Here is a 115,343-nt window from a genome sequence, read left to right on the forward strand (position 1 = left end):
TTTAGCTTGTTTATCTTGGAGTTTTTCAGCTTTAGTCTCAAACGCTGGTGTCTCAGCCAACAACTTAGCAGTCTTGTGTAATAATTCATCTAAACCTTGGTGTGTCAAAGAAGAGATGGCTAACACTTCTGGTTTAGTTGCTAAAGTATCATCTTGAGCAAGTTGTTCTTTAAATTTAGCTAAGTTTTCAGCCGAAGCAGGCATATCCATCTTAGAAGCGACTACGATCTGTGGTCGCTTCAACAAAGCTGGATCATATTTCTTTAGTTCAGCGTTGATCTTTTGATAATCTTCAAATGGATCGCGCCCTTCTGTCCCTGACATGTCGACCAAATGTAAGATCACTCTTGTCCGCTCAACGTGACGTAAAAATTGGATCCCTAAGCCGACGCCTTGTGAGGCACCTTCGATCAACCCTGGCAAGTCAGCCATTACGAAATCTTGCCCGTCATCTAAACGTACCATCCCTAAGTTTGGCACAAGTGTTGTAAAGTGGTAATCAGCGATCTTAGGTTTAGCACTTGTTACCACCGAAAGTAAGGTCGATTTTCCAACTGATGGGAACCCGACCAGTCCCACATCTGCTAAAACCTTAAGTTCAAGCTTTAGATTTCGCTCGATCCCTGGTTCACCATTTTCAGCGATCTCAGGGGCTGGATTCTTAGCTGAAGCAAAATGAATATTGCCACGACCACCACGACCACCTTTAGCTACGACTAATTCAGCATTATTTTCGACTAGATCGCCTAAAACCTCACCAGTATCAGCATCCGTTACGGTCGTACCCTGTGGAACTGCAATATATAAGTCTTTTGCTCCACGACCATACATCCCTTTGATCATTCCATTTTGGCCAGGTTTAGCCTTAAAAATACGGTGATAACGAAAATCCATCAAAGTCCGTAAACCTTCATCGACTTTCAAGATGACACTGCCACCTTTACCACCGTCTCCCCCAGCCGGTCCTCCATTAGGAACATATTTTTCGCGCCGAAAAGCTACGGCACCGTCGCCACCTTTACCAGCTTTGACTTGAATTTTAACTTGATCTACAAACATTTATTTCACCCTTCTAAATAATCCGACAACCTCTGCTGTCCAGGATGTTTCTACATAGTCTCTAACTATTATTCAATATTACCTAAAATTTTTTTAAAATATTGTAACACTAAGCACAAGTATAACAGTTTCACGCCTCATTCTTCAACCAAGAATAACACTTAATTATCTAAACTTAACTTGATCGTTTGTGCGACCTTTTTAGAGATCCCTAAAGCTTGAAGCTCTTCTAATGAAGCTTGCGCGATCTTCTTTAAAGATCCGTAATTACGCAAAAGTTTGATCCGCGTTTTTGGTCCCACCCCAGGGATCCGTTCAAGCTTAGATGAAAGCGAATTTTTTGATCTAACTTGACGGTGAAATGTCACTGCAAATCGGTGAACTTCATCTTGGATCCTTTGCAATAGATAAAAGCCCTCGCTCTTTGGATCTAGTCCGATCCGTTCGCCGGTTTGGCGTAAAAGATCAGCCGTCTTATGGTGCTCATTTTTTACCATCCCAGCTACTGGGATCGCCAAGCCTAACTGATTATGCAAAACATCGACCGCCGCTTGAACTTGGATCTCGGCTCCGTCCATCAAGATCAAATCAGGTAACGGCTTTTTTTCTTTCAATAACCGGCTATAACGGCGATAGATGACTTCTCGCGTACTTGCAGCTTCATCAGCATGATCAACTGTTTGTAATTTGTATTTCCGATAATCATTTTTCTCTGGTTGCCCATCAACAAAACAAACCATCGCTGAAACGAGATCTGAACCTTGCGTATGCGAATGATCAAAGGCTTCGATCCGGTGGCCCACCGGTAACCCTAAAGCATCAGTGATCTCTTTCATTGCTCCAGTCGTTTTGCGATCATCTAATTCTAGTAAACGAAACTTTTCTTCTAAAATTAACTGGGCATTTTTACTAGCAAGAGCGAGCAATTCCTTTTTGGTCCCACGTTTTGGTGTCCTAACTGGTGTTTGTAAAATATCAGCTAAGATCTCTTTATCGATCGTTTCTGGAACTAAGATCTCTTTAGGCAAGATCCGATTTTTTTGGTTGTAAAACTGTAAGATAAATGAAGCTAGTTCGGCCTCAGGCGTATCGATACATGGGAAAAGACGTTTTTCTCGTTTCATTAACCGAGCCTGACGAATGAAGAAAACTTGGATCGAGATCCACCCCTTATCCATATAAAAGCCAAACAGATCTCGCGGTGTATTATCATTAGAAATGATTTTTTGCCGTTCAACAGTCATCTCAACATAACGGATCTGATCTCTGATCTCACCGGCACGCTCATATTCAAGTTGTTCGGCAGCCTGTTGCATCTTTGTGGTCAATTCTCGCTTGATCCCACCAACATTACCACTTAAAAAAGATTTGATCTTTTTGATATTTTTTTCATACTCAGCTGGATCGACTTCTTTAAAACAGGTCCCTAAACATTGGCCCATATGATAGTACAAGCAAGGGCGCTTTTGATACCCATTGCAACGCCTTAACGGATATACTTTTTGCAATAACTGTAATGTTTCTTGAGCAGCGTAAACATTAGGATAAGGGCCAAAATAATAGCCCCCATCTTTTTTGACTTGACTAACGATCTTTAGGACGGGGTCTTTTTCGTTAGTGATCTTGATATACGGATAACCCGTTCCCCGTTTCAACTTGATATTATAATGAGGTGTATACTTTTGGATCAGCGTTATTTCTAGCAAGAACGCTTCTTTATCTGTCGAAGTAATGATCGTTTCAAAATCATAGATCTCAGAGACCAACTTAGCTGTCTTACCTTCATGACTACTTTTAAAATAAGACCTGACCCGGTTTTTCAAATTCTTAGCCTTCCCCACATAAATGATCTTGCTATTGATATCTTTCATCAGATAGCATCCGGGAAGATCAGGTAACAACTTTAATTTGTTTTCAATATGTTCTGATGCCATCTCACTTTTCCTTTCGCTACTTCCTCTATACTAATTATACAGCAAAAATTAGTTTTACAATACGTAAAAATACGCTTGTCCTCAAATGACAAGCGTATTTTTCTGAACATTTATTCTATAAAACTTTTGCTAAAAAATCTTTGGCACGAGCAGATTTTGGATGTTCAAAGATCTCTTCTGGACTACCGATCTCTTGAACATAGCCATCTGCCATGAACCAAACTTCATCAGCCACCTCGCGAGCAAAGCCCATTTCATGTGTGACCACGACCATTGTCATCCCACTATCAGCTAAATCTTGCATAACTTTCAAAACTTCGCCGACCATCTCAGGATCTAATGCACTAGTTGGTTCGTCAAATAAAATAACTTCCGGATCCATCGCTAACGCACGTGCGATCGCCACCCGCTGCTTTTGGCCCCCAGATAGACTATCTGGGAATTGGTCGGCTTTATCTAAAAGCCCAACTTTATCAAGCAATTCTTTTCCACGCTCGGTGGCTGTCTTTTCATCCACGTTTTTGACTTTCATCGGTGCTAACTTGATATTTTCTAAAACACTCATATTAGGGAAAAGATTAAAGCCTTGGAAGACCATCCCCATCTTTTCACGTAAAACATTTAATTGTTTTTCAGAAATATGTGCCAGATCTTGACCATCAAAAATGATCTTGCCACTTGTTGGTTTTTCTAAAACATTTAAGCAACGTAAAAATGTACTCTTACCTGAGCCAGAAGGTCCGATCACACAGATAACTTGACCTTTATTCACTGTTTCGGTGATATCTTTTAAAACTTCATTTTTACCGTAATTTTTCTTCAAGTTTTTGATCTCGATCATTTTATCCATGGTTTAACTTCCTTTCAAATAGGTTGAGCAATTTCGACAAACTAAATGTCATGATAAAGTAGATCACCATTGCGATAAATAGTGGCATGACACCTTTATATGTCGCAGATTGTACTAATTGTGTTTGATACATCAGATCGCCGACACCGATGATCGAGACGATCGAACTTTCCTTGATCAAGGTCACAAATTCATTACCTAAAGCTGGCCAAATATTTTTCAAGGCTTGTGGAATAACAACATAGCGATACGTATCTTTTTGTGTCATCCCTAACGAACGAGCTGCTTCTGTTTGACCTGCTGGGATAGATTCGATCCCTGATCTAATAACTTCAGCAATATAGGCTGCGGAATTTAAAGCAGTTGCAATGATCCCAGCTACTAAAGCTGGTAAGGATTGAATAACTGCCCCGACACCAAAGTAAACAAACATCACTTGGACCATCAACGGTGTCCCCCGGATAAACTCGATATAACAAACTGCAATACTATGCAATAATTTGTTCTCAGATAGACGCATCAAGGAGAGCAGTGTCCCTAAAATAAAGCCAAAGAAGACCGCCGTAACAGTAATGATCAAAGTATATTCGATCCCCTTAGCAAAATATGTCCAATAGCTCATCATGGTATTGTTCTTGGTAGTAGTTTCCATGTATTTAGCCGCTTCAGGCACATACTTTGTATCAAGTAAATTTTGTTTTTTGATCTGAGCCAATGTTTTATTGGCCGCGGCAACTAAAGTAGGCGAATTTTTTCTAAAGGCGATCGCTGAACCGGTTTGATCAGAATTAACGGAAAAGCCTGGATCAAAGGCTAATAATTGATTATTGTTAGCCACATATGCCTTAGCTGTTGGTTCTTCCATTGCGATCCCGTTGATTTTGCCCGATTGTAGTGCTAAGACTAAGTTATTTAACTTCGAAAGCCCTTTGACAGTCGTACCAGGCATTTGATCTTTGACTAAATTATATTGTAATGACCCATTTTGAGCACCAACTGTTTGTCCCTTGAAATCTGCTAAATTCTTATATTTGCTAGCATCTTTTTTATTGATGACGATGTATTGTTTACCCGAATAATAGATATCAGAAAAATCCACACTTGCTTTTCTTTCAGGTGTCGGGTTCATTGCCGAGATGATCGCATCAACTTTATTTGTTTCTAGAGCAACTAACAGTGAATCAAATGACATATTTTTGATCTCAAGTTTTACACCGAGATCTTTTGCCAATTTTTTAGCGATCTCAATATCGATCCCAACATACTCTGTTTTACCATCAACTTTAGCTGTAAATTCATACGGTGGGTAATCAGCACTTAAACCAACCACCAATTTCCCACTTTTTTTGATATCTTCCAAAGAGGTATCCGTCTGATCAGCTTTGATCGTTAAATTACTAAGTGGTAAAAAAACAGCAAACATCATGACCAGCATTAAAATAAATTGCTTGAGTTTATTCATTTCCAATAGCTCCTTTTTTTAAATTTGTGTGTCGCACCATCTGGCTTGACTCCCACTTCTTATTTTTTAATTTATAGGTATTATACCCCCATAAGATTATTTATGCAATAAATAATCACAAAAAGTTGTTTTTATACAAAAAAATACTGAATATATCTAATTTGAAATCTAGTCAAAGACCTGTTATCCTTGGGGTAAACAAGTTAAAGTAAGGTGATATACGTGGGTCTTAAGATCAATCAAACCAATAAACTCGAAGATCTCTTCAGTAAATTTGCGATCGAGCCTGAAAAAAAAGCCAAGCGCGAAGAAAAAGAAAGTACTGATCCTAAAAAAGAGGATAAGGATAAGAAAAAATAATGAGAATGCCAGTGAAGTTTTCGTTCCTGGCATTCTCATTATTTGTATCATTATGCATTCGGGGTGAATCCATTTGGATAACGTCGATTCAAGGTGTCGATATTCTTTTGCGCGACCTCATCAAAAGGAATATCTGCCCATTGAGCGATCTGAGATAGATACCACAAAACATCTCCCATCTCAGCCACTAATTTCTCGCGGTCAAGATCTTTACCCTTAAATGTATAATCTTTCACGAGATCGATCAATTGTCCACTTTCACCAGCTAAACCTAAAGCACAATTGGTCAAAACCTGTTCATTTCCATAGAGAGTTCGATTTGCTGCTACTTGGTATTCATTAAATTCCATTATTTTGCCCCCATTGTATGTGCATCGATCCATTCCCAGATCTGCTCTTTACCTGTTTTAGTAACTGCTGAAAATAAAATGACTTTATCTTCTTTACGTAGACGTAATTTTTTGCGAATGATGCTTTCACTCTTATTCCACTTACCACGAGCAATTTTATCGATCTTAGTTCCAACGACCAAGATCGGCAAGTTGTAATAATGTAAAAATTCGATCATTTGGCAATCAAGCTCGGTCGGTTCATGCCGCGCATCGACTAATGAGATCACACCCCGCAATTCTTGCCGTGTTTCAAAATATGTTTCGATCATTTTTCCCCATTTTTCTCGATCTTTTTTCGAAACTTTTGCATAACCATAACCTGGCACATCAACAAAATATAACTCATCTTCAATATTGTAAAAGTTCAAAGTTTGTGTCTTACCTGGTTGGCTAGATGTCCGGGCGTAATTTTTACGATTGATCAAGGTGTTGATCAGTGATGATTTCCCCACATTGGAGCGCCCTGACAAGGCGATCTCAGGGTACCCTTCTGCTGGATACTGTTCTGGTCGGACTGCACTGATCGTCAGCTCAACATTATGTACGTCCATATAAATCTGCTACCTCCGTTAAATTCATTTATGTCTAATTCTATCACAAAATCCACATCTACGTGTACTTAAAAAGAAACGCCCCATGATCCGCAGATCTGGGGCGTGAACTTTGAGAAAAAACGATAGGGCCATGGTCCCATATCATCATTTGACAAAATTATTTTGTTTTTACAACTTCTTTGTCACCGTAGAAACCGCAAGCTGGGCAAACGTGGTGTGACTTTCTCAATTCACCACAGTTAGGGCAAGCGCTCATGCCAGGTACTGACAATTTGTAGTGTGTACGACGTAATCTCTTACGTGTTTTAGATGTTTTACGTGCTGGTACAGCCATCGAGAAACACCTCCTTCAAAATTTTAAAAATATCCAACAAAAAGAATTTTACTTGTTATTCATCACTTTTGCAACTAATCTTTAGCATTTTCGAAAAAATCCTTGAGTTTAGCCAAACGTGGATCAACACCATCTTCATCTTTTTGCATTTTCTTTAACTCACCTTCACTGACAACGTTCCAATCGCCACCGTTAGGCATTGTCGCATCATCTTGTTGTTCGGCTTTTGTTAAAACCTGCATCGGAATTTGTAACAAAATATTGTCTTCGATCACACTATTGAGATCTAAAATGTCATTTTCTAAAACGATCACAACATCTGTATCCTCAAACCGTGAAAGATCACGCTCATGATGACTGACATAATGTTCCGTAAATTCAAACTCTAAGTCAACTTCAGCTGGTTCAAGTGAACGCGTTGAAGGTAATGTGACTGTCGTTTTAACTTTGGCATAGCCTAAGACACCTAATTCATCAACGGAAAAGACACCCTTGACCAATACCGGGGAAACATCCAGAATCTCTGGACGCCGTTTTGTTAAAGAAGCTTTAAGATCTAAAGTCTCTTCAAACATCAACGGCTCATCAGCAGTTTGGCGCAACTCATTTAATGACCATTTCATGCTATATTCCTCCTAATGCAACAAAATTGATTATACTTGCTTTAAAAAGCTTTGTCAATGCTTTTTCCTTGACACCTATTTAAAAAATGCGTATTGGCGCTCTTTTTAGATCCTGTTCTAGCTGATTTTGAAGCTGGTAAATTTTCCCAGCACGATAGTCAACGCGATAAATCGCATTTTTATCATCCTTAGAAACTTTAGCAATTATCTGATATGCACTCGTCTTCTTAGCTCGACGCAATACCTGTTGCCCCTTGGCATTAAAGCCTAAAAGACGCATATATGGAGCTTGGTCATACTCTTTGAGCTCAGCAGGGGTTAGATCTAATAGTAAGGCACAGGCTAAGCGTGACAAACGCGTATATGTGAAACGCTTGGTCTTGACTGCTTTTAGCCATTGATCAAAATCAGCTGTGCTCGGTAACCGTTCCATTTGCTCTTTTAAGCGATATTCGATTCCTTCAGCCATTCCGTAGATCTCACTTAATCGTGCTGGCGTAGTTGACAGCAATTTATACTTTAAATATGGAAAAAAATCATCCCACGTCAGTAAGTTTTGCGTTTTTAGTGTCTTTAACGTAGCCGCAGGGACATAAGCGCTCAGTTTCGCTAAATTTCCCGCTAGATAATGCTGTCTGATCGCAGTCGCACTAGCGATCGTTCCAGCTTTTAAACTTATTTCATGATAATTTGCATTTTTGCGCTGGATCGGATTCAAGCACAAAGGCTCGCCCAACTTTAAATTTGCTTTAGCATACGCCAGCCCTAAAAGATCATTTGGCTGATCGACGTTATGGCCGATCTTAGCAGCAACTGCTTTTTGAAATGTTGCCGCATAAGATTCATTATATGTTTTAAAATCACCGTGTGCACTTTGGACTAAGCGCGCATACGCGGTAAAATCATATTCTGCATGCTCAGCCCCAAAAAATAGATCTGTCACGCCTAATGAGGCTAGGATCGAGACCCCATTAAAAGCAAAACGATCCGCTGGTTGAACACAGGCCAAAACCGGCATCTCGACCACAAGATCAGCTCCATTAGCTAGAGCTTGTTGGGCCCGCGTCCACTTGTCAAAGCTAGCTGGTTCGCCCCGTTGCAAAAAATTTCCACTCATCGCTACCACTAAAGGTGCATCGGGGAACTTTTTTTTGACTTCCTTTATCTGGTAAAGATGTCCATTATGAAATGGATTATATTCAGCAATAATTCCCGCAACTGGCATGTTTATCCCCCTATTTACTTATGGCAACTAAAAAACCACCGCGTCGTTTCTAAAGTAAGCTCACTCTTACCAAAGTCAGCACTTACCGTGATATCCTTGAATCCCGCTTGGGTCAATAGCCGCTGGTAAACTTCTAATTCATAAGTTCGTTCATGATGGATCTCACTGACTCTTTCATAACTCGCCAGTGCCTCATTCCAAACAAAAAAGGTCAATTCATGGACCGCACTATGCTCAAATTCATCAGCAAAACTACTCCAGATAAAGGCTTGATCTTCAGTAGTATAGTTATACATGTAGCCTGGATAGACCTCATCAGTTTGATAAGGTGTGATCACATCAAAAATAAATTTTCCATTATTTTCTAGATGTTGATAAACTTCTTTAAAAGCTTGAAGTACTTGAGCTCCATCTTGTAAGTAACAAAATGAGTCCGCAAAACAAGTCACCGCACTATACTGGCCTAGTTCGCTCAAGTCTAACATATTTCCTTGCATAAATGGGATCGCTAAATTGGCTTCCCTAGCATGCATTTCAGCTAAAGCTAGCATTTCTTCTGATAGATCGACTCCTGAAACTTGATAACCATTTTGAGCCAACATGACCGCTAAACGTCCGGCACCACAGGCTAGATCTAATATCTGCCCCGTAGTCTTAGGAAGCTCTTGTTCAACAAAATCTAACCATTGATCATACATCGTCGGTTCCATTAGCTCGTCATAGAGCTTGGCAAAACTCGAATAGATCATCTTAGTCTTTGACCCATTCTTCGATATCAACTAATGGTGCATCAGACCATAACTTTTCTAAGTTATAGAATTGCCGTGTTTCTTCTTTAAAGACATGCACGATCACATCCCCTAGATCAAGTAAGATCCAGTTAGCGCCATCTTTGCCTTCAACACTTTTGATATCTTCATTTGCTTCATGAACTTTTTCAACGATCGCTTCAGTTACAGCTTTGACTTGTCTTTCAGAACCGGCTTGCATGATCACAAAATAATCAGCTAATAAACTGATATTTTGGACATCTAAAGCAACGATATCTTCTGCACGCTTGCTATCTGCAGCGCGAACAACTAATTCTAATAATTCTTGACTGTTCATATAGTCCTCCTAAATAGGCTACGATGCGACATATGCATTATATGTCAAGATCGCAGCGGGATAAATTGTTTTATTATTATTCATCAAATATAGCAATGTATGCTTAGTTTCAAACTCAACTGCTGCACGTAGACTTTCAGCAGCTAGCTGACGTGCTTGGTCGACCCCTGGAAAATCACGGCCTGGTTCGATATAATCAGCTACATACACGATCTGATCTAACGTTGTCATTTCTTTAGCGCCCACTGTATGGCGTCGGACTGCATTTAAGATCTCTTCATCGGTGATCTTTAATTCTTTTTTGATGATCTCAGCGCCTACAACTCCATGCCAGATAAAATTGTTCCAATTTAGTAAGTCTTGTTCTAATCCAGTTTGAACGATCAGCGCTTTAAACTCTGCTTCGCTACGTTCTTTAGCATAATCATGGACTAGCGCTGCCACACTAGCTTTTTCAAGCTCATAATCGTTAGCTCGGGCTAATTCTAACGCAGCTTGTTCGACCCCTAAAATGTGTTTAAACCGTTTTTCACTGACCTGTTCTTTGACTTTAGCGATCAGCTCTTTACGTGAACCAGCGTAATAATGTTTTTGGTATTCAACTGTTTGTGTCATGATAAAGACCTTCTTGTTTGATATAATTTTCCACTTCACTTGTTACCAAGTACTTGATCGAGCGTCCTTGTTGTACTTTTTCACGGATCATCGATGAACTGATATCGATCCGCGGAACATCGACCCAGATCAAAGGGTAGTCACTTTTTTTGGCGTAGCCTTTGCGTTCTACACTAACAAATTGGATCATTTTGACCAATTCATCGACCTTATACCATTTAGGCAAATACTCGACCATATCCCCTCCAATGATAAAATAAAAATCAGCATTGGGATATAGCTTCTTTAGCTCCTGGACAGTATCGTAAGTGTAGCTGACCCCACCACGTCTGATCTCAATATCTTCGAGTTGAAATTTAGGCTCAGAAGCAATACTCATTTCGACCATGTGCACACGATATTTGGCAGCGATCGCAGCTTTTTGATCAATGTGTGGGGGCAAATTATCTGGCATAAATAATACTTTATCTAGATCAAGTTGCTCTTGCACCTGCTTAGCCATGATCAAATGGCCTAAATGAGGTGGATTAAAGGTCCCACCCATGATCCCGATCCGTTCACGGCTATCAGCTTTTATAGGTTGAACTTGGACTTTAGAAGCCACCGTTGTTTCGGTCTTTAGCATCTTACCCACCTCTTAGAGTTTAGTAACTTCAAGTGAATATGAACGATTATCACGTCTATCTGCTTGTTTGAACAATACTAAAACATGACCGATCTTTTGAACGACTTGGATATCGGTATTGTCTTCGATAAACTCGATCACTTCTTCATCTTCGACTAACGCATTTTGTAAGATATTTACCTTAAATAATTCACGTTTTTCAATGGCATCTTCGATCTGAGCAAGCCAGTTAGCACTCAAACCTTCCTTACCCACTTGAAATAACGGACGCATTCCGTGTGCTTGAGCACGTAGATAGCGTTTTTGTTTACCCTTAAGTTTCATATTCTAATTCCTCTCTTAAACCATCGCTCTTCTTAAAATAACAGCTACTCCTTCAGGGGCCCAGCCTGCAACGACACTATTAGCTTTAACTGTGACCCAACCTAAGCCTGCAAAAACAAGATCACTTTTTTCGGTCGTTTTAAATTCAAAACGCACTAGCTTTGGAAAATCTTTCATTTCTTCAGCTGTCGGTGGGGTCAATAACGTACCTGCATGTTTAGCATAAAATTCAGTCGCCTTTTCAGTCTTAGTCCGATGGAGCATTAAATTATTATCGGTATAAACGATCACACCTTGCTTTCCCCCAGAGATATAATCAAAACGAGCTAAAGCGCCAAAAAAGAGAGTTTGGCCTTCGTTTAACTGATACACTTTAGGCTTGATCTCTTTTTGAGGTGCAGCTAATCGCAAAGCCTTAGGCGATAAATAATGTGCCATTTGATGCTTATGGATGATCCCTGGAGTATCGATCAAGAAATGACCGTCGCCAAATGGGATCTCGATCCGATCAAGGGTTGTTCCAGGAAAACGCGAAGTCGTGATCAAGTCTTTGACCCCTGTCGTTTGGTTGATGATCCGATTGATCAAAGTCGATTTTCCTACATTAGTGACCCCAACAACATATACATCACGACCTTCACGATATTTGTCGATCAATTCTAACAGATCTTCGAGGTCTTTTCCACGTTTGGCACTAGTCAAAGCCACATCGACCGGACGAAGCCCCTGTTTGTTAGCTTCTTGGCGCATCCAATCTTTGATCTTGGAACGCTTCAATGAATGTGGTAAAAGATCTTCTTTATTACCAACTAATAAAACGGGGTTATCCCCTACAAAGCGGTGTAATCCAGGAATAAGCGAACCGTTAAAATCGAAGATATCGACAACATTGACGATCAAAGCATCCGTTTGACCGATCTGATTTAACAAACGCAAAAAGTCATCATCAGTTAAAGAAACGTCAGCTACCTCATTGTAGTGGCGTAATCTAAAGCACCGTTGACAATAAAGCTCATTATTTTCTAAGCCTTTTTGGATCGCTGCTCGTGGAGTATAACCAGGTTCAGTTTTATCTTCAGATTGGATCTTAGCCCCACAACCGATACAGTATAATTCTTCATTTTCAGTCATCTAATGTATGCCCCCATTTTGTACTCAATCTATCTTTTTTGATCAAACGTTTTTTAACGATCTTTTCAAAGAAACGATTGATCTTAGTGTTCCACGCATCAGAATCCACTAGTGGCTTGACCAAAATGCTGCGGATCCCAGCATTATTGGCAGCCATTACATCAGTCATCAATTGATCACCAACTAAAACGACCTCATGTTTTTTTAGATCATAGCGCTTCAAAGCAATTTGGATCCCACGGGTAAGTGGCTTCAAAGCACGGGAAACAAAAGGTAGTTCTAAAGCTTTTAAAGCATGTTCGATCCGCTTATGCTTGTTATTTGACACTACGACCACCGGGATCTTAGCATCTTCCATCTTGTGTAACCACGCATGCAATTGGGGTGTGCCATCAGGATTATCCCAAGCGATCAAAGTATTATCAAGATCAGTCAACACGACCTTGATCCCTTTTTCTTTTAACTCAGTCGGTGAAAGATCATAGATCGACTCGACCATCCAGGTTGGTTCAAATTTATTGAGCAAAGTATATCTCCTTCAAAATATAGTCTCCAACTACTATTATATGCTAGCAAAACTACTTTTAGCAAAGTTTTAATGTGACAGCTAAAGAAAAAAGCCGAGACAACAGTAGTCTCAGCCTTTTAACTAAATGAGTGACAAATTATTTTGCCAAAGCTTTCTTAGCTTCATCAACAAGCGCTGTGAAAGCAGCTGCATCGCTGATTGCAAGATCAGCTAACATTTTACGGTTAACATCAATGTTAGCTAATTTTAAACCGTGCATCAACTTGCTGTAGCTGATATCGTTCATACGAGCTGCTGCGTTGATACGAGCAATCCATAATTTACGGAAGTTTGATTTTGTCTTACGACGATCGCGGAATGCGTATTGGTAAGACTTCATAACTTGTTGCTTAGCTACTTTAAATTGGATATGCTTTGAACCGCGGTATCCTTTAGCTAATTTAATCATTTTTTTACGGCGTTGACGCGTAACTGTTCCACCTTTAACACGTGGCATGGTTAATTCCTCCTTAAACTTAGCCCGACGTTATGCGGGATTCACAAAACTGATCTGTGCGCTGAAAAAACGATCCAACAATCGCTTCTGCAAAGCACAATAATGATGCAATCTTACATTGCAACCGAGTAATAGAATCTCAATAATTATTTCATTTGAGAAAGCATTTGCTTGATACGCTTCATATCTGAAGCAGATACCATTGCTGGCTTACGCAATTGACGGCGTTGTTTCTTTGTCTTGCCGTGGAAACGGTGAGATGTGAAAGCGTGAGCACGCTTCAAACCACCATTTCCTGTACGCTTAAAGCGTTTTGCTGATGCGCGGTGTGTTTTTTGTTTTGGCATAATACTGTACTCCTCCTAAATAAACTATCAGCCTATTTTTCGGCTTTAGGCGCAAGCATTAAGAACATGCTGCGTCCATCCATTTTTGCTTTAGATTCGACTGTTGCAACATCATCTGTTTCCGCAGCAAATCTATCAAGAACTTCGCGTCCGATCTCTTTATGTGTGATCGCACGACCCTTAAAGCGAATAGATACCTTAACTTTGTCACCTTTCGTCAAGAATTTACGTGCATTCTTGACTTTAGTATTAAAATCGTTAGTATCGATCGTTGGGCTTAAACGAACTTCTTTAACGTTGATCACTTTTTGCTTTTTACGAGCTTCACGCTGTTTCTTCTGCAACTCAAAACGATACTTCCCATAATCCATGATCTTGGCAACAGGTGGTTTTGCTTTAGGTGCTACCAAAACAAGGTCTAAGTTAGCTTGCTCTGCCAACTTCAAAGCTTCTTGCTTAGATTTGACCCCCAACTGGGAACCATCATCAGCAATCAAGCGTAACTCACGTGCGCGAATGCCTTCGTTTACCATCTTATCAACTGCTATGGCGTTTCACCTCCAAAAAAATTCAGAGAAAATGCAGAAAAAATGCGGGTATCTCGTAAAACTACAAGACACCCGCACAGATCCGTTTTTATCGGAATTACATTTCATAATTCTGCCCCGGGACTAATTGTCCCCTAGGCGAGAAGCGGGAGCCTCTGCTTTTTTTCTCAACTGTTATAGAATAACATAACTTCCATGTTGAAACAACTAATTTTTTCAAAAAAGTTGAGTTTTATCTTACACAAGATATTTACCCCCCTCACGAATACTGAGAGCAGACAAATCGTTACCGTATGTTGCAATGAATTCAGCCACCCACTTAGGATCTGTCTTGGAATAGTCACGCAAGGCCCAACCGATCGCTTTATTGATAAAAAATTCATCACTACCAAAATTATTTATGATGATCTTAGCTAAGAGTTTTGTATCAGTTTGCTTCTTTAATAATAATTGAAATTCGAGCGCGATCCTTTTGACCCATAAATTACTATCATTACTCCAAGTAAGCATTAGCTGCGTCATTTCAGTTGGGTAGCGTAAATACAAGTCCGTGAACACTTTAACTAAAGTATCGACTGTTTCCCACCATGACTTAGTTATGATCAATTTTTTCAACTTAGGCAGATCTTCTAATGTCGTAAATTTCTTCATTTGCACTAAATAGTCACAGGCAACATATTGATATTCTCTTTGGGGCTTTTGCCAACAGAGTTCAACAAACTCCCAATCTATCTTAGCTGATTTTTTGGCATCTTTAAAAACTTCACGGCAAAGTTGCCGGCGCTTAGGCGTTTTGATACCTAAAAATTCAAATTGATCACGCATATACGCTGACATACCGTCAGCTTGCTTGACATCACCTGCTAGACTCAGCGTATCTAGCAAAGTAAATAAATCATTTTTTGTTTTCATTTAAGTTTTTCGTCACTTCCGATCATTTCTTAAATTTTCCATTCTTCTCTAAACGATCTAAAAATCTCTGCGTTATAGCTAAATTACCAAAAATCCCCTTGACATCTATTCCAGCCTGGATCCTACGCGCACGTTTAGCTTTTATTACCTTAGAAACGTCGATCACATCTAAAATGTTCCCTTCCTCAACTACTTTTTCAAATTTTAACGGTAGATCAAATCCACTATTGATCCGATATTTACTAATAAAATCAGTAGCGATCAATAACTTACTTGATACAAAAAGATATTACCAAATCCAGTAAAGTAACTACTGTAGTTAGCTAGCTTTACGCATAGCTGATTTACAAGGAACAACATTATTTAGCGGTAAATTTTCATCTAACGTCTGATGTGGCATAAGATCACCTACTAAAAACTTATTAGCTTCATTCTAACAATTACATAGTTCCATTTCCATAAAAAAACTGACCATAACTTTTTGTCATGATCAGTCATAAAAATATATTTAAAAATCTTCTTCGCGGTAACCGACTTGTTCCATATTTTTGCGACCACGTTGTAAAATATAGATCGCTACGATAACCAACACGATCCCGACTACTTCGACCCAATTCATCCCAAGGCCTAAGAAGATCACACTCAAGACCGCTGTCGTAGCTGGTTGTAAAGCATCCATGATACTAATAACATCGGATGGCGCAAAACGTGAACTGTATAGCAATAAACCAAATGGAATGATCGTACCCAACAAGATGACCGTTGAGATCGAAAGAACTACTCCACCCGTGATCACTGGAGGATCGACCCACACAGGACGATATGCGTTAAATAACACCCCTGCGATAAAAGTCCCCCAGCCTAAGATCACGATCGGTGGATGATCTTTTGCGATCGGCTTTGGTAAAACAACATAAAATGCGGCCGTTATACCAGAACCGATCCCCCAAAGTAATGAATCCATTGGGATCGACATTTGCGTAAAATCACCCTTTGTAATTGCTAAAATGACCCCAACTAGGGCAACGACAAAGGCGAGCATATCTGTCGACAATGGGCGTTGCTTTTTGATGAAGATCCCACCTAAAACAATAAACAATGGACTTAGATATTGCAAGATCGTAGTTGCTGAAGCATTACCTTTTTGAATCGAAATATAAAATGTCAACAGGTTAGCCATCAAACCAAAGATCGCATAAGCTAATAAATGCCCAAATGTTCTCCATGACGAAAAGACACCAAATGTCTTCTTACCATACATAAGTAAACTAATGATCAACAAAATCACGCCTGCACCCATAGTTCTGATCGACAAATACCAATCAGCTGGGAGGTTTTGATTTTGTGAAATAAATTGAACCGTTGTACCAGAGATCCCCCAGACAGCCGAAGCAACAGCTGACCAAAAGATCCCCTTCATAACGTTACTAGACGTTGCTTTCATTTTATTCCCTCCAAATATTTTATTATATTCGGAAAGAACTGATTTGGCAATATACCATGTTAGAAAAAGTTACAAAGAAGCTCGTTTCGAACATATATCATCTGTCAATAGCTTCATCATTTTTTCATCCAGCAATTTTGTCCATTATTTCTATACCCACCTTTCATAGATCGTATCTGGGTTCGATCTGGCGTTTATATTCAATAGTTGCATCGTGTTCCTTGTCTGCTAAATATCTGGTGTAATTGGCCGCTGCCTGTTCAACTTTAGCAACACTTGCTTCGACTGTCCGATAAAACTGGGCTCTATCCCAAATATCATTTCGCGTTAAATACATTACTTGAGCTACCAGTTGCTCTGTTTCACGCCTAAAACACGATAATTGATCGGACAATTCCATTTTTTGTGCATTGAATTGTCGTTTTTTATACAAATATTCTTCTACCATTTCTTGTTTAGTTTGTTTCATCGCCTACCTGCTGAAGTGGTGTAACTAATTTAGGACACTTGATGGCACCTAGATAACTTTTAGCTGCCTGCACAGTCTTTTCTTGCAATGCACCTACTAGAGACTCAGGCAAAACTTGGATTGTTTGATGATCCACCGCACTTGCTAATTCAGCTAGCTCTGAAGTCGAATTTTGCTTTAATGATTTTACTTTGGTAACTTTAGTCGCGATCAAGGCTTGGATCGCTAAGCGTTCTAAAATTTTTTGTTGTTCTTTTAAGATCGCCTCGAATTGCTTAGCTTGCCTACTTTTCATTGGTTTTTCCCTCAGTTCAATATTTAAATAGTTCCTTACTTGCGTTGGTGTCATCGTCTTGGATATTTTTAGCTACTTTCAATAAATCCTTACTAAAATCTGTTGTCTTAGTCTGATATTGTTGGATCTGCTTGAGATTTTGGGTAGCTTGTTCGCTGTCCCAGAGCCGTTCTTTAGTATATGATGCGATCATTTCTTCGATCTAGGCATCTGATAAATGCTTTTTTCAAATTCAAGATCATTCTGATCACAAAATAATGTAACGCTACTTGATGGATCATTGGCGATCGCCTCTTTGACATCCAACACACGTGGACTAGCCAGTAAATATTATGCAAAATTTGCTCTAAAACGATGATTGCGACTAAACTTTCTGCTGCCCCTTCTGTCATGCCTGTAGTTTTCCTTTAGTAGCTTGTTTAGGTAATTCACCAAGTCGCTTCTCGCTCTGTTTATCTAATGTTCTCTAATTTTTTATCATTGTATCAAACAAAAAAATCCCCCCAAAGTATAACTTTGGGGAGATAACTAAACTATTTGATCTCTTCGTCAGTTTTTAAGACAGCCATGAATGCATCTTGTGGAACAACTACACGTCCAACAGCTTTCATCCGCTTCTTACCGCGTTTTTGCTTGTCCAATAATTTTGCACGCCGGTCAGGATCACCCGTATGGATCCGCGCCGTTACGTCTTTACGATAAGCTTTGATATTAGTCCGTGCAATGATCTTAGCCCCGATCGCTGCTTGGATCGGAATTTCAAAGTTTTGCCGTGGAATGATCGTCTTTAGCTTATCCGTAATGACCCGTGCCCGTTGTTGGGCAAATTGCCGGTGTGCAATAAAACTCAAGGCATCGACTTTATCGCCGTTCAACAAGATATCGATCTTGACCAGATCACTTGGACGTGTTCCATCAAGTTCATAATCAAGTGAAGCGTAACCACGAGTACTAGATTTTAATTTATCAAAGAAATCAAAGATGATCTCTGATAGTGGCATTTCATAGATAACATTCACCCGATAGTCATCAAGGTAATCCATTGTGACAAAATTCCCACGCTTAGCCTGGCATAATTCCATCACCGCTCCAACATAATCACTTGGGACCATGATCTCAGCTTTAACGTAAGGTTCGTTGATCTGTTTGATCGTTGGAACATCTGGCATTTCAGATGGATTAGAAACACTAACATGTGAGCCATCTGTCAACTCAACATCATATGTTACGGATGGTGCTGTAGTGATCAATTCCATTCCAAATTCACGTTCCAAACGCTCTTGGATAACATCCATATGCAATAATCCCAAGAAACCACATCTAAAGCCAAAACCTAAAGCTTGCGAGGTCTCAGGTTCAAATTCGAGCGCTGCATCATTTAACTTTAATTTTTCTAGTGCTTCACGCAGGTCGTTATATTTAGCATTATCGGTCGGATAAAGTCCAGAATACACCATTGGGCTCATTTCACGATAACCCGCTAATGGTTTTTCAGTTGGATCATCAGCATGCGTTAAGGTATCACCAACACGTGTATCTTGAATATCCTTGATACTTGCAGTTAAATATCCTACATCCCCAGCCATCAAGAAGTCGCGTTTGATCGGCTTAGGTGAGTTGACCCCAACTTCAATAACTTCGTATTCCGCGCCACTATTCATCAAACGGACCTTATCACCAGGTTTTACAGTTCCATCAAAGACCCGTAAGCTCAATACAACACCACGGTAATCATCATAGACCGAATCAAAGATCAACGCTTTTAACGGTGCTTTTAGATCGCCACTTGGTGCTGGAACTTTTTGAACGATCTCTTCTAGCATCTCTTCGATCCCGATCCCGTTTTTAGCTGAAGCCAAGACTGCCTCAGAAGCATCCAGACCGATCACGTCTTCGATCTCTTGGCGCACACGCTCTGGTTCAGCTGAAGGCAGATCGATCTTATTGATCACTGGTACGATCTCAAGGTCATCATCTAATGCTAAATAAACATTTGCCAAAGTTTGGGCTTCGATACCTTGCGCTGCATCGACCACTAAAACAGCACCTTCACAAGCCGCCAATGATCGTGAAACTTCATATGAAAAGTCCACGTGCCCAGGCGTATCGATCAAGTGGAAAATGTAAGTTTCTCCATCTTTTGCATGATAATGAAGTTCTACTGCATTTAATTTGATCGTGATCCCACGTTCGCGCTCCAGATCCATCGAATCGAGCAACTGATCTTGCATTTCACGTTTTGAGACCGTATCAGTCAATTCCAAAATGCGATCAGCTAAGGTCGATTTCCCATGGTCAATATGAGCAACGATCGAAAAATTCCGAATATGCTTTTGGCGCTCCGACATTTTTTCAAAATCCATTTCGCTCTTCCTACTTTCTAGTGGGCAAGAAAAATCCTTCACCCAACTCAATACTCTCTAACTAACAATTATAGCCTGTTTTACAGGTCAGCGTCAATTTTACCAAAAAATAACTAGAGCATAGTTTTTGGCTACACTCTAGTTATTTTAAAAATCTATTTTAGTCTTCTTTGCGCTTATTTTTAACACCTAAGCCTAAAATCCCTGCTAAGGCGATCAACATCGCACCAATACCTGTTGCTTGTGTTTTAGCATCATCACCCATTTGTGGTAATTCAGCAACTTTAGTTTCGTTTGTAACCGGTGTAGTTACCTTTGTTGCTGCTTGAGAGGTCAAGACAGTTACGCTCTCTTTTTTAGCTGGTTCTGGTTTTTCAGGTACTTTTGGTACTTCTGCTGCTTTTTCAGCCACATATTTAACGACCGTATCTGAAGTAGGATCAGTTGGATCAACAAACTCTACTTCTGCCTTATACCCTGGGATCGTTGGTACCTTTTGATGTGGTGCAACACCAGAAGGATCATCCTTATCGTTTTCATATGGCACTGGCGGAACTAAGGCATTACCATTTTCATCAACAGAAACGATATTACCGACTTTTGCGTAAATGAATGTGGTGGTTTCATCACCTTCACCAAATGTTCCAACACCATTTTCGATCTTTTGTAAAACGTAACCCGTGATCACTTTAGCATCAGCAGTATTGTCAAAACTCATGCCTGGTACAAAGAGATCTCTCTTAACGATGCTTGGAACTAATTCATTGCCCGCATTATCTACAAAGCGTTCTGTCAAGCTGTAGTTTGCTGTATAAACAACACGTTCGACTTGATCAGGACTCATATGATCAACTGTGGTAGCTGGAACGCTTGTCCGATCAGCCCAATAACCAGAGATCTGTGGGCTCATTACACTAGCAAATTCTTGAGCGCTACTCCATGCTCCCCAAGTGATCGCATCAGTCACAGCGTCTTTAGTTCCTGTTCTCGTAAACGTCTTTGTTTCGACAACTGGTTCAGATGCTTGGCTACCATCTGCATAAACATAGTTGATCGTGCGCGTTACTTCTTTTGTTTCGCTCACTTCAGCTGCTGCTTGTTTCGTGTACGTTACCGTTACTTCAGCATTTGCACTATCAGCGGTCACACTTTGGGCAGCTACTTCTGCTTTATCAGCTGTGTAGCCTTTTAGAACTGGGCTGGTCACTGCGCCAAACTCTTGGGCTTTACTCCAGGCATTCCATGTGATCTCATCGGTCACAGCGTCTTTAGCTCCTGTTCTTGTGAACGTCTTTGTTTCGATAACCGGTTCAGATGCTTGGCTGCCATCTGCATAAACATAGTTGATCGCGCGCGTTACTTCTTTTGTTTCGCTCACTTCAGCTGCTGCTTGTTTCGTGTAGGTCACCGTTACTTCGGTATTTGTACTATCAGCGGTCACACTTTGGGCAGCTACTTCTGCTTTATCAGCTGTGTAGCCTTTTAGAACTGGGCTGGTCACTGCGCCAAACTCTTGGGCTTTACTCCACGCATCCCATGTGATCTCATCAGTCACAGTATCCTTGATCCCAGTACGCGTAAATGTTTTAATTGCAATATTTGGTGCTACAGCTTGAGTGCCATCTGCGTAAATGTAATTGATCGTACGTGTTACCGTTTTATCTTCAGTTACATTTTCAGTTGGATTTTTAGTATACTTGACCGTCGTTACATAAGCCTTATTTTCATCTGTTGGTGTTACTGTGATCGCTGCTACTTCTTTTTGATCAGCTGTATAGCCTGTGAGCTCTGGTGAAATAACTGTCGCAAAGCTTGCTTCAGTTGCTTCCGTACCATCGGCCATCCACGGTGTATAAGTTACCTTATTTAAAGCCAAATTATTAACCTTATCACGTGTGAATGTAATAGTTTTTGTCACTGTTGGCGCAGCTGACTGGTTATTTTCAGCATAGACATAGTTGATCGTTTGTTCAAATTTAACACTTTGAGCTTCGATCTCTTTGTCAGCTTCATAGATATAGGTAACTACAATATCTTGACCTGCTGTAACACCTGCAGGCTGACCTTCAACTTTAACAAATTTATAGTGTGGACGTGTGATACCAGTTGTTACATATGGATCACCTGACATGATGCTTTGAGTGTCTGGCGCTTGGATCTCGTTACCATCTGTATCGATCCACCTTGTTGTAACATCTACATAACGTTGGATCTCTAATTTGTAAGTTGGGGCAACATTATAGATACCACTGATACCTGTTGAATTCCCATGTTCGCCAGTAAAGTGATCTTGAAGTGTAACACCGACTACACTAGAACCATCCTTAATACCAGTGATCTTAAAGCCTAATTCAGCCATCGCGGTTGCACTTGGATCTAATTTATCTGATTTAAGGACCACTGCTTTTACTTTAGACCAATCTGTTACTTGATCAGCTGTCACAAAGTCTACTAGAGCAGCTTCAGTTACTTGATCACCTACAAATGGTGTATAGGCAAATAGTAATTGCCCATTACCAGTTCCTGTAGTCGTTACTTTATCAACACCTTCACCAGTTAAAACGATCGTCGCATTATCCCCATTTGCTACGCTAGGTAAATTGATGACATTATAGGAGTATTCTGAAATACCCTTATCCGTCAAAACATTAGCTAAGCGGATCGTTCCTTTAGAGTTAGCCAACTCTTTTGAACTACTATATGCTAACTTGGTCGTTCCTGTTTCTTCGGTATATTTTCCATCGTCTGCTGCTTTGATCCCATTCATCGGACCGTAAGTTGATGGATAAGTGAAACTGTAACTCACTTCATTTGGAGTCTTATAGAAACCTAAGTTAGTTGATCGAACCTTATAAGTCTTGCCATCCCGCAACGTGACTTCACTAATATTAGCAAAACCATTAGTTGGTGCGGAAACTTGATCATTTTCGTTAAGCTCCATGAATAAACTCATCCCGTTTTCAGGATAAGCATAGGATAACGGCAATTGATTCTTATTTGCTACGATCTTCAACGGTGTTGTGTAAGAAGTCCCATTGATCAAAACAGGCGTACGATACCAAGGTGTTTCAGGTAAACTGATCTTAAACATCCGTTCCCCATTGATCCCGATATATCCTAGATCTTCAACAACAGCATCTTCGTAAAGTGCACCCCCACGTTTGTAAACGTGTAATTGACTAGTATCTTCTAGGTCAAATCCTTGAGGGATCGCAATAAAGTAAGAGCTTGGAATGTCATTATATTGAACGATATTTCGGATCTGGTATGTGATCGTTGCAATATTACCACCATTTTCACTCGTTGGTTGGTAAGAAGTACTATTGAAATTCAAGATATTGCCAGTAAACTGGTTCTTACTTGGATTAGGCGCTTTGATATTAAGTGACATTTTCCCAGTCAATTCTTGTCCTTTATCGGAAGTCACAGTATATCTGTACTCTGCTGTATCATTGACCTTCTTAGTCGTCCCTTTTTCTAAGATCGCATTGTTACTGAAATTGATCTTAACTTTAGTACCTGCTTCAATATTTTTATAACCGATATCAAGCGCTTTAATATTAGATCCATCTTTAGCAACACCTGCACTGATCGCTTTATCATCGATAGCAACAACAATAGAGTTTACATTAGAAGTTACAAAGTTACCCATTTGTAGATCTACTGTACGGCCATCTGTTAATGTTGCTCGTGTTAAACCGCTTGGCTGGTTTTCACTTGACGATGTGATCGCTAACGCATACTCACCTTCGCCACCATTCATGATCGTACCTGGCTCAATATCTAAGTGGATCAAAACATTTTCTTGCGCAACATTACCATTGTTATATACTTCGATCGAACGGATCAGACTACCATTGTCATTGTAATCTAACTTTGTATCATCAGATTGGTGTTCCCCATCAGCTTGACCATTATCTGTGTAGATCTCACCATCTTTTTTCTTGAATTGTACTTCCCAAGAATTATTAACTTTAGTAGCCACAGCTAAATTGAGCTGCTTTGTGCCCACAGCTTGCTGGATCATATCCTTAGCTCGTTCGCCTGCAGTGTTGATCGAGTAGTATGCAACTGTAGCATCAAAGTTGTTATCACTGGCAGCCAATTCAGTTGTGTATGTCCCAAATAATAATAATGACCCCTTCAATAGATCAGTTTTGGCATTATTAAAATCAATAACGACTGGTTCACCTGCAGCTGCTTGTTTGATCGTAACATTTTTTCCATTAGCTAATGTAGCAAAATCACCAGCTGTATCACCAACGACCGTCTTATCAGTCAAGCCATATGCATAGCCAATGCTTGTAGTATCAGCTAAAAAGCCCTTTGGAACGTTCAATGTTACTGTACCAGCAAAATTGTCACCGTCTTTTTGACCATTATTAGCTAAATTGACCCCTAAAACATATTTTTGATCCTTAACTAAACCATTTTCTGCAGTTTGATTTTGATCAAAATTGAGGTTGACAGCAGTGATCTCGGCCGGTTGCCCGATCGTATAAGTGATCTCACCAATATCATCCCCATTTTTCTTAACAACAACTTGGAATTTTGAACCTGGTGTTAAAAATGACCAATCAGAAACAGTTGGCATCAATCTTAAATTAAAAGTCAATGAAGCTGTTGTGTTGATATTGTACGTAAAAGTCGTATTTTGGCTGGTCTTATTAGTAACATATCCCGGATCAGCTACTGGAGAAGTTTCTGTATCGACATTGTACAACTCACCATTGATACTACGATCAGTCGAAGCTGTAAAGATATATGGAACAGTGACCGTAACTGTATCTCCCGCAACCGCTGGAACCATAACTGAAATACTACGCGTTTCATTATCGCCGTGATCCAATGTTACTGCTTGACTTTGAGTATTATTTTCGATCACTTGACCTGCATTGACTGTTGGCGCATCGGCTACTGCACTTCTAAAAGTTGCGTGCGTTTGTTCTTGTGGCGCTTCAGTTGTACTTTCAGCAGATGATACTTCATTATTTTCAACTGGTGGAACACCTTGGTCAGCACTCTTATCTGCCTCGGCTTGCTCAATTGTTTGCGCCGAAGTAACTGTGTTTTCCTCTGGTGTTTCAGTTGAAGCCACTTCTGTCTCATTTTCAGTACTTTCAGTAAGCTGAGTCGTTTTTTCATCATTAGTTACAGTATCGACCCCGTCTGCGTTGACAGCATCTGCGTTCGAAAAAGCAAGTAAAGCCCCGACCATCACAGATGCTACTCCCACATTCAATTTTTTGATTTTGTACTTTGCTTTGCGTTGTGCCATTTTTTCAGAGCGAAGTTTTAGATTGTTTTTCGAACCCATAGCGTCCTCCTGAAATTAATATTTATTTAATATTTTTATCAATAAAAAATTAGCATATTAATTTCAACAAAACAATACAGTGAACATGCTTTGTACAATTTTTACGTTATTTTTCAACAATCTTAAACAATGTACCAATTACATCTAATCCAAATTTAAAACATGGCTACTGTTGTTATCAACAATATAAGCCAAAGGACCACTACGATGCTTTGTAGCGTAGTAGTCCTTTGGCTTGTTTCATATTCTAATTTGCTTTAAAGTTAAACATCTAACTTTTTCTCATATATAGATCTATAAAACAGTTTTCGATCATCTCAGGTGAATACTTCAAATCTGTTAAACCAAACTTGATAAAAATATTCCAAGCCCGGACTAAATACTCATTCCGACGTTCTAAATGAGCTTTTAGGATCTGCTGTTGTAAGGTAAGATATACAGTCGCTTCAGAACGTGAGCGCCATTTAGAAGCTAACTTTTCTTCTTGTTCTGGAGTCAATAATAATAGATAGACCCATTTTTTTGCATTAGCAACGCCTAAAAATGCTGTTAATGCTTTGCAATATGCTTTCAAACAAATCGTTTCATCTGCTCGGCCTACTTTATTAAACAGTTCGGCCACTGCGATGCTTAGTTCACTGTAAACGAGCTCATCTTTTTCTCTAGTTAGATTTTGAAAAGAATCCTTTGTAGCGATCTGTCTTTGTATTTTAGCTAATTTCGTAATATCCATGCGTTAGTCCTTAAAAAAATCGCTCATCTGATTTGATAGCTAGACTCGTCAAATTATCTAAATACCAATCCTTGATAAACTCATACTTGTATAAAATATCGAACCAGGCTACTTTATGCCCTTCATCCTGGACCTTAATGACCCAACTTGCATTATTTAGATCATCATGCTCTGCTTGCCTCAAAATAGAAACAACAACATTATTCTTCAACTGCAAGACTGCACGACCACTTTCACCAGCTACTAACATATAGCCTGCATCTGCGCTGATGATGAAGAGTTTATCTAATGCTTCACGTGGCTCATCGGCTGAAGAGATCTGATAACTCGCATTATTAGAAGCATCAAGTAAATTAAAATCAACATCAAAACCGTAATCTTCTTTAAAATACTTGCCGATCGCAACTAAATACGTTTCAAAACGTTTTACGGTCTTATAATCAAACTTTTCACTATAATCAACAACTAATAGATCAGTTAAAGCCTGACTATTAAACCGGATCAACTGGCGCTTAAAGTTGATATAAAACAAACGCGCACCAGTACTTTTATCAACGTAATATGCTCCTTCACGCATGTTCTCATCGATCTTAAAAGTAAAGTAGCCTTCCATATTTATTCCTGGAAATTCATGGTAAAGCTCATTTTGATGATCACTGGATTGCAAAATAACTTGCTCGTTTTGATGAAGTTGCAATAAACGATTCAAAAAGATCAAGTAATAGTCAGCCCGACTGTATTGCTGTGGGAAGATCAAATATGCTGTATCCAAGCGATAATCAGTCAAAGTCATAACTGATTCTAGCAAAATGTTTTTGTCATCGGTATTGATCAGCTCATCTAAAACTTTGGTAAAGTAGATCCCACGCTTAAGGCTTTCTTTTAATTGATCGTTATATGACATCAACCGCCCTGTTGTACTCAAAGACCCCGCATATGCACGGGTCTCTTCAGCATTTTTCTTATTATTTGGTCGAAATGTTTCCGTTGGTTTTTCATATTCTTTCGTCATTTTTGTTCACCTACTTTTGCTTAGCGATCAAATCTGCAATATAGTTGCGGTATAATGCTGCGTTATGCGCTTCAAAGTTTTCAAAGCTACCAAATTTAGCTACGATGCTTTGTTTCTCATAGCTCATTAAAGTATCTTCTTTTGAAAGTGCTAAGATCTTTTCCTCATTTTCACGGATCTGACGGTAAGCATTCCCCGCTTTTTCATCCAGTTCAGACAGATAGGATAATTCATCGATCAATTTTTGCTTAGATTCCTTGAGTTTTGAAGCTTCCCAAGGCATCACCTTCTCTTGTGAAGTCCGTTTGATCTCTTGACGAAGTTCATCTTTTCGTTGATCACGCTCATTTTGACCATCGATCAATTCTTGTAACTCATCTGATTGTTGCGATAAGAGCGCGATCTGATCGCTATTCAAGCGTTTATTTTCACTTTCCAATGCAAAAGCACGTGCTAATTTTTGATATTCAGTTTCATCAAAATTGAATTTGACTTTCAATACATCTAACGTCCCAAATAATCGTCTCCCCCACCAATTTCCAAAGAAAAATTGATACTGTCCGATCGCAGTCTCTTCAAAATAGAAAAATGGGTACATCTCACATAAATAATCGATCAAGTTCTTACTCAAATAATCACTTATCTTAGCATAACTGTCACGCACAAGATGTTCATGGGTATCATCAACTTCAGCCCCATCTTGTTTTAAGATCTCAGTTGCATAACGTTTACCATCGATCAGCTGGTATACCAAACGATCATCTTGGTCTTGAACAGCTTTTTCAAAAGATTCTAAATAGGCCACTTTATCTAAAAGTGCCTTAGTCAAGCTTTTAGTTGCTTGTTTATGATCTGATAAACTAAGTTGATTTGGATTAGCCATAAGTATCTCCTCTATTTCATAATTGCCCAGGTGAGAGCAAGATGTTCATAGCTCTATTGTTACAAAAAAACTTAAATTTATCAATTATCAGGGCTGAGTTCTTGTTTCATCATCTCATTTAATCGCTTCTTTAACCGCAACTGTTCCTCTAAGTAGGCGCCTGTTACTTTATTATTGGCGGTAACCGCTAATTTTTTTGGATGTAAAGCCATGATCTGCTGGCAGATCTGTTCATGATAAGCACAGATCGGGTCTTTATATTGTTTGTAATAGCGATGTTGCTTTTTACTGAGCTGCCTAAAATAATTGAAACGCTGACCATTACTCAATTTCAATAACTTATTCCCGCCAAAAAAGAGATCTAATCTAGCTAAATTAGCTTTATCTGGTGGAGTTTGATCGATAAAGTAAATGAAATATCGGCCTTTGTGTAGATAAACAATAAATCGTTGCTCAGGATCGATCTTTTGACTTACCATTACCCCCTGAACGAGTAGAAACTTCATTTTGCCACTACAGATCCCCATAAAAAGCTCAGGAAAAAAAGGCTGTTTTTTCAAAAAGATCTCTTCAAGTAAAATAAAAGTAGCCTCTAACGTACACTCAAAAAATTCATTGGCCGTATTTTGCGCACGATTGCGATATTTTGCACTCAATAATTTCTTACATTGTAAAAATGACATATGATCACAATTAGCAATAAATTCTGCGATCACATTCATACTTAGCCCCAAGTAACGGTCGATCACTACTTGGGCTGACTTAGCTAACACGATCTCTTCACTATTTTCAAACTTCATAAAAATAACCACCTTTCACTATCTACACTTTATAGATACGCAAAAGGTAGCCATTATAATTTATTTTTTCAAATATTGGCGTTTAAAATCTTTGATCCCAGCTAACACAAATTGAGCAGGATCTTTTGAAATATCAAGTTTTCGATCATGATCATCTGTTAAGATCGCTGAAAAAATCTGTTCATACTCTGCAACACTAACTTCTGTCCGCATCTCTAACATTTCAGAAGTTTGATAAGTGAGAGCTTCTTTATAATTAGGCTGTAAGCGTCCCGAGAAAAACTCACCTTGGGCGCCAGAACCGTAACTAAACAAGCCTAGCCGATCTCCAGCCTTTAGTGTATCAGTATTTTCTAAAAGAGATAGCAAGCTCAAATATAACGAGCCAGTATATAAATTCCCAGTTGCCATATTATACTTGCGACTTGCTTCAAATTCATTGTAATAATGACTAGCTATAGTCGGATCAACACCCTCTAAGGCCTTACGCAGCCCCTTTAACCCCTGTTTAGTATATGGCAAATGGAACAATAACGCTGAAAAATCAGTTAACTTAATCCCTGTCTTTGCTAGATAGTCTTGATAGACTTTCTCAAAAAATTCTAGATAAATATTAGCCGAAAACTTACCGTCGACTTTAGCTTCAGTTTGAGAAAGTGGGCGCCAAAAATCCATAACATCTTTAGCATAATACGCACTTTCCGCCTCCAAAGTAACAAGTTTAGGATCTTTAGAAACTAACATTGCCACTGCACCACCACCTTGTGTCGGTTCACCTGGTGTCTTCAAGCCATAGCGAGCAATATCACTACCAATAACTAGCGCTTTTTTATCTGGAGCTAAAGCAATATGCCCCTTAGCTAACTGTAAGCCAGCTGTTGCCGCATAACAAGCTTGTTTCAATTCGATCGTTCTGATCTCATGAGATAGGCCCAACAATTCACTAACGTAAGCTGCAGTTGATTTAGAGTTGTCTACCCCTGATTCCGTGGCAACTATCACTAGATCGATCGCTTCTTTGTCTTCTACTGTCAAAATCTTAGCTGCGGCATTAGCTGCCAAGGTCACTGCATCTTGTGTCGGTGGGATGACCGCCATTTTATTTTGGCCGATCCCGATCAAATATTTATTTGGATCCTCATTTCGTGCTTGAGCTAGTTTAGCCATGTCTACGTACATATGTGGCGTAAAAAAGCCGATCTTATCGATCCCAATTTTCATTTTCATCGCACCTTTCACTGCTGATTGTTCACTCTACAAGTTTAGCGAAGTTATTATTTTTTAGCAAATTTCTTTCCTGTAGTATAATATAACTAGAAATATCTTATGAAGGGAATGGGATAAGTGGCAGCAATCAGTTTAGAAGTACATGGTATCGTTCAAGGAGTTGGCTTTCGTTATATGACTAAGATCTTGGCCGATCAGATCGGAGTCACTGGTAAAGTTTTAAATAAAAATGATGGCTCTGTTTATATTGAAGCACAAGGCGATCCCGAAAAGCTTTCTGCCTTTATCGAAGGGATCAAAGCTTCACCTACCCCAGCAGGGCGCGTCGACCGTGTCATCCTCAAGTCGATCCCTGAAAATAGCTATACGCGTTTTAGCGTGGTATATATGTAACTGCACGGTTCTTACGGATTATACATTGAAATATCGCTTTTTTTCCAGTATAGTTAATAACGATACCTTTATTCATAAGTGAAAGGAATTGACCTATGAAAAACAAAAAATTATTAACTATTGCTGCGATCATGGCTTCAGCAATGTTATTCCTGAGTGGCTGTGTTCAACACACTGCCTCAGGTAAGCCTTATGGTTTTGTCTATGATAACTTGGCAGTTCCGACCCAACATGTTTTAGTTTGGCTGTCACAGATCTTAGGCAATAGTTTAGGCTGGGCGATCATCGTGATCACTTTCATCGTCCGCTTAGTCTTGATGCCGATCATGATCAAGCAGTCTAAAAATGCTACGGTCCAACAAGAAAAGATCGCTCACATCAAACCGTTGATGGAAGACATCACCAAGCGTCAAAAAGAAGCCACTAGCGATGCGGAAAGAATGGCGATCAACCAAGAAATGATGCAGCTTTACCGCGATAATAATATTTCAATGACTGGCGGGATCGGTTGCTTACCACTTTTGATCCAAATGCCGATCTTTGCTGCACTTTATGCTGCGATCCAGTACTCACCTGAGCTGTCACGATCTTATTTCTATGGGATCAACCTTGGACAGCGAAGTTTCACTCTAGTTGCTCTCTCCTTTGTCGTTTACGCACTTCAAGGATGGTTATCAACTCTAGGTGTACCAGAAGCCCAACGAGCTCAAATGCGTCAAATGATGATCATTAGCCCACTGATGATCACATTCATGACCTACATCTCCCCTGCTGGTTTGGGACTTTACTTCTTTGTTGGGGGGATCTTTGCATGTATCCAAACTTTGATCATCAACTATATGCGTCCACGCATTAGAAAAGAAGTCTTGGCAGAGCTAAAGAAAAATCCAGTTAAGCAACCTAAGAAAGTAGTTACTGAAGCTAAGGAAACCACAATTGAGTCATCACCTACTTCAGCTACCTCTAAAAAGAAGCGCAACGCTGGTAAACAAAATCGTCATAAATAAAAAATAGGTTTTTCCAAAGCAGGAAAAACCTATTTTTTATTATCTTTATTTTTAACTAAGGGGAGGGAAACACGAAAGACTGATCCCTGTCCCACGGCACTTTCAACGACTAGTTTACCGTGATATCCCTCGATCAAACGCCGAGCGATCGAAAGCCCTAGTCCATTACCGCCTTTATCTCGACTTCGTGCTTTATCAACACGATAGAAACGATCAAAGATCCGATCGATATTTTCTTGCGAGATCCCCTCGCCAAAATCTTGGATCACGATATCAATATCATTGATGTTTTTGGATAATGTCATATGGACCTCTTTGCGTTCACGTGAATACTTGACCGCATTATCCATTAAAATGATCAAAACTTGTTCTAAGTGATTACGATAGATCTGAACATTAGTGATATCTTTAAGATCATCATCTAATACAAAGGTAAAGTCTGGATGGATCATCTGGAAGTTATTGAATACCTGTAGCCCGACTTCCTTGGCATCAGTGATCTCTTTACCAAACTGGATCTCAACTTGTTCAGCCCGAGAAAGATCTAACATTTCTTGAACTAAACTCTTCATTCGAGCGATCTCTTGCAAGGAAGCCTCGATCGATTCATCTAAGACTGCTGGGTCATCTTTACCCCAACGTTTCAAAAGAGATAGATGTCCTTGAATGATCGCAACTGGTGTCCGAAGTTCATGCGAAACATCTTCTACGAATTGCTGTTGCTGTTCGATATACCGTTGCATCCGATCAAGCATCTTATTAAATAAGCGCCCTAGTTCGGCCAATTCATCTTCATGTTTAAGTTCGGGCACACGCAAATTGGCTAAAGCATCACTTTCATCATCACCATTTATCTTACCGATCGTATCATTTATCAGATCGATCGGCTCTAATAGCCAAGATGATAAGCCGTAACTGAGTAAAGCGATCCCGATCGCTGCGATCAAAGAGAACACTAAAAAGATCAAGATCAATTTGCGCCTAGTCTGATCGTAATTGACCAGATCATTAGTAACTTGAACATATCCGAGCAAATGCTTATCTTTCTCAGAAAAAACTTTTTTTCCTAAAACTAAAACATTATATGCAGACGTATGTTTGATCTTGCTTTCCTCAGTTAATTCAGCTTGATCAAATTTTACAGGCACATCTCGTGAAGCAAAAACCATTTCATTTGAAAGATTGTAGACACTGATACTGATATTTTCGCGTGTCAGTGAGGTATAAAATGAACTTGAATAAAGTGTCTGTAATTCCTTTATGTTCCGTTCATTATGTACCCGCAAACTCAACGAATGCTCAGCCCGATCTTGCGTCAATTCTTTAGTATTGGTCGCTAAACTTTCAACCGCTGTATCCAACGCTTCTTGTGCATATTGTTTTTCTTGATTTAGCAATAGGCTCGAAAAACTTTGAAAAAGTAGGACTGAAAAAACAGCAAAAATCAGCAAAACTCCGATCCCAGTGCCAACCGACCATTTTAGCTTAAGTGAGAAGAATGGTTTTGCATGACTATCTTTTAGCTGCTTTTTATGCAAAATAGCCTTTCGAATACACATTAGGAACGCATTACATAGCCGGTTCCACGTACAGTTTGGATATAGCTATCTTCACCTGGACGATCGATCTTATTACGTAAGTAGCGAATATATACATCCACAACATTGGTTTCGATCTGTGATTCATAACCCCAAACTTCTTTTAATAACACATCACGAGCTAAAACTACATTGACATTTTCCATCAATGTCAATAACAATTCATATTCACGCTTTGTCAATTCAATGATCTCATCACCACGACGTACAACACGATTTTCTTTTTCGATCACAAGGTCACGATAACTTACGGTTGTTTGCTTAGATGAATTATATTCACTTTCAAGATCAACTCGACGTAACACTGCACGTAAGCGAGCTAATAATTCTTCGATCGCAAATGGTTTGATCACATAATCATCTGCCCCATGATCTAAACCAGATACACGGTCGATCACAGAATCACGCGCAGTCATCATGATAATTGGGGTGTTTTTAACTTGACGTACACGCCGACATACTTCAAGACCATTCAAATCAGGAAGCATCAAGTCAAGTAAGATGGCATCCCATTCTTCGCTCAAAGCTACTTCTAAACCAGTCCGACCACTCTCACAAGCGTAAGTTTCATATCCTTCATGCTTTAATTCAAGTTCAACGAAATGAGCCAAATTTTCTTCATCTTCGATGATAAGTATCTTACTCATTATTCCACACTCCTATATTTTGTTGTTAAATTTTTTATTATTTATTTAATGATAACATACTTAATTCTAACATTGATGTCATCAATAAGTATATCTTAATTTTACCTTAAGAAAGATTAATTATAGCATACTTCTTATTATCTTGCCACCCAACGTTAAATTTGGATGTTTAATTATAATTTTTTAGGTAATAATTATAATTGATTTTTGCCTAAAAAAAGGGATACGATCAATTCGTACCCCCTTTTTGCTAACTAGTTTATTCTTCGTGATACCATTCGTAGTGATAGTTACCTTCTTTGTCGACACGTTCATAAGTATGTGCCCCAAAGTAATCACGTTGTGCTTGGATCAAGTTTGCTGGTAAAACAGCTGACCGATATTGATCGTAGTAAGTAATTGCACTAGTAAAGCCTGGGCAAGGTACCCCTGCTTGAATAGCTAAGGCAGCTACTTCTCTGACTGCTACTTGATACTTAGCTGTGATCTCAGTAAAGTACGGATCAAGCATCAAGTTCTTCAATTCTGGTTGCTTATCAAATGCATCTGTGATCTTTTGCAAGAATTGTGCCCGAATAATGCAACCTTCACGCCAGATCTTAGCTAAAGAACCATAATCCAAATTCCAGTCATATTTTTCAGAGGCAAAGCGCATTTGTTCAAAACCTTGAGCATAGCTGACGATCTTGCTAAAGTAAAGCGCTTGGCGGATCTTTTCAACAATTTCTTTTTTATCAAGCTTTTTAGCATCAAATGCTTTGGGTTTAGCTAAAACCTCACTCGCTTCTACACGTTCATCTTTAAGAGCAGAGATATAACGTGCGTAAACAGATTCAGTGATCAATGATTGTGGGACTCCTAATTCAAGGGCGCTTTGTGAACTCCACTTACCAGTTCCCTTATTGCCCGCACGATCTAAGATCACATCAACGATAGGTCTATCAGTTCCTTCATCATCTTTACGGGTCAAAATATCAGCCGTAATATCGATCAAGTAGCTATCAAGCTCACCATCTTTCCATTCATGGAAGATATCAGCGATCTCATCAACTGAAAGGCCTAGCAAGTTACGCAATAAGTTATAACTTTCAGCGATAAGTTCCATATCACCGTATTCGATCCCATTGTGGACCATCTTAACGTAGTGTCCAGCTCCATTAGGGCCAATATAGGTCACACAAGCTTGACCATCATCTGCTTTAGCAGCGATCTGATCTAAAATAGGTGCTACAAGATCATATGCTTCTTTTTGTCCGCCTGGCATCAATGACGGACCTTCCAAGGCACCCTTTTCACCACCGGAAACACCCATACCGATAAAGTTGATCCCTGAATTATCTAATTCAGCATTACGACGCATAGTATCTTCAAAGAAAGTATTTCCACCATCGATCAAAACATCGCCTTTATCAAGATAAGGTAAGAGACTCTTGATCGTTGCATCTGTTGGAGCACCCGCTTTGACCATCAAAATGATCCGACGTGGTTTTTCCAATGAATTAACGAAGTCCTCGATCGTATAACTTGGAACCAAATTTTTATCTGAATGATCAGCAACAACTTGCTCAGTCTTTGAACCTGTACGATTAAAGATCGCAACTTTATAGCCACGACTTTCGATATTCAAAGCCAAGTTCTTACCCATAACAGCCATACCGACAACACCGATTTGTGCTTTACTCATATCCAACTTAACCTCCTAAAATTCCTACTGCACTTAATTTTATCAAAATTACCTAAGATTTTAAAGATGCTTACTAAAGATTAGGCTTTCATCACTAAAGTAGGTTCTGCCTCACCTAAAACTGTATCTTTTGAAATGATAACTTTTTCGATCTCTTTATTACTTGGGACCTCGAACATGATATCACGCATCGTAGCTTCAATGATCGAGCGCAAACCACGTGCCCCTGTATTGCGTTCGATCGCTAAATGAGCAACTTCACGTAAAGCTTCTTCTTCAAATTCGAGTTTTACCCCATCAAATTCAAGTAACTTGCTGTATTGCTTGACTAAAGCATTCTTAGGTTCAGTCAAGATCCGGACTAGATCATCTTCAGAAAGCTTTTCAAGTGCTGTCAAGATCGGCAAACGTCCGATAAATTCTGGGATCAACCCAAACTTCAACAGATCTTCAGGAATGATCTGTTGCATAATGCTCTTAGATTCATCATAGTTTTGCTTACTATCAGCGCCAAACCCGATCGTCTTATCGCCTAAACGATTTTTAACGATCGTTTCGATACCGTCAAAAGCCCCACCGACGATAAACAAGATATTTGTTGTATCGATCTGGATAAATTCTTGTTGTGGATGCTTTCTGCCCCCTTGTGGTGGAACATTAGCAACTGTTCCTTCCAAGATCTTCAAGAGTGATTGTTGAACGCCCTCACCCGAAACATCACGAGTGATCGAGACATTTTCACTCTTCTTAGCTATCTTATCGATCTCATCAATGTAAACGATCCCTCTTTGGGCCCGTTCAACATCATAATCTGCATTCTGCAAGAGCTTCAATAAGATATTTTCAACGTCTTCACCAACATAGCCCGCTTCTGTCAATGTTGTAGCATCAGCGATCGTAAATGGGACATTTAAGATCTTAGCTAAGCTTTGGGCTAAAAATGTCTTACCTGAACCAGTAGGCCCGACAAGACAGATATTGCTCTTTTGTAGTTCCGTATCATCGTCAGCAGTATCAAATAAAGCATTGATCCGCTTATAGTGGTTATACACAGCTACTGCCAAAGTTTTTTTAGCCTGTTCTTGTCCGATAACATATTGATTTAAAATATCAACGATCTCTTTTGGTGTCGGCACATCAGTAAATTCCTCTTTAACATTAGCTTTATTTTCTTCGCTGATGATCGTTTGAGCTAATTCGACGCATTCATTACATATATACACGCCAGGGCCCGAGATCATACTTTTAACTTGCCGTTCAGATTTGCCACAAAAAGAGCAAACTGCGGGTTCGTTTGGATCTGTATTTTCGTACATCTAAATCACCTTTATCTAATAATTACTTATATTTTATCAGACATTGCTACTAAAAACTAATACTTACTTTTTATTTATCAGGTGAATGGATAAATTTAGGGATCGCAACAGATAAATTCCGCTGCGATCCCTAAAATCACAAGATTAAATTGATATTGTCACTCAAGTATTAAACTTGTTTTGCAGAATCTGTCATTTCTTTAACGACTTTTCTGATAGCAATGTCATGATTCAACATGTCATCTGAAAGAGCTGAGCGAACTGCAGCTTCTTCCATGCCGTATTGTGCAGCTAATTCTTTGATCTCTGCATTGATCTCTTCTTCAGAAGCTTTGATATCTTCAGCAGCTACGATAGCTTCTAAGACAAGGTTTGTCTTAACACGCTTTTGTGCACCACTTTCAAATTGCTTGTGCAAGTCTTCTTCAGAAGAACCTGTAAGTTTGTAGTACATGTCAGCACTGATACCTTGTTGTTGCAAACCAGCTAAGTATTGATCCATTTGACGGTGTACATCTTCTTCGATCATTGCACCTGGGATCTCGCCGATCTCTGCATTTTCAACTGCTTTATCGATAACTTCTTCTTGGATAGCTTCTTTTGCAGCATTTTGTTTTTGTGCTTCAAGACGTTCACGTGTCTTAGCTTTCAATTCAACTAAAGTATCAACTTCTTCGTCAACGTCTTTAGCAAATTCGTCGTCAAGTTCAGGTAATTCCTTAGTCTTAACTTCGTGGATCGTTGTTTCAAAGACTGCATCTTTACCCTTAAGATCTTCAGCATGGTATTCTTCAGGGAACGTTACGTTAACTTCTACTGTTTCACCAGCTTTATGTCCAATTAATTGATCTTCAAAACCTGGAATAAATGTGTTTGAGCCAAGTTCAAGAGAGTAGTTTTCACCCTTGCCACCGTCAAAAGCAACACCATCAACTTTACCTTCAAAGTCGATAACAACTGTGTCGCCTTCAGCAGCTGGTTGATCTTCTTTCAACACTAATTCAGCTTGTTGTTCTTGTAATTTCTTGATTTCAGCATCAACTTCTTCGTCAGTAACTTCTGTTGATTGTGCTTTAACTTCAAGATCTTTGTATTGACCCAATTTAACTTCTGGTTCAACCGTAACTTTAGCAGTCAAGACCCATGTAGAATCTTTTTCCATTGATTCAACGTCGATCTCTGGTTGTGCTACTGGCTTGATGTTTGATTCTGCAACAGCATTAGCATAAGCTTCAGGTAATACAGCGTTCAAAGCATCTTGGTAAAGTGATTCTTCGCCAAACATTTTGTTAAAGATCTGACGAGGAACCTTACCTTTACGGAAGCCAGGTACGTTTAAAGTTTTCTTGACACGGTTAAATGCTGTGTCTAAACCTTCCTTGATTTTTGCAGGTTCGATTTCAAAGGTCAACTTACCGTTGTTTGTACCTTCTTCTTTTTCCCATTTTACAGACATTATTTTCCCTCCGAGTAAAATAGTTTGTACAATTTACTGAGTAATTGCATACTAACTAAGTTTAACTTAGAAAGCTTTAAATGTAAATGTTTATAGTACAAAAAGTCGATTTTTTAGACAAAAAAGACTTGGGATAGACCCAAGCCTTCTTCAATATTCAAAAGAATATTAGTCGTCGATTTCAGAAACGACACCAGCACCAACTGTACGGCCACCTTCACGAACTGTGAATTTAAGACCTTTTTCGATAGCAACTGGAGCGATCAATTCAACGGAGAATGTTACGTTATCGCCAGGCATAACCATTTCTACACCTTCAGGCAATTCGATAACACCTGTAACGTCTGTTGTGTGGAAATAGAATTGTGGACGGTAGTTTGAGAAGAATGGTGTATGACGGCCACCTTCTTCTTTTGTCAAGACGTAAACTTCACCCTTGAACTTCTTGTGTGTTTGGATTGAACCTGGTTTTGCAAGAACTTGACCACGTTCGATTTGTGTACGGTCAACACCACGAAGCAATGCACCGATGTTGTCACCAGCTTCACCTTCGTCAAGTGTCTTACGGAACATTTCAACACCTGTAACAGTTGTCTTAAGAACATCGTCTTTCAAACCAACGATTTCAACTTCGTCGCCGACTTTAACGATACCACGATCGATACGACCAGAAGCAACAGTACCACGACCTGTGATCGTAAATACGTCTTCAACTGGCATCAAGAATGGCTTGTCTGTTGGACGTTCTGGTGTTGGGATGTATTCGTCAACTGTATCCATTAATTCAAGGATCTTCTTCTTAGCATCTTCATCATCTTCCAATGCTTTAAGAGCAGAACCACGGATAACAGGAATATCATCACCAGGGAAGTCGTATTCGCTCAATAAGTCACGAACTTCCATTTCAACTAAGTCTAACAATTCTTCATCGTCAACTAAGTCGCACTTGTTCAAGAATACAACGATGTATTCAACACCAACTTGGCGAGCAAGCAAGATGTGTTCACGAGTTTGTGGCATAGGACCATCTGTTGCAGCAACAACTAAGATAGCACCGTCCATTTGAGCAGCACCAGTGATCATGTTCTTAACGTAGTCGGCGTGTCCTGGAGCATCGATATGTGCGTAGTGACGGCCTTCTGTTTCGTATTCAACGTGTGCTGTGTTGATTGTGATACCACGTTCACGTTCTTCTGGAGCAGCATCGATAGAAGCGTAATCTTCAGCTTGAGCTAAACCTTTTTCAGATAAAACCTTTGTGATAGCTGCTGTTAAAGTTGTTTTCCCATGGTCAACGTGTCCAATTGTACCGATGTTTACATGGGGTTTTGTTCTTTCGTAATGTTCTTTTGCCATTAATAGAACCTCCTGTAATTTTGCAAAGAAAATCTGCAATCCTGCCGATAATCCTTTAAATTTTATTATACTACTTTCAGCCAAGAATGCCAAGTAATTTATTCCTTGGGTTCCTTCTAAACTGAAAACCTTGAATTATTATATAGTCACTATTGATTTTTGTAAATACTAAAATTCAATTTTTTAAAAAAATATTTGAAATTAGTTAAACCATCCATTGGGCTAAACTGTTTTCCAAGGCCTGTGCAAATTCACGCTCTTGTGCTTCTAAGTCGGATTTCCCTAGTAATACCGCATAAAGTTTTTCCGGATCAGCAAATGGTGCTGTCAATTTTGGATAAAGCAGTTGCAATTTTAATTTTAATTCCGCTAAGATCTGTGTTTTTTGGTCTGCAGCATATTCAAGATCAGCTTCGAGTAAAGCTACCAAGCGCTGATACATCATGTAATCATCTAATTCCTTTAAATCACCTGGAACAAAATCTTGTTTTTCACCTGTAAATAACAGATAGGTGACTGTTTTTTCACTTCCAAGATAACGCAATTCATCTAAGATAGCCGCTCTGACCAACGGATGTACATCTTCATCCACTAGATCAGCACTAACACTTTCCACAAATTCAGCAATGGTCAAACTTCCCGAAGCTTCAAAAACTTGGCGTTGCTCCAAAATATCAAGCGCACCTAAATGTTTCAATTTTTTAGTCAAAGTATTTACATCAGTTTGTGTTCTTACAGTAGCCAAAGTTTGGTCAAACAAACGCATGAAGTTATCTTTTTCTTTAGCCGACATAAACCCACTCATCAAATTTAAGGTCATTTCGATCTTTCTGACCTTACCAGCGTAGATCATCTCCGTTACATATTCTGTCAACTTTTGATCGTCGCGTAAGTAATCCAACAGATAATCTTCAGCCAATAAACTCGCCATTTGGTGATCTCTTAGTCCTTTTAGTGCTGTAAAGAGTAAATAATTTACTTTAAATGTTTTTTTTGCTTGATACGCTTGTAATAGTAATTCCTTAGCTTGTGAGAAATCACTTTTTTCTAAAGCTGCGCAACCGGCCTCATATAATTTTTCTTGTTCCATCGTTCACTTTCCTTATTCAAAAAGGCTGTAACATATCTTTTGTTACAACCTTCATAATTTCAAATCACATTATTTGTGCTGATCATTATTCTTCTTGTTTTTACCATGCCCATGATATTGGTTTATCTCCATGATCACTGGCAAAATAACGGGATGACGCTTTGTTTGCTCATAAAGAAAATGATTGAGCTGTTCACGCACATCTTGTTTCAAGTGGCCCCAGTCAAATTCTTTATTGTCAAGATTTGATTGCACAGTTTTAGTAATGATGTCAGCACTTTCGGCGATCAGATCTCGACTTGTTTTAACGTAAACAAACCCTCTTGATGTGATCTTTGGGCGGTCAACGATCTTTTTCTTCTTGCGATCGATCGTGACTACCGCAATGAAGATCCCATCTTCAGACAAGATCTTACGGTCACGAAGCACGATATTTCCAATGTCACCCACTCCGATCCCATCGATCATCGTATTTCCAACTTCGACCGATGAGGCAACTAACATTTTTCCACGAGTATACTCAGCCACATCCCCTTTTGCTAGCAAGAAGATATTTTCTGCTGGAATACCAACTTCTGTCGCTGCATGTGCATTAGCCGCTAACAAACGATATTCACCTTGGACCGGCAGTACATAACGTGGCTTTAATAAGTTCATCATCAACTGCAAGTCATTTTTGCTAGCATGACCAGAAGAATTCAATTCATCTGAGATCGATTTGACATCAGCCCCAGACCGATAGATCATATCACGTGTTTTAGCCACGTTCGTTTCCATTGCATGCGATGGCGTTGTCGTGATAAAGACAAGATCACCTTCATGCAACGAAACAGAACGATGCCGTTTTAAAGCCATTTTTTGTAAAGACTTCAGTGGTTCGCCTGAACGCCCCGCCTCTAAGATAACGATCTGATCATCATCATAGCGTTTGATATCTTTGAGCGGGATCAAAATATCATCGCTTGGTAAGTGGAGTTTATTTAATTTCAAAGCCGTCCGAACGATCTTTTCAACATCATGTCCAGTCAAAGCGACTTTACGATCGTTAGCTTGGGCAGCATCCAAAACTTGTTGAACACGTGAGATATTGGAAGCAACACAGGCAACGATGATCCGCCCTTTGCGATACTCAAAGGTCTCACTGATAAAATCATAGATCTCACGTTCATTGACCGTTTCACTTGGATTTTCTGCATTTGCAGAGTCGCTTAGTAACGCTAAAACACCCTCGTTTCCGATCTCAGCCAAACGAGCTAGATCAGTTTGATACTGCGCTGAAGCTGTTTGATCAAACTTGAAATCACCAGTATATACGATCGTTCCTTCATCTGTCTTCAATGCGACCCCTAAGCTCTCTGGGATCGAATGAGTTGTCTTGAAAAACGAAACAGTTGCACTCGGAAAATCGATCTCTGTTTTTTCATTGATAACATGAAAATCATTAAATTTCTTTGCTATCTCTTCATTTTCACAAGCAATTTTAGCCAAGGCGATCGTCAATTCTGAACCAAAGACAGGTACATCAAACTCACTTACAAAATATGGTAAAGCTCCGATCGCATCGGCATGTCCATGTGTCAAAAACACCCCGACGATCCGACGCGCATTTTGACGTAAATATTCAAAATCAGGGATCACGATATCGATCCCTAATAATTCATTTTCAGGATATTTCAATCCACAATCTAGGATGTAAATATCATCATTCACTTCAATAGCATACATATTCTTAGCATTTTCACGTACACCACCAAGTGAAATGATCTTTATATCACTCATATTCTCACCTCTATTTTAGATTTTTGTATAAAATATTTTAATTATCATATTTAACACGGGTCGAAAAATCGACCTATCAATATATGATTATACCATAATTACGATACCAGTTAACAATTATATCCAGGTAGAAAAAAAGTGTTGCTAGAATCACTTCTAGCAACACTTCGAAATGAGATTAACGACGTAAGCCTAAGCTCTTGATCAATTCACGGTAACGTTGAACGTCTTTGTTACGCAAGTATGCCAACAAGTTACGACGATGACCGATCTTCTTCATCAAACCACGTTGAGAAGCAAAGTCCTTCTTGTGGCTACGTACGTGTTCGTTAAGTTCGTTGATATCTGCAGTCAAAACAGCGATTTGAACTTCTGCTGAACCTGTATCGCCTTCATGACGTGCGTATTTTTTCATGATTTCGTTTTTCTTTTCGTTTGAAATAGCCATTGTATTTCCACCTTTCAAAAATTCTGCCTAAAACCGAGTAAGTCGTCGGTGTCGTCGCCAAACTAAGTTATAGGTCTGGTACATCTGTACTTAATCTAATCTACTAGATTTTGTTTTAAAATGCAAGTCTTAAATTTATAAGTAAGTGTCAAGGAATATTTCTTGACATCAAATTCATTTTTCTGTTGCATTGTTTAAAACGCTCTTGTATAATGAGATATGTTGAAAATTTAGATGATACCGTTACGGATCATACAGGTGGAGGTGACATTCATGCCAATTATCAAATCCGCAATCGAACGTGTAAAAACAAACGAAAAAGCTAACGCTCGCAACTCTGCTGAATTAAGCAAGATGCGTACAGCAATCAAGAAATTTGAAAAAGCTAAGACTGCAGGTGCAGAAGATGTTGAAAAACTCTACCGCGAAGCAGTTTCAGCTGTTGACCGCGCACATTCTAAAGGCTTGATCAAAGCTAACAAGGCTGCGCGTGATAAGTCTCGTATGGCTGCACGTTTAGCTAAATAATAAATGATAACAAAAAGAGCTTGGAATTTAACTTTCCAAGCTCTTTTTGTTAGACCGCGACTGCCTTTTGAGCAAAATTAAGCATAAATAATTGAAAGAGTAATTCTGGCTCTTGCGTCGTAGTTTTTAAGCGTTCCTCGATATGGATCAGACCGAGATAGGCATTTTTTAAATCCTGGCGTTTAAAGACCCGTGTTTTTTGCAAGGCTAATTTGACTCGATACGGATGAACCTTTAACGTACTTGCAATATTACCTTGAGCGTAACCATGCTTTTGTAAGATCTCAACTTGAAGCAATAATCGAAACTGACCTTCTAAGATCGCATTGATCTTTAAAGGTTCTTCTTTTTGTTGCAATAGATCACGATATAACTCCAAAGCTTTAGCCGTATCTTTTTGCAAAACCAGTTCGACTAGATCAAACACATTTTGTTCTAAAGAGCGTGAGACCATCGCAGACACTTCATTGACAGTGATCTGCTTATCTTCAGCTACTAATAATAATTTAGGTAACTCATTAGCGATCGCAGTCAAATTAGCATCTGTTCGCTGCAATAAGATCTCTAAAGCTCTAGGATCGATCGTATAGCCTTTTTGAGCCAACTCTGCTAATAAATGCTTACGTACAGCCATCTCTGTTAGGGGACTATTGTCAACTACAACAGCTTTTTGCTTGATCTGCTTGACCACCTTTTTACGCTCATCTAGCTTAGCATAAGGTGCCATCAAAACTAATACAGTCGTTGGCTCAGGGTCATTTACATACGCGATCAATTCATCTAGGTCGTGTTCGAGTTTTACCTTTTTAGCTTCACCGGTCAAAAAGTACGGTCGATTTATAAACACGAGTCGCTTTTCCCCAAAAAACGGTACTGACATTGCGTCGGCTAGTGCAGTCGATAGCGTTACCTCCTCCATATCATAAATTCCAATATTGAATTCACGTTCTTCTTCTGGGAAATTGGCGATCAGTTTTTGTTTGATCTTTTCAGCATTGACCTGTTCTTCACCTAAGACCAAATAAACTGGTGCCATCTGATTTTTTTCAATGTCATTTAAGACTTTTTCTACTGTCACCATAGTTTTAACTAAAGCTCGCTTCCCTTCTTCTGCTATTATTCCGATTTAACAATCATACCATATTTATCCTATTAGCTCTAATTATCTTTAAGATCCCAAAATGAGAAATGACCTAACATTTCAGTAAGTTTTATCATCCCGACTTTAGCCGTCACATAGTATGAAACTTTTGCATTTTGTAAAGTCACTAAAGTTTCTTTATTGGGATGACCATATCGATTATGCCGTCCAGCAGAAATGATCGCAACTTTAGGGGCTAATTGTCGTACAAATTTTGGATCAGTCGCTGTCTTACTTCCATGATGTCCAGTCTTTAACACAGTTGCTGTCAAATCAGGATATTTCTTGATGATCGCAAGTTCTCCTTTACGATCAAGATCACCTGTAAAAATACATTTTAGGCCATAAAAATCGAGCCACAAAACGAGCGAATCAGCATTTGTTCCTTGACCACGAGTAAAAGGATGCAGTAACTTCAAATGTGGATCAGATAGGCTCACCTTATCAGTTACCCCTTTAACTGCTTTAGGCGCAACCCTTGACTTAGCTAACCGGCGCTTAAAACTAGGGAGGTCTTCCATCCCAGCCGGTACGATCATCTGGTTGATCTTGATCGATCGGCTCAAACTAGGAAAATTTCCAACATGGTCTGCATCTTGATGTGTCAAATATAGTTGGTCGATCTGGGTGATCCCTTTACTTAGCAAATAATTAGCCACGATCGTCTCACCACTTGTCTTAGTAGGACGCTTTTTCCAGTTAGGCATTGCGAAATGGACTTTGCCCCCAGTATCGATCAAGATCACCCGACGTGAAAAACGTTCTCTGATCAAAGTACAGTCACCTTGCCCTATGTCAAAATACACGACCTCACTACTCAAGGGATAGCGTAGCAATAAAAAGGTCAAAAAATAACTTATTCCTAGCAAAGCTGACCAGCGAAGTTTTTTAGAACTACCCTGTAACCACAATAATATGCCCAACCAAAGTAAGACCATTATCAGCGGTGGTCTTCCAAAAACAAAATTACTCGGTGCACGCGCTAATAAAGTTAAACCAGTTGAGATCAGCTGTAAGATCTGAGCTGCTAAATTCTGCAAAAATGGGATCACTGCACCGATAAATGTCACTGGTAAAATAATATACTCAAATATTAGGTTCATCCAACCCGTTATTAAAAAGGTCAAGAAATTCCACTGATACGTATAATACAATACGAGTGGCGCACTAAAAGCATTTAGTTTCAAATTAAACAGCCAATTCGAACTCGTTTTACTTGTAATGATCACCAGGGTCAAAAGATAGCTCAGTTGTGCCCCTAGCTGATAAAATAACGCCGGATAACGCCATAATTCGAGTAATAACACTACTGCCCAAATAGTGGCTGGTTTTAAGTGCACTCCTTTTATGCGGCTAGTTGCCAACTTTATCCAACACATCCAGACTGCACGTACTAAACTCGCAGAGGCTCCACCCAAGATCACATAAACGGGTAAAACTCCCAAAATCACTAAACTCTTTAGCCATCTAGGTAAGCGCAATAACCTTAATAAATGACGTAAAGTTTTAACTACATAGAAAACATGCAGACCAGATAAACTAAACAGATACAACAATCCTAATCGCGTGATATCAGCTAAAGTTTTATCAGCATCAGCCAACTTTATTCCTAATAACAATGTAGCACTATACCAATCTAATGGTCGCGGAAGCTTTTTTAACGTTTCACGCAACGCTTGGCGTAGATCGTGCAACCTCCCGCGCCACGCCATTTGTCCTGGTGGCACCTTTTGTAAAGTATAATGTTTCACAGCAAAAGCTAGAAATATATTTTTCCCTTGATAAAAGCGACGCCAATCAAATTGAGCCTCATTGGTCGGTGCTTGTAACGGTAAAACTTTTCCCGCTACATCCCAGACCTTAGTCTTATCCATTTGCAATAATGTCTTTTTTTCAGCTAAAGTTTTGATCCGATAATATCCATTCACCCACTGGCGTTTTTCCCACCACCAGGCTTTAAACGTTAACAGATCCCCGCTTATCTTAGTTTCATCGCTGTAGATCAGCAAATGTTGTTTCTGGGTCACATATGGTGTAACTTCCATGACCTGGCGTGTATTTTGCTGCCAAGTATAAAATCGGATACTAAAAAACACACAAACCACCAACACACTACTGATCATTTGAATATTTTTAGTAGCCAACAGTCTTAAGAACAAAACTAACACGACCACTCCTGCTATCCAAGTATGGTCAAGTATCCAAAAACTTAAACTGACAGCTATAAAGGCTGTCAATAAAAGTATAACTTGGATTACTTAGGTTCCCCTTTAGCGACCAATTGCTTGAACAAAGCAGTGTCAATATATTCCTTATCGAGTTTAACTTGCTCGAGTGCAACTTCTTTTAACTTCAATAGTTCGAGTGCATAAGGGTCATTGTTGTAATTTCTGAGATAGTGGATCTTTTTGACTCCTGCTTGCAATAACATCTTAGTGCATTGTAGGCATGGAAAATCCGTGACATAAAGTTCTGCCCCATCTGTGGGGATCCCAAACTTAGCACATTGTAAAACGGCATTCATTTCAGCATGGATCGTGCGTAAACAATGCCCATCGACCATGTAGCAACCGTCATCAATACAATGTTTATCACCTGAAACTGAGCCATTATAGCCACCGGCGATCATTCGCTGATCTCTGACCAAGATCGCCCCTACAGATAAACGTGTACAAGTACTCCGTAACGATAGCAAAACTGCTTGTAACATAAAATATTGATCCCAAGGAATTCGTTTTTCCATTTTTCCTACCTCGTCATCTCTAAATTTAGTAATAGTATATCAAAGATAACTATTATTGCCTATATCGTTAAAGACTTACTCAATTTCTGATACGTTTTATCACCAATACCCGAAATATCCTTTAATTCAGATAATTGTTTGAATGAACCATGCTGTTGCCGATATTCGATGATCTTTGTCGCTTTTTTATCACCGATCCCATCGACTTGCATCAGCTGTTCTTTGGTTGCTGTATTTAAATTCACTTTACTACCGTTTGCTCCCGATACATTCGCGCTCAAAGAAGTCTGTGGATCTGCTGGAGCAACCGCCGTCTGAGCATTAGTAGTCGCTCCTTGCTTAGGAACATATATCAATAGTTGGTCGGTCAGTTTTTTGGCGTAGTTTAACTGCGAAACTTCCGCTTGAGCTGTTAGACCACCAGCGCTAGCGATCGCATCGCCTCACATGGCCACTAGCTAAAAGCTTATATAACCCTGGATGGTTGACCTCACCTTTAACATCTACATATACGTAGTCCGTTGTTTTCTTTTGCTTAACTGTTTGGATCACTTGATGACTTGAAGAATTTGAGGTAAAAACTTCAGCTGTATTCGTAGCTGAATGTTCAAACACAAAGGCACCCACAATAGTCAAGATCACTGCTAAAATACCACCTGAAAGAAATCGCCACTTATATTCCATCAAAAAATCATACCAATCATTCATTTTCTCGCCCCCTATTACATAAATACGAAAAAAGAGCAGGAAATATTTCCTACTCTTAAAAATTATTTTTCACTTAATGCTGCTTGAACGATCGGCGGCACTAAATTACCTAGTTCACCCTTAAAGCGTGCAACTTCTTTGACCAAAGTCGATGATAAAAAGGCATACTTAGGATCGGTCAATAAGATCAAAGTCTCGATCTTTGGTGCCAGCTCTTTGTTCATAGCCGCAATATTTTGCTCAAATTCGAGGTCTTGAGTATTTCTGACTGAGCGAATAATGACCTGGGCTTTTAATGTTTGAGCAACATTCACTGTTAGATCAGCTTCCTTAGATAAAACCTTGACATTAGGTATTTTTTCAGTTGCTTTTTGAATAAAGCTTTGACGTTCATTTGCCGAAAACATCGGCTTTTTAGCGGTATTGGTCAAAACCACGACAAACACTTCATCAAATATCGCTGAACTGCGTTTAATGATATCTAAATGTCCATTTGTTACAGGATCAAAACTTCCAGGAAAGATCGCCTTCATTTTAGTTCACTTCCTTATAACGATAAAACGTTAATTCTGTGATCCCGTAATCAGCTTTTTTAATAAGTTCAAAATCAGCCAATTCTTCGGGAAGATCAGCGACTTGATCTGTTTCACAAATGATCAAAGCATCGGTATTTAACAGCCCTAATTTTTTTAATTGCTCCATCAATTCTAAGATCTGTTGTTTTTTATACGGTGGATCAAGGAAAACATAATCGAAGCCTTGCTCTTGTTTAGCCAACTTATTGAGCATTTTATAAGCGTCACCTTTTAGCACTGTGAATTTATCTTCTTCTTTGGTAACACTCAAATTTTCATGGATCGTTTTGATCGCTTGATATTGTCGGTCTACCAAAGTCGCATGGTCAGCGCCACGTGAAACAGCTTCGATACTAAGACCACCTGAACCAGCAAATAGATCTAAAACTTGGCCCCCATCTAAATACGGACCAATGATATTAAACATCGCTTCTTTAACTTTATCCGTCGTAGGACGGGTCTTCATTCCGGGAACTGCCTTTAAACGCCGCCCCCCATATTCTCCTGCTACAACTCTCATATAATTCAGCTCTCTTTTATTGTCAATTGTCACGCTAGCAATAACGCAACTCATGACATCGTTTTTTTACCAAGATCTATATAAATAGATATATCTTTAATTAAACTTTTCTTGATCTTCTTCAGTCAGTTTATATGCTTGATGATCTTGTTTGGAAAATTCTGTCGTGATATCAGGTCGATTTGAGATCTCGACTTCTTTAACAAAGCGTAACTGTTTCAATTTTTCGACCGTTTTTTTTACATCTACCTCATCCATATAGATCAAGGCATACTTCATCTTACGTGAAACATACTGAAGATTACCATAACGTCGTAATTGTTTACTTTGGCGCAAATGATAAAGATATACGATCACGCCACGACGTTTTTTTGCTTCAAAAGCCATCTTTTTATCACCTACATATCTTCTACTATTGTATCATCATTTTTCAAATATTTTATTCATTTTTATCATAAACTACGATCAAGCACGAATTTTCATAATCAAATCCAATTTTTGTATTTTTAGAAAACAAAATCTTATTCCAAAAGCTTTGATTTTTCCCCGTCGTTGCTACTAACTGCGCTGGATTCACAACTGGGCCACTGATATATATTTCAAAGCGAGCTGCCTCAACTTGTGCATCGGCTAATAATTGTGCTGATATATCATTAGGCTTTAATTGTAAAACTTTGACGTCATTTAAACGATCTGCTTTAAGTCGCTGGTACTGTTGTAATTGTTTTTTGGGCAAATATTTTTTAGGATCGTTTTCTAAAGTCTGACTTATTCTTTGGGCTACGGCTGTTGCAACTTCACTTTGGCTCAACTGGGCCACTTTTCTTTGTGCCCGTTCAAAAGTTAAAACTTCCCAGATCCCCTGTATCATCGTATCTTGATCATCAGAGGATAAAACATCCGTACTATAGCGCACTGGTAAAGGCGTCTGCGAGCTTACCTGATATAAGCCACTACGCAGTAATTCTTCTTTATCGAGATATTCCACTGCAACTACTTTTTTAGTCACTCTAGAAAAATAGCTCACTGCATAACTGCCATTTTTAAATGCAATCAAGGGTTTTGTTTCTATATCGGTCTGATTCAACTTTATCTGTGCCGTTTGTTCATTTGATCTAAGCTTAAGATCCATAGCTAGTGGGAATTTTTGTTGTAATTTTCTTTTTTTCAAACCATTTTTTAACTCACTTGCTAGGGGCGATTCTCCTAAAAGATAGATCGCACAGACCTTAGCGCTATATTTATTGATCCCGACCAACATATATGTTTTATCTTCCCAGCGGTACTGCTGCCATTCGATATTTTCTGCACTGGTGATCACTTGTGTTGGTCGACCAAAATCAGCGCTAAAAGCAAGATTTGACACGCCAATATAGCGTGCCAAACCTTGCGTCTTTATTTTAGTTACTTTAGGAACAACTTGTGAGTGTGGTTCATTTGAATGAGACAACTCTTTTTTATCAGTCTTGTCATCATTTGTAAAGAGCGCCAATAAATACAAAACTGGCAAAATGATCACAAAACACACACACGTTTTTTTCCAAAAGTTGCGCTCAAACATTATTTGACCGGCTCTAATTCAAGCAGCAGATCTTGACTTGCCAACACATCGCCATCTTTAACATAAATATGCGTCACTTTACCATCAAATGGCGCTTTGATCGTAGTTTCCATCTTCATCGCTTCAGTAACGACCAAAGGTTCACCCTTCTTAACAACTTGGTCTTTTTTGACTAAAACGTTTAGCACTGAACCACTCAATGTTGCACCAATATGATTTGGGTTAGTTGGCTCGGCTTTAGGAATAGCATTGACCTTAGCTTCTTTACTCTTGTCATGGATCACGATCTGCAAGTTTTGACCGTTAGCTGAGAAGAAGAGACTGCGATTACCATCTTCGTCAGCATCAGAGATCGAATCCAATCTAAAGATCGAAGAACGACCAGGTCTAAATTTGACCCGGATCGTTTCGCCTGGCCGCATCCCTTGATAGAACGTGGTCGTATCCAAGACGCCCATTGAACCAAAGCGTTTGGTATTTTCTTCATAGCCCATGAAGACATCTGGGTAAAGAATATAGCTCAATACTTCTTCAGCCGTCGGTTTACGCTTGATCTTTTCTAGTAATTCTTGTTCCATCTTGGCAAAATCAACTGGTTTTGCTAAACTTCCTGGACGAACAGTGATCGGTTTTTTGCCCTTTAAGACAATTTTTTGCAATTCTTCTGGGAAACCACCATATGGCTGGCCAAGATCCCCATAGAAGAAATCAACTACTGATTCAGGGAAGTCGAGCTGTTGCCCACGAGTCAAGATGTTATCTTTAGTTAAATTATTTTGGATCATAAAGATCGCAAAGTCACCAACAACTTTTGAACTTGGTGTGACCTTGATGATATCACCTAAAAGTTCGTTGACATCGCGATAAGTTTGCTTGACTAATTCAAAGTCATCGATCCCTAATGCCTTAGCTTGTTGTTGTAAGTTAGAATATTGTCCACCTGGCATTCCAGTTTGATAAATATCAGTTTGTGGCGAAGTCATCCCATTCATGAATGCTTGGTAGAACGGTTTTACTCCTTGCCAATATTGATTGATCTTTTCAACATTTTCCATTTCAAGTTTTGGTTGGCGTGCATCTTCTTCCAATGCGTAATAGAAGCTTCCCATACTTGGTTGACTTGTTGTACCAGAAAGTGAGCTCATAGCTGTATCGACAATGTCAACGCCAGCCTTAGTTGCAGCCACATAAGTTGAGACTCCATTTCCGGTTGTATCATGTGTGTGCAAATGGATCGGCACATCAACTTTTTGCTTCAAAGCTCCGACCAACTCAAAGGCCGCTTTTGGCTTGAGCAAGCCGGCCATATCCTTGATCCCGATGATCTGTGAACCTGCATCAACTAATTGTTTAGCTAAGTTTTCATAGTAAGCCAAAGTATATTTAGTTTCATGTTTATCTAAAATATCTCCGGTATAACACATCGTACCTTCAGCGATCTTGCCTGTATCGCGTACATATTGAATGCTCTTTTCCATTTGTTCGATCCAGTTTAGGCTATCAAAGATCCGGAAAACATCGACCCCATTAGCTGCACTTTTATCGATAAATGCTTTTAAAACGTTATCTGGGTAGTTTTGATAACCAACTGCATTAGATCCACGTAAAAGCATTTGTAAGAGTGTATGTGGCATTTTTTCACGCATGAATTTCAAACGTAACCATGGATCTTCATTCAAGAAACGGTAAGCTACATCAAAGGTCGCTCCCCCCCAAACTTCAGCAGAAAAGACGTTTGGCAAAGCTTTATCGTAAACTTCGATCACTGGAGCCATATCTTTAGTCCGCATCCGTGTGGCAAACAAACTTTGGTGCGCATCACGCATTGAAGTATCGGTCAAAAGAACTTCTTTTTGATCTTTGACCCACTTCATCGTTGCCTCAGCCCCTAAGTCATCAAAGACTTTTTTAGCATTGATCGTATCACTTGGTGCAAAAGTATCTTTTAACTTGATATCTGGCACAAAGATCTTCTTTTGTTGCTTAACGCCCGGGAACCCATTGACTGTTACATCTCCGATATATTTGAGCAACTGGTTGACAGTATTAGCTTTACGTTCAAACTCAAATAGGCTAGGTGTTTGATCGATGAAAGTCGTGTTCGCCGCACCTGCTTTAAAGATATCATTATTGATAACTTTACGCATGAAATCGATATTAGTTTTGACTCCCCGGATTTTGAATTCACGTAAGACCCGATCCATTTTAGCTACAGCTTCATTAAAAGTCCGTGCCTGCACACATGTCTTTACCAACAATGAATCGTAAAATGGGGTCACAACGGCACCGGCATAAGCATTCCCACCATCTAACCGCACGCCAAAACCACCTGGTGAACGATACGTTTCGATCTTACCTGTATCTGGCATAAAGTTATTTTCAGGATCTTCGGTCGTGATCCGACATTGAATCGCACAGCCATGATATTTAAGCTCTTTTTGTTGTGGTAGATGCAGATCTTTAAAGAGATCTTTACCTGCAGCGATCAAGATCTGCGATTGGACGATGTCGATCTCGGTGATCATTTCAGTGACCGTGTGCTCTACTTGGACACGAGGATTGACTTCGATGAAATAAAATTTATCATCTGTAACTAAGAATTCAACTGTTCCAGCATTTTGATAGTTGACACTTTTGGCTAAGCGAACAGCTGCCTCACAGATCTCTTGTCGCCGCTTATCATCTAAAGTGATACTTGGCGCAAATTCGATCACCTTTTGATGACGACGTTGCACAGAACAATCACGTTCAAACAAATGCAAAATATTGCCATATTTATCCCCCAAGATCTGGACTTCGATATGCTTAGGATTTTGTAGGTATTTTTCGACATAAAGCTCATCATCGCCAAAAGATTGCATGGCTTCACTACGCGCACGATTATAAGCTTCTTCTAATTCAGCTTCAGAGTAGACGATCCGCATCCCACGGCCCCCGCCACCTAAAGCAGCTTTGACCATGATCGGATAACCATGTTGATCGGCAAATTCACGGACTTGAGTGATCGATCTGACTGGATCTTCAGTCCCTGGGATCGTCTCTAAGCCAGCAGCATGCGCCACTTCTTTAGCTTCGATCTTATCACCAAACATTTGTAATTGCTTAACTGTTGGTCCAATAAATGTGATCCCAGCCTCTTCACATTTTTGGGCAAATTCTTCATTTTCAGAAAGAAAACCATAACCAGGGTGGATCCCATCAGCTCCTGTCATTTTAGCGATCCGGATGATATCATCCATATCTAGATAAGCTTCGATCGGCTTTTTGCCAGCACCAACCAGATAGGATTCATCGGCTCTAAAACGATGGACTCCATACTCATCTTCTTTAGCATAGATCGCAACTGTTTGTAAATTAAGTTCATGACACGCTCGAATGATCCGAATAGCGATCTCGCCACGGTTAGCAACTAAAATCTTTTTCATCAATAAACACCACTTTCCTAAATTCTTCTATTTCCTACAGACCTACTTACCAAAAACTTCTACTTCAAGGCCCCTTTTTTGCGTCGCCGAAATATTCATCACCATCCCCAAAGCGATCGTTAAAACGATCATACTTGAGCCCCCATAGGAGATAAATGGCAATGTAACACCAGTGATCGGTAGCAAGCCGATCGCCCCACCAACATTAAAGAAGGTCTCAACAGCAAAAAAGGTCCCTACGCCATAACAAAAATACATCGCATAGATGCTCTTTGAGCGAATGCCGATCATAAAGATCCTCAAAATGATCCAAGCCAATAAACATAGCACAACGATCACTCCCAACACACCTAATTCTTCAGCGATCACAGAGAGAATAAAATCGGTATACGGTTCGGGAAGGTAACCTCTTTTTTGGATACTTTCACCAAGCCCGCGTCCGAACAATCCACCATTGCTAACAGCATAAAATGAATTTACCAACTGTTTACCACTTGAGTTAGAATATTTAAATGGATCAAATACTGCCAAAAAACGTTGTATGATATAACCAAGTTTTGTGTTACTAAGAATAGTCGTAAACTGCAAAAGATAAGCAAGGAAACCTAAAAGCGCAGTCCCTAAAACAATGATCCACGTGCTTGTTTTGTAGTTTATATCAGCATATGCCAAGTACATCACGATAACGATCGCAAAACTGATCCCAAAGCCACCAAAGTCAGGTGCATATACGATCAGTCCCAACATTGATGCGACCATCAAAAAAAGAAATAGTTCTTTTGTGATAAGCTTTCTTCGTATTCTTTTACAAAAGACATTCTTACCTTTGGCTGTGTAATTAGCAAAAAGATTGGCTAAAAACATCACTAAGTATAGCTTACAAATTTCAGAAGGCTGAATACTGATCACTTTTAAATTGATCCAGCCATTTGCCCCATTGATAGCTGAAGTAAAGAACTTAGCATAAGCCAAGAGGCCCATCAAAAAGACCCAGCCGAAAAATAACATCCGTGGTCGGCGCCACCAACGCGGGTTAGTTTGCGCAAATAATATCGTCAAACTGATCCCCATGATCACATAGATCGATTGCCGGATAAAATACTGCATCGTCTTTCCGGTCAAATATGATAGATTGATCGAACTAGCCGAATAAACCATCACGACCCCGATCAAAGATAAAATGAGAAAAGGTATAAATAAGCCATAATCAAAATATTTTAGTTTATTTAGAAACTTTGTCTTCATTCCCATTCCACTCCAACGTCTGGTGTCACCCTTGCTTGGATATTACCTAGTTTTTCTTCAAGTTCTTTTATCAGCTGATGCCCCTCCGAAGTGGTCAATAGACCACTTCGCATCAAAAACTTGACTTCACAAGAAAAGCCGTAGATCCTTGTGTCTGCAACTTCTTCAAAAGCGGGACAATCCGTCCGACACAAAATATTACTTTGCTTGCCTAATAGGTCACAGATCTCAGCTGCATCTCGTTGCAAAACAGCTAAAGCCTGTTGTTTTGAAATAAAGTTTTCCATCAACTTAAACTCCTCTCATACTTCCGCAATTATATCATAAAACCGCTTGAATATGTCTGTCCAACTGTAACACCTTAAAAATATTTACAAAATCACTAAAAAACCACAAGTGTGATTTAGATCGCACTTGTGGTTTAGTTTAGCTATTATTGTGTTGCTTTAGCTGCCTTTTTAGCTGCTTTTTCACGCGCATTTGTTTCTAAGATCCGTTTGCGTAAACGAATATTTTCTGGCGTGATCTCCAACAATTCATCTTCATTCAAGAATTCAAGCGATTCTTCCAATGTCAAATGCGTTGGTTTCTTGATCGTTGCTGTTTGGTCCTTGTTAGAAGAACGAACGTTAGTCATGTTCTTACCCTTAGTGATATTAACTGAGATATCACGTTCACGTGAAGATTGACCCACGATCATCCCTTCGTAAACTTCTGTACCTGGATCAACGTAGATCGTACCACGACCTTCGACCCCCATGATCGCATAAGTCGTTGCTTTACTTTGGTTGATCGAAACCAAAGCACCGTTACGACGACCAGGTTCCCAGTTGCGGATAACTGGTTTGTATTCAGCAAATGTGTGGTTCAAGATACCATAACCACGTGTCATGGAAAGGAATTGTGAATCATAACCGATCAAACCACGTGTTGGAGTCGAGAATACCAAACGTGTTTGGCCGTTCAAACCAGTTTCCATGTTCAACATTTCACCTTTACGTTGAGCCATTGAGTCGATAACAGAACCAGAGTATTCATCAGGTGTATCGATGATCACACTTTCAAACGGTTCACATAATTGGCCATCGATCTCACGGTAAATAACTTTAGGACGCGATACCGCCAATTCAAAGCCTTCACGACGTAACATTTCGATCAAGATCGATAAGTGTAACTCACCACGACCAGAAACAGTCCAAGCATCTGGTGAATCAGTATCTTCGACCTTCAAAGAAACGTCCGTGTGCAATTGCATCTTCAAACGATCTTCTAATTTACGTGCAGTGACCTTGTCACCGTCACGCCCAACAAATGGAGAATCATTTGTCATAAAGGTCATTTGCAATGTAGGTGGGTCGATCCGCAATAATGGTAATGCTTCAGGATGATCGGCTGGGCAAACTGTTTCCCCAACGAAGATATCATCCATCCCTGAAACAGCGATCAAGTCACCGGCTTTAGCTTCTTGGATCTCAAGTCGCTTCAAGCCAAAGAAACCAAAGAGTTTAGTTACACGGAAGTTCTTTTGTGTACCATCAAGTTTCATAACTGTAACTTGATCACCCACTTTGATCTTGCCACGGAAGACGCGACCGATACCGATACGACCTACGAAGTCATCATAGTCAAGCATTGCAACTTGGAATTGCAATGGTTCCTCAGCATTATCTTTAGGAGCTGGGATAGCATCTAAGATCGTGTTAAAGATCGGATCCATTGTGTGTTCTTGCTTAGCAGGGTCAGAATCAAAAGAAGATGTCCCGTTCATCGCAGATGCGTAGATAACTGGGAATTCAAGCTGTTCTTCATCAGCCCCGAGTTCGATAAAGAGGTCTAATACTTCATCGACAACTTCTTCTGGACGAGCACCTGGGCGGTCGATCTTATTGATCACGACCACTGGTGTCAAGTGTTGTTCTAAAGCTTTTTTCAACACGAAACGTGTTTGTGGCATCGTTCCTTCAAACGCATCCACGATAAGCAAAACACCGTCGACCATCTTCATGATACGTTCCACTTCCCCACCGAAGTCGGCGTGTCCTGGTGTATCTAAGATGTTGATCTGTTTACCGTTATATTTTACCGCTGTGTTCTTAGAAAGGATCGTGATCCCACGTTCCTTTTCAATATCATTTGAGTCCATCGCACGATCGCCGATGTCGGTGTGTTCATCAAGCGTATCTGATTGTTTTAATAATTCGTTAACTAATGTTGTCTTACCATGGTCAACGTGGGCAATGATCGCAACATTACGAATATCATCACGTGTTTTCAAAGTTGTTTCTTCCTTTCAAAATCTACTGCTTGAGAAATGCCCCTTCAATTCAATAACCCTAACGGCCTATCGACTTTGAATGTTATGAAAAAAATTATCTCATTTTCAAGAACCCACATAAAAAAACTGTGACTTAGTGCCACAGTCTCAAACTAACGCTTGCGCATCAGCTTGATAATATCGTTCTTAGCATTTTTCGTCGCTACTAATACATCATTTGATGATAGCACATCTAATTCATTATCGTCAATGCTTTTTACGCTCAAACCATGTGCTTTAGCCAATATCTTTCCAGCCGCATGATCCCAAGGATGAAGATGGGAGCAATAGCCGACCGTTTTACCAGTCAAAACATGGATAAAACCGATCCCCGCACTACCATAAACTCGGACCCCCATACTCTTTTCGGCAACTTGCGCAACATTGCGGTAATTCCGAATCAGCATCCGGCCACTGACATCTAATAATCCTTGGTCAAGAAAAAGATCGGGCACTTTGGGCAACCGAGCAGTATTACAAAAAACGCCACTTTCTGGTCCGCCCCAATAGAGTTTGTCGTTGATCACATCGAGAATGTAGCCCAATTTTTCATGACCATTTTCATAAACAGCTAGCATACTTGCAAAATGGTCTTTTTGTTTCACAAAATTCAAAGTTCCATCCAACGGATCAATGATCCAAACTAACCCCTGATAGGTTGCCAGATCTTGGTCACGATCACCTTCTTCACCTAAAACGCGCGAACCAGGAAAAGTCTGCTTGATCTGCGTGACTAAATATTTTTCAACTTGCTTATCGATATTAGTCACTAGATCGGTGCGTCCACTTTTTTTTGCAACTTGTAGTTTTGTCTCACAACCAGCAAGCAACTGGCACCGGACTTCTTTGAACCAGGTTTGCACACTAGCATTTATCTGTTGCCAATCAGTCACCACCATCAACCCTTTTCATTAAATTTTACCCGTTTTCCAGTCGTTGCCTTAGCTAGTTTAACTGCTTGATAAATACTGAGCCCTGAAGCTTGCTCAAAATCTCGATCAAGTTGTTTTTGAGTCATGATCGCTGGCTCCATTTGCAAAAATTTTTTATGCTTAGCTAAAAACTCTTCGCGTTCGATCCCAGTAGTATAAACTTTCTCAACTGCTTCGTAAAATTCACTTGCAGTAATGATCTCTGCGGTCGTCCACTCAGGTAATAGTGGGTATTCAAAATTTTCACTGATCTTCATCTTAAACCTCACCTTTATCTATTGTTTACGTAAATTTTCTAATTCAGCTAAAACGTTTTGCTTTACTTCCATATATTGTGTCGTTTCCTCTTCTGAGAGCGTCAATTTTGTTAAAACAGCTACTCCTTGCTTTGATAAAACAACTGGCTCACTGATCGCGATCTTTTGCTTAGCAAATTCGATCTCATGGGTCAAGGGGACTAAGATCGGATGATTGAAAAACAATGCACGACAGATCCGCTGTAAGCACAAAACTGTCACGACTTTATTTGCTTGTAGCGCTTTAGCTTGATAGTCTTTAGTGATCTCATCTAAATTTGCTTGTCCAAATAAACTATTATCTTGCGCAACGATCCCTAACACCGAATTTCCTGCGATCTGTGCGCGACTCCAAGCGATAAAGGCTTCATCTTGCGTTCCGATAACATTAGCGTAGATCGGATCGCTCCCAATATCCAAACGCTCCCCTAATAAGCGGGCAACTGTTTCAGAAAACCCCATCGTGCCTAAACCAAAAACATTATTAGCGGGCAAACCGGAAAAACGCAAGGCCGAATAGACCCACAGATGATCATGGGGCAAGACCACACAGATCTTACCCCTAAAACCATTAGCCATTGCTTGATTGATCACCAGTTGGATCCAGCGACGTTGTGCATTTTCCCCCTCAGCTTCAACATAATCTTTGGGTGGGGTCCCCAGCAAGAGTAGCTGTAGTTCAGCCCAGTTTGGGTGTGCAGTTGCTTCCAAGACAAAATTATCAGCAAAAGCTGAACTTTCGACTAATGAAACAACTTGTGCAGTCGGTGTTTCATTGATCTGGAACCAAAAACATTTTAAATGTTCATCGTGTAAGATACATGTCTGTAAAAATAACTGCAGTTCAGGGTTTTCCCCACAAATCATTATATTATTATCCATTTGAATCCCCCACTTTTCATCTTACCGAAATGCGATCTCTTTTGGACCGCCACGATACAAAAGTAAAAGTATATCTCTTTTAACGTCAAAACGCAAACGTACTTTCGTAAACATTTAAAATTCTCTTTAATTATAGCACAATAATTTCTGGCCTTATTTAACAATAATGTAACAGCTACCATGGCTTTGTCATAAAAACGTTACGCTAAAAAGCTGAAAACTTTTTTCTAAGATGTGCTAAAATCAAGGTAGACAATAAATGAAGGGATGATTATTTTTGATCACTATGCATGATATTATCCGCGAAGGGCATCCAACTTTGCGGGCACGAGCAGAGAAATTTACATTTCCATTGACCGCTGAAGAAAAGCAAACTGCTCAAAAAATGATGGAATTTTTAGAAAACAGCCAAGACCCTGAGATCGCAGAAAAGTACGGTCTCCGCGCTGGTGTTGGATTAGCAGCACCTCAGATCGATATCTCTAAACGGATGACCGCAGTCCTAGTTCCTGGCGAAGAAGGGCAAGAACCACTTTTTAAGCACATCTTGATCAACCCAACGATCTTGAGCGAATCAGTTCAAATGGCTGCTCTAGCAGAAGGTGAAGGTTGCCTTTCTGTTGACCGTGAGATCCCCGGCTATGTTCCCCGCCATGCTCGGCTCAAATTACGCTGGTATGATCTAGATGGCAACGAGCACGTTGAACGCTTACGAGACTATGTTGCGATCGTAGTTCAACACGAGATCGACCACTTGAATGGTGTCTTGTTCTTTGATCATATCAATAAAGAAAATCCATTTGCTGCCTCTGAAGACTTGATCTTACTTTAAAAAGACTGCAAATGACAAGGAACCTCAACATGTTTTTACCTCATGTTGGGGTTCCTTGTCATTTATAGTCTTTTTAGTTATTTTGTTCTAACGTATTCATATCATTGACATATTCTACGGTCGCCTTATTGACTAGATAGGAAACGTCGATGTGCAAGATATCATCTTTTACCCAAATATCGGAGACCACAAAAGCCCTATTTTGTTGGTAACCTTTGATCCCTTGGGCTTTGGCTTGCACTGCCAGCTGCTGTTCAAGCCGGTTTTTTAGACCATTTAGATCAGCCTTAGTTAAATTTTTAACTTCAAGCTGATACTCAAAGGCCATGACCCCCTTGCCCCAAACATCTGAGATCAAGACTGAATCCGCTAAACTTTCATTTAACAGCTTTAAATTTATTAAACTTTCCTCCATTGCCGCATCCGTCAATTTTTGACTGTCGAGCTGGATCAATTTTAAAGCTTTCTTTCGGCGATATCGCTGAAAAATAAGGGCTAAGGTTCCGATAATGACCACTCCAATGATCAGATATAAAAATTCCATAACTTCACCTACTTGTTTACTCTTTGATTATATACTAAATTTAACCAAGCTAGCATCATTTGGGGCCTAAACTTAAAAGTATCTTAGCCTTTATCTTGACCGTAACTTTGTCTAGTCTTTTATCTGACACGTTTGATCAACTTTATATACTTAGTTTGTAAACTATGGTAAAATAGGTTTAATTATTGTGTAAACAATCCCTGTTCGGAAGTTTATTTTTGCTGATTTGAACTTTTATCTAAGTGCAAATAACTATAATTAATTTCATAAAAGGAGAATCATTAATGATCTTTAAAGTATATTATCAACCAACGAAAAAAATCAATCCTCGCCGTGAAAACACGGAATCTTTATATTTAGAAGCTGACTCAGAACCAGAAGCACGCGTTTTAGTAGAATCAAATACCGAATACAATGTTGAATTTATCGAAGAATTGAGCGACGCAGCTTTAGAATACGAAAAGGAAAGTCCAGCTTTTAAACTTACGGAGTTTTAAAAGATGAAAAAACTAAATGTTAAAAATAACGAGACTGCCGTTTTTGCACTCGGTGGTCTGGGAGAAATTGGAAAAAATACTTATGGTATCCAATTTCAAGACGAGATCATCGTCGTCGATGCCGGCATCAAATTCCCTGAAGATGACCTTTTAGGGATCGATTACGTCATCCCTGACTATCAATATCTCGTCGCAAATCAGCAAAAAATCAAAGCTTTAGTCATTACACACGGTCACGAGGACCATATCGGTGGCATCCCTTATCTTTTGAAACAGGTAAATGTTCCGATCTATGCTGGTCCATTAGCCCTTGCCTTGATCAAGAGCAAACTAGAAGAGCATGGCCTATTGAACTCAACTGAATTGCATGAGATCAATGAAGATACGGTCCTACGTTTCAGAAAGACGAGCGTGTCCTTCTTTAGAACTACACACTCGATCCCTGATACCCTAGGTGTTGCGATCAAGACCCCTTCTGGTACCATTGTCTGCACCGGTGACTATAAATTTGATCTAACTCCGATCACAAACCAAGCGCCTAATCTTCAAAAGATGGCGCGCTTGGGTGAAGAAGGGGTTTTGTGCTTACTATCCGATAGTACTAATGCAGAAGTCCCTAACTTCACTAAATCTGAACGTTGGGTCGGCAAATCGATCAAACGTATCTTCGAACAAGTCGAAGGTCGGATCATCTTTGCGACCTTTGCTTCAAACATCTCACGTATCCAACAAGCTGCTGCTGCTGCGATCGCTAAAGGACGTAAGATCGCGGTCTTTGGTCGTAGTATGGAAGCAGCTATCGTAAACGGACGGAAATTAGGTTATCTTGATATCCCTGATGATGCGATCGTTGATGCACGCGAGATCAATAGTTTACCTGCTAATAAAGTTATGATCTTATGTACCGGTTCGCAAGGTGAACCTATGGCTGCTTTAAGTCGGATCGCTAATGGGACTCACCGTCAAGTAGCGATCCAACCAGGCGATACAGTCGTCTTTTCAAGTTCGCCGATCCCAGGTAACACTTTGAGTGTCAACAAAGTCATCAACGAACTTGAAGAAGCTGGTGCAACGGTCATCCATGGTAAGGTCAATAATATCCATGCTTCTGGACACGGTGGTCAAGAAGAGCAAAAATTGATGCTTCGTTTGATGAAGCCTAAATTCTTCATGCCTGTCCACGGTGAGTATCGGATGTTGAAGATCCATACTGAATTGGCCGAAAAATGTGATGTCCCTACCGAAAACTCCTTTATCTTGGAAAACGGTGATGTCTTGGCCTTGACTAAAGATTCCGCCCGTTATGCTGGGCATTTCAACGCTGAAGATGTCTATGTCGATGGTTCCGGGATCGGTGATATCGGTAATATCGTCTTGCGCGATCGCCGGATCCTCTCAGAAGAAGGCCTTGTCGTTGTAGTCGCTACGATCGATATGCAAAAGCGTGAGATCTTAGCTGGTCCTGATCTACTATCACGTGGTTTCATCTATATGCGTGAATCTGGTGAATTGATCAAACAGGGACGTAAACGCGTTTATCGGACGATCAGACAAACTTTGAAAAATGAAAAAGTTACTGAAGCAATGTTGCGTGAAAATATTATTGCTGAGCTCCAAACGTTCCTTTTCGAACAAACTGAGCGTCATCCAATGATCTTACCAATGTTTGTTACAGTTTAAATGCTAAAAAAACAAGCCAAGAGTAGATTTTGGCTTGTTTTTTTGTGCTTGTCGCTTGCTAAAATATTAGCTATAATTGTTTAGTAGCTACTAATGCCTGAAGAAAGTTAATATGGATCAGGCTTTGCTTAGTTCGAAAATAAAGGAAAGGATATATATGATCTTTCTCGTTGTTTCCAATAACGTCCATATTTTATATCACCGCTCGTTTTGAAAACTTTCTTTATTATTGTTAATCCAAATGCTGATCATGGTCAAGCTGCTAATATTTGGGAGCAAGTTGAACAGATTTTGCTTACTCGTCAAGTTAAATATGAAGCTCATCAAACGACCCGTGTTGGCCATGCTAAACAGTTGATCCATTTAAATTTTGGCAAGCAAAAAGCAGAAAATATCAAAGATCAAGTCGTTTTAGTCGTAGGTGGAGACGGAACTTTAAATGAGACGCTCAATGCGCTCAAACATGAAGCTCCTTTGGAAGTCCCACTTGCGTTCATCCCTGTCGGCCATAATAATGGTTTTGCTAAAGGGATCGGGATCGCTTCAGATCCTTTGGTTGCGCTAGATCAGATCTTAGCCGCAACTGAACCGACCTATTATAATGTTGGGGAATATCAAGAAACGACACATAACGAACAAGGATACTTTTTAAATGATTTTGGGATCGGGCTTGATGCTTATACGATCAGCCTAAATGCTAACGTGCATAAACATATGCGTTTGCGTAAGTTCTTGCTGAAACTTCACTTGAACTTTTTGGCATATCTCATCAATGTCTTTACTGCTTTTCTAAATCAAGAAGCCTTTGCAGTAACTTTGAGGATCGGTGATAAATATGAGTTCTTCAAACATGCTCGCTTGGTCAATATCGCCAACCATCCTTATTTTGAAAATGGGATCATCTTGTCGCCAAAAGCCGATATCAATGATCATCAGCTTGACTTGATCATTGCTGATAATTTAGGCTTTTTTAAATTTTTAGCACTGAGTATCGCGATCTATTTCAAAAAGCAACTTAAACTCCCCTATATTCATCACTACAAAGATAAAAATATCCATTTGATCATCAATTCTTTAGAATACGGCCAGATCGATGGTGAAGAAGCCGGAAGTAAATACTATGATATCTTTTTTGGGACGATCAAATACCCTTTCTGGATCAATATCCAAGGCGTCCCTGTTACTAAACGTGTGTAAAAGCATCTGACTTTAAATATAACTAATAACGAGGGTCCTACTAGGATGCGGTTTGCATCGCGGTAGGACCCTCGTCTTACATATAACCGTATTAGTGTCAACGCATAAAATCTGCCGGTGTCAAATTATCCATTCCGATCATCGGGTCGATCTCACCCTTTTTGACCAAAGCTGGGGTTAAGATAAATTTTGGCGTGCTTTCTACTTTAGTAGCTTCTTTAACGCTTGAATCCTTAGGTTTACCCAAAACTTCCCACAAACGCATCGTAAGAGTAGTTTTACGGTTTAAAGCTAAGGTCTGGATACATTTGGCATAAGCTTCTGGTTCACCCAATAAGATGAGTTTCTCCTTAGCCCGTGTTAAAGCTGTATAGAGCAAATTTCGCGCAAACATCCGTGAATACTGTTGGACCATGGGCAAGATCACGATCGGAAATTCACTGCCTTGTGACTTATGGATCGACATACAATAAGCTAGTGTCAAGTTGACGAGATCTTTTCGGCCAAACTCGACTTCTTGACCATCAAATGCGATGATCACCTTGTCGTCTTTGGGGTGATCTTTTTTTAACTCGATCCCGACTATCTTCCCGATATCACCGTTAAAAATATTATTTTCTGGGTCGTTGACTAAATGTAACACACGATCACCGATCCGAAATACGTTATTTCCAAACTTGACTTCTTTTTGTTGTGGTTTTTTAGGATTCAAGAGTGCCTGTAGCGTTTGGTTCAAGCTCGTGATCCCGGCCGCTCCACGATACATAGGCGCTAAGATCTGAACATCATCGACCTTATTTTGCTTAGCTAAAGCCGCAGCAACAACTTGTTCGACCACTGAACTCACTTGATCAGCATGACAAGGAATAAACGAACGATCATTGGTCTTTTGCATTAGATCAGGAGGGACGAGCCCATCCTTGACTGCATGTGCCAATTGGATGATCGTTGAGCCATCACCTTGCCGATAGATCTTAGCGAGTTCTTTTTGTGGTAAAGTTTCACTAGCTAACAGATCAGAAAAGACCTGTCCTGGTCCCACTGAAGGTAACTGGTTGCGGTCACCGACAAAGATTACTTGCATTTGTTCGGGAATACTTTCTAATAATAACTGTAACAAGACAGTATCGACCATCGAAGTTTCATCAACGATCAATAATTTACCTTCTAGCGCTTTTGTCTCTTCCGGTAATTCATCTTCTCTGCCATTCAATCCCAGTAGTCGATGGATCGTTGAAGCTGGTAGTCCGGTAGCCTCACTCATCTTCTTAGCGGCTCTTCCGGTAGGTGCCGCTAAGAGGATCGGCGTTTGACTCGTATCGGATAGATCAAGCTCATGTAGCGCAGCAAACGTCCGCACGATCCCCATAATGATCGTTGTTTTCCCCGTACCAGGTCCCCCCGTCAGTAAGAAAACTGGTGCTTTAACAGCCGCTTTGATCGCTGCTTTTTGATCAGGACCATACGTTATCTGGAGATCTTTTTGGATCGCTTGGATAAAGTCATCGATCTGAGCATCATTTACCTCTTGATCACTTACTTTAGTCGCCAAACGCTTGAGTTCTTCGGCGATCGCATATTCAGCTTCATAGTAGCGTCGTAAATAGATTCGACCATCATCTGAGATCACTTGGCCTTTTTCACCCATTTTCAATAACTGATCAGCTAATAATTCAGGTTCGATCGGCTCAGGGCGACTCTCCAATAAACGTAAAGCTTCTTTTAATAATGTGGCGCCATCCGTATAGGTATTACCCAAAAATAGGCTCAATTGTGCCATACTTGCAAAGATCGCAGCCGCTAAGCGAACTTCAGCTGTTGCGGCCACGCCTAGTTTTAATGCCAATTGATCAGCACGATCAAACCCGAAACCTTCAATGTCATAAACTAGCTGATATGGATTTTCATGGATGACATCTAAAGTCTTTTCACGATATTTTTCAAATAGTTTACCGGCCATTTTCTCGGAAAAACCTAAGGTGCTCAAACCGATCAAAGTGTGTTCTGCTCCATTATCAGCCGTGATCCCAGCTAATAAATTCTCTTTTTGCTTAGCACTCAAACCCAGTTCATCAGCAACTTTAGGATCATTTAAAAGCTTATCTACGGCATTTTCTCCCAACTGAGAAACGATTTTTTCAGCTGTCTTCTTACCGATCCCTTCAAAATGATCACCAGCTAAATATGCGATCACACCATCTTTTGAGGACAAGATCTCTGGCTTATAACTGAGCACTTGAACTTGGCGCCCATATTTAGGATGTTCCGTGATCTTTCCCTTAAAATAGTAACTCGTTCCCTCGATGAGCTCGGGAAAATTTCCTGTGATCGTCACTTCACTGTCTAGATCAAGATCGGTCTCGGTGATGCCCACAAGTGCTACTTTATACAAACTTGCTGGTGCTTCAAAAAAGATATTTAGAACTTCAGCGACTAAATAACCTTCATTTTTATCCTCATCAAATAGTGTCAGTGTCTCTTGTTGCATCATCTACCGCCTTATTTTTTCTTTGTTGTTGCCTGCATCGTCTGTTCCACATCATTTAGACGTGTCTTTAGCGTTTGATAGAGCTTAGGGTCACTTTGCTTGGCACGCTCAAAATACGCTGTTGGATCGGCACCGTTAACGACTGCGATCACACCCAATTGAAAATTGATCCGCGCGTCATTTGGTTCTAATTGCAAGGCCTGTTGATAATAATCCTTGGCTGGGCCAAAATTTCCCAAGGCTAAAAAGCAATCGCCCATCAAACTTAAAGTTGTAACTGATCTTAGCTTCTCACTTGCCGTCAAAGCAAAAACTAAAGCTTTTTGATAGTTGGCCTTTGCATAATATGATTGGGCCAACATCGTATAGGCTTGAGCTTGTAATTTCCCATCTTGGACCAAATTGAACTGTGCGATCGCCTCATCATAAAGTTCACTTGCATAGTAGACATTACCTAGCCCATAATGCAATAATTCTGTTTTTTCTGCCCGATCACTCAAAGCATTGAGTGCTTTTTTAAAAAGTTCTTCCGCTTGGGTAAAGCTCTTTTCTTCAGTTAACGCTGTTCCTAAAGCGTAATAGCTCTCTTGATCGTATGGATCAGCATCGATCTTAGCGATCAATTTTTGGATGACTTGTTGCATCTTTTCATCTCGTTTAGCCCGTTTCATCATTACACCTTCTTATACAATATCAGTCGGATCAAGTTTCTTTTTTAGATAATCCGTCTTATTCCAAGCTAGACACTTAAAGTTTTTACCATCTTTAGTCTCTAAGATCGTGGTGCTTGTGTTAGCCAAGCCACCTTTAGCGCGAATTTGGGCTAAAGGAACACCGAGTAAATGTCTGATCTCAGCACACAAAGCTGCTCCATGACTGACAATGATCACATTGTCTTTAGGATAACGTTCACAGATCGCCTTGATCTTTGGTGTCATTCTTTCAAATAACTCTTCAAAGCTTTCACCCTCGATCTTACTTGGATCGTATTTGTCAGGGTGATGCCGAAAACCGTCGAGTTCAGCCGGATATTTTTCTGCGACCTCGGTAAATTTCATCCCCTCCATTTTTCCTAAGTTAAATTCTTGGAAAGCTACATCAGCCTCTAAATTGACCGGTCGTTCTAAATTAGCGACTAGCTTTTGTGCGGTCACTTTAGCCCGTCGGATCGGACTACAATAGACCTTAGCAAATTTAAAATTATTTAAATAGGTCGCTAATTCTTCGATCTCGCGATAACTCTCGGGTAATAGTGGTGAATCACCACGTGCCCCTTGATAACGCCCTTCTAAATTCCATTTGGTTTTTCCATGGCGTACAAAAAACAACTTTGTCAAAATCCATCCCTCTTCCATGTCTATTGTCTAAATTTTAGCATACCTAGCCTAAAGAAAAAAGGACCATAGCCTTAAGCTACAGTCCCTAAAATATCTAAACATATTGCAATTGTTTGCCGTTTTGATAAGCGTGATCGATCGTTCCACTACCTAGACATTCAGCGCCATCATAAAAGACGACTTCTTGACCTGGTGTGATCGCTCTAACGGGTTCATCAAAGATAACTTCTACCTCTGTTCGTTCATCGTTAAAACGAACTGTCACGCCCGAATCTTTTTGGCGATAACGAAACTTCGCAGTACAATGGAATTCATTGCCACGCTCCTCGATCGGCGCAACAAAGCTCAATTCACTCGCTTTTAAGCTTGTTGCATATAGGTATTCATTGTGATAACCTTGTCCAACTAACAATGTATTAGTGGCTAGATCTTTACCTACAACAAACCAAGGTTCATTACTCTTAGCATCGCCACCGATCCCTAGACCACGGCGTTGACCGATCGTGTAGTTCATCAAGCCAAAGTGTTCACCTTTTACTTCGCCATCTAAAGTCTTCATCAAACCTGGCTTAGCTGGTAAAAATTCACTTAAAAACTTGTTAAAATCACGTTCACCGATAAAACAAACACCGGTCGAATCTTTCTTCTTAGCAGTTGCTAGACCAGCTTCTTCTGCGATCTTACGCACTTCTGACTTATCCATGCCACCGATCGGAAACATCGCTTTTTGCAGATTTTTTTGGGTCAATTGACTCAAGAAATAAGTCTGATCCTTATTTTCATCAGCCCCACGCAATAAGTGTACCGTACCATCTTCATCACGTGACAACTGTGCATAGTGTCCCATAGCGATGTAATCGGCATCTAATTGCATTGCATAATCCAAGAAAGCCTTGAACTTGACCTCTTTGTTACACATCACATCAGGATTAGGTGTGCGTCCCTTCTTGTATTCATCTAAGAAGTATGTGAAAACACCATCCCAATATTCTTTTTCAAAGTTGACCGAATAATACGGGATCCCGATCTGGTCGGCTACTTTAGCTACATCTTGGTAGTCTTCGGTAGCGGTACAAACTCCGCTATCATTTTTATCATCCCAGTTTTTCATGAAAACTCCGATAACATCATAACCTTGTTGCTTGAGCAAATAAGCCACAACTGACGAGTCAACGCCACCACTCATGCCCACAACAACTCTTGTCTTACTATTATCTTGCATGTAAGAACTCACCATCATTTCATTAGATTCTGAATCCAGACGATTTGAAGGTCGTTTTATTCAGTAGCTACCATTATAACGATTATTCCCAACTTTGACAAGGTTTGCTTACTTTTTTATATTAAATTTTTATGCTTTTTCGATAACATTTCGCGCTACGAGATCAGCCAAGATATATTCCAACTGTTCTTGGTTAGTAGCTGTATCTTTTCCTTTGAAGATATTGACTTCTTTTAAACCATTAGCTGTTGTCGTCACCATTTTGAAACTCTTTAAGTCAGCAGAAACGACGATCTTTAGCTTAAAGCCCTTAAATGGTGACGCTGGATCTAGCGAACGTTCTAGTTGAAATTTACCACCTTTAGTCTCAATGAAGCCCGTATCACGTAAAGAATACTTCTTAACATTTGGTGATAGTTGATATGTGGTCGTATCACCTAAAATTTTAGCTGTTGTAGCATATGCCATAATTACACACCTCTAACTTATTTTTTGATACGTTGACTGATCTTAGTCAATTGAGCGACCAATTCATCGATCTCAGCAGCCGTATTATATCTGCCAAAGCTAAATCGCAGTGATTGACTGACCCGTGCCTGATCTTTACCATACATTGCTGCTAAAACATGCGAGGGTTCTAAAGAACCAGCAGTACAGGCGGAACCAGCGGCAGCTGCGATCCCTGCCAAATCTAAATTAGTCAACATCGCATCACTTGGACAGCCCTCAAACCACAGATTGATGATCTGTGGGAGTTCATCTGCTCCCATTTTACCATTTACCTTAACGACCACGCCATTTTCAACTAGCTTATCCACCAATTGACGCTTAAAGCCTTGATAACGTGCTGTCAATTCAGCGCGAGCGTTTTGTTCGAGTTCGATCGCTTTTGCAAAAGCGGCGATTGCTGGAATATTTTCAGTTCCAGCCCGTCTTTTCATTTCTTGATCGCCCCCCCTAAGATGTGGCGCTAGATCAAGGCCTTCACGTTCATATAAAAAGCCCATTTGTTTTGGCCCATTCAATTTATGAGCCGAAGTCGACATGAGATCGATCTGATCGCGTTTGACATCAATATCTAAGATCCCATAAGCTTGAACTGCGTCTGTATGAAACCACGCATTGCTTTTAGCCACAATAGCTCCGATCTCAGTTATCGGCATATGGCTACCAACTTCATTGTTGCCTGTCATGATCGAAACTAAGATCGTATCTGGCCGTAAAGCTTGTTTTAGCTCATCTAATGAGATCACACCATTTTCATCAACTGGTAAATAAGTCACCTCATAGCCATTTTCTTCCAAATAAGCCATTGGTTTTAAAACAGCTTCGTGCTCGATCATAGTCGTGATCAAATGCCGCCCCTCATCTCTTCGCTTCAAAGCAGTTTGAATGATCGCAGTATTATCGCTTTCTGTCCCCCCGCTCGTAAAAATGATCTCATTAGGATCTTTAGCATTGATCGAAGCCGCTATTTTTTGACGACTTTGTTCTAAAATGCTATGCGCTTTGCGACCAAAAGAATTAGTCGCCGAGGCATTACCAAAAACGTTTTGCATCATTTCCGTCATCGTTTCGATAACCGCTGGATCCATCGGGGTCGTTCCAGCATTATCCAAATAAATATTATTCACGTTTATTCCTCACTAATCTTGCATCAAATTTAAGATCATCTTAGCTGAACGCTTGCCAGCATCAATGATAAATTCGTCAAATGTTTGGCCCGCATCTTCATCCCCAACATCTGACATTGCACGTACGATAACAAATGGCACCTTAAATTGATAAGCTACTTGTGCGATCGCAGCCCCCTCCATTTCACAGCAAAGAGCCTTAGGATAGATCTCTTTGATCGCTTGGATCTTATCATTTGAAGCCACAAATTGATCACCCGTGACGATCAAACCAGTCTTAGTTGCCAGATCAGCTTTTTTAGCTGCTTTTTCTAAAGCATGCAATAACTCTTCATCAGCTGGGTAGATCTGCGGTTGCTGTGGTAACTGTCCTGGTAGGTAGCCAAATGCTGTTGCATCAGCATCATGATAAGCTGCTCCAGTTGAAAAGACCACATCACCAACATGAAGGCCTTCACCGATCCCACCAGCTGAACCTGAGTTGATCAAGTGATCGACTCCAAATTCAACGATCAATAAGGCTGTCGTCACACCAGCTTGGACTTTCCCGATCCCTGAACGAACTAAAACAACATCATGTCCGTTGAGCTGGCCTGCATAAAAAGCGATCCCACCTAATGTTTTTTCAGTACTGTGGGTCAACTGAGCCCGCAATTCCTTGATCTCTTCTTCCATCGCACAAATAATTCCATACTTCATCAATAAACGACCTTTCTAACTTAGAAATTGACAAAACGCATAAAAAGAAAAACTAAAATGATCGCAACGATCAGACCGATAATAGCATAATTTAGTTTTCTTGCTAACTGCTTTGTCTTTTCTGCTTGGCTTTCTAATTTTTGTTTTTGACGCGTCTTAGTCCGGCTAAAACCGGTGTCTTCTGCAGTTTCGACCGTTTTTTTACTACGACGCAATGGCTTTTCTTCTAGATTGTTTTCTGTCATTGGCAGTTACCTAATTCATCAATTGCCAAAACATTACGGCCATGATCGTTTTACTATCACAGATCAAACCTTCTTGCATGGCTTTTAAAGCTTCAGGTAAAGTCAATTCGACCTTTTCTAAAAATTCATCTTCATCTTGTGGCAATTCAGTCGTTACTGGACTTAAACCACTTGCATGATATAAATAGATCTTTTCATCGGCAAAACCAGGTGATGTATAAAAAGGCATCACTAATTCTAAATTTTTCGCCATGTAACGTGCTTCTTCATTTAACTCACGTGTCGCAGTTTCTAAAGGCGAATTTTGTTCATCGGGCTCGATCTTTCCTGCGGGGATCTCTAAGGTCACTTGCCCTAAAGGTGAGCGCCATTGCTTGATAAAGACCATTTTATCTTGTGGTGTGATCGCGATCACACCAACAGCCCCATGATGGCGTACGATCTCACGCAAAGCTTTCTTTCCATTTGGAAGCATCACTGTTTCACGATCAAGATCGATCACTTTACCGTCAAATAAATGTTCAACATTTGTAACTTTTTCTTCAAAATCCATTTCGTTCACCTCACTTGTCATTATAGCAAAAAATACGATCTAGCTAAACATCAACAAGCCATGCTCTTGCCATAGCAAAAACACAGCTTGTTAAGAAATATTATTTTTCTAAGCCTTCAGTAACAGCTTCGGGGAAATTATCAGCTACGATCTTAGCACAGCTAGCACATAATTCCTTGAAACGTTCATCAGTACCAACATCAGGCGTGATCCGACGGCAACGTGGGCAAGTTTCACCCGTAGCATGTTCAACTTTGATCTTAACTTCACCATAATCATCCGCATCAGCTGGAGCATCAGCTAGATCAGCGATATCTAATTGGGATACGATCAAGGCTTCACGAACGTCAGCACCTAAGTTAGCCAATTCTTGTTTTACACCTTCAGAAACATAAAGTGTTACATGAGCTTCAAAAGATTTACCGATCAATTTTTGATTGCGGGCTTCTTCTAAACTCTTCAAAACATGGGACCGAAGTTTCATGAAACGAGTCCAGTTTTCCATGATCTGTGCTTCACTATCGAAATGTTCAACTGCAGGCATTTCAGCTAATTGCACATATTCTTCAGGTTCTTTGACAAAGTTCCAAACTTCTTCAGTCGTATGTGGCATTACTGGTGTCATCAATTTAGCCAAACGAACAACCGTTTCATATAAAACAGTTTGCATTGAACGACGCTTCTTAGCATCCTTAGCTTCGATATAAACAACATCTTTAGCTACTGCCAAGTAGAAAGCAGATAATTCTGTCGTTACAAAATTGATGACTTTCTTGTAAATGTCCATGAAGTTGTAGTTAGCGTAGTCATCCAAGATCTCCTTGGTAAATTTATTGGCTAAGATCAACATGTATTGATCGATCGCTTCGAGTTCATCAAATGGTACAGTATCTTTAGCTGGATCGAAATCTGTTGTGTTAGCCAATAAGAAACGCATCGTATTTCTGAATTTACGGTAACTTTCAGAAATTTGAGCAAAACTTTCCATTGAGACACGAACGTCAGCTGAAGTATCAACACTTAAGACCCAAAGACGGATGATCTCAGCGCCCATCTGCTTGATAACTTCTTCAGGAACGATCGTGTTGCCTAATGACTTACTCATCTTGCGTCCTTCAGCATCAAGGGTGAAACCTTGCGACAAGATCTGCTTGTATGGAGCATGCCCCGAGACCGCCACACTTGTGATCAAACTCGAGTTGAACCAGCCACGATATTGGTCAGAGCCTTCCAAGTAAAGATCGGCTGGATAGGTCAAGTAATCACGTTGAGCACAAACACCTTGGTGGGAAGAGCCCGAGTCAAACCACACATCCATGATGTCAGTTTCTTTAGTGAACTTACCATTTGGTGAATGTTCGTTAGTATAGCCTTCTGGCAATAGATCTTTAGCATCTAATTTGAACCAGATATTTGATCCGTGTTTTTCGACTAATTTAGCCACATGCTCGATCGTTTCTTTTTCCATGATCGCTGTTCCGTCTTCAGCGTAGAAGATCGGAAGGGGAACGCCCCAAACACGTTGGCGTGAGATGACCCAGTCACCACGGTCGCGGATCATATTGTAGAGACGTTTTTGACCCCATTCAGGTAAGAACTTAACTTCATTGATCGCATTCAAAATGTTATCTCTGATCTTATCGACTGAAGCAAACCATTGTGGTGTCGCCCGGAAGATGATCGGCTTTTTAGTCCGCCAGTCAAATGGATAGCTATGTTCATAATCCATTTCCTTTAAGAGCAAGTTAGCTTCACGTAATTTGTTCAAAGCAACTTCATTAGCATCTTCATAGAAGACACCATCGAATTCAGGACCACATTCAGCTGTTAAATGACCAGTATCATTAATAGGAGCAAAGATCTCTAAACCATACTTCATCCCCATCTTGTAGTCATCATCACCATAGCCAGGAGCCGTGTGGACTAAACCTGTACCAGATTCAGTCGTTACAAAGTCACCTAACATGACTAATAATTCACGATCTTCGTAGAATGGATGTTGCGCTGTGATGTATTCAAGTTCTCGACCCTTAACGACCTTCAAAGTCTTAACATCTTCCCAACCGAATAATTCAGCATTCTTTTGGATCAGATCAGCTGCCATCACGAATTTACGGTCTTCGCCAGCTGGTTGGACCACTGCATAATCAAAAGAAGCATCGATCGTGATCCCTTCTGAAGCTGGGATCGTCCATGGTGTCGTTGTCCATACGATCATGTATGTATCTTCATCTAAGACACCTTTACCATCAAGAACTCGTTCTGCATAGAAAGCAGAGGGTGAAGTCACGTCATGGTATTCAACTTCGGCTTCAGCTAAAGCAGATTCTGATGACCAAGACCAGTAAACTGGACGCTTACCTTTGTAAATAAGTCCTTCTTCAGCCATCTTACCAAAGACACGAATTTGTTGAGCTTCATATTCAGGATCTAAAGTCACATATGGGTCATCCCATTCGCCTGCGACCCCTAAACGTTTGAAGTCGGTCCGTTGCTTATCAACTTGTTCTAAAGCATATTCACGACATTTTTCACGAAAATCAGCTACAGATAAAGCTTTACGGTCGACCCCAGCTTTTTTGAGCTGTTGTTCGATCGGTAACCCGTGTGTATCCCAACCAGGCACATATGGTGCTCTAAAGCCCATCATTGACTTAGCACGGACAATAATATCTTTTGAGATCTTGTTCATCGCATGTCCCATGTGGATGTTACCATTGGCATATGGAGGTCCATCATGTAAGACAAAAGTTGGCTTACCTTCATTTAATTTTTGGCGCTTTTCGTAAACCTTATTTTCTTCCCATTCGTTTTGACGTTCTAATTCACGAACAGGCAAATTGCCGCGCATTGGGAATTTGGTTTTCCCTAAGTTCAAAGTATCTTTGATTCGCATACTCTTTACCCACTGTGCTCAGGTGGTAAGACACAGCTATCCTTTCTTTTTGATAAAACAAAAAGATCTCGCCCACAAAGGGACGAGATCTCGCGGTACCACCCAATTTAAGAATTTAAATAAATTCCACTCTTTGATCATATAACGCGATCAACCGACCAAACCTACTTGATTTCAGTTCGATAAAAAAGAGGTGATAAACCTAAATTCAGAGGATGGCCGGTCCTTGCACCATTTTTCCGGCTCGCTGACATCATAAAAAGAGGTCCGTGTTCTCTTATAATCTTAGCACTATATCTGTTAAGCTAGACGCCTAGTCGTTGTTGCTGTCATCAGCAAAGCGTTGTGAACTAGTATTATCGTTAGAATCAGGGAAGATAACTACTGTTTCAGTCTCTTTTGCTTCTTCAACTGGTTCACTCACAGGTGTGTTGTCAGCAACATAAACTTCATTTTCTGCGTCTGTATCATTTGAGAATGATTTTACTTCTTTTGCATTGGATTTGTCAAGGGTATCATCGTGACGAATTGCTTCTTGGATCGCTTCATAGCTCGTTGTTTCACCTTGTTGCAAAATATCGTCCCATTCACTACCTTTAACAACTTCAAGCTGGGATTCCAGCATAACTTGAAGCTTTTGGCGGAAGATACGGGCTTGCTTGCGCAGATCGTCGGTCTCCAAAGCCAAACGTTTTGATTTCTTGGAAGCTTCATCGATAATATGACGTGCTTTTTCATTTGCTTGGTCAATAATATCTTGTCCTTGCTTTTGAGCTTCACGATTGATGATCTCAGCTTCACGTTGCGAATTAGCTTTGACTTTATCAGCAGCTTCTTGAGCAACGATGATCGATTGATTCAAAGAATCTTTCAAATCATTGAAATACTTCAATTTTTCTTGGCTTTGTTTCAAGCTCTCAGTTAAATGTGCATTTTCTTTTAAGACTAATTCATAGTCTTTGATGATCTGATCTAAGAAATCGTTGACTTCATCTTGATCATAACCACGTAACTTGGTATGAAACTCTTTATTATGAATATCCAAAGGGGTCAATGACATCCCCAACACCTCCAAATTTTTAAATCATTTTCTAATTACAGCAACTTCACAGCGTAACTTACCTCGCTTTGATTTGCCTAATACAGCGCTCAACTTGATCCGGCCAAAACCACGGACCGAAACAATATCTAAAGCGCCCAATTCTGTATCCGGTTTGGTCAACACCATCCAATTTAGCTGGACTTTCTTGGCATTGATCAATTCCTTGACACGGTTACGCGATATATTATAGACTGTTGCGATCATCGTATCGACCCGAAGCGAACTGGTAAAGACAGTTTCAAGTTCCCAATCATTATTAGGAACAAGGCGCTCAGCCAAGTTTTTTTCTTCCAAGTTGACATTGATCTTACCGATCCGTTTGACTTGTTGTAGCAGATAATCACTGATATTTTTTTGGACAATGATCTGCCAACGCTGTGAATCTGTGATAATATCGCCTAAAACTTCGCGCTCTAACCCACTATTTGCCAAAGTCCCTAAAATTTGTCCGTGGGTCAACGACACAAATTTAGTTGGATAATTTATCTCTAGCAGTTGCAACTCAAAATCCTTTGTCTGTGGTTCATAATAGCCAGGATAAAATAAGAGTCGTTTTCGTTCTGCTTGAGCAAAACCGCCCTCAGCTTTGACTTTGATCATATCATCAGCCTGTAATAAGAACTGGGCAATATGCTGTTGTCTAGGATCTAAAAAGTGTGTCAAGATCGGGCGATATTCATTTTGCGCCTGGTTGATATAATCGTTCAATGAATCGATCAGTGGCTTTTCTTCTGCGCGAAAATGTTGATAGACCTCACTATTCACCATACTCCCCCATTTCACTAAAAGAGATAAAACAACATAAAGACCCCTTTTTCAACAAACTGTAACACGATCAATGCGACCACCGGAGCAAAGCTGATCCCAGCGATCGGTGGAATAAAATCAAATAACCGTAAATATGGTTGGCACACTTTGATCAATAATTGGCCTAATTGCGTTTGATAAGCTCCTGGAAACCAAGATAACAAACAATAGGCGATGATCAAAAAAGAGTACAAACTAAATAAACTACTGATAAGACTTAATATTCCCAAATTATTCTCCTTAATTGTACTTATAATCACCATTACGCATCGTATCAGTCAAGTTGCCCTCAACTTCAAAATCATGCGGAGTACATAAAAAGATCTGTTCACCGATGCGTTGGATCTCACCATCGACTGCAAAAACTACGCCTGAAAGAAAATCAACTACGCGATGTGCTTGCTCATCATCGATCCTTTGAAAATTAACGACAGCTGCTTGCCCTGCTAAAAGCTTGCTAGCGATCGCTTTAACATCAGAAAAGATCCGAGGTTCAAACAGCATGATCTTCTTTTCAAGTGGCCGACGTTCATTGTGCAAAGCCATTACGTTTCTCTCATCTCGACTTTCAGTGGTAGCCTTAGATTCTGGATAACTTTCCTCACGTGGCTCTTCTTCGTAATTTTCAAAATCATCATCTACGCTGAAGAAACTACTGAGTTTGCTTGAAAATGACATTTTTCAGCCTCCTTGTCTTAATGACGGCGCCGAGTAAAGAATGGTGGATTATTTAAATCGTCTTCGTCACTACTTTGTTCAGCTGAAGAATTGGAACCAAAGACGTTAAAATCCTTCTTCTCAACATTTTGAAATTCAGTCTCACGTTGTTGAGCTGCTTTTCTTGTACCGTTGATCTCACGGGAAAGATCCCAATCACCTAATGGATCATTATTTTGTGCTGGTCGTGTGGCCGCGTTGTTTTCTGGTGCACTTGGCGTTGGTGTATTGAACGTTCGTGGTGGTACAACTTTAGATGCGCTATTTTCTTTTTTCTTTTTATCGATCCCAGTTGCGATCACGGTCACGACTACGTTATCTTCCAAAGATTCGTTGATCGAAGTCCCAAAGATGATATTGACATCACTTGTAGCTGCTTGGGAAACGATATCTGAAGCAGCTTGAGCTTCAAATAAGCTTAGATCTGGGCCACCAGTAATGTTTAACAAGACTTGTTCTGCACCGTCGATCGAAACTTCGAGCAATGGTGAAGAGATAGCTTTCTTAGTTGCTTCTTCGGTCCGGTTTTCGCCGTTAGCAGAACCGATCCCCATCAAAGCAGACCCTTGATTTTGCATCACTGTCTTAACGTCAGCAAAGTCCAAGTTCACGTACCCTGGTGAAGTGATCAGATCAGAGATCCCTTGCACACCTTGACGTAGCACGTTATCAGCTTCTTGGAAAGCTTGCAACATCGGGGTTTTCTTATCAACTATCTCAAGCAAGCGGTTGTTAGCAATGATAACTAAAGTATCAACATGCTCTTTCATCTTTGCCACACCTTCAGCAGCAAAACGAGCTCGCTTTGGACCTTCAAAACTAAATGGACGCGTCACGACCCCGACCGTCAAAGCACCTTGCTCTTTAGCGATCTTAGCAATGATAGGCGCAGCACCAGTACCAGTGCCACCGCCCATACCAGCCGTGACAAAGATCATATCGGCCCCGCTCAAGGCTTCCGCTAAGGCTTCTTCACTTTCTTGAGCAGCCTTACTTCCGATCTCAGGGTTAGCACCTGCCCCCAATCCCCGAGTCAATTTAGGTCCTAATTGGATCTTTGTTTCTGCGTTAGAATTTTTCAATGCCTGCACATCTGTGTTCGCAACGATAAATTCTACCCCTTTAACATCATCGGCGATCATACGGTTGACCGCATTACCACCAGCGCCACCAACACCAATAACTTTAATTGTGGCACCATGTTCCATTTGATCTGCGTCTAATGCAAATTCCATTCTATATTCCTCCATCTCCTAATCTTTTAATCAAAGAATTTGTCAAATATCGCCTTGAATCGATCCATTCTCTTAGGTTTATCTTCTTTATTTTTATCCCTAGGTGTATCATACCCATCAGCTACTGGATCAAAATCAGTCTCGACATCTTGTTGTTCATCATCATCGATCTGGTTTACTTTTGGTTTACTGATGAATTCTTGACCGTCGAGCGTTCGTCTGACGATCTGATCGATCTCATTTTCTTGCGTGACGTATTCTACGATCCCAATGACCTGTGCAAAAGATGGAAATCGTAAATTCATCTCTTGAGGAATAAAAACTTTAACATTGACCCCAAAGACTTTTTGGGCCAATTCTTTGACACCTGGCAAGGCAGCTAAGCCACCAGTCAAGACGATCCCTCCCGGTAGCTGTAAAGCATTGATCCGATCTAGATCAGCTTTTAGTTTACCAAAGATCTGCTGTAAACGAGCTTCAATGATCTGAGCTAAATATTCTTCAGTGATCATCTCTGGCTCTTGTTGCCCCACAACAGTTACTGGGAAAGTATCTTCACTTGAAGCTAATGTTTCATCGGCATAGCCATAATTTCGTTTTAAGATCTCAGCATTCTCGATCGAAGTATTCAAGACGATCGAAATATCACGGGTCACATAATCGCCACCCTCTTGATCAACATAAGTATACTTCAATTGATGATCGTGGACCACAGCAGCCGTTGTTTGACCACCACCAAGATCGATCAAGATCGCTCCAAAGTCCTTTTCGCCATCAGTCAATGCAACTTGAGATAATGCAAGTGGGGCTACGATCATATCTTTGACCTTTAACCCTGCCCGTTCGATACATTTACGAGTATTATGTAAAATCGTCTTAGGACCTGTGTACATTACTCCTTGCATCTCTAATCTGACGCCGACCATTCCTCGTGGGTCTTTGATCCCATCAAAGCCATCAACGATAAACTCATCTGTAACAATATCGATCACATCGCGTTCAGGTGGTAAATTTTGGACCAAAGCAGCTTCGGTCACACGCCGAACATCAATATCACTGATCTCTTTAGAGTTACCGTCTTCGTTACCGATGGCGATCATCCCTTTACAACGCTCTATTTGGAGCATATTAGCTGGAACACCAACACTCACCTCAGAAATTTGAATATTTGCCTTTTCTTCGGCTTGCTTCACAGCTTCTTTTATCGCCTTAACAACTTGGTCAATATCAACGATCACCCCACGATTGAGACCGGCAGAACGTGTATTACCGTAACCGATTATGTTGATCTGGTCTTTGAGATACTCAGCTATTATGACTTTAATCGAAGTCGTACCGATGTCTATGCCAACATAGATACTAGAGTTTCCCATCGATTTGCCTCCCTTATGATTTTAATAATGTTCTCATTGTTTATTATCTAAATTCAATAGGTTAATTTTAACACAAAAATATAGTAATTGGCTACTTGTCAACCCCTCAAAATAAAAAATTTAGTTCACAACATTTTAGTTATTTCTAATTCTTAATTTTTTGGGTATGAAAATGCCCCAACTTCAAGGTCAACGATGCCTTTTTGCTCCATTTTTGTCGCGATCTGAGGGTAATATTCCATCTTCTTTGTCAGCGTTGAAAGATCGGCAATGACCTCATTGCCATCATTCATGTAAAGCTTGATCCGATCTGGATTTACTTTAGATGGATCATAGTGGATCTCTGAAACGGACTTTTTCAATTCGGTAGGCAATTCTTGCATTTTTGTGACTGCTAATTTCAACTTGGCTTTATCTTTAAAATTATAAAACACGGGATAACTACCCTTTACTATAGGAGTTCCTTCACTCAAAGGTCGTCCAGTCGTTCCGATCTTATAATACTTATTATTCCGATAAATATAGCCTACTTGGGGATCTTCTTTTACGTCGATCACTATATTATTAACATCTACATAGCGCAATGTCGCCTGCTCAACTAAGCCTACTTTGCTCTGGATCTTATTTTCGATCTTGCTAGCATTGAACCACACATTGAACAGAGATTCATAATAATGAAGTCCACTGGCTTTGATGACTGCCACGCGTAACTGCTTATCATTTGAATCGACTGTCACTGATCTAACGCGACTGATCGGTAAGATCAAACAAAGCGTCAATAATGTCATTATCGAAAAAAAGACTAGCGGAAATAACGCTTGTTGACGCAATGCTTTTTTGCGCTGTTCAGTCAATCGGATCAATTTGCCATTGAACAGATCTTTAGCTGGTGGTTTTGGCTTATCCCGACCGCGTTTTGCTTGTTTTTCGAGCCATGGTTGAAGTTTCTGATTAGGGACAACTGGCTTCTTTTTCTTCCAAAATCTGATCCTCTTCAGCCCCTCTCACTAACTACTAATCTAGTAAATCTTTCATCACCTTGATCAAACGATCAGCTGCATCCGGTACACCTGCTTTTTTAGCATTAGCTGCCATTTGTGCTTGTTTTTTAGGATCAGCCATCATCGCTTGGATATTTTCAAATAAGACCTTACCGTTAAGTTCACTTTCCTTGATCATTAAAGCTGCCCCTTTATTTACTAAACTTTGGGCATTTTTAGTTTGATGATCATGTGTGACATATGGGCTAGGGATCAAGATCGTTGGGATCCCTAGCGCAGTGATCTCAGCCAAACTAGTTGCCCCAGCACGACCCACGATCGCAGCGATCTCGGGTAAGATCGACGGCATATCCGCAATATAAGGCTTGATCACTACATTTTTTGGCAAGTCCTTAACACGGCTATCTTCCATGATCTTATCATAGTGAACACGTCCCGTCACAAATAATACTTGATATGGCTGATCTTTGAAATATTCTATTGCTTCCAAGCTAGCATTATTGATTCCTAAAGCCCCACGTGAACCACCAAAGATCAAGATCGTCTTTTTATTTGGATCAAGCTGGTATTCTGTAGCTAAGCGCCCTGTTGGCTTCATCGTTGCTACTTGTTGTGCCCGCGGATTACCGGTAAAGACAACTTTTTTAGTGGGAAAATCAGCTCTCACATCATCAAAACAGATCCCAACCTTATCAACATAGTGACTCAAAAACTTATTCGTTACACCAGCAACACTATTTTGCTCGTGAATGATCGTTTTGACCTTCATTTTGGCAGCCGCATACACTACTGCTCCACAAACATAGCCACCAGTTCCGATCACAACATCTGGTTTGAATTCCTTGATGATCTTTTTAGAGTCATGCACACTCTTTAAAAAGAGATATACTGTCTTAAAATTTTCAGGAGAAAGTGAACGTTTAAAGCCTTGGATCTCGATCGTTTTAAAAGGGATCCCGGCATTTGGAACGATCTTACTCTCTAATCCTTTAGTTGTCCCAACATATAAAACCTCTGTGTCAGGTCGTTGTTGTTTGATAGCTTCGATCAGTGCTAGCGCTGGGTAGATATGACCACCCGTTCCGCCACCAGATACTAATAGTCGCATACTATTCATCCTTTTTTTCTAAATTTTCTACTGCTTCGATAAATTTATCGCCGCGTTCTTCAAATGTCTTCCATTGATCCCAACTTGCACATGCTGGTGACAATAAGATCGTATCACCTGGTCGACTAAGAGCATAAGCTTTAGGCACGGCGTCGATCGCATCTTTGGCCTCGACGATCTGGTCTAAGCCAGCCTGTTTTCCAGCTTCTTTCAATAATTCTTTGGTCTCACCAAAAACGACCAAAGCACTGACATGTTCTTTTAGATATGGTACTAAACGCTCAAAAGTAAAACCACGGTCTAGCCCACCAGCTAACAAGACAACTGGTGTTTTGAAACCAGCAAGTGCTTTTTCAGTTGCTTCGATATTGGTTGCCTTAGAGTCATTATAAAACTTGCGCTCATTAAACGTTGTCACATATTGCGTTCGATGTTTGACTCCCGAAAAAGTCTGCAATACTTCAACGATATCAGCTGTTGCTACTCCCATGAGTTTGGCCACTGCGATCGCCGCTAAAGCATTCTCAATGTTGTGTGTTCCGGGAACTTTGATCTCATCAGCAGGCATGATCGCTTCATCTTTGAAATATAAGATCCCATTTTCTTCGTAGGCGCCTTCTTTAGTAAAAGCTGTCCGTGAAAATGGTACGACCTTAGCTTTAGCTTGTTGGCTAAGCTCACGCCATTCAGCTTGGTCAAAATTGACTACAAAGTAATCAGTTTCTGTTTGATTTTTCAATAAGCGCATCTTAGCTTTGACATAATTTTCACGTGAACCGTGATAATCAGTATGTGCTTCGTAAATATTAGTCAAGACTGCGATCTTAGGATGGAGTTTAGTGATCCCTAGTAGTTGGAAACTGGAGAGTTCCATGACTAAGATATCGTCAACAGTTGCTTTTTTGGCTGTTTCAACGGCTGAGATCCCGATATTACCACAAACATAGGCCTTATTTTTATTCTTTAGATGATTTAACATCAAGGAGATCAAAGTCGTCGTTGTCGTCTTACCATTTGTCCCAGTAACGCCTACTAGATCAGCATCAGCGATCTCATACGCTAATTCAGGTTCGGTGATGATCAAAAAGCCTCTGTTTTGGGCCTCAGCGATCAAAGGATTCGTGTAGGGGATCCCAGGATTTTTGACGATCAATTCCGCTTCATCCAACAAAGCAAGCGGATGTGAGCCAACAACTACTTTGATACCAGCATTTTCCAGCTCAGATAAGACTTGCTTATCGGTTGGAATATTCTTATCATTTACCGTCACATTGGCTCCGAGTTCTTTTAACAGGTAGGCACTATTGAGCCCACTTTTCCCTAAACCAACGACTAATACGTTTTTATCCTTATAATCTGTCACATTTTTCATGTCTAATGACTTCCTTTGATATTAAATTATCGTCATAACTGCAATGATCGCAGCTACTAGGCCAATTGCCCAAAAAGTTAGATCGATACGCCATTCACTCCAGCCACATTCTTCAAAATGATGGTGGATCGGACTCATCTTGAAGATCCGTTTGCCGGTCAACTTAAAGCTTGCAACTTGTAAGATCACACTAAGCGTCTCTAATACAAAGATGATCCCGATCACCAACAATGACAACTCTTGATGCAAGATGATCGAAACGGCTGCTAAAGCTCCCCCTAGAGCTAATGAACCGGTATCACCCATGAAGATCTTAGCCGGTTTATGATTAAACCCTAAAAAGGCTATCAAAGCTCCGATCACGGATAAACAGAAGATCAAAACATCGTATTGTGCTTGGTGATAAGCGATGATCGCATAAGCACCAAAGGCAATGATCGCTTGACCTGATACTAAGCCATCGATCCCATCGGTCAAATTGACCGCATTTGAAAAACCGACCAACCAAAAGAGCACAAATAATACATAGATAAAGCCTAAAGTGATCTCGTGTCCAAAAAATGAAAGCGCAAAAGGCAATTTTTCATGGTGATAGACGGCTAAAAAGATCAAGCCCCCGATTATTTGCCCCAATAATTTTTGCCAAGGCTTTAAGCCCTCATTTTGTTTTTTCCATAGCTTAACGGAATCGTCAAAAAACCCCAAAAAGCCATATAACAATAAAATAAAGTCTAAGACCAAGATCTTAGGACTTAGCATGTGCAAACCTAAGGGGACCCAAAGCCCCGTAACGATGATCGCTAAATTAAAGACAAAGCCCCCCATCGTTGGTGTACCCGCTTTTACCTGGTGCCAACTTGGGCCTTCTTCGCGGATCATTTGTCCTTGCTTTTTTTTGTGTGCATAGTTGATAAACATCGGTGTAAATAAAGCAGTCAATACTAAACTGCTGATCACCGGGATCAACATTTGAAAAATAGTCATGTTATTTTTCCTTCCTCTTTTTTTCTATCTATTTTATTTTAACTCAACTGTCAATTTTGTTTGCTTACTTAGCTTCTCACCAGGTGCAACGCTTTGCTTAGTAACGTAGCCATTCCCCTGGACGTCTAAGTCAATGCCTGTCAGCTCGGATAATTTCATCACATCAAGTCGCGACCATCCAGTGATATCTGGCATCGTCAGTGTTCCATTTGTGACTAAGATCACACGCTCACCTGTCAACATACTCGTACCTGCAGGCTGTGATTGCTCAATGACCTTTTTACCTTCGCCGACCACTGCTGGTACTAAATCGCTTTGAGTCACTTCTTCACTAGCTTCTTTAGGTGACATCTCCTTCACATCTGGGACACTAGTCTGTACCTTTTCATCATTTGAGTCGTTTGCCTCATCCAAGACTCGTTTCATCAAAGGATCAAAAATAGAAGCTAACATTCCTGTTTCACCCTGATCAGCAAAGGTCTTAGGTTGTTTCATCGTGATGTATAAAATGTACTTAGGATCATTTATCGGTGCCATCCCAGCAACAGAGAAAAGATAATTAGTCTCACCACTTAAATAACCCGTTCCATTTTCGTTAGCGATCTGAGCCGTCCCAGTCTTGACTCCAACATCATAGCCATCGATCTTGTAAGCCGTCCCAGTCCCGTCTTTGTCAGTTACAACATCTTGCATCATTTCACGGACTTCTTTAGCAGTTGAGCTTCTGATCGGTTTTCCGGTCACAGTTGGTGATTGCGAAAAGACTATCTTGCCATTATTTGGGTCAACAACTTTACTTACTAGATAAGGTTTGACCATCTTACCATTATTAGCCACAGCCGACATTGCTTGTAGCATTTGGAAGACAGTCACATTTATCCCTTGACCAAAAGCAGTGTTAGCTTGTTCGATCGGATATTTATATTCGATACTACCTGCTGCTTCATTACCTAAGCCAGCATTCGTTGACTTCAAAAGACCAAATTTTTTGATGTAATTTAGCCAAGTCTTTTCTCCCATTGTTTGTTCTAGCTTAGCCATCCCAACGTTTGAGGAACGAATGAAACCTTCACGATAGGTAATCTCCCCCCAACCAGTCGTATTCCAATCATTGATCCGTTGATTGTCGATCTGATAAGACCCTGACTTAAAAGTGGCGTTAGCATTATAATTTCCACTATTGATCGCTGCTGCCATCGTCAAGATCTTCATGATCGAACCAGGTTCATAGGTGTCTTCTAACAAGATATTGCGCCACATATCATTTAGCCCTTCTCCTGTCTGAGGGTTAAATGTCGGACGTTGACTCGCCGCAATGATCTCGCCAGTCTTAGCATTCATCAAAACGGCTGTCATCGATTTGGGCTTATAAGTTTCTTGAGCTTTATTCATCAAAGTCTCTAAATAAGTCTGGGTCCGGGTATCTAAAGTGGTATAAACATTGTCACCATCTTTAGCGGGCTTACTTTGCGATTTAGAATTAGGTAAAGTCGTCCCGCGTGAATCAATGGCGAGCTTATTGACTCCGTTGACACCTTTTAATTGCTTTTCAAAAACTTTTTCTAAGCCCATGACCCCAACTAAGTGAGACTGTTCATTTTCCGCTAGCCCAACTAAGTGGGACGCAAAAACTCCATTAGGATATAACCGGGCTTGAGCAGGCGTAAATTTGATCCCACTGATCTTAGCGGCCTCGATCTTCTTTTTAGTCTCCATTGAAATATGCTTACCTTTACTCCCAAGCTCAACTTGATAGAGACCATCGTCAGCATCAAAGAGCTTAAGTAGATCATCGTAATTCATCCCTAGATTTTGACTCAAGACCTTAGCAGCTTTAGCCTTTTGTGAATCTTGCAAATAATCTGGTTTACCTTCAAGAGTCTTCGCCGATTTAGACAAGATGATATAGATCGAATAAGTCGTCGTATCTTCTGCTATCGGTTGATTTTGTACATCATAGATCGTCCCACGTTTTGCTTTGATCTCAGTTTGTTCGGCATACATCGCCTGTGCTAATTTGGTCAGATTTTTTCCGTGAGCCGTGTGTGTCAAACCCACATAAAAAAAACGACCAATAAATGTAAGAAAGACGATGATGACGATGAAAAATAACGCTCTTCCAAAATAACTGCGATTTCGCGGGTCTTGTTTTACATTTATCTGCCGTTTTTTAGTACTCATTTGGTAACATTCCTTATGTTTTTATCATTCATTTGTAAACCAACATCCTTGGCGATCTCCATCAAACGTGTCCGGCTAGACAGTTCACTGATCTCCTCTTTCATGTTAGCATTTGAAGTCTGCAAAGTTGAGACTTTTTGATTGATATCTTGGATCGTTGCTTGGGTCTTGGTCACAGCTGTATTCGACCAGATCACCAAACATGACATGACCACTAATAACACACCTAAAGCGATCGCTGCATTGCGTTCTTGCTTAAAATACATTTTTCGCAATTGCCCAGTTGTATTTTGTGGTTGCTGATCTAGCGTAGTTTTTGTCTGTGTTACTTGAGGTGTTTCAAGTTTTCTTGCTGCTTGTGCCAAAGTCTCACATCCTTTACTTTAATTTTTCAATTGCTCTTAATTTAGCCGAGTGCGCCCGATGATTAGCTTCAAGTTCCGCTGCAGACGGTAAGATCGGCTTGCGTGTTACCAATTTAAATTCTGGTTCAAGTTCAGCCGGAATAACGGGTAATCCAGCGGGAAGTTCAGGTAAACTCGCTTTTTCTTTGAACATCGTTTTAACTAAACGATCTTCTAACGACTGAAACGTGATCACACTGATCCGCCCACCAACATCAAGCACTTCAAACGCTTGATCTAAAGATTCTTCCAAGGCACCTAGCTCATCATTGACAGCTATACGGACCGCTTGGAAAACTTTCTTAGCGGGATGCCCCCCCTTGCGTCGGGCTTTAGCCGGGATCCCTGCTTTGATCAGTTCAACTAATTGACCGGTGGTTTCGATCGGTGCTTGTTGTCTAGCGGATTCGATCCGTCGAGCGATCGATTTAGCAAATTTTTCTTCACCATAGCGCATGAAGATCCGAACTAGTTCTTGGTAAGACCAATCATTGATCACCGTTTTAGCAGTCAAAGCTTGACTTTGATCCATCCGCATATCTAGGGTTGCATCGTGTTGGTAACTAAAGCCACGTTCACCTACATCAAATTGGGGGGAAGAAACACCTAGGTCATATAAGATCCCGTCAACTTTAGCGATCTGTTGCTCTGCTAAACGTTCCTTTAGATCACGAAAGTTACTTTTGATAAAGGTCAACTTTTTGCTAGCTAACTCATTTTGTAAACGCTTGGTATTATAATCGATCGCGGTTTGATCTTGGTCAAACGAAAACAATTTGCCCTTATCTGAAAGCTTTGACAAAATTAAACTGGTGTGACCTCCACCACCTAAAGTACAATCGACGTATACGCCGTCTGGTTTGATATTGAGTTGTTCAACTGCTTCCTCTAATAATACAGTCACATGATTAAATTCCGTCATTTTCTAATTCCTACAGCTTTCATCTTTCTTGATCCCAATGTATAACTGTGATTTAAAAACGATCACCAAAATATGTACTAAATATATGTTATACAATTAGATATTACCATAGTTCCACACTTTGAACCACAATAATCACTAACAAATTCGCGATTTTTATAAAACGTTTTAGATATGTACTAAATATTAGCTTGTTTGCATTTAAACTCACATAATACCTAAAAAGCTTGCGATCTCGATCAACAATAAAATAATGTACATCCCCACGATAAAAATATCTAAAGTCCGCCAGTAGATCACAAAAAAACGGCGGACCCGAAAGTCATCTTCGGTATACACTAAATACACTGTCAAAACTAGCCCAAAAGCACTAGCCGCAAATGCTAAAAACGGTAATAACGAAAGCCCCGTTAAAGTGACCGAAAGCCCGTGGATCCCTAGTAATAATACAAGCATCATGATATCAATGATCCTTAGGCGTTTAGGCCAATATTTAGCGAAATTCTTCTTTAAAAATGTCAATGCCATCCAAATGATCAAAATGACAATTGGCATGATATACCACGTTGCGATCGCTGTAAACATCACTACCATCCTCAATTAAAAATATTACTCCTATTATACCAAGCATTTTTGCTACAAATCAATTATAGACCCATCAAAAACAAAGAAATCTTAACGCTTCAGCAAAAGAAAATGATAGCTCACTTGTACTGTGATATTTGACAGCAACTAACCTTTAAAGGTATAGTATAGTAAAAATCGGAAAGGTGTCGAGTACCGTGAGAGAAAAAAAGAAACGCACAACATTTCAAAAGATCACCATGGTCGTCGTTTGGCTTATGTTGATCTTCACACTGGGTAGTGTGATCCTCGGCTCACTTAGTGCTTTCTTCTAAAAGTAATGATGAACTAAAAAAGAACAGCCCCAAAAATCGGGCTGTTCTTTTTTAGTTCATATATTTAGCGACAAAAGTTCCAATCTTATCAGTATATACCGTTGGATCTTGATAATAAGACATTCCATGGGCTGCACCTTTTACGACCCATAATTTCTTTTTACCAGCACTAGCTTGATAATTTTCATACACCATTTCCGTTGGAACAAAACGATCTTTACTTCCGTGAATAAATAAGGTCGGCAATTTATTTTGTTTTAGTTGCTCAGTTGCACTTCCATTTTTGAAATTAAATCCGATAAATGGATGGGCCATCCAACTAGCTGTCGTCAAGATCGGTTCTTTAGGTAGACCAAATTGCGCACTCAATTGAGTCCCTAATTCTTCGTTGATCGATGAATAACCACAATCTTCAACGATGACTTTGACTTGTTTAGGTAGTTTTTCACCACTCATCATCATAACAGTGGCACCACCCATGCTCACTCCAAACAGACCGATCTTAGAATCTTGTCCCTTTTTAGCAATGAGCTGCTTGAGCCAATTTTGATAATCTAGCCGATCTTGCCAACCAAAAGTGATATAGCGGCCCTCACTTCTACCTGCTCCGCGATCATCAGGCGCTAAGACATTGTAGCCTAGATCATGAAACATCCGAATGTAACTTGCCATCAGCAAGCTATTTTCACGATAACCATGAGCGATCACGATCGTCTCATTTGTCACTTTTTTAGCAGGTACATAGCGCGCCTTTAACGTCAACTTACCATCAGCTGACTTTTCTGTCCAAGTTTGTTGCTTAGTCTGGGCCAACCAGGCTTGATCTTTCTTCAAAAGTTCAGCTTTTTTAGGTGCTGGTGCCCCCAGACTGGCTGAATCACGCACAAAAGCATAATTAACAAGATAACCATTTACTCCTACATAGATCAACAATAATAGTCCAATTATCCCAATAATGATCTTTTTCCTGTGTTTTTTCATCTTTCTTTCCTTTTGACCTACAAGATCGGTGACAACAATCTTGAAAAGTATTGTTTAAATTTACGCCAACGTGACTGACTTTCAAAATATTCTGGTGTTAATTTTGTACACTTAGCTAGATCAGCTTCAAAAAGTTCCTTTAGTTTAAGCGCCAAATTACGATCATATCCAAAAGCGTTTGCTTCAAAGTTTAATTTAAAACTTCTAAAGTCAAGGTTAGCTGAACCAACTGAAGTTATCTGTGAATCGACGACAAATGTCTTAGCATGTAAGAAACCATCATCATAGGTGTAAACTTCGACACCGCTGTCGACCAAAACTTTAGCATAATATTCAGTTGCTCGGTAAACAAAAGCATGATCTGGCATACAAGGGATCATGATCTTGACTTTGATCCCAGATAATGCAGCTACGACTAACGCTTCTAACACCGAATCGTCTGGTATCAAATACGGCGTTTGAATGTAAATGTAGTCGTTTGCCCCGCTGATCAATTTAAGATAACCCTTCTTGATCGCTTCAACTTCACTATCCGGTCCTGAAGAAATGACCTGTAGCCCAACATTTCCCTTTTGTCGTTGCAATGGGAACAAACTTTCATCATATTTAACTGGTTCTTTACCGCGAATATTCTTGATCGTTGCGTTCCAATCCATCAAAAAGCGTGATTGCATGGCAATAACAGCATTACCGACAACGCGGAGATGCGTATCGCGCCAATGACCAAATTTCTTAGAACGACTGAGATATTGATCACCAATGTTAAAGCCACCGATATAGCCGATCTTACCATCAATGATCGCTAATTTACGGTGCTCACGATAATTGATCCGTGGACTATGGATCCAAGCTTTCTTATAAGCAAAGAATGGCTCAGCCTCGCCACCAAGCTTTTCCAATTCATCAAAGAAATGCCGTTTTTGCCCCCGCGAGCCCATGCTATCATAGATCACGCGGACTTTAACACCACGCTTGGCTGCTGCTTCAAGACTGGCTAAGATCTTATTACCGATCCGGTCACTGAAAAAGGAATAATATTCTAAGTGAACGTGATGCTTTGCAGCATCAATATCGGCTAGTAGTTTAGCAAACTTATCATGACCATCATCGTAAATATCGACTTTATTATTTTTGGTCAAGATCGCTTGATCAGTTTCAAGCAACAAGCGGACCGTTTGGCGTACTTCTGGCGTACGCAATCCTTTTGGTAAGAGTTCTTCATCTTGCCATTGTTCTTTTTGCAATTCAACGAGCTGAGCGATCCCAAGCCGTTCTTGCATCTTTAGGTCAAACATCTTTTCTTTGGAGATCTTTTTACCAACTAGTAGATAGATCCCAAAACCGATCACTGGCAATAAATTGAGCACCAATAACCAAGCCCAAGTTGCTGTAATATCACGTTCTTCTTTAAAAACTGTGATGATCGCTGTAATAACGTTCAATAGTAATATCACTATCAGCACACTAACTAATGTGTTCATTATTAAATTCTACCTCTCATTATATGATCATTAACCTAGTATACACCTTAGATTTAAGCCTGTCAGGGTCAGTTGGCATTTTCACCGAACCATTTACGATCTAAACGCTCTAACGTTCCATTTTCCTTTAAAACTTTAAACGCTTCATTGATTTTCTTTTGAAGGGTCTTATCCCCTTTGCGTAACCCGACTACAAAAGATTCAGACGCAAACCCAGCATTTTCTTTCCGATAACTAGCTGGATCTTTTTTGTGCGCGATATAGTAGTTGGCATAAACACTATCGATCAATAGGCCTTGGATCCGATCAGCATCTAGATCCATGAAAGCATTGTTGAATGTATCATATTGGATCGTTTCTTTTACATATTGTTTTAAAACTTTTGGTTCATCCAAGTAGGCTTGATAGCCTGAAGATCCACTTTGTAAACCTAAGATCTTTCCTTTCATGGCACTATCATTTATGATCTGTTGGCTTTTTTTACTTACTAAATATTGTTCGTTCTTTAGATATGGCTGACTGAAAGCCACATTTTTAGCTCGTTCATCCGTCTTCGTATAACCATTCCAGATCAGATCGATCGTTTGGTTACGCAATTCAGTTTCTTTCATTGACCAATCGATCGTCTGAAAATCAGGCGTGATCCCATATAATTTAAAGACTTCCTTAGCTAGATCGATATCATATCCAACGAGCTTGCCATCTTTTTGACGAAAGCCCATCGGTACAAAACTATCATCTAGTCCGATCACGACCCGCTTTTTTTGCTTGATCTGTTGCCAAGTATCGACCGTATCTGCTCTTTTTTTGACATCATTACAGCCCGAAACGACTAATAAGAGACTTAGACCTAAACCAAGCGCTAGTAATTTTAAATATCGTTTCATCTATCTCAATTCCTTTAATTAGCCAGTGGTTTTACACGTAAAATATCATCAGCGATCTCTTCAGCAAAATCAATATCGTGTGTGACGATGATCTGCGTCATTTTGTCTTTTTTCAGATCCAAAATGATCTCTTTGACAGTGTCTCGCAAACCCGGATCTAAAGCTGAAGTGGGTTCATCATAGCATAAGATCCGTGGCTTCATCGCTAAAGCGCGTGCGATCGCGACCCGCTGTTTTTGTCCGCCAGACAATTGCCAAGGGTAAAGATCCCCCTTATCTCCAAGTGCTAACTTTTGCAAAAGTTCTTGGGCTTCTGTTTGCACTTTTTTCTTGTCTTTTTTTAAGACCATCATTGGGGCTAACATCACATTTTGTAACACGGTCAAATGTGGAAAGAGATTATATTCTTGGAAGACAACACCGACCACCGCATCATTAGTGCTATTGACATATGGATCAAAGGCGATCCCATCCACCAAGATCTGCCCACTATCGATTTGTTCCAGCCCGCTGATGCAGCGTAAAAGTGTGGTCTTACCACCACCGGATTGGCCTACGATACATAAGATCTTGCCATCTTCTACAGTTAGATCAACATGATCTAAAATCGTCCTATCGCCAAATTTTTTAGTTACTTCCTTTAGTTCTAACATGTTGATCACTCCTTATTTCCAATAACTATAGTGCTGTTCGATCTTTTTCAAAACATAAGTGAAAAAGGCCGTCATCATCAAATACATCGCTCCCACCAATAATAATGGTACTAAAGTCACATCACGACTTGTCGCAACATTACCGGCCCGCAAGAGATCACCTAGACCGATCACGTAAACTAAACTTGAGTCTTTGACTAGGTTGATCACTTCATTACCAATGGAAGGGATCACGATCTTGATCACTTGTGGAGCTACGACTTTGCGGATCGTTTGCCAGTAACTCAAACGTAAAACTTTAGCACTTTCATATTGCCCTTTATCGATCGATTGTAGGCCCCCCCGAAATATCTCAGCAAAATAGGCTGTATAGTTCAAAATAAAGGCCACTAACGCAGCTTCATAACGCGGTAATACGATCCCTGTTCCTAACAGAGGGAGTCCATAAAAAACAAAGATCAATTGCAATAACAGCGGTGTTCCCCGCATCAGCCATACATAGATACCTAATATTTTTTGAAGTATCTTAAACCGTGACATCATCCCCAAGGAAACGATCAACCCCAAAGGCAACGAGCCAACTAAGGTCCAAAAAAATACTGATAAGGTCACTCCCATCCCTGAAATCAACGAGGGCATGACTTCCATGATATAATCCATCCCAAATTCCTCCATTTTTTAACTTACTGGTAAAAGTAAAACGCCCTCTTGGAATAATCCAAGAGGGCGTTTTACGCGGTTCCACCTCATATTTACTCCTTTCTCGCAAAAGGAGTCTCAGTGAGTTAACTTAACTCAAGTGTAACGGACTTCTGACCGGATACACCTACTGTTTATGTTCAGTGTACCAATTCACGGATGTGGTTCAAAAATACCACCTCTATCCTTTTCAGCTGCCGGATAATCTCTTTTTCAGGTAAACATTTTCTACTCTTCCGCTCAATATCGTTAAATAATTTTTCATAAAGATTACCATTTATCGGTAAAACTGTCAACAACAAATTCGCTTATTTGCGTTTGAACCAAGAACTCATCTTCTTAAAAAAGCCACCTTGTTCGTCTTCTTTAAGTGTCATCAACGGGATCGTCTCACCCTCTAAGCGACGTGCGATATTGCGATACCCCTTAGATGCTTCACTCTTTTCATCTAAGATAACAGGTTCGCCTTTATTAGAAAAACCAATTACATTATCATCATCAAAAACGATCCCGATCAATTTGATCGACAAATGACGCGTGATCTCATCCACATCCATCATCTGACCATCATGCATCATCTTCTTCTTGATCCGATTGATAATAAGCATCGGTGATTCTTCTAAATTTTGTTGTTCAAGCAATCCTACTACCCGATCAGCGTCACGAACTGCTGAGATCTCAGGGGTCGAGACTACGATCGCTTCATCAGCGCCAGCTACTGCATTAGCAAAGCCTTGCTCGATCCCAGCTGGACAATCGAGCAACACATAGTCAAATTCAGAGCGTAACTCATCAACGATCTGCTTGGCTTCTTTTGGTTCAAGTGCTGATTTATCTGTATTTTGAGCTGCAGGTAGCAGGAATAAATTATCACCAAAGCGCTTATCTTTGATCAAAGCTTGGGGTAATTTAGCTCTACCTTGCGCCACATCAATAATGTCGTAAATGATACGATTATCTAAGCCCAAAATAACATCTAGGTTCCTTAAACCGATATCTAGATCGACTAAACAGACCTTTTTGCCCATCAAAGCCAAAGCAGCTCCGAGATTAGCAGTCGTCGTTGTCTTACCAACACCGCCTTTCCCCGATGTAATAACGATCGATTTTCCCATTTAAAACCCTCCTATTTGTGTAAAAATTTTAGGCCTAAGTGTTTTTAATTCAGCAAGCGTCGTATAACTTAAAGCATGCAGGTCATTGACATAAGCAACGACTTTATCAGCTTGCATATCTGGCTCGATGATATCCACTAGATCACTGATCCGAACTTGTTGGGCCTGTTTAAAATTCCCAGCGATAACCGCGATCACATTATCATTGTAGCCAGCATGTAAGATCCCTTCGACATTTCCTAAAACAAAGATACTTCCGGTCGCTTGTAAAATACCGCCCTTATGGATATTACCTAGAAACAAGACATCGCCTTTGATCAACTTGACTTGACCATTACGGATCGTATCACTATTGACATGAACTGTATGTTCCTCCATAAATTCAAGTGCATCTTTAGTATCTACCACATCGGAAACAAACTTATAGATCGAAAAACGAGGATAATTGCCAACCAACGCTTCGATCTTTTGCTTTTGTTTTGCACTCAACAAGCGTCTTTTGGTATTGACCGTAAATGAGATCTGTTTTTCTTCACCGACAGTATCTAGTTGTAGTTTTCGAAATAGGTCTTTTAATTCGGATAGAGCTTGATCAAAATCTGCATTATCACGTATGATCAGTTCATATCCATCTTTGTAGCCCTTTAACACAGCTGCCTGCATCAGCTTGCACCTTCCTTATTTATCGAGAAGAATACTTCTCAAAGAAATTTTTGACTGGGATAAATAATAGCGAAAATACCGCCAAGTTATACGCCAGTGACGGCCCTAAAGTTTGCACCACAAAATCAGCTGAACCAGTTGTCGTCAGACCGATCAATGAGTTGGCCCAATATGCTACAGCCGTAACAAGCGTAACATCTATCAGATATATTAATAGTACCACAATAAAGTTAGAAGTGAAAAAACGATACACTTCGCGATTCAAATAAACGATCAAAGGAAAAATGACCATAAAGATCCCTAAGATCCCCGTGTAGTACATGTCAAAAATCACCCCAGCAATAAATGCCCACAACATCAAACGGTCAACTTCGCCATAGAAGATCGCCATTACTAGCCATAGCAAAGTCAAACGACTCTCGATCGAAAGTGAACTTGTAAAAAAATACTGGGCATATAAGCTACTAAGCGTCCCATCCAAACCGATGCAAATGATCAACCCTAGCGGAAAATAATATTTTAGCTTGGAATTTGCCATTATTATGCCCCCTAGTCTGCACGTTTAGCCACAGTCACAACATTAAGATCTGTCATATCAGCAGCTGGCTCAATATAAACTTTTGTTGCTAAACCATCATCATCGTCTGTTGTTTTGACAACTTTTCCGATCAATAAGCCCTTAGGTGTATTACCACCCATCCCAGAAGTAATGACCTCTGTATTCTTCTTGATCTTTTTCTTAGATGTGATCTGTCCCATGATCAACTGATTTTTTTGTTTGTCATAGCCAGTGATCAAACCGTTGATCACTTCACCGTCACTTTCTAGCTGGACTGCAAAACGGTTGGCTGAATCATTTTGCGTCGTGAGCAATTCGACTTTACTATTAGTCTTATTGACCTCAACAACACGTCCGACTAAACCCTTACGTGATAAAACAGCAGCATTTTTAGTCACACCCGCAAATGATCCCTTCGAGATTATGACCTGATTTTGCCAAGAAGAAGGTGTCCGAGATAAAACATGGGCACTGATCTTTGAATAATCAGTCAAGCTTTCATCTAATTTCAACTGTTCTTTTAATTGTTTATTTTCCTTACGTAAGGTCTGATTTTCAACTTTATCGGCTGCCAAACTATCGATCTGTTGCTTTAGCTTTTGATTTTCCTCATACGTGTTGAGTAGATCAGAAACAGAGCCCCCTACATGGGCAACTGCAGCAACTGGAAAACTAATGACTCGGTCAACTAGACCGAAAGCTTCATTGCCAAACTGTTGCACAAATGTTGGCATCGATCGATTATTACGCACTGTGATCGAAAATGCGATCAGTAAAAAACTGATGATCAAAGCGACCAGTGTAATAACAAGTTTTTTATTGAAAAAAAACTTTTGCATAAAAAACCTCCTGAACTCGATAAGATCCACATTAAAAATTAAGAGGCTGGACGACTAAACCCCAACCTCCTAACTTTAGACTTTAACCGCCTATTTATCTTTTCTTCATTACATCAATGCTTTTAAGTGATTCGCCTGTCCCAACAGCCACACAGTCAAGTGGATCTTGCGCCACGAATACAGGTACTTTTGTTGCTTCAGAGATCACATCTGGTAAGTGGCGTAATAACGCACCCCCACCAGTCAAAACGATCCCATGGTCGATCACGTCAGCCGCGATCTCAGGAGATGTTTCTTCTAATGTTTCTTTGATAGCTGTGATGATCTCTTGCACTACTTCTTGGATCGCTTCAGCTACATCTTCTGGACGGATCTCGATCGTCTTAGGTAGACCCGTTACTAGATCACGTCCACGGATCGTTTGGCTATCTAATTCCTTAGCAGCTTCAACAGAAGCAGATGCAACGTTGATCTTTAATTGTTCAGCTGTACGTTCACCGATCAACAAGTTGTAATTTTTACGTACATAGTAGATGATCGAATCATCGATCTTGTCACCAGCCATCCGGATCGAACGGCTGGATACGATCCCACCTAAGGAGATCGTGGCAACGTCAGTCGTCCCACCACCGATATCAACGACCATGCTACCGGTTGGATCCATAACTGGTAGACCGGCACCGATCGCAGCTGCAAATGGTTCTTCGATCACGTATGCATCTTTAGCTCCCGCAACTCGAGTAGCATCGATCACAGCACGCTTTTCAACTTCAGTTACACCACTAGGTACACAAACCATAACATATGGCTTAGCAGTCTTACTACCAACAGCTTTTTCAATATAGTATTTCATCATGGAAACAGTTGTATCATAATCCGCAATGACACCGTCTTTCATTGGACGGATCGCTACGATACTTGCTGGTGTGCGCCCGATCATATCACGCGCTTCTGAACCAACAGATACGACTTCGCCAGTTTTAGTATTTTTAGCTACGACAGAAGGTTCGCGTAACACGATCCCCTTATTTTCAGCATAAACGATCGTATTAGCAGTCCCTAAATCGATCCCGATATTTTTTGTTCCGATTCCGAACACGTTGTTTCATCCCTTCGCAAACTCTAAATGAGTACTTAATTCAAGATATTTTAATTGTAACATTGAATTGCTGTGTTTCCAACATATTTTCATGTTTTTACCTTGGCAATGACAATTAAAAAGAAAAACTTTTGATCCTTTTTTGAAAAAAATTTCATCTTGCTCGAGCAGTTGCTCCAGCTAGCAAAAAATTTTATAAATTGTTGAAATTGATCATCTTCAATTTCAGTATTATATCATAAATCAAAGCTTAATTTTTATTTAACCTAGATAAATTTTCATTTCAACTAATTTTTTTAAAATATCTTAACCTTTATAGAATCGTGACTAAAGCTGCTTGAAATCCCTTTTTACCCTCAACTTCAACGAATTCGACTCTTTGACCTTCTTCTAAGATCTTGTAACCTGATTTTTCGATCGCCGTATAGTGGACAAAAAGATCCTCTTTTGGCGCATTATCAGGAGTAATAAAACCGTAACCTTTATCCTTATTAAAGCGACGTACTGTTCCTTGTAACATAAAATCCACCTATCTAATTAATATTTTTTCTTCACGCATACTCAAATATGTATGCCCACCAACAATAATGTGATCCAATAAAGCGATCCCTAAAAGCTCGCCACATGCCTGTAAACGTCTAGTCAAGGCGATGTCATTTGGGGAAGGCGTCACCTGCCCACTAGGATGATTATGGACCACGATAAAACGGGCCGCACTGTACTTTAGTGCCAATTTCAAGATCTCTCTTGGATGGACTGTAGCTTCATTTAGCGTCCCCACAAAGATCTCTTCTTGGGCTAAGACCTGATTTTTAGTATCTAAATAAACGCCCCACAGCACTTCTTGTTTACGCATTGCCAACTTAGCACTCATATACTCACCGATCACCTTACTAGAACAGATCTGCCCCAATTCTAACGGTGGTTTTAAAGCATAGCGCTTAGCAAATTCACATAAAAGCAATAAATAATACTGGAGTTTAGCGTCAGCAGTCAGCTTATTTAAATCAGTGACTCCAAAATACTGAAGCTGCGCTAGAGCATCAGCCCGTGCAAAGTAGCGCTCGACTACTTGATCCGCTAATTGCTTATCCAACAAAAATTCCAATAATTCACTTAAAACGCTCTTATCTGTTAAATTTTTTAAATTCATTTTCAAGCCCCCTTACTTTATAAAATTCGCAAACGGAGCTAAAAATCATTTATTTTTTGATGAGATCTCGCACAGCAACTAGATCAGGCAAGATCGCCACGGTATGCTCTTTTTCATATGCGGTCGGCAAGATGATATCTGGCACCATAACGACTGGGATCTTAGCATTATTAGCTGCTTTGACACCATTCAATGAATCTTCAATGATCAAAGTTTCATTTTTAGCTGGACAGCCAGCTTTTTCCCACGCTTTTTCAAAGATCTCTGGTGCTGGCTTAGCATGGGTCACATCGTCAGCCGAAACGATATCAGCAAAGCGCCCTGAAATATTAGTCTTTTCCAAATAATATTCGATATCTTTTTTGAAATTGCTTGAAGCGATGACATAAGGGATATTTTGTTCATCCAAATAAGCAGCCAATTCTTTAAAGCCAGGTTTTAATTCTAATTTTCCGGCCTCTACGATCGGATAAACATTATCCATGCTCATCCGATAAAAACGGTCGACTAACTCACGACTACCATAATCTTTAGTCATCTGGGCAAGCATCGGTTCTGTCCCTGCTCCGATAAATTGCTTATAATACTTTAAAGTGTAATTTGGCATTTGGAGTTTTTCAGCTGCTAGCTTATTAGCTTCAAAATATACTTTTTCAGAATCAAATACGACACCATCCATGTCAAAGATCACTAATTTTAAATCCATCTTATATCCTCACGATCTAAATAAAATAATTTCTTACTTCCGATACAAAATACAACGAACCCGTAAATAATAGCATATCATCGCTTGAGATCTCTTGCATTACCTCAGCCAAAGCTTCTGGCCACGCTTCATAAAAACGGCCTTGCTCATGACTGACTGCACGTGGCGCATCAAAACTGACTGTAAACAGCTCGACATTTGGTAACTGCTCTAATTCAGCTACCATAGTCTTAGCCTGCTTATCAGCCAAGACCGAAATGATAACATAGATCTGTTTATCGGCAAAATTATGTTTTAATGTTTGAACTAATTGCTGGATCGCATCAGCATTATGTGCTCCATCCAAAACGATCAACGGCTCATCATTTATCTTTTCAAAGCGTCCAGCCCAGGTCGTCTGTTTTAAAGCAGTTTTGATCTCTTTTAGCGTTGGCGAAAAGCCCTCTCTTTTAGCCAAGACCAAAAATGCACTTACAGCCAAACTAGCATTGGCAACTTGATATTGCCCTAATAATGAGATCGCTAGCTTAGCCTTGATCCCAAAGCCTTGATATGTAAAGCTTTCACCCCAAACACTAGCGCTTTTTTCAGGTAAGAACGTATAATCTACTCCTGCCTGATACAAAGGAGCATTTCTTTTTACAGCCTGTGCTTTAATAACAGCCAAACATTCTGGCACTAATTTTCCAACGACGACTGGCCGAGCTTGTTTGATGATCCCTGCTTTTGCTGTGGCGATCTTAGCTAAAGTATCACCTAGGATCTGAGTATGATCTAGCGCAACTTCAGTGATCACCGCTAACTCAGGAGTCAAAATATTAGTCGAATCATAAAGACCGCCGATCCCCACTTCAACGACCGCATAATCAGGTGCCATTTTAGCAAAATATAAAAACATCAGCATTGTGACAACTTCAAATTCCTTAGGTCCTTCACCAGCATATTCTTCATCAAGCCGTGAAATGACCGGTAATAATTCATTTAACAGCTCGACCAACATCTGATCACTGATCGGTTCACCATCAAGCGCGATCCGTTCGTTAAAACGCGTGATATAAGGCGAAGTGAAGGTCCCGACCCTAAAACCTTGACTTTGCAAAAGTTCACTTAAAAAAGCAACAGTCGACCCTTTGCCATTAGTCCCTGTAACATGGATGAACTTGGTCTTTTTTTGTGGATCGCCCAAATAATGAGCAAAACGGCGCATCCGTTCTAAGTCGGGGGACTTTGTAAATTTGCGACGTCCATGAATAAATTCGACCGCCTCAGTGTAGCTTTTGATCTGCATCTTTTCGCCTCATTTACCTAAAAATATCTTATTTTAAGTATAACACAAACTACACAAAAAACGCTCACCGTAAAAGGCAAGCGTTGTTTAAAAATTAATCAACTTGAGCTTTTAGATCTTTGATCCGTTCGTTAGTTGCATTTAATTTTTCACGGTAACCCGCTAATTTTTCTTTTTCTTTAGCAACAACTTCAGCTGGTGCATTAGAAACAAAGCGTTCATTGCCAAGTTTCTTTTCACCACGTGTCACTTCAGATACTAATTTCTTAGCTTCTTTTTCTAAGCGTGCGATCTCTTCATTTAGATCGATCAGATCAGCTAATGGCAAGTAAACTTCAGCGCCTGTGATCACAGAAGTCATCGCTAAGGCTGGAGCTGTCACATCAGAACCGATCTCAAGATGTTTGGGATGGCAGAAGCGTTCGATATATTCTTGGTTGTTTTCAAAGACTGCTTTAGTCGTTTCAGAAGTCGTCTTGATCAAGATATCGATCGCTGAAGACATTGGTGCATTAACTTCGGCCCGGTTGTTACGCACTGCTTTGATCAATTCGATCAAGTTGTCCATTTGTTCTTTTGCAGCTTGATCATCAAATTCTGGGTGGTCAACTGGGTAAGCAGCTGTGACCAAAGATTCACCTTCATGTGGCATTTCTAGCCAAATTTGCTCAGTTACAAATGGCATGATCGGATGTAAGAGACGTAATGTTTGGTCTAAGATATAGCATAAAATGCTTTGCGTATTTTGCTTAGCCTTAGCATCATCACCCGTCAAGTTTTCCTTAGCCATTTCGATGTACCAATCACAGAAATCATTCCAGATAAAGTTGTAAAGTGCACGACCTGCTTCACCGAATTCATAGTTATCAAAGAGGCGAGTCACTTCTTTGACAGTATCATTCAAGCGGCTCAAGATCCACTTGTCAGCTAGTTGCCATTCTGCTTTAGCTGGCAAAGTAGCTGTCGTATCTTCATCAAGGTTCATGATCACAAAGCGACTTGCGTTCCAGATCTTGTTGATAAAGTTCCAGGCTGCATCCATCTTCGTATAGGAGAAACGAACGTCTTGACCTGGGGCTGAACCATTGGATAAGAACCAACGTAAAGCATCAGCGCCATATTTATCGATCACATCCATTGGATCGATCCCATTACCAAGTGACTTACTCATCTTACGTCCTTGTTCATCCCGGATCAAACCGTGGATCAAAACATCCTTAAATGGACGACGACCCGTAAATTCGATACTTTGGAAGATCATCCGTGAGACCCAGAAGAAAATGATATCATAACCTGTGACTAACGTATTAGTTGGGAAGTAACGCTTGAAATCAGGTGCATCCGTATCTGGCCAGCCCATCGTTGAAAATGGCCATAAAGCACTAGAGAACCAAGTATCTAAAACATCAGGATCTTGGTCCCAGTTTTCGATATCAGCTGGAGCTTTTTCACCAACATAAGTTTCCCCCGTATGCTTGTTATACCAAGCTGGGATCTGATGTCCCCACCATAATTGGCGTGAAATGACCCAATCATGAACGTTTTCCATCCATTGGGTAAAGGTCTTTTCGAAACGTTCTGGCACAAAGTCGACCCGATCATCAGAATCTTGGTTAGCCAAAGCAGCTTGGGCTAATGGTTTCATCTTAACGAACCATTGAGTTGATAACCTAGCTTCAACTGGAACACCCGTCCGTTCTGAGTGACCCACACTATGCGTGATCTTTTCGATATTTAACATGTAGCCTTGGTCTTCAAGGTCTTTAACGATCGCTTTACGGGCATCAAAACGATCCATTCCGTTGTATTTACCAGCCCGTTCGTTCATCGTTCCATCATCATTCATCGTGTTGATCCGTTCTAAGTCATGACGGTTACCGACTTCAAAGTCATTAGGGTCATGTGCTGGGGTGATCTTCACCATCCCTGTCCCAAATTCAGGATCAACATATTGATCGGCGATGATCGGGATATGGCGTCCTTGGAGTGGTAAGAGCACTTTCTTACCGACTAAGTCTTTGTAGCGTTCATCTTTTGGATTCACTGCCACAGCCACGTCACCCATCATCGTTTCTGGACGCGTCGTTGCGATCTCGATGTAGTCTTTGCCATTGAATGTCGTTCCATCAACGAATGGATATTTTACATGGTAAAAGGCCCCTTCATCATCTTGGTGGATAACTTCGATATCGGATAAAGCCGTCCGCGCCTTTGGATCCCAGTTGATGATGTATTCACCACGGTAGATCAAGCCTTTTTCATATAATTTTACAAAGACACGGCGAACAGCGTGGGATAAGCCTTCATCTAAAGTAAAACGTTCGCGGTCGTAATCCAAAGAAAGACCTAATTTAGCCCATTGTGCATGAATGATATCAGCATATTCGCCTTTCCATTCCCAAACTTTGTCGATAAACTTTTCACGCCCTAGATCGTAACGGGAGATCCCTTCTTCAGCTAAACGTGCTTCAACTTTAGCTTGCGTTGCGATCCCAGCATGGTCCATCCCAGGAAGCCATAAGGTATCAAAACCTTGCATCCGCTTTTGTCTGATCAACATATCTTGTAACGTTGTATCCCAAGCATGGCCCAAGTGTAACTTACCAGTTACGTTTGGCGGTGGGATCACGATCGAATATGGTTTAGCTTTTTGATCGCCATTTGGCTTGAACAAACCAGCATCGACCCACTTTTGATAACGTCCTGGTTCAATTTGACTAGGATCGTATTTGGTTGACATTTCGATGTCACGTGCCATTATTATCTTCCTTTCTTATCTTGACCGGATCTAAACAAAAAGGCACCGCCATCCGCTTAGGACGACAGTGCCGTGGTACCACCTAAATTGGGTTTTTACCCCTCTTTGATCTGCGTTAACGAATAGATATCCGGTCTTACTTACTTAGTTTCAGTAGGACAGCTCACAAGCTACTATCTGATCGGCTGTTAAAGCGTCACACCCACCCGCTTCTCTCTGAAAACAGTTTGCGATCAAATCCTCTTGTTCAAAGCTTATAGATGTATTTTAGCCTTGAAATACGGACGCGTCAAGCGCTTTTTACAGCAACTCTGCGAAATCTGCTTGTTTTTCGTTCATAAATTCATCACCGATCTTGACATCTGTGATCGTGATATTTTCCATTGCACGAGCTAACAAACCTTCAACATCAAGGCGTTCTTCGTAATAACGTGCCTTATCGATCTTTGGTTTAGTCTTAGGAGCAGGTGGCGCAAAGATCGTACAGCAATCTTCAAATGGTTGAATAGAAAGATCGAAGGTATCGATATCTTGAGCGATCTTGATGATCTCATTTTTATCCATCGAAACTACTGGACGTAAAACAGGCATCGTCGTTACATCATTGATCGCAGCCATACTTTCCAATGTTTGTGAAGCAACTTGCCCTAGAGCTTCCCCGTTAAAGATTGCTAAACCATTACGTTTTTTGGCGATCATTTCACTTAAACGCAACATAAAGCGTCGTTGGATCGTCATCAAGTAACCAGATGGGACTTTTTCTTTGATCGTTTCTTGGATCTCAGTAAACGGTACTGCGATAAATTGGATCCGACCAACATATGGGGTCAACTTAGCAGTCAATTCCTTAGCCTTATTCAAAGCTTGCTCACTGGTATATGGCGGGCTAAAGAAGTGGACCATTTCAATATCCACGCCACGTTTCATCGCTAAGTAACCGGCAACTGGCGAGTCGATCCCACCAGAAAGCATCAACATAGCTTTGCCTGCTGTCCCGACTGGAAGACCACCGGCACCATCGATCGTTTCAGAAGAAAGATAGATCCCATTAGCTCGAACCTCAACTCGTAAGATCATATCAGGCTCTTTCATCTTGACTTTGATCCCTGGGACCGTCTTTAAGATGTGGCCCCCCAACATATCATTTAATTCGTTGGTATCGTATTGGAAGTTATGATCAGAGCGACGCGTGTTGATCTTGAAAGTCATTCCTTCGTGGAAGCGTTCAGCCACCATTTGTGTAGCGACTTTCTTGACCTCTTCGACATCGCGAGCAACGCGGATCGAAGGTGAAAAGTTTTGGATCCCAAAAACTTGTTTCAAACGTTCCATGACTTTAGTCGAGTCTTCGCCATTTAATTGGATATGCATCCGATCACGATGAGCTTTGACCACTAACTCTGGAAAATCATGCATTGCTTGTCGGACATTGAAACCCAAGCGATCGATAAAGTTACGTCGGTTTTTACCCTTAGTTGAAAGTTCGCCGTAACGAACCATAATTTCTGTATATTGCATCTTGCTTCCTTTCTGTTTTTACGAATTGATCTTTAAAAATTTTTGATAGATATCATCGAAGATCTGATTGAATTTATCTGCTTGCGCCATTGTATTATTTTCATCTAAGCTGACACGTACAGCCGATGTGGCGATCTTATCATCGACTTGCATGGCGTGTAAGGTCGATGAAACTTGACCTTTTTTAGATGAGCACGCACTAGTCGTTGAGATAAAGACGCCTTGATCTTCAAACGCATGGACGATCGTTTCACCTCGCACGCCTGCGATTGCAAAACATAAGATATGTGGCGCAAACTTATCATCTAACTGTGAAAAAAGCGTCACTTTATCAAACGCTTGTAAATGCCCAAAGATCTTTTGTCGGATCGCTTGTTCATGCGCAACATTTTTTGTTTCATTTTCCAGCAACAAGCGTAAGGCTTTAGCCATTGCAGCGATCGCCGGAAGATTCTCTGTACTACTGCGTAAATTCTTCTCTTGGCCACCACCAGATAAAAGTGGTGCTAATTTCCGCCCAGCTTTCTTGTACAAAAAGCCCACACCACGAGGAGCATGGAATTTATGACCAGAAAAAGTTACTAGGTCGACTCTTTCATCCATGATCAGATCAGTTAGCCCTTTACCTACCGCCTGAACTGCGTCGACATGAAAATGAACTTTAGGATGATCAGCTAAAACGCGTGCGATCTCTTTTAGCGGTTGGATCGTTCCGACCTCGTTATTGACTGCCATAACTGAGACTAAGATAGTATCTTTGCGTAAAGCTTGCTTTAGATCTAAAACAGATACTCGCCCATTTTCATCAACTGGTAGATAGGTGACTTCAAAGCCTAACTTTTCGAGCTGTTTCATCGAATTAAGCACTGCTGGATGTTCAACTTGTGTCGTGATCAAGTGTTTACCATAGATCCCTTTTTCAAGTGCTGTGCCTTTGATCGCCCAATTGTCGCCTTCCGTACCCCCACTAGTAAAAAAGATCTCTTCTTTTTGACACCCAAGGAGTTCTGCGATCTGTGCTCTAGATTGTTCAAGTAGATTATAGGCATTTTCACCCATTTTGTGTAACGATGAAGGATTACCCCAGATAGCTTCACTGACTTTCGTATAGGTCGTTAAAACTTCTGGGTGAACTTTTGTCGTTGCACTGTTATCAAAATATATCATGCTGACCCCTCTTTAATAATTTAACTTACTTATTGTAATTTATAATCACCAAAAGTACAAATTAATTTGCCATTACAAATTATAAGGACTAAAGCTTAGTTGTGCAACTTAGCTTTAGTCCTTAGTAGATATTTAGATAACTTCGCGCCGGTTATTTCCCGCCTTATAGTCGTTTTCGATCCGTTTATAACAGCCTGGCTCAACGGTCTCAAGTGCCTCAGAGATCACATCTAAGGCCCCCATATAGTCATAATTCTTATTGAAAAGCTCGACTGCGTGGGCATATGCAGAGGCGACCTCCGGATAGCGTGTGCGATAGCGGTTGGAATATTGCAACATTGCTTCGGTCAAAGTCGAACTATCGATGATCTCTTGGGTCTTTTGCGCCAAAACGTCAAGATCTGATTGCGTATTGATCAGATCACGGGCGATCTGTTCCATATCGATCTGGATCTTATTTAAGTCTTGATCCAAACTTTCGATCTCACGTCCGACCTTGAAGAAATATTCAATGTAATCATTGGGAAGACCTGGTAAATTCAAGATCTCGATCTCACGTTTCAAACGGTGGATATCATTATCAAATCCTTGAACTGCCGCTTGCGCTTCTTTTTCTTCTTCAAAGAGATCAGCCACGCTTTCACCGAGCTCTTTTTGCTTGAGCTCGATCTTCTTTAATGCCTCCAGATCAGCTGTTTGTTGATTTAAAACTTCAGAATAGATGACCACATCTTTTGATTTAGCTTGCATATAAGCGGTAAAGCGTTTGTCGATCTTCATTAATTGTTCATTTAACGCATGCGCTTCTTCCATTTCATTATGGTTGAGCGTGTAATTTTGACTCAAACGATCTAATTCGATCAATAACTCTTTTTCTTGATGCTTGGCATGTTCGATAAAATCCGCTAAATGCTTTTCTTGCCGCGTCACCTTAAGTCTAGCGTTGTACTCATTTTCCATGATGTCATAAGCTTCATCGATCATATCAGCGATCTGTTGATCAAGGGCTTCAGCTTTAGGTACATCGGCTTGCTTTAAATTAGCTTCATTTTCTTTACACTTTTGCTCGATAGCTTCTAAGTGTTTAGCCAGATCCTTTTTAAAGCCATATTTTTCAGTTTGTAATTTGGAATAGCCAGCTTTTAATTCCTGCAACTGTTCTGGGAAAATATTCTTTAAATTGCGATAGATCGGGGGCAATTTCTTTAGCGCGATCTTCAATAAACGTGTTTGTTGCTTGAGCTTTTCTAAAAGTTCACTTGATTTAGCATAGTCACCTTCTTCAGTCACCTTAGAATACTCATCAAAATCTTTTTCTAATGTTGCTAATTCTTTTTCTAGCTCATCGATACTTGGCCCATAAGAAAAATTCTTTGCCAATAAAGTCTTTCTGATCTTTTGATACTCTTCTTTGAGTTCACTGATCGCTTTTTTGTGGATCTCAGCAGTCTGCTTGATCTCAGCTAATTCAAGCTTTAATTGCTCATATTGTTGCTTGGCTTTAGCTAACTGAGCTTCATTTCGCTTGAGCTCACCATTGATCTTCCAAAAGCGGTAATGCTCTAATTCAGCTTGCAACTTATTCAAATACTCTGAGATCTCAGGTAATTGTTGGTTCACCAAAGCATAATAGGAGTGTTCTACTGCTTCAAATCCACTTAAACTATCTCCTGATAATGTCATTTTTTTAACTTCTGCGAGTTCTTCCTCAAGTGGTGAGTCGAGGATCTCTTCTATGCTGCTTTTAGCTTTTGTGATCCGTTCTTCAAATGAACGCTGAACGAAAAGTACGCTTGCATAGATTGCGACCGCAACTAATACAATTGTAACTAAAACTATTACCATCTGATGTCCCATCCTTTAAATTGCTAGCTTAAACTTTATCACTTGCCAGAATCGGCAATTACGTATAAAATCTAAAGCTAATTATATCATAGTTACTGATATTGATACACTATAAACGCTATGATCGACATGGAGGAAATAAAATGTCTATTTTAAGTGCACAAATCGATGCTTTATTGGAAAATGAAACCAATCAGACCGCTAATCTCGCTAATGCTTCAGCTTTGTTGAATGATACACTAAAAGACATCAACTGGGTCGGTTTTTATCTCTATGATGAAACGGCCGATCAGCTTGATCTTGGGCCTTTCCAAGGTAAAGTTGCTTGTATGCATATCAAAAACGGAGCTGGTGTTTGTGGTACTGCCTTCCAAACCGGTAAAGTCTTACGCGTCGCCAATGTCCATGAATTTGTAGGACATATTGCTTGTGATTCAGCTTCAAATTCCGAGATCGTCTTGCCCCTGATCAAAGATGGTAAAAAAATCGGTGTTTTAGATATTGATTCACCTAAATTAGATCGCTTTAGTGCTGAAGATGAAGTTTTACTCAGTGAATTTGTCGAAACACTATGTAAACATCTCTAAAATGGAGGAAATTATGGAAAAACATCTAACTGGTTTTACCAACATCCAAAAACTCGATCCTGAGATCTTGGTCGATCTAAAATATGCTACGACCGATAACTTTACCGGACAGATCATCTATGATTTCACTACAGCGATCGCCCGCACTGGAACAGCCCATAAGTTGGCTAAAGCTAGTGAACTTGTCAAGGCAAAAGGGTATCGCCTTAAAGTCTGGGATGCCTACCGTCCAGTTTCAGCCCAAAAGCGTCTCTTTGAAGTCTACCCTGACCCAAATTTCGTGGCAAAACCTGATCCAAATTTCAGTCATCAAAAAGGTGTGACCTTTGATCTGACTTTAACCGATCTTAAAGGCAATGATATGCCGATGCAAACAGCATTTGATGACTTTTCTGTATCAGCTTTTCGTAACGCTGACCGGACCGCTGAGCAAGAAAAATACTACACCATCCTAAACGATGCGATGACTCAAGCTGGATTCGTGGGTTACGAAAATGAATGGTGGGATTATCGTGATAGTCAAATGGATGAATACGGTCCCCTGACTGCCGATCCAAATGACTATTAAATGACCGGATGAATAACGAAGAAGACTGTGACATAAGTAGTTTTTCGTATTGTATATACTAATAAGAACCAGTATTTTCAAGATAAAGAAAGACATCTTCAAATTCCAACGTTTAGAATTTGAAGATGTCTTTTTACTGATGTCACAGCTTCTTGTTTGTGTATAGCCATAAATAAGAAAATAGCAATCAGCTACTATTCTACAATTCCCCTAAAAAAAGAGGAGAGCGCCTTACATAGTAGTTATAACATAAATCAACCTAGCTTACTTTGAAAAAATCATCAAGCACACTACATACGCTACTTAGTTGATCCTATGGCTGTAATAGTTTAGCAAAAGCTTCTTGAGTCATGTCTGGAACTACCCGTTGTCTATGCAATTCATATTTCCCCTGTTCTGCATTAGCTAACCCTGGTTGAGTCGTCAAAGCTAGCTTATATCCACTTTCCTTAGCTACTTTTGGTGAAACTTCATTATAGCGGCCTACAGGATAGACCAACAAGTCTGGCTTTTGATGTAGATTTTGCTTCAACCAAGTCCGTGAGGCTTGCATCTCTTCTCTTTGTCCTGCTTCATCAAGTCGATCCAATTCTTGGTGATTTTGAGTATGGCTAACAAAGCTGACCCACTTACTTTTCTTCATTTCTTTGATTTGTTTTAAAGTTAGCATCCCTTGGGTGTCGATTTTGCTTGTGATCAAACCGATCGTTGCGTGAATGTGATATTTCTTCAAAAGCGGATAGGCAGCGGTATAATTATTTTCATATCCGTCATCAAAAGTCACCATCACAAGTTTCTTGTGCTTTTTTGGTACTTTATTTTGCACCAAGATCTTATACGCTTCAGCTGGCGTGACTGTATAATAGCCCTGCTCATGTAAATATTTCAACTGTTGTTCTAGCTGCTCAGGTGGTACACACAAACCATTTCCCGGCTTATTTTCCACACTATGATACATCAAGATCGGCAAATTGACTGGTGTATTGATCTTCTCCCATTTAGTGGTATATTTTGAGCTAGCAAATACGCTTTGTGTCAATAATACCCCCATTAACACGAGTGCTAGGCAAAATAAAATAAAACGTTTAAACATTTTTCTCCCCCAGTATATTAAGTTATCTTAAACAAATATTATACTCCATTTGTACAAAAATAGCTTGTTTATTTTCACTTGACACCAGCTTTGATAATTGCTACAATAGCGTTTGTGTAAAATAATGCAGCAGTGAGCGGTAAGCTCGTCAACATTTTATTGCCAATTTGGTTCGCCAAGTACCCCTTCGGCTGCAAGGGTGAAAGTCGCAAAATAAAATGCACGAATACTAAACTCACACATTATTTTACTCCAAACAAAATATTGGAGGAATTTTTAATGTCTCGTTATACAGGTCCTTCCTGGAAAGTTTCCCGTCGTTTAGGGATCTCTCTTTCAGGTACAGGTAAAGAATTAGCTCGTCGTCCATACGCACCAGGCCAACATGGTCAAAACAACCGTCGTAAGTTATCTGAATACGGTTTGCAATTGCGTGAAAAGCAAAAGCTTCGTATGACATACGGTTTATCTGAACGCCAATTTGCTAACCTTTTCTTAAAGGCTGGTAAGATCCGCGAAGGTAAGCACGGTGACAACTTCATGGTATTGTTGGAACGTCGTTTGGATAACGTTGTTTACCGTTTAGGTTTGGCTACAACTCGTCGCCAAGCTCGCCAATTGGTAAACCACGGTCACATCACAGTTGATGGCAAGCGCGTGGATATCCCTTCATACGAAGTAAAGCCAGGCCAAGTTATCTCCTTGCGTGAACGTTCAAAAGACTTGAAAGTTGTTAAGGAAGCTTTGGAAGCAATCGTTGGTCGTGTGCCATTTGTTTCCTTTGACGAAAACACAATGGAAGGTTCATTAGTTCGTTTACCAGAACGTGACGAACTCGATGCAAACATCGACGAATCACTCGTTGTTGAATACTACAACAAACTTTAATATCAATTTCGATATTATCTCAGAGCTCAGTTTTGGCTGGGCTCTTTTTATTTTATTTAAAAGTTTGCTATACTTTACCATAGAAAGGTGGTTATAAGATGAGTGGATCAGATGAACTGCAAAATCATATGAATAAAGGGATGTATGGTACACCCCAACTCAAGCCTGATGAAAAGCGTAAGTATCTCGGGACCTTCCGAGAACGGGTCGATCTAACTTTGACTTTCGAACAGCTCAAAGAGCCCGAATATCTTGCTGATCTTAAGCAGGAATTGACCCTTCATCCCGAACTACACGTTATCATCAACGGTCAAGTAGAAAATCCGCTCCTAAGCGAATTGATGCAGATCGCCCAAGAAGCAAATGTTACCTTCACCTGTAACACTGATCAAACGTTGGAGCATGGGTCAAAAGATCTAGCGGTCGTTGTTTGTGATAAAAATACCGCTCTTCATGTTGAAGAAGTTGACGTCGCCAAGCGTTACCCTAAAACAACTAAACCAGAAGTAGCGCCAAAACACACAAAATCCCCGCTCGAACGCTTGCATAAATTATTTGAGTAAACTAAAACATCTAGTAAATAACGATGGACCCATCACGATGCAAAATTTTACATCGTAATGAGTCCATCGTTATTTATACAGTGCAGAGCGTACCGTCTCACACTTTTTTTCTAATTGAAACGTTCAATGATCTTTTGGGCGATCGGTCGTCTTTTTGGCTGTAATAAGACATATTCATGCAACGCTAAGGCTGGGTAAGCATGCGCATTCAAGAAAGTCAACTGTGCTTGTTCCGTGTATGGTTGATAGATGTTTGGAATGATGACATCTAAAGCTCCGTCATGAAGTTGCAACGCTTGCGCTAAACGTTTGAGCTCAGTCAAATACGAACTATCGATCTCATCTAAGACCTCATAAGCCTGTGAACCAGTATTGAAAGTCGCATCATAACGCAAGAGGATCTGGATCCCCCGTGGAATGACACTTTCTAGTTTCAAGCCTTGTGCTTTTAAGGTCTCACGTTCGACCTCACCTAGTGTGATCGTTTCAAATTCAGCTCGTGCCCGCGTATTTTTACGGTTGATCAATTCCTTTAAAGTTGAACGTCCATCACCCACAACATTGGCTGGGATCCGCTCAACTAAACTTATTATCTCATCATTGACGACTAAGGCACGGTAGACCGAACCTTGAACGACTTGCTCGATCATGACTTGCCCAGTCTCTTTAGCCTGTTTTTCAAAGGCATGTGTCAATTCTGCTTGGGTCGGTGGTAATCTAAATAACTGCGTCTGTGCTTTAGAATCTCCGAGCGCATTTTTAACGATCACAGCTTTGCCCTTTAATGTTGGGTATAGTTGCTTTAGCTCTTGGCGGTTATTGACGATCCATGCTTGGGACGTATTGACTGCCTGGCCACTAAGATATTGTTTAGCCAATTGCTTTTGTTGCCAAAGTTCGGTCATGATTGCACTTTCTTTTGTCGTTTGGATCCCACGTTTAAGTAGCTTTCCATCCAATTCAACGATCCCTTGACTTGGCATCACTTCTTGGTAACTAAGACCTGAAATGATCGCTTCATCCAAGATCGTTTGCGTATTTTTATCCCGACTTGGTACTTTTAATAATGCTGCTTCTTGATAATTTTGAGCTAAAAAAGCACCGTAGTCAGCCAACATTTCGTGTTTGCCCTGTGTTCTTAACAAACGTGTGCTTGGAGTCTCAGCCGGTGTTTCTAGTCGTTTCTTTAAAACATCAAAGGTCCCTTGCCACTTGGCATAACCAAATTTTTTAGCGAATCGATCCAATTGTTTCAAGAAAGTATGGGCTTGTACGAAGATCTGGCTCTTAGCAAACGGATTCTCCTGCGCCACTTCTTTTGCCAAAGCTTCAGCAGCTTGGAGATCACTTGGAGTAGTCGTACTTTCATTCAATAAGAAATAGCCTGCCATCACTTCAAGTAAGCGCAACTGGTGGGCTGTAACACCATTTTCGTGGAATGGATCAAAGTCTAAGAGATCAAATTCCAAATAGTGGACACCCTTAGTCTGCATCTCACTTGGTTCTTGATAAGTCCCGCTGAGCTTGATCCCAGGATTTTTATCAGCGGCTAGCTTAGCTTGAGCAGCCACACTGCGCTTAGGTGACACTTGACCCTCACTTACTTTGGTTTCCCAAGCATAAGGGGTCGCACCAAATAAATAGATCAAGAATGCTTTTTTTTGGCTAAATTCTTCCAATAATTTGTGATAGACTTGGTTTCTAAAAGTCACATACGAGATCTTTGATTTACTGAATTTAGCTGCATAGAGTTCAGTAAATAACTGTTCGGGTAAGGCTAAGCGGATCTTACTGCCAACCCCTTTAGCTAAACTTGCATGTAATTTTTCAGAAAATGGCCACAAGACGACCTGGCTACCTAACCGTTTGCGTAAAGCTTGATTTTGTAATTCCATATCTGTCAAAGCACCATCTAACGAAAGATTGGCTTTTGTTTTTAATGTCAACGCTGTCTCTTGGACGGTGACATATTCATTTTTAGTTCCAACTAAGGAAAGCTCTTGTGTATTTAAATTTTTTTGTCTATCTAAGATCTGCCAGCATCGTATCACTTGGAATGTGAAAGCATGCAACGCTTCTGTCAGATCTGAATCAATAATTTGATCACCGATTTCATCAAATTTCATCTTGTTCATCCTTTACAGTTCTCATTTTTATTATTATAACAAATCCCTTGCCGTCCTGCGATCGCTATTTGCTTGCCAGCTGGTGTCGATTTGCTATAATACTACTATTGAGCAAACGAAAGGATGAGTGTTTTTGAAACCATTAGCCTATCGGATGCGTCCGAAAAAACTCGAAGATATCGTGGGCCAACAACATCTTGTCGCCCCCGGTAAGATCTTAGCACGGATGGTCACTGCTAAATTATTGTCTTCGATGATCTTATATGGACCACCAGGAACCGGCAAGACTAGTATTGCTAGTGCGATCGCTGGTTCAACTAAATACGCATTTCGCATGTTAAATGCCGCTACAGACTCGAAAAAAGAACTCGAAATGGTCGCTGAAGAAGCTAAGATCAGCGGGACCGTGATCTTACTACTCGATGAGATCCACCGCTTAACTAAGCCAAAACAAGATTTTCTCTTGCCTCATTTGGAAAAAGGAAGTATCATCTTGATCGGCGCCACGACCGAAAATCCTTACATCACGATCAATCCTGCTATTCGCAGTCGAACTCAGATCTT

The 115,343-nt window shown here is 40.2% G+C and carries 116 protein-coding genes and 3 other annotated features (2 of these 119 cut by a window edge); of the genes, 14 read left to right on the plus strand and 102 right to left on the minus strand.

Annotated elements, in window-relative coordinates:
* From obgE to LMU01S_RS00300, 4 genes are all read right to left on the minus strand, one after another.
* Positions 1 to 1,059: the 5' portion of a GTPase ObgE gene (gene obgE / locus LMU01S_RS00285; RefSeq protein ID WP_056959471.1), read on the minus strand. Its footprint begins 252 nt before the window's first position; 1,059 of the gene's 1,311 nt are visible here — the first part of the coding sequence; its start codon is at positions 1,057 to 1,059; the stop codon falls past the left edge of the window.
* 161 nt (positions 1,060 to 1,220) lie between these two features.
* Complete coding sequence (gene uvrC / locus LMU01S_RS00290) at positions 1,221 to 2,993, minus strand: excinuclease ABC subunit UvrC (RefSeq protein ID WP_056959469.1); 1,773 nt, start codon at positions 2,991 to 2,993, stop codon at positions 1,221 to 1,223.
* Positions 2,994 to 3,108: 115 nt separating this feature from the next.
* The gene (locus LMU01S_RS00295; protein WP_010688831.1) at positions 3,109 to 3,834 is read right to left on the minus strand and encodes an amino acid ABC transporter ATP-binding protein; all 726 of its coding nucleotides are present in this window, start codon (positions 3,832 to 3,834) and stop codon (positions 3,109 to 3,111) included.
* Between the two features lies 1 nt (position 3,835).
* Positions 3,836 to 5,305: an ABC transporter substrate-binding protein/permease gene (locus LMU01S_RS00300; RefSeq protein WP_056959467.1), complete on the minus strand. Its 1,470-nt coding sequence runs from the start codon at positions 5,303 to 5,305 to the stop codon at positions 3,836 to 3,838.
* Between the two features lie 222 nt (positions 5,306 to 5,527).
* Between LMU01S_RS00300 and LMU01S_RS10525 the strand changes: the two genes are divergently transcribed.
* Positions 5,528 to 5,665 carry an SPJ_0845 family protein gene (locus LMU01S_RS10525; RefSeq protein WP_004047308.1) on the plus strand — a complete coding sequence of 46 codons (138 nt, stop codon included), beginning with the start codon at positions 5,528 to 5,530 and terminating at the stop codon, positions 5,663 to 5,665.
* A 50-nt stretch (positions 5,666 to 5,715) separates the two neighbouring features.
* Here LMU01S_RS10525 and LMU01S_RS00305 read toward each other — a convergent pair whose 3' ends face one another.
* From LMU01S_RS00305 to LMU01S_RS00430, 28 genes are all read right to left on the minus strand, one after another.
* Positions 5,716 to 6,015, minus strand: coding sequence for a nucleoside triphosphate pyrophosphohydrolase family protein (locus LMU01S_RS00305; protein ID WP_010688827.1), 300 nt, complete (start codon positions 6,013 to 6,015; stop codon positions 5,716 to 5,718).
* Positions 6,015 to 6,608 (minus strand): ribosome biogenesis GTP-binding protein YihA/YsxC, encoded by a 594-nt coding sequence (yihA, locus tag LMU01S_RS00310; RefSeq protein ID WP_056959465.1) that lies wholly within the window; start codon positions 6,606 to 6,608, stop codon positions 6,015 to 6,017. The genes LMU01S_RS00305 and yihA overlap by 1 nt, the downstream gene beginning before the upstream one ends.
* 160 nt (positions 6,609 to 6,768) lie before the next feature.
* Positions 6,769 to 6,945, minus strand: a complete 177-nt coding sequence (gene rpmF / locus LMU01S_RS10200; RefSeq protein ID WP_004047302.1) for a 50S ribosomal protein L32 — start codon at positions 6,943 to 6,945, stop codon at positions 6,769 to 6,771.
* Between the two features lie 74 nt (positions 6,946 to 7,019).
* Positions 7,020 to 7,568, minus strand: coding sequence for a YceD family protein (locus LMU01S_RS00315; protein ID WP_004047300.1), 549 nt, complete (start codon positions 7,566 to 7,568; stop codon positions 7,020 to 7,022).
* Between the two features lie 79 nt (positions 7,569 to 7,647).
* A complete protein-coding gene (locus tag LMU01S_RS00320) occupies positions 7,648 to 8,793 on the minus strand; it encodes a nucleotidyltransferase (RefSeq protein ID WP_056959463.1) in 1,146 nt (381 codons plus the stop codon).
* Between the two features lie 14 nt (positions 8,794 to 8,807).
* Positions 8,808 to 9,542 carry a class I SAM-dependent DNA methyltransferase gene (locus tag LMU01S_RS00325; protein ID WP_056959461.1) on the minus strand — a complete coding sequence of 245 codons (735 nt, stop codon included), beginning with the start codon at positions 9,540 to 9,542 and terminating at the stop codon, positions 8,808 to 8,810.
* Between the two features lies 1 nt (position 9,543).
* Positions 9,544 to 9,900 carry a ribosome silencing factor gene (gene rsfS, locus LMU01S_RS00330; RefSeq protein WP_004047293.1) on the minus strand — a complete coding sequence of 119 codons (357 nt, stop codon included), beginning with the start codon at positions 9,898 to 9,900 and terminating at the stop codon, positions 9,544 to 9,546.
* A gap of 18 nt (positions 9,901 to 9,918) precedes the next feature.
* On the minus strand, positions 9,919 to 10,515 hold the full coding sequence (yqeK, locus tag LMU01S_RS00335; RefSeq protein WP_056959460.1) for a bis(5'-nucleosyl)-tetraphosphatase (symmetrical) YqeK: 597 nt from the start codon (positions 10,513 to 10,515) through the stop codon (positions 9,919 to 9,921).
* Complete coding sequence (locus LMU01S_RS00340) at positions 10,499 to 11,140, minus strand: nicotinate-nucleotide adenylyltransferase (protein ID WP_056959458.1); 642 nt, start codon at positions 11,138 to 11,140, stop codon at positions 10,499 to 10,501. Before LMU01S_RS00340 ends, yqeK begins: the two co-directional genes overlap by 17 nt.
* A gap of 12 nt (positions 11,141 to 11,152) precedes the next feature.
* Positions 11,153 to 11,464, minus strand: a complete 312-nt coding sequence (gene yhbY, locus LMU01S_RS00345; protein WP_056959456.1) for a ribosome assembly RNA-binding protein YhbY — start codon at positions 11,462 to 11,464, stop codon at positions 11,153 to 11,155.
* A gap of 15 nt (positions 11,465 to 11,479) precedes the next feature.
* Positions 11,480 to 12,595 (minus strand): ribosome biogenesis GTPase YqeH, encoded by a 1,116-nt coding sequence (yqeH, locus tag LMU01S_RS00350; protein WP_056959454.1) that lies wholly within the window; start codon positions 12,593 to 12,595, stop codon positions 11,480 to 11,482.
* Positions 12,588 to 13,121: a YqeG family HAD IIIA-type phosphatase gene (locus LMU01S_RS00355; protein ID WP_004047274.1), complete on the minus strand. Its 534-nt coding sequence runs from the start codon at positions 13,119 to 13,121 to the stop codon at positions 12,588 to 12,590. Before LMU01S_RS00355 ends, yqeH begins: the two co-directional genes overlap by 8 nt.
* A 139-nt stretch (positions 13,122 to 13,260) precedes the next feature.
* Complete coding sequence (gene rplT, locus LMU01S_RS00360) at positions 13,261 to 13,620, minus strand: 50S ribosomal protein L20 (RefSeq protein ID WP_004047273.1); 360 nt, start codon at positions 13,618 to 13,620, stop codon at positions 13,261 to 13,263.
* A 146-nt stretch (positions 13,621 to 13,766) separates the two neighbouring features.
* Complete coding sequence (rpmI, locus tag LMU01S_RS00365; RefSeq protein WP_004047272.1) at positions 13,767 to 13,967, minus strand: 50S ribosomal protein L35; 201 nt, start codon at positions 13,965 to 13,967, stop codon at positions 13,767 to 13,769.
* A 32-nt stretch (positions 13,968 to 13,999) separates the two neighbouring features.
* Positions 14,000 to 14,500, minus strand: a complete 501-nt coding sequence (gene infC, locus LMU01S_RS00370; protein ID WP_004047271.1) for a translation initiation factor IF-3 — start codon at positions 14,498 to 14,500, stop codon at positions 14,000 to 14,002.
* A 45-nt stretch (positions 14,501 to 14,545) separates the two neighbouring features.
* Positions 14,546 to 14,682, minus strand: a sequence feature (ribosomal protein L20 leader region).
* Between the two features lie 70 nt (positions 14,683 to 14,752).
* Entirely contained in the window at positions 14,753 to 15,427 is a 675-nt protein-coding gene (locus LMU01S_RS00375) for a DNA alkylation repair protein (protein ID WP_056959452.1), read from the minus strand.
* 22 nt (positions 15,428 to 15,449) lie between these two features.
* On the minus strand, positions 15,450 to 15,692 hold the full coding sequence (locus LMU01S_RS00380) for a hypothetical protein (protein WP_056959450.1): 243 nt from the start codon (positions 15,690 to 15,692) through the stop codon (positions 15,450 to 15,452).
* 243 nt (positions 15,693 to 15,935) lie between these two features.
* Positions 15,936 to 16,871, minus strand: coding sequence for a DMT family transporter (locus LMU01S_RS00385; protein WP_056959447.1), 936 nt, complete (start codon positions 16,869 to 16,871; stop codon positions 15,936 to 15,938).
* Positions 16,872 to 17,034: 163 nt separating this feature from the next.
* Entirely contained in the window at positions 17,035 to 17,340 is a 306-nt protein-coding gene (locus LMU01S_RS00390; RefSeq protein ID WP_056959445.1) for a hypothetical protein, read from the minus strand.
* Entirely contained in the window at positions 17,327 to 17,635 is a 309-nt protein-coding gene (locus LMU01S_RS00395; protein ID WP_056959444.1) for a hypothetical protein, read from the minus strand. Before LMU01S_RS00395 ends, LMU01S_RS00390 begins: the two co-directional genes overlap by 14 nt.
* A gap of 16 nt (positions 17,636 to 17,651) precedes the next feature.
* Positions 17,652 to 17,828: a hypothetical protein gene (locus LMU01S_RS10205; protein ID WP_225354571.1), complete on the minus strand. Its 177-nt coding sequence runs from the start codon at positions 17,826 to 17,828 to the stop codon at positions 17,652 to 17,654.
* A 340-nt stretch (positions 17,829 to 18,168) separates the two neighbouring features.
* The gene (gene lepA / locus LMU01S_RS00400; RefSeq protein ID WP_056959442.1) at positions 18,169 to 19,998 is read right to left on the minus strand and encodes a translation elongation factor 4; all 1,830 of its coding nucleotides are present in this window, start codon (positions 19,996 to 19,998) and stop codon (positions 18,169 to 18,171) included.
* A 160-nt stretch (positions 19,999 to 20,158) separates the two neighbouring features.
* Positions 20,159 to 25,315, minus strand: coding sequence for a mucin-binding protein (locus LMU01S_RS00405; RefSeq protein ID WP_061773548.1), 5,157 nt, complete (start codon positions 25,313 to 25,315; stop codon positions 20,159 to 20,161).
* 271 nt (positions 25,316 to 25,586) lie between these two features.
* Positions 25,587 to 26,048, minus strand: a complete 462-nt coding sequence (locus LMU01S_RS00410; protein WP_056959437.1) for a hypothetical protein — start codon at positions 26,046 to 26,048, stop codon at positions 25,587 to 25,589.
* Positions 26,049 to 26,058: 10 nt separating this feature from the next.
* Entirely contained in the window at positions 26,059 to 27,060 is a 1,002-nt protein-coding gene (locus LMU01S_RS00415; RefSeq protein ID WP_056959436.1) for a hypothetical protein, read from the minus strand.
* 10 nt (positions 27,061 to 27,070) lie between these two features.
* A complete protein-coding gene (locus tag LMU01S_RS00420) occupies positions 27,071 to 27,943 on the minus strand; it encodes a hypothetical protein (protein WP_056959434.1) in 873 nt (290 codons plus the stop codon).
* Between the two features lie 80 nt (positions 27,944 to 28,023).
* Positions 28,024 to 28,743, minus strand: a complete 720-nt coding sequence (locus LMU01S_RS00425) for a hypothetical protein (RefSeq protein ID WP_056959432.1) — start codon at positions 28,741 to 28,743, stop codon at positions 28,024 to 28,026.
* A gap of 60 nt (positions 28,744 to 28,803) precedes the next feature.
* On the minus strand, positions 28,804 to 29,964 hold the full coding sequence (locus tag LMU01S_RS00430) for a hydroxymethylglutaryl-CoA synthase (protein ID WP_056959430.1): 1,161 nt from the start codon (positions 29,962 to 29,964) through the stop codon (positions 28,804 to 28,806).
* A gap of 123 nt (positions 29,965 to 30,087) precedes the next feature.
* Here LMU01S_RS00430 and LMU01S_RS00435 point away from each other — a divergent pair, with 123 nt between their 5' ends.
* Positions 30,088 to 30,363, plus strand: a complete 276-nt coding sequence (locus LMU01S_RS00435; protein WP_004048885.1) for an acylphosphatase — start codon at positions 30,088 to 30,090, stop codon at positions 30,361 to 30,363.
* A 95-nt stretch (positions 30,364 to 30,458) separates the two neighbouring features.
* Positions 30,459 to 31,370 (plus strand): membrane protein insertase YidC, encoded by a 912-nt coding sequence (yidC, locus tag LMU01S_RS00440; protein WP_004048886.1) that lies wholly within the window; start codon positions 30,459 to 30,461, stop codon positions 31,368 to 31,370.
* Between the two features lie 29 nt (positions 31,371 to 31,399).
* Here the strand turns inward: yidC and LMU01S_RS00445 are convergent, their stop codons facing one another.
* The 9 genes from LMU01S_RS00445 to rpsO all read right to left on the minus strand — a co-directional run bounded on the left by LMU01S_RS00445 (position 31,400) and on the right by rpsO (position 42,744).
* Positions 31,400 to 32,929, minus strand: a complete 1,530-nt coding sequence (locus LMU01S_RS00445) for a HAMP domain-containing sensor histidine kinase (RefSeq protein WP_056959428.1) — start codon at positions 32,927 to 32,929, stop codon at positions 31,400 to 31,402.
* Complete coding sequence (locus LMU01S_RS00450) at positions 32,929 to 33,615, minus strand: response regulator transcription factor (RefSeq protein WP_004048888.1); 687 nt, start codon at positions 33,613 to 33,615, stop codon at positions 32,929 to 32,931. Before LMU01S_RS00450 ends, LMU01S_RS00445 begins: the two co-directional genes overlap by 1 nt.
* 259 nt (positions 33,616 to 33,874) lie before the next feature.
* Positions 33,875 to 35,299 (minus strand): NADP-dependent phosphogluconate dehydrogenase, encoded by a 1,425-nt coding sequence (gene gnd / locus LMU01S_RS00455; protein ID WP_056959426.1) that lies wholly within the window; start codon positions 35,297 to 35,299, stop codon positions 33,875 to 33,877.
* Positions 35,300 to 35,379: 80 nt separating this feature from the next.
* Positions 35,380 to 36,615: an ATP-dependent Clp protease ATP-binding subunit ClpX gene (gene clpX / locus LMU01S_RS00460; RefSeq protein WP_056959425.1), complete on the minus strand. Its 1,236-nt coding sequence runs from the start codon at positions 36,613 to 36,615 to the stop codon at positions 35,380 to 35,382.
* A gap of 169 nt (positions 36,616 to 36,784) precedes the next feature.
* Positions 36,785 to 38,071 (minus strand): trigger factor, encoded by a 1,287-nt coding sequence (gene tig, locus LMU01S_RS00465; RefSeq protein ID WP_056959424.1) that lies wholly within the window; start codon positions 38,069 to 38,071, stop codon positions 36,785 to 36,787.
* A 168-nt stretch (positions 38,072 to 38,239) separates the two neighbouring features.
* Positions 38,240 to 39,427 carry an elongation factor Tu gene (tuf, locus tag LMU01S_RS00470; RefSeq protein WP_010688796.1) on the minus strand — a complete coding sequence of 396 codons (1,188 nt, stop codon included), beginning with the start codon at positions 39,425 to 39,427 and terminating at the stop codon, positions 38,240 to 38,242.
* Between the two features lie 205 nt (positions 39,428 to 39,632).
* A complete protein-coding gene (locus tag LMU01S_RS00475; protein ID WP_056959421.1) occupies positions 39,633 to 40,517 on the minus strand; it encodes a hypothetical protein in 885 nt (294 codons plus the stop codon).
* A 69-nt stretch (positions 40,518 to 40,586) separates the two neighbouring features.
* Positions 40,587 to 42,296 (minus strand): ribonuclease J, encoded by a 1,710-nt coding sequence (locus LMU01S_RS00480; protein WP_056959419.1) that lies wholly within the window; start codon positions 42,294 to 42,296, stop codon positions 40,587 to 40,589.
* Between the two features lie 178 nt (positions 42,297 to 42,474).
* Positions 42,475 to 42,744 carry a 30S ribosomal protein S15 gene (gene rpsO / locus LMU01S_RS00485; RefSeq protein ID WP_004048905.1) on the minus strand — a complete coding sequence of 90 codons (270 nt, stop codon included), beginning with the start codon at positions 42,742 to 42,744 and terminating at the stop codon, positions 42,475 to 42,477.
* A gap of 273 nt (positions 42,745 to 43,017) precedes the next feature.
* Here rpsO and rpsT point away from each other — a divergent pair, with 273 nt between their 5' ends.
* Complete coding sequence (gene rpsT, locus LMU01S_RS00490) at positions 43,018 to 43,272, plus strand: 30S ribosomal protein S20 (protein ID WP_004048909.1); 255 nt, start codon at positions 43,018 to 43,020, stop codon at positions 43,270 to 43,272.
* Positions 43,273 to 43,321: 49 nt separating this feature from the next.
* Here rpsT and holA read toward each other — a convergent pair whose 3' ends face one another.
* From holA to LMU01S_RS00570, 16 genes are all read right to left on the minus strand, one after another.
* Positions 43,322 to 44,353, minus strand: coding sequence for a DNA polymerase III subunit delta (holA, locus tag LMU01S_RS00495; protein ID WP_056959417.1), 1,032 nt, complete (start codon positions 44,351 to 44,353; stop codon positions 43,322 to 43,324).
* A gap of 77 nt (positions 44,354 to 44,430) precedes the next feature.
* Positions 44,431 to 46,581, minus strand: coding sequence for a DNA internalization-related competence protein ComEC/Rec2 (locus LMU01S_RS00500; protein ID WP_056959415.1), 2,151 nt, complete (start codon positions 46,579 to 46,581; stop codon positions 44,431 to 44,433).
* A gap of 86 nt (positions 46,582 to 46,667) precedes the next feature.
* Positions 46,668 to 47,156, minus strand: a complete 489-nt coding sequence (locus tag LMU01S_RS00505; protein ID WP_056959413.1) for a ComE operon protein 2 — start codon at positions 47,154 to 47,156, stop codon at positions 46,668 to 46,670.
* A 59-nt stretch (positions 47,157 to 47,215) separates the two neighbouring features.
* The gene (locus tag LMU01S_RS00510; RefSeq protein WP_056959411.1) at positions 47,216 to 47,512 is read right to left on the minus strand and encodes a ComEA family DNA-binding protein; all 297 of its coding nucleotides are present in this window, start codon (positions 47,510 to 47,512) and stop codon (positions 47,216 to 47,218) included.
* Positions 47,513 to 47,582: 70 nt separating this feature from the next.
* On the minus strand, positions 47,583 to 47,864 hold the full coding sequence (locus tag LMU01S_RS00515; protein ID WP_056959409.1) for a hypothetical protein: 282 nt from the start codon (positions 47,862 to 47,864) through the stop codon (positions 47,583 to 47,585).
* 62 nt (positions 47,865 to 47,926) lie between these two features.
* On the minus strand, positions 47,927 to 48,397 hold the full coding sequence (gene coaD / locus LMU01S_RS00520) for a pantetheine-phosphate adenylyltransferase (RefSeq protein WP_056959407.1): 471 nt from the start codon (positions 48,395 to 48,397) through the stop codon (positions 47,927 to 47,929).
* A 1-nt stretch (position 48,398) separates the two neighbouring features.
* Complete coding sequence (gene rsmD / locus LMU01S_RS00525) at positions 48,399 to 49,013, minus strand: 16S rRNA (guanine(966)-N(2))-methyltransferase RsmD (protein WP_076149390.1); 615 nt, start codon at positions 49,011 to 49,013, stop codon at positions 48,399 to 48,401.
* Positions 49,014 to 49,055: 42 nt separating this feature from the next.
* Entirely contained in the window at positions 49,056 to 49,346 is a 291-nt protein-coding gene (locus LMU01S_RS00530) for a YlbG family protein (protein ID WP_004048926.1), read from the minus strand.
* A 52-nt stretch (positions 49,347 to 49,398) separates the two neighbouring features.
* Positions 49,399 to 50,520, minus strand: a complete 1,122-nt coding sequence (locus LMU01S_RS00535) for a CAP-associated domain-containing protein (RefSeq protein ID WP_056959403.1) — start codon at positions 50,518 to 50,520, stop codon at positions 49,399 to 49,401.
* The gene (locus tag LMU01S_RS00540; protein ID WP_056959401.1) at positions 50,520 to 53,945 is read right to left on the minus strand and encodes a pyruvate carboxylase; all 3,426 of its coding nucleotides are present in this window, start codon (positions 53,943 to 53,945) and stop codon (positions 50,520 to 50,522) included. Before LMU01S_RS00540 ends, LMU01S_RS00535 begins: the two co-directional genes overlap by 1 nt.
* A gap of 42 nt (positions 53,946 to 53,987) precedes the next feature.
* On the minus strand, positions 53,988 to 55,190 hold the full coding sequence (locus tag LMU01S_RS00545; protein WP_056959399.1) for an FtsW/RodA/SpoVE family cell cycle protein: 1,203 nt from the start codon (positions 55,188 to 55,190) through the stop codon (positions 53,988 to 53,990).
* Entirely contained in the window at positions 55,187 to 55,477 is a 291-nt protein-coding gene (locus LMU01S_RS00550; protein ID WP_056959397.1) for a DUF1507 family protein, read from the minus strand. Before LMU01S_RS00550 ends, LMU01S_RS00545 begins: the two co-directional genes overlap by 4 nt.
* Before the next feature lie 146 nt (positions 55,478 to 55,623).
* Complete coding sequence (gene typA, locus LMU01S_RS00555) at positions 55,624 to 57,465, minus strand: translational GTPase TypA (protein WP_056959395.1); 1,842 nt, start codon at positions 57,463 to 57,465, stop codon at positions 55,624 to 55,626.
* Between the two features lie 152 nt (positions 57,466 to 57,617).
* Positions 57,618 to 58,403: an inositol monophosphatase family protein gene (locus LMU01S_RS00560; RefSeq protein ID WP_056959393.1), complete on the minus strand. Its 786-nt coding sequence runs from the start codon at positions 58,401 to 58,403 to the stop codon at positions 57,618 to 57,620.
* Complete coding sequence (locus LMU01S_RS00565; protein WP_004048936.1) at positions 58,403 to 58,693, minus strand: UPF0223 family protein; 291 nt, start codon at positions 58,691 to 58,693, stop codon at positions 58,403 to 58,405. Before LMU01S_RS00565 ends, LMU01S_RS00560 begins: the two co-directional genes overlap by 1 nt.
* Before the next feature lie 18 nt (positions 58,694 to 58,711).
* Positions 58,712 to 59,614, minus strand: a complete 903-nt coding sequence (locus tag LMU01S_RS00570) for a Rossmann-fold NAD(P)-binding domain-containing protein (protein ID WP_225354572.1) — start codon at positions 59,612 to 59,614, stop codon at positions 58,712 to 58,714.
* A 277-nt stretch (positions 59,615 to 59,891) separates the two neighbouring features.
* Here LMU01S_RS00570 and def point away from each other — a divergent pair, with 277 nt between their 5' ends.
* A complete protein-coding gene (gene def / locus LMU01S_RS00575; RefSeq protein ID WP_039936111.1) occupies positions 59,892 to 60,446 on the plus strand; it encodes a peptide deformylase in 555 nt (184 codons plus the stop codon).
* Between the two features lie 73 nt (positions 60,447 to 60,519).
* Here def and LMU01S_RS00580 read toward each other — a convergent pair whose 3' ends face one another.
* A complete protein-coding gene (locus LMU01S_RS00580) occupies positions 60,520 to 60,990 on the minus strand; it encodes a hypothetical protein (protein ID WP_056959391.1) in 471 nt (156 codons plus the stop codon).
* A gap of 284 nt (positions 60,991 to 61,274) precedes the next feature.
* Here LMU01S_RS00580 and LMU01S_RS00585 point away from each other — a divergent pair, with 284 nt between their 5' ends.
* From LMU01S_RS00585 to LMU01S_RS00595, 3 genes are all read left to right on the plus strand, one after another.
* Positions 61,275 to 61,487, plus strand: coding sequence for a DNA-directed RNA polymerase subunit epsilon (locus LMU01S_RS00585; protein ID WP_010688769.1), 213 nt, complete (start codon positions 61,275 to 61,277; stop codon positions 61,485 to 61,487).
* 3 nt (positions 61,488 to 61,490) lie between these two features.
* Positions 61,491 to 63,167, plus strand: a complete 1,677-nt coding sequence (rnjA, locus tag LMU01S_RS00590) for a ribonuclease J1 (protein WP_056959389.1) — start codon at positions 61,491 to 61,493, stop codon at positions 63,165 to 63,167.
* A gap of 210 nt (positions 63,168 to 63,377) precedes the next feature.
* Positions 63,378 to 64,364 carry a diacylglycerol/lipid kinase family protein gene (locus LMU01S_RS00595; RefSeq protein ID WP_082613086.1) on the plus strand — a complete coding sequence of 329 codons (987 nt, stop codon included), beginning with the start codon at positions 63,378 to 63,380 and terminating at the stop codon, positions 64,362 to 64,364.
* Between the two features lie 97 nt (positions 64,365 to 64,461).
* Here the strand turns inward: LMU01S_RS00595 and recD2 are convergent, their stop codons facing one another.
* The 24 genes from recD2 to LMU01S_RS00715 all read right to left on the minus strand — a co-directional run bounded on the left by recD2 (position 64,462) and on the right by LMU01S_RS00715 (position 89,229).
* A complete protein-coding gene (gene recD2 / locus LMU01S_RS00600) occupies positions 64,462 to 66,852 on the minus strand; it encodes an SF1B family DNA helicase RecD2 (protein ID WP_056959385.1) in 2,391 nt (796 codons plus the stop codon).
* Between the two features lie 11 nt (positions 66,853 to 66,863).
* Positions 66,864 to 67,523: a tetratricopeptide repeat protein gene (locus tag LMU01S_RS00605; RefSeq protein WP_056959383.1), complete on the minus strand. Its 660-nt coding sequence runs from the start codon at positions 67,521 to 67,523 to the stop codon at positions 66,864 to 66,866.
* A gap of 12 nt (positions 67,524 to 67,535) precedes the next feature.
* On the minus strand, positions 67,536 to 68,189 hold the full coding sequence (locus tag LMU01S_RS00610) for a histidine phosphatase family protein (protein ID WP_056959381.1): 654 nt from the start codon (positions 68,187 to 68,189) through the stop codon (positions 67,536 to 67,538).
* Positions 68,190 to 68,283: 94 nt separating this feature from the next.
* Entirely contained in the window at positions 68,284 to 69,426 is a 1,143-nt protein-coding gene (gene mnmA, locus LMU01S_RS00615; RefSeq protein ID WP_156470361.1) for a tRNA 2-thiouridine(34) synthase MnmA, read from the minus strand.
* Positions 69,427 to 69,540: 114 nt separating this feature from the next.
* The gene (locus LMU01S_RS00620; RefSeq protein ID WP_004048957.1) at positions 69,541 to 69,879 is read right to left on the minus strand and encodes a DUF1831 domain-containing protein; all 339 of its coding nucleotides are present in this window, start codon (positions 69,877 to 69,879) and stop codon (positions 69,541 to 69,543) included.
* 17 nt (positions 69,880 to 69,896) lie between these two features.
* Positions 69,897 to 71,045 (minus strand): cysteine desulfurase family protein, encoded by a 1,149-nt coding sequence (locus LMU01S_RS00625; RefSeq protein ID WP_056959377.1) that lies wholly within the window; start codon positions 71,043 to 71,045, stop codon positions 69,897 to 69,899.
* Between the two features lie 12 nt (positions 71,046 to 71,057).
* Positions 71,058 to 71,744 carry a 5'-methylthioadenosine/adenosylhomocysteine nucleosidase gene (locus tag LMU01S_RS00630; protein ID WP_056959375.1) on the minus strand — a complete coding sequence of 229 codons (687 nt, stop codon included), beginning with the start codon at positions 71,742 to 71,744 and terminating at the stop codon, positions 71,058 to 71,060.
* A gap of 20 nt (positions 71,745 to 71,764) precedes the next feature.
* Positions 71,765 to 71,989, minus strand: coding sequence for a hypothetical protein (locus tag LMU01S_RS00635; protein WP_004048960.1), 225 nt, complete (start codon positions 71,987 to 71,989; stop codon positions 71,765 to 71,767).
* Between the two features lie 10 nt (positions 71,990 to 71,999).
* Entirely contained in the window at positions 72,000 to 72,542 is a 543-nt protein-coding gene (locus LMU01S_RS00640) for an NUDIX hydrolase (protein WP_056959373.1), read from the minus strand.
* A 100-nt stretch (positions 72,543 to 72,642) separates the two neighbouring features.
* On the minus strand, positions 72,643 to 75,438 hold the full coding sequence (ileS, locus tag LMU01S_RS00645; protein WP_056959371.1) for an isoleucine--tRNA ligase: 2,796 nt from the start codon (positions 75,436 to 75,438) through the stop codon (positions 72,643 to 72,645).
* Positions 75,439 to 75,751: 313 nt separating this feature from the next.
* The gene (locus LMU01S_RS00650; RefSeq protein WP_056959369.1) at positions 75,752 to 76,498 is read right to left on the minus strand and encodes a DivIVA domain-containing protein; all 747 of its coding nucleotides are present in this window, start codon (positions 76,496 to 76,498) and stop codon (positions 75,752 to 75,754) included.
* Between the two features lie 24 nt (positions 76,499 to 76,522).
* Positions 76,523 to 77,305, minus strand: a complete 783-nt coding sequence (locus tag LMU01S_RS00655) for a YlmH family RNA-binding protein (protein WP_056959368.1) — start codon at positions 77,303 to 77,305, stop codon at positions 76,523 to 76,525.
* A gap of 17 nt (positions 77,306 to 77,322) precedes the next feature.
* Positions 77,323 to 77,577 carry a YggT family protein gene (locus LMU01S_RS00660; RefSeq protein WP_103050405.1) on the minus strand — a complete coding sequence of 85 codons (255 nt, stop codon included), beginning with the start codon at positions 77,575 to 77,577 and terminating at the stop codon, positions 77,323 to 77,325.
* A 10-nt stretch (positions 77,578 to 77,587) separates the two neighbouring features.
* A complete protein-coding gene (locus LMU01S_RS00665) occupies positions 77,588 to 78,025 on the minus strand; it encodes a cell division protein SepF (protein WP_056959367.1) in 438 nt (145 codons plus the stop codon).
* Between the two features lie 17 nt (positions 78,026 to 78,042).
* Positions 78,043 to 79,299: a cell division protein FtsZ gene (ftsZ, locus tag LMU01S_RS00670; protein ID WP_056959366.1), complete on the minus strand. Its 1,257-nt coding sequence runs from the start codon at positions 79,297 to 79,299 to the stop codon at positions 78,043 to 78,045.
* A gap of 26 nt (positions 79,300 to 79,325) precedes the next feature.
* Complete coding sequence (ftsA, locus tag LMU01S_RS00675) at positions 79,326 to 80,672, minus strand: cell division protein FtsA (RefSeq protein ID WP_056959365.1); 1,347 nt, start codon at positions 80,670 to 80,672, stop codon at positions 79,326 to 79,328.
* Between the two features lie 152 nt (positions 80,673 to 80,824).
* On the minus strand, positions 80,825 to 81,526 hold the full coding sequence (locus LMU01S_RS00680) for a cell division protein FtsQ/DivIB (protein ID WP_225354573.1): 702 nt from the start codon (positions 81,524 to 81,526) through the stop codon (positions 80,825 to 80,827).
* A 160-nt stretch (positions 81,527 to 81,686) separates the two neighbouring features.
* Entirely contained in the window at positions 81,687 to 82,781 is a 1,095-nt protein-coding gene (murG, locus tag LMU01S_RS00685; protein ID WP_056959363.1) for an undecaprenyldiphospho-muramoylpentapeptide beta-N-acetylglucosaminyltransferase, read from the minus strand.
* Position 82,782: 1 nt separating this feature from the next.
* Positions 82,783 to 84,153 (minus strand): UDP-N-acetylmuramoyl-L-alanine--D-glutamate ligase, encoded by a 1,371-nt coding sequence (gene murD / locus LMU01S_RS00690; RefSeq protein ID WP_056959362.1) that lies wholly within the window; start codon positions 84,151 to 84,153, stop codon positions 82,783 to 82,785.
* 21 nt (positions 84,154 to 84,174) lie between these two features.
* A complete protein-coding gene (gene mraY, locus LMU01S_RS00695; RefSeq protein WP_056959361.1) occupies positions 84,175 to 85,137 on the minus strand; it encodes a phospho-N-acetylmuramoyl-pentapeptide-transferase in 963 nt (320 codons plus the stop codon).
* 33 nt (positions 85,138 to 85,170) lie between these two features.
* Positions 85,171 to 87,318 (minus strand): penicillin-binding transpeptidase domain-containing protein, encoded by a 2,148-nt coding sequence (locus LMU01S_RS00700; RefSeq protein ID WP_056959360.1) that lies wholly within the window; start codon positions 87,316 to 87,318, stop codon positions 85,171 to 85,173.
* Entirely contained in the window at positions 87,315 to 87,683 is a 369-nt protein-coding gene (gene ftsL, locus LMU01S_RS00705; RefSeq protein ID WP_056959359.1) for a cell division protein FtsL, read from the minus strand. Before ftsL ends, LMU01S_RS00700 begins: the two co-directional genes overlap by 4 nt.
* Before the next feature lie 13 nt (positions 87,684 to 87,696).
* Positions 87,697 to 88,644, minus strand: a complete 948-nt coding sequence (rsmH, locus tag LMU01S_RS00710) for a 16S rRNA (cytosine(1402)-N(4))-methyltransferase RsmH (protein WP_056959358.1) — start codon at positions 88,642 to 88,644, stop codon at positions 87,697 to 87,699.
* Positions 88,645 to 88,851: 207 nt separating this feature from the next.
* Positions 88,852 to 89,229, minus strand: coding sequence for a DUF3397 family protein (locus LMU01S_RS00715; protein ID WP_004048992.1), 378 nt, complete (start codon positions 89,227 to 89,229; stop codon positions 88,852 to 88,854).
* Positions 89,230 to 89,426: 197 nt separating this feature from the next.
* On the opposite strand from LMU01S_RS00715, the gene LMU01S_RS10210 reads away from it, so the two are divergent.
* Entirely contained in the window at positions 89,427 to 89,543 is a 117-nt protein-coding gene (locus LMU01S_RS10210; protein WP_035448942.1) for a DUF4044 domain-containing protein, read from the plus strand.
* 51 nt (positions 89,544 to 89,594) lie between these two features.
* On the opposite strand, the gene LMU01S_RS00720 is transcribed toward LMU01S_RS10210, so the two are convergent.
* From LMU01S_RS00720 to ezrA, 18 genes are all read right to left on the minus strand, one after another.
* Entirely contained in the window at positions 89,595 to 90,524 is a 930-nt protein-coding gene (locus tag LMU01S_RS00720) for an alpha/beta hydrolase (protein ID WP_056959357.1), read from the minus strand.
* Between the two features lie 17 nt (positions 90,525 to 90,541).
* A complete protein-coding gene (cls, locus tag LMU01S_RS00725; RefSeq protein WP_056959356.1) occupies positions 90,542 to 92,005 on the minus strand; it encodes a cardiolipin synthase in 1,464 nt (487 codons plus the stop codon).
* Positions 92,006 to 92,073: 68 nt separating this feature from the next.
* On the minus strand, positions 92,074 to 92,892 hold the full coding sequence (locus tag LMU01S_RS00730; RefSeq protein WP_056959355.1) for an amino acid ABC transporter substrate-binding protein: 819 nt from the start codon (positions 92,890 to 92,892) through the stop codon (positions 92,074 to 92,076).
* A gap of 14 nt (positions 92,893 to 92,906) precedes the next feature.
* Complete coding sequence (locus LMU01S_RS00735) at positions 92,907 to 93,545, minus strand: amino acid ABC transporter ATP-binding protein (RefSeq protein ID WP_056959354.1); 639 nt, start codon at positions 93,543 to 93,545, stop codon at positions 92,907 to 92,909.
* Positions 93,546 to 93,557: 12 nt separating this feature from the next.
* Positions 93,558 to 94,205, minus strand: a complete 648-nt coding sequence (locus LMU01S_RS00740; RefSeq protein WP_035448939.1) for an amino acid ABC transporter permease — start codon at positions 94,203 to 94,205, stop codon at positions 93,558 to 93,560.
* A 59-nt stretch (positions 94,206 to 94,264) separates the two neighbouring features.
* Positions 94,265 to 94,497, minus strand: a binding site (T-box leader).
* Positions 94,498 to 94,552: 55 nt separating this feature from the next.
* The gene (gene minD, locus LMU01S_RS00745) at positions 94,553 to 95,359 is read right to left on the minus strand and encodes a septum site-determining protein MinD (RefSeq protein WP_056959353.1); all 807 of its coding nucleotides are present in this window, start codon (positions 95,357 to 95,359) and stop codon (positions 94,553 to 94,555) included.
* Positions 95,360 to 96,022 carry a septum site-determining protein MinC gene (locus tag LMU01S_RS00750; RefSeq protein WP_056959352.1) on the minus strand — a complete coding sequence of 221 codons (663 nt, stop codon included), beginning with the start codon at positions 96,020 to 96,022 and terminating at the stop codon, positions 95,360 to 95,362. It abuts the gene before it with no gap.
* 19 nt (positions 96,023 to 96,041) lie between these two features.
* A complete protein-coding gene (gene mreD / locus LMU01S_RS00755) occupies positions 96,042 to 96,560 on the minus strand; it encodes a rod shape-determining protein MreD (protein WP_056959351.1) in 519 nt (172 codons plus the stop codon).
* Positions 96,561 to 96,571: 11 nt separating this feature from the next.
* Positions 96,572 to 97,420 (minus strand): rod shape-determining protein MreC, encoded by an 849-nt coding sequence (gene mreC / locus LMU01S_RS00760; protein ID WP_056959350.1) that lies wholly within the window; start codon positions 97,418 to 97,420, stop codon positions 96,572 to 96,574.
* 94 nt (positions 97,421 to 97,514) lie between these two features.
* A complete protein-coding gene (locus LMU01S_RS00765) occupies positions 97,515 to 98,519 on the minus strand; it encodes a rod shape-determining protein (RefSeq protein WP_004049006.1) in 1,005 nt (334 codons plus the stop codon).
* 313 nt (positions 98,520 to 98,832) lie between these two features.
* Complete coding sequence (locus LMU01S_RS00770; protein WP_004049007.1) at positions 98,833 to 99,039, minus strand: cold-shock protein; 207 nt, start codon at positions 99,037 to 99,039, stop codon at positions 98,833 to 98,835.
* Between the two features lie 9 nt (positions 99,040 to 99,048).
* A complete protein-coding gene (locus LMU01S_RS00775) occupies positions 99,049 to 99,672 on the minus strand; it encodes a JAB domain-containing protein (RefSeq protein ID WP_056959349.1) in 624 nt (207 codons plus the stop codon).
* 49 nt (positions 99,673 to 99,721) lie between these two features.
* On the minus strand, positions 99,722 to 100,378 hold the full coding sequence (locus tag LMU01S_RS00780; RefSeq protein WP_056959348.1) for an HAD family hydrolase: 657 nt from the start codon (positions 100,376 to 100,378) through the stop codon (positions 99,722 to 99,724).
* A 16-nt stretch (positions 100,379 to 100,394) separates the two neighbouring features.
* Positions 100,395 to 101,666 carry a bifunctional folylpolyglutamate synthase/dihydrofolate synthase gene (locus LMU01S_RS00785; RefSeq protein WP_056959347.1) on the minus strand — a complete coding sequence of 424 codons (1,272 nt, stop codon included), beginning with the start codon at positions 101,664 to 101,666 and terminating at the stop codon, positions 100,395 to 100,397.
* Positions 101,667 to 101,760: 94 nt separating this feature from the next.
* The gene (locus tag LMU01S_RS00790; RefSeq protein WP_056959346.1) at positions 101,761 to 104,424 is read right to left on the minus strand and encodes a valine--tRNA ligase; all 2,664 of its coding nucleotides are present in this window, start codon (positions 104,422 to 104,424) and stop codon (positions 101,761 to 101,763) included.
* Between the two features lie 54 nt (positions 104,425 to 104,478).
* Positions 104,479 to 104,684, minus strand: a binding site (T-box leader).
* Positions 104,685 to 104,724: 40 nt separating this feature from the next.
* A complete protein-coding gene (gene thiI, locus LMU01S_RS00795) occupies positions 104,725 to 105,942 on the minus strand; it encodes a tRNA uracil 4-sulfurtransferase ThiI (RefSeq protein WP_004049019.1) in 1,218 nt (405 codons plus the stop codon).
* Positions 105,943 to 105,960: 18 nt separating this feature from the next.
* The gene (locus LMU01S_RS00800) at positions 105,961 to 107,109 is read right to left on the minus strand and encodes a cysteine desulfurase family protein (protein ID WP_056959345.1); all 1,149 of its coding nucleotides are present in this window, start codon (positions 107,107 to 107,109) and stop codon (positions 105,961 to 105,963) included.
* 132 nt (positions 107,110 to 107,241) lie between these two features.
* Positions 107,242 to 108,954 (minus strand): septation ring formation regulator EzrA, encoded by a 1,713-nt coding sequence (ezrA, locus tag LMU01S_RS00805; RefSeq protein WP_056959344.1) that lies wholly within the window; start codon positions 108,952 to 108,954, stop codon positions 107,242 to 107,244.
* 143 nt (positions 108,955 to 109,097) lie between these two features.
* Between ezrA and msrC the strand changes: the two genes are divergently transcribed.
* The gene (gene msrC / locus LMU01S_RS00810; protein WP_056959343.1) at positions 109,098 to 109,541 is read left to right on the plus strand and encodes a free L-methionine (R)-S-oxide reductase MsrC; all 444 of its coding nucleotides are present in this window, start codon (positions 109,098 to 109,100) and stop codon (positions 109,539 to 109,541) included.
* A 13-nt stretch (positions 109,542 to 109,554) separates the two neighbouring features.
* Entirely contained in the window at positions 109,555 to 110,109 is a 555-nt protein-coding gene (locus tag LMU01S_RS00815; RefSeq protein ID WP_056959342.1) for a M15 family metallopeptidase, read from the plus strand.
* 313 nt (positions 110,110 to 110,422) lie between these two features.
* Here LMU01S_RS00815 and LMU01S_RS00820 read toward each other — a convergent pair whose 3' ends face one another.
* Entirely contained in the window at positions 110,423 to 111,202 is a 780-nt protein-coding gene (locus LMU01S_RS00820; RefSeq protein ID WP_056959341.1) for a polysaccharide deacetylase family protein, read from the minus strand.
* Positions 111,203 to 111,481: 279 nt separating this feature from the next.
* On the opposite strand from LMU01S_RS00820, the gene rpsD reads away from it, so the two are divergent.
* Complete coding sequence (gene rpsD, locus LMU01S_RS00825; protein ID WP_004049031.1) at positions 111,482 to 112,090, plus strand: 30S ribosomal protein S4; 609 nt, start codon at positions 111,482 to 111,484, stop codon at positions 112,088 to 112,090.
* Positions 112,091 to 112,188: 98 nt separating this feature from the next.
* A complete protein-coding gene (locus LMU01S_RS00830) occupies positions 112,189 to 112,653 on the plus strand; it encodes a YueI family protein (RefSeq protein WP_004049033.1) in 465 nt (154 codons plus the stop codon).
* A gap of 110 nt (positions 112,654 to 112,763) precedes the next feature.
* On the opposite strand, the gene LMU01S_RS00835 is transcribed toward LMU01S_RS00830, so the two are convergent.
* A complete protein-coding gene (locus tag LMU01S_RS00835) occupies positions 112,764 to 114,779 on the minus strand; it encodes a bifunctional glutamate--cysteine ligase/glutathione synthetase (RefSeq protein WP_056959340.1) in 2,016 nt (671 codons plus the stop codon).
* Between the two features lie 133 nt (positions 114,780 to 114,912).
* On the opposite strand from LMU01S_RS00835, the gene LMU01S_RS00840 reads away from it, so the two are divergent.
* On the plus strand, positions 114,913 to 115,343 hold the 5' portion of the coding sequence (locus LMU01S_RS00840) for a replication-associated recombination protein A (protein WP_056959339.1). The gene runs 838 nt beyond the window's last position; the window shows 431 of its 1,269 coding nt (coding positions 1-431); the start codon lies at positions 114,913 to 114,915; the stop codon falls past the right edge of the window.

Origin of the sequence: Ligilactobacillus murinus DSM 20452 = NBRC 14221 (assembly GCF_001591685.1) — a bacterium.
Taxonomy (GTDB): domain Bacteria; phylum Bacillota; class Bacilli; order Lactobacillales; family Lactobacillaceae; genus Ligilactobacillus; species Ligilactobacillus murinus.

Bases quoted from the DNA above. Each gene is read 5' to 3' on its own strand.
- LMU01S_RS00620 (WP_004048957.1), bottom strand. From the start codon at position 69,879: ATGGCATATGCTACAACAGCTAAAATTTTAGGTGATACGACCACATAT.
- ezrA (WP_056959344.1), bottom strand. From the start codon at position 108,954: ATGGTAATAGTTTTAGTTACAATTGTATTAGTTGCGGTCGCAATCTAT.
- holA (WP_056959417.1), bottom strand. From the start codon at position 44,353: ATGGTGACAGTAGAAAAAGTCTTAAATGACATTGAAAAAAATCAGATG.
- LMU01S_RS00640 (WP_056959373.1), bottom strand. From the start codon at position 72,542: ATGGATTTTGAAGAAAAAGTTACAAATGTTGAACATTTATTTGACGGT.
- tig (WP_056959424.1), bottom strand. From the start codon at position 38,071: ATGTCTGTAAAATGGGAAAAAGAAGAAGGTACAAACAACGGTAAGTTG.
- LMU01S_RS00815 (WP_056959342.1), top strand. From the start codon at position 109,555: ATGGAAAAACATCTAACTGGTTTTACCAACATCCAAAAACTCGATCCT.
- LMU01S_RS00820 (WP_056959341.1), bottom strand. From the start codon at position 111,202: ATGTTTAAACGTTTTATTTTATTTTGCCTAGCACTCGTGTTAATGGGG.
- LMU01S_RS00390 (WP_056959445.1), bottom strand. From the start codon at position 17,340: ATGAAACAAACTAAACAAGAAATGGTAGAAGAATATTTGTATAAAAAA.
- yihA (WP_056959465.1), bottom strand. From the start codon at position 6,608: ATGGACGTACATAATGTTGAGCTGACGATCAGTGCAGTCCGACCAGAA.
- rpsT (WP_004048909.1), top strand. From the start codon at position 43,018: ATGCCAATTATCAAATCCGCAATCGAACGTGTAAAAACAAACGAAAAA.
- LMU01S_RS00720 (WP_056959357.1), bottom strand. From the start codon at position 90,524: ATGAAAAAACACAGGAAAAAGATCATTATTGGGATAATTGGACTATTA.
- LMU01S_RS00715 (WP_004048992.1), bottom strand. From the start codon at position 89,229: ATGTTTACAGCGATCGCAACGTGGTATATCATGCCAATTGTCATTTTG.
- rpmI (WP_004047272.1), bottom strand. From the start codon at position 13,967: ATGCCAAAACAAAAAACACACCGCGCATCAGCAAAACGCTTTAAGCGT.
- murG (WP_056959363.1), bottom strand. From the start codon at position 82,781: ATGCGACTATTAGTATCTGGTGGCGGAACGGGTGGTCATATCTACCCA.
- LMU01S_RS00790 (WP_056959346.1), bottom strand. From the start codon at position 104,424: ATGGCACGTGACATCGAAATGTCAACCAAATACGATCCTAGTCAAATT.
- yidC (WP_004048886.1), top strand. From the start codon at position 30,459: ATGAAAAACAAAAAATTATTAACTATTGCTGCGATCATGGCTTCAGCA.
- LMU01S_RS00385 (WP_056959447.1), bottom strand. From the start codon at position 16,871: ATGAAAGCAACGTCTAGTAACGTTATGAAGGGGATCTTTTGGTCAGCT.
- LMU01S_RS00535 (WP_056959403.1), bottom strand. From the start codon at position 50,520: ATGTTTGAGCGCAACTTTTGGAAAAAAACGTGTGTGTGTTTTGTGATC.
- LMU01S_RS00410 (WP_056959437.1), bottom strand. From the start codon at position 26,048: ATGGATATTACGAAATTAGCTAAAATACAAAGACAGATCGCTACAAAG.
- LMU01S_RS00545 (WP_056959399.1), bottom strand. From the start codon at position 55,190: ATGAAGACAAAGTTTCTAAATAAACTAAAATATTTTGATTATGGCTTA.
- yqeK (WP_056959460.1), bottom strand. From the start codon at position 10,515: ATGACACAAACAGTTGAATACCAAAAACATTATTACGCTGGTTCACGT.
- LMU01S_RS00325 (WP_056959461.1), bottom strand. From the start codon at position 9,542: ATGATCTATTCGAGTTTTGCCAAGCTCTATGACGAGCTAATGGAACCG.
- rplT (WP_004047273.1), bottom strand. From the start codon at position 13,620: ATGCCACGTGTTAAAGGTGGAACAGTTACGCGTCAACGCCGTAAAAAA.
- coaD (WP_056959407.1), bottom strand. From the start codon at position 48,397: ATGAAGGCGATCTTTCCTGGAAGTTTTGATCCTGTAACAAATGGACAT.
- LMU01S_RS00475 (WP_056959421.1), bottom strand. From the start codon at position 40,517: ATGGAACAAGAAAAATTATATGAGGCCGGTTGCGCAGCTTTAGAAAAA.
- LMU01S_RS00340 (WP_056959458.1), bottom strand. From the start codon at position 11,140: ATGCTAAAGACCGAAACAACGGTGGCTTCTAAAGTCCAAGTTCAACCT.
- yhbY (WP_056959456.1), bottom strand. From the start codon at position 11,464: ATGAAACTTAAGGGTAAACAAAAACGCTATCTACGTGCTCAAGCACAC.
- LMU01S_RS00700 (WP_056959360.1), bottom strand. From the start codon at position 87,318: ATGAGTACTAAAAAACGGCAGATAAATGTAAAACAAGACCCGCGAAAT.
- mraY (WP_056959361.1), bottom strand. From the start codon at position 85,137: ATGACTATTTTTCAAATGTTGATCCCGGTGATCAGCAGTTTAGTATTG.
- ftsZ (WP_056959366.1), bottom strand. From the start codon at position 79,299: ATGGAATTTGCATTAGACGCAGATCAAATGGAACATGGTGCCACAATT.
- recD2 (WP_056959385.1), bottom strand. From the start codon at position 66,852: ATGCAACAAGAGACACTGACACTATTTGATGAGGATAAAAATGAAGGT.
- ileS (WP_056959371.1), bottom strand. From the start codon at position 75,438: ATGCGAATCAAAGATACTTTGAACTTAGGGAAAACCAAATTCCCAATG.
- rpmF (WP_004047302.1), bottom strand. From the start codon at position 6,945: ATGGCTGTACCAGCACGTAAAACATCTAAAACACGTAAGAGATTACGT.
- LMU01S_RS00665 (WP_056959367.1), bottom strand. From the start codon at position 78,025: ATGTCATTTTCAAGCAAACTCAGTAGTTTCTTCAGCGTAGATGATGAT.
- LMU01S_RS00405 (WP_061773548.1), bottom strand. From the start codon at position 25,315: ATGGGTTCGAAAAACAATCTAAAACTTCGCTCTGAAAAAATGGCACAA.
- LMU01S_RS00560 (WP_056959393.1), bottom strand. From the start codon at position 58,403: ATGGTGGTGACTGATTGGCAACAGATAAATGCTAGTGTGCAAACCTGG.
- LMU01S_RS00540 (WP_056959401.1), bottom strand. From the start codon at position 53,945: ATGAAAAAGATTTTAGTTGCTAACCGTGGCGAGATCGCTATTCGGATC.
- LMU01S_RS00750 (WP_056959352.1), bottom strand. From the start codon at position 96,022: ATGCAGGCAGCTGTGTTAAAGGGCTACAAAGATGGATATGAACTGATC.
- LMU01S_RS00580 (WP_056959391.1), bottom strand. From the start codon at position 60,990: ATGGAATTTTTATATCTGATCATTGGAGTGGTCATTATCGGAACCTTA.
- LMU01S_RS00835 (WP_056959340.1), bottom strand. From the start codon at position 114,779: ATGAAATTTGATGAAATCGGTGATCAAATTATTGATTCAGATCTGACA.
- rpsO (WP_004048905.1), bottom strand. From the start codon at position 42,744: ATGGCTATTTCAAACGAAAAGAAAAACGAAATCATGAAAAAATACGCA.
- LMU01S_RS00635 (WP_004048960.1), bottom strand. From the start codon at position 71,989: ATGACAGAAAACAATCTAGAAGAAAAGCCATTGCGTCGTAGTAAAAAA.
- LMU01S_RS00605 (WP_056959383.1), bottom strand. From the start codon at position 67,523: ATGAAACGGGCTAAACGAGATGAAAAGATGCAACAAGTCATCCAAAAA.
- ftsA (WP_056959365.1), bottom strand. From the start codon at position 80,672: ATGGGAAACTCTAGTATCTATGTTGGCATAGACATCGGTACGACTTCG.
- LMU01S_RS00800 (WP_056959345.1), bottom strand. From the start codon at position 107,109: ATGATATATTTTGATAACAGTGCAACGACAAAAGTTCACCCAGAAGTT.
- rsmD (WP_076149390.1), bottom strand. From the start codon at position 49,013: ATGAGTTGCGTTATTGCTAGCGTGACAATTGACAATAAAAGAGAGCTG.
- LMU01S_RS00730 (WP_056959355.1), bottom strand. From the start codon at position 92,892: ATGAAACGATATTTAAAATTACTAGCGCTTGGTTTAGGTCTAAGTCTC.
- LMU01S_RS00785 (WP_056959347.1), bottom strand. From the start codon at position 101,666: ATGCAGATCAAAAGCTACACTGAGGCGGTCGAATTTATTCATGGACGT.
- LMU01S_RS00315 (WP_004047300.1), bottom strand. From the start codon at position 7,568: ATGAAATGGTCATTAAATGAGTTGCGCCAAACTGCTGATGAGCCGTTG.
- LMU01S_RS00300 (WP_056959467.1), bottom strand. From the start codon at position 5,305: ATGAATAAACTCAAGCAATTTATTTTAATGCTGGTCATGATGTTTGCT.
- lepA (WP_056959442.1), bottom strand. From the start codon at position 19,998: ATGGATTTTGAAAAAATGTCGGAGCGCCAAAAGCATATTCGGAATTTT.
- LMU01S_RS00585 (WP_010688769.1), top strand. From the start codon at position 61,275: ATGATCTTTAAAGTATATTATCAACCAACGAAAAAAATCAATCCTCGC.
- LMU01S_RS00650 (WP_056959369.1), bottom strand. From the start codon at position 76,498: ATGTCATTGACCCCTTTGGATATTCATAATAAAGAGTTTCATACCAAG.
- LMU01S_RS10205 (WP_225354571.1), bottom strand. From the start codon at position 17,828: ATGATCGCATCATATACTAAAGAACGGCTCTGGGACAGCGAACAAGCT.
- LMU01S_RS00735 (WP_056959354.1), bottom strand. From the start codon at position 93,545: ATGTTAGAACTAAAGGAAGTAACTAAAAAATTTGGCGATAGGACGATT.
- LMU01S_RS00830 (WP_004049033.1), top strand. From the start codon at position 112,189: ATGAGTGGATCAGATGAACTGCAAAATCATATGAATAAAGGGATGTAT.
- tuf (WP_010688796.1), bottom strand. From the start codon at position 39,427: ATGGCAAAAGAACATTACGAAAGAACAAAACCCCATGTAAACATCGGT.
- LMU01S_RS00770 (WP_004049007.1), bottom strand. From the start codon at position 99,039: ATGTTACAAGGAACAGTACGTCGCTTTAATAAGGATAAAGGTTACGGT.
- minD (WP_056959353.1), bottom strand. From the start codon at position 95,359: ATGGGAAAATCGATCGTTATTACATCGGGGAAAGGCGGTGTTGGTAAG.
- LMU01S_RS00530 (WP_004048926.1), bottom strand. From the start codon at position 49,346: ATGGCTTTTGAAGCAAAAAAACGTCGTGGCGTGATCGTATATCTTTAT.
- LMU01S_RS00320 (WP_056959463.1), bottom strand. From the start codon at position 8,793: ATGCCAGTTGCGGGAATTATTGCTGAATATAATCCATTTCATAATGGA.
- LMU01S_RS00295 (WP_010688831.1), bottom strand. From the start codon at position 3,834: ATGATCGAGATCAAAAACTTGAAGAAAAATTACGGTAAAAATGAAGTT.
- LMU01S_RS00375 (WP_056959452.1), bottom strand. From the start codon at position 15,427: ATGAAAACAAAAAATGATTTATTTACTTTGCTAGATACGCTGAGTCTA.
- LMU01S_RS00775 (WP_056959349.1), bottom strand. From the start codon at position 99,672: ATGAATTTAAAAAATTTAACAGATAAGAGCGTTTTAAGTGAATTATTG.
- LMU01S_RS00425 (WP_056959432.1), bottom strand. From the start codon at position 28,743: ATGAAGTTTGAAAATAGTGAAGAGATCGTGTTAGCTAAGTCAGCCCAA.
- mreC (WP_056959350.1), bottom strand. From the start codon at position 97,420: ATGCAAAAGTTTTTTTTCAATAAAAAACTTGTTATTACACTGGTCGCT.
- LMU01S_RS00630 (WP_056959375.1), bottom strand. From the start codon at position 71,744: ATGAAGTATGGAATTATTTGTGCGATGGAAGAAGAGATCAAGGAATTG.
- LMU01S_RS00445 (WP_056959428.1), bottom strand. From the start codon at position 32,929: ATGTGTATTCGAAAGGCTATTTTGCATAAAAAGCAGCTAAAAGATAGT.
- LMU01S_RS00515 (WP_056959409.1), bottom strand. From the start codon at position 47,864: ATGAATGATTGGTATGATTTTTTGATGGAATATAAGTGGCGATTTCTT.
- LMU01S_RS00780 (WP_056959348.1), bottom strand. From the start codon at position 100,378: ATGGATTTAAAATTAGTGATCTTTGACATGGATGGTGTCGTATTTGAT.
- LMU01S_RS00395 (WP_056959444.1), bottom strand. From the start codon at position 17,635: ATGAAAAGTAGGCAAGCTAAGCAATTCGAGGCGATCTTAAAAGAACAA.
- uvrC (WP_056959469.1), bottom strand. From the start codon at position 2,993: ATGGCATCAGAACATATTGAAAACAAATTAAAGTTGTTACCTGATCTT.
- infC (WP_004047271.1), bottom strand. From the start codon at position 14,500: ATGGTAAACGAAGGCATTCGCGCACGTGAGTTACGCTTGATTGCTGAT.
- cls (WP_056959356.1), bottom strand. From the start codon at position 92,005: ATGAACACATTAGTTAGTGTGCTGATAGTGATATTACTATTGAACGTT.
- yqeH (WP_056959454.1), bottom strand. From the start codon at position 12,595: ATGACTGAAAATGAAGAATTATACTGTATCGGTTGTGGGGCTAAGATC.
- gnd (WP_056959426.1), bottom strand. From the start codon at position 35,299: ATGAGTAAAGCACAAATCGGTGTTGTCGGTATGGCTGTTATGGGTAAG.
- mnmA (WP_156470361.1), bottom strand. From the start codon at position 69,426: ATGGTGAGTTCTTACATGCAAGATAATAGTAAGACAAGAGTTGTTGTG.
- LMU01S_RS00480 (WP_056959419.1), bottom strand. From the start codon at position 42,296: ATGAGTGATATAAAGATCATTTCACTTGGTGGTGTACGTGAAAATGCT.
- murD (WP_056959362.1), bottom strand. From the start codon at position 84,153: ATGAAAAATGTGACAGATTATAAGGATAAAAACGTATTAGTCGTTGGT.
- thiI (WP_004049019.1), bottom strand. From the start codon at position 105,942: ATGCAATATACAGAAATTATGGTTCGTTACGGCGAACTTTCAACTAAG.
- msrC (WP_056959343.1), top strand. From the start codon at position 109,098: ATGTCTATTTTAAGTGCACAAATCGATGCTTTATTGGAAAATGAAACC.
- mreD (WP_056959351.1), bottom strand. From the start codon at position 96,560: ATGGCAAATTCCAAGCTAAAATATTATTTTCCGCTAGGGTTGATCATT.
- rsfS (WP_004047293.1), bottom strand. From the start codon at position 9,900: ATGAACAGTCAAGAATTATTAGAATTAGTTGTTCGCGCTGCAGATAGC.
- LMU01S_RS00420 (WP_056959434.1), bottom strand. From the start codon at position 27,943: ATGGCTAATCCAAATCAACTTAGTTTATCAGATCATAAACAAGCAACT.
- rsmH (WP_056959358.1), bottom strand. From the start codon at position 88,644: ATGACGGAATTTAATCATGTGACTGTATTATTAGAGGAAGCAGTTGAA.
- clpX (WP_056959425.1), bottom strand. From the start codon at position 36,615: ATGTACGAAAATACAGATCCAAACGAACCCGCAGTTTGCTCTTTTTGT.
- rpsD (WP_004049031.1), top strand. From the start codon at position 111,482: ATGTCTCGTTATACAGGTCCTTCCTGGAAAGTTTCCCGTCGTTTAGGG.
- LMU01S_RS00740 (WP_035448939.1), bottom strand. From the start codon at position 94,205: ATGGATTATATCATGGAAGTCATGCCCTCGTTGATTTCAGGGATGGGA.
- LMU01S_RS00550 (WP_056959397.1), bottom strand. From the start codon at position 55,477: ATGGAAAACTTTATTTCAAAACAACAGGCTTTAGCTGTTTTGCAACGA.
- LMU01S_RS00305 (WP_010688827.1), bottom strand. From the start codon at position 6,015: ATGGAATTTAATGAATACCAAGTAGCAGCAAATCGAACTCTCTATGGA.
- LMU01S_RS00565 (WP_004048936.1), bottom strand. From the start codon at position 58,693: ATGAAGATCAGTGAAAATTTTGAATACCCACTATTACCTGAGTGGACG.
- LMU01S_RS00415 (WP_056959436.1), bottom strand. From the start codon at position 27,060: ATGACGAAAGAATATGAAAAACCAACGGAAACATTTCGACCAAATAAT.
- LMU01S_RS00505 (WP_056959413.1), bottom strand. From the start codon at position 47,156: ATGGAAAAACGAATTCCTTGGGATCAATATTTTATGTTACAAGCAGTT.
- rnjA (WP_056959389.1), top strand. From the start codon at position 61,491: ATGAAAAAACTAAATGTTAAAAATAACGAGACTGCCGTTTTTGCACTC.
- LMU01S_RS00450 (WP_004048888.1), bottom strand. From the start codon at position 33,615: ATGAGTAAGATACTTATCATCGAAGATGAAGAAAATTTGGCTCATTTC.
- LMU01S_RS00570 (WP_225354572.1), bottom strand. From the start codon at position 59,614: ATGGATAATAATATAATGATTTGTGGGGAAAACCCTGAACTGCAGTTA.
- LMU01S_RS00430 (WP_056959430.1), bottom strand. From the start codon at position 29,964: ATGAAAATTGGGATCGATAAGATCGGCTTTTTTACGCCACATATGTAC.